At 61.5% G+C, this 112,178-nt stretch carries 110 protein-coding genes, 2 tRNA genes and 3 pseudogenes; 58 read left to right on the top strand and 57 right to left on the bottom strand.

Annotated features, from left to right (window positions below; all coding sequences use genetic code 11):
• Positions 1-15: 15 nt before the first annotated feature.
• A complete protein-coding gene (locus tag QWJ46_RS18045; protein WP_302752554.1) occupies positions 16-411 on the top strand; it encodes a hypothetical protein in 396 nt (131 codons plus the stop codon).
• A gap of 143 nt (positions 412-554) precedes the next feature.
• Here QWJ46_RS18045 and QWJ46_RS18040 read toward each other — a convergent pair.
• The 4 genes and pseudogenes from QWJ46_RS18040 to QWJ46_RS18025 all read right to left on the bottom strand — a co-directional run bounded on the left by QWJ46_RS18040 (position 555) and on the right by QWJ46_RS18025 (position 3,019).
• Positions 555-835 (bottom strand): annotated as a pseudogene (locus QWJ46_RS18040) (CopG family transcriptional regulator).
• A 579-nt stretch (positions 836-1,414) separates the two neighbouring features.
• Positions 1,415-1,573, bottom strand: a complete 159-nt coding sequence (locus tag QWJ46_RS18035; RefSeq protein WP_302752552.1) for a hypothetical protein — start codon at positions 1,571-1,573, stop codon at positions 1,415-1,417.
• Between the two features lie 610 nt (positions 1,574-2,183).
• Positions 2,184-2,468 (bottom strand): hypothetical protein, encoded by a 285-nt coding sequence (locus tag QWJ46_RS18030; RefSeq protein ID WP_302752551.1) that lies wholly within the window; start codon positions 2,466-2,468, stop codon positions 2,184-2,186.
• A gap of 137 nt (positions 2,469-2,605) precedes the next feature.
• Positions 2,606-3,019, bottom strand: a complete 414-nt coding sequence (locus tag QWJ46_RS18025) for a hypothetical protein (RefSeq protein ID WP_302752550.1) — start codon at positions 3,017-3,019, stop codon at positions 2,606-2,608.
• Positions 3,020-3,221: 202 nt separating this feature from the next.
• On the opposite strand from QWJ46_RS18025, the gene QWJ46_RS18020 reads away from it, so the two are divergent.
• The gene (locus QWJ46_RS18020) at positions 3,222-3,719 is read left to right on the top strand and encodes a hypothetical protein (protein WP_302752548.1); all 498 of its coding nucleotides are present in this window, start codon (positions 3,222-3,224) and stop codon (positions 3,717-3,719) included.
• A gap of 64 nt (positions 3,720-3,783) precedes the next feature.
• Here QWJ46_RS18020 and QWJ46_RS18015 read toward each other — a convergent pair whose 3' ends face one another.
• Both QWJ46_RS18015 and QWJ46_RS18010 read right to left on the bottom strand, forming a co-directional pair.
• Positions 3,784-4,125: an NIPSNAP family protein gene (locus QWJ46_RS18015; RefSeq protein ID WP_302752547.1), complete on the bottom strand. Its 342-nt coding sequence runs from the start codon at positions 4,123-4,125 to the stop codon at positions 3,784-3,786.
• A gap of 211 nt (positions 4,126-4,336) precedes the next feature.
• The gene (locus QWJ46_RS18010; RefSeq protein ID WP_302752545.1) at positions 4,337-6,298 is read right to left on the bottom strand and encodes an elongation factor G; all 1,962 of its coding nucleotides are present in this window, start codon (positions 6,296-6,298) and stop codon (positions 4,337-4,339) included.
• A gap of 335 nt (positions 6,299-6,633) precedes the next feature.
• Here QWJ46_RS18010 and QWJ46_RS18005 point away from each other — a divergent pair, with 335 nt between their 5' ends.
• From QWJ46_RS18005 to QWJ46_RS17985, 5 genes are all read left to right on the top strand, one after another.
• Positions 6,634-7,731 carry a branched-chain amino acid ABC transporter substrate-binding protein gene (locus tag QWJ46_RS18005; protein WP_302752544.1) on the top strand — a complete coding sequence of 366 codons (1,098 nt, stop codon included), beginning with the start codon at positions 6,634-6,636 and terminating at the stop codon, positions 7,729-7,731.
• A gap of 83 nt (positions 7,732-7,814) precedes the next feature.
• Positions 7,815-10,283, top strand: coding sequence for an adenylate/guanylate cyclase domain-containing protein (locus QWJ46_RS18000; protein ID WP_302752543.1), 2,469 nt, complete (start codon positions 7,815-7,817; stop codon positions 10,281-10,283).
• A 231-nt stretch (positions 10,284-10,514) separates the two neighbouring features.
• Complete coding sequence (locus QWJ46_RS17995) at positions 10,515-12,221, top strand: adenylate/guanylate cyclase domain-containing protein (RefSeq protein WP_302752541.1); 1,707 nt, start codon at positions 10,515-10,517, stop codon at positions 12,219-12,221.
• A gap of 174 nt (positions 12,222-12,395) precedes the next feature.
• On the top strand, positions 12,396-12,977 hold the full coding sequence (locus QWJ46_RS17990; RefSeq protein WP_302752539.1) for a dihydrofolate reductase family protein: 582 nt from the start codon (positions 12,396-12,398) through the stop codon (positions 12,975-12,977).
• A 1,173-nt stretch (positions 12,978-14,150) separates the two neighbouring features.
• Positions 14,151-14,399 (top strand): hypothetical protein, encoded by a 249-nt coding sequence (locus QWJ46_RS17985; RefSeq protein WP_302752538.1) that lies wholly within the window; start codon positions 14,151-14,153, stop codon positions 14,397-14,399.
• Positions 14,400-14,414: 15 nt separating this feature from the next.
• Here QWJ46_RS17985 and QWJ46_RS17980 read toward each other — a convergent pair.
• Both QWJ46_RS17980 and QWJ46_RS17975 read right to left on the bottom strand, forming a co-directional pair.
• Positions 14,415-14,718: pseudogene (locus QWJ46_RS17980) on the bottom strand (succinoglycan biosynthesis protein exoi).
• A gap of 94 nt (positions 14,719-14,812) precedes the next feature.
• Positions 14,813-15,364 (bottom strand): DUF1003 domain-containing protein, encoded by a 552-nt coding sequence (locus QWJ46_RS17975; protein WP_302752536.1) that lies wholly within the window; start codon positions 15,362-15,364, stop codon positions 14,813-14,815.
• Between the two features lie 299 nt (positions 15,365-15,663).
• Between QWJ46_RS17975 and QWJ46_RS17970 the strand changes: the two genes are divergently transcribed.
• Positions 15,664-16,932 (top strand): DUF892 family protein, encoded by a 1,269-nt coding sequence (locus tag QWJ46_RS17970; protein ID WP_221157526.1) that lies wholly within the window; start codon positions 15,664-15,666, stop codon positions 16,930-16,932.
• A gap of 233 nt (positions 16,933-17,165) precedes the next feature.
• Here QWJ46_RS17970 and QWJ46_RS17965 read toward each other — a convergent pair whose 3' ends face one another.
• The 5 genes from QWJ46_RS17965 to QWJ46_RS17945 form a co-directional block, all read right to left on the bottom strand.
• Positions 17,166-18,071: an NAD(P)/FAD-dependent oxidoreductase gene (locus tag QWJ46_RS17965; RefSeq protein WP_302752535.1), complete on the bottom strand. Its 906-nt coding sequence runs from the start codon at positions 18,069-18,071 to the stop codon at positions 17,166-17,168.
• 98 nt (positions 18,072-18,169) lie between these two features.
• A complete protein-coding gene (locus tag QWJ46_RS17960) occupies positions 18,170-18,388 on the bottom strand; it encodes a hypothetical protein (protein WP_302752533.1) in 219 nt (72 codons plus the stop codon).
• The gene (locus QWJ46_RS17955; RefSeq protein WP_085777297.1) at positions 18,385-18,645 is read right to left on the bottom strand and encodes a DUF982 domain-containing protein; all 261 of its coding nucleotides are present in this window, start codon (positions 18,643-18,645) and stop codon (positions 18,385-18,387) included. Before QWJ46_RS17955 ends, QWJ46_RS17960 begins: the two co-directional genes overlap by 4 nt.
• Positions 18,646-18,946: 301 nt before the next feature.
• The gene (locus QWJ46_RS17950; RefSeq protein WP_302752530.1) at positions 18,947-19,414 is read right to left on the bottom strand and encodes a DUF2269 domain-containing protein; all 468 of its coding nucleotides are present in this window, start codon (positions 19,412-19,414) and stop codon (positions 18,947-18,949) included.
• A complete protein-coding gene (locus QWJ46_RS17945; RefSeq protein WP_302752529.1) occupies positions 19,411-20,697 on the bottom strand; it encodes an SDR family oxidoreductase in 1,287 nt (428 codons plus the stop codon). The genes QWJ46_RS17950 and QWJ46_RS17945 overlap by 4 nt, the downstream gene beginning before the upstream one ends.
• Before the next feature lie 467 nt (positions 20,698-21,164).
• On the opposite strand from QWJ46_RS17945, the gene QWJ46_RS17940 reads away from it, so the two are divergent.
• Positions 21,165-22,274: a sulfite oxidase gene (locus tag QWJ46_RS17940; protein WP_302752528.1), complete on the top strand. Its 1,110-nt coding sequence runs from the start codon at positions 21,165-21,167 to the stop codon at positions 22,272-22,274.
• 293 nt (positions 22,275-22,567) lie between these two features.
• Here the strand turns inward: QWJ46_RS17940 and QWJ46_RS17935 are convergent, their stop codons facing one another.
• Positions 22,568-23,314: a glucose 1-dehydrogenase gene (locus QWJ46_RS17935; protein WP_085858562.1), complete on the bottom strand. Its 747-nt coding sequence runs from the start codon at positions 23,312-23,314 to the stop codon at positions 22,568-22,570.
• A gap of 107 nt (positions 23,315-23,421) precedes the next feature.
• Between QWJ46_RS17935 and QWJ46_RS17930 the strand changes: the two genes are divergently transcribed.
• Positions 23,422-23,766, top strand: a complete 345-nt coding sequence (locus QWJ46_RS17930; RefSeq protein WP_184459406.1) for a helix-turn-helix transcriptional regulator — start codon at positions 23,422-23,424, stop codon at positions 23,764-23,766.
• A gap of 285 nt (positions 23,767-24,051) precedes the next feature.
• Here the strand turns inward: QWJ46_RS17930 and QWJ46_RS17925 are convergent, their stop codons facing one another.
• Positions 24,052-24,540: a hypothetical protein gene (locus tag QWJ46_RS17925; RefSeq protein ID WP_302752525.1), complete on the bottom strand. Its 489-nt coding sequence runs from the start codon at positions 24,538-24,540 to the stop codon at positions 24,052-24,054.
• A gap of 473 nt (positions 24,541-25,013) precedes the next feature.
• Here QWJ46_RS17925 and QWJ46_RS17920 point away from each other — a divergent pair, with 473 nt between their 5' ends.
• Entirely contained in the window at positions 25,014-25,697 is a 684-nt protein-coding gene (locus tag QWJ46_RS17920; RefSeq protein WP_302752523.1) for a winged helix-turn-helix domain-containing protein, read from the top strand.
• A 58-nt stretch (positions 25,698-25,755) separates the two neighbouring features.
• Complete coding sequence (locus QWJ46_RS17915; protein WP_302752521.1) at positions 25,756-27,153, top strand: sensor histidine kinase KdpD; 1,398 nt, start codon at positions 25,756-25,758, stop codon at positions 27,151-27,153.
• On the opposite strand, the gene QWJ46_RS17910 is transcribed toward QWJ46_RS17915, so the two are convergent.
• Both QWJ46_RS17910 and QWJ46_RS17905 read right to left on the bottom strand, forming a co-directional pair.
• Positions 27,050-27,946: a glycosyltransferase family 25 protein gene (locus tag QWJ46_RS17910; protein WP_302752519.1), complete on the bottom strand. Its 897-nt coding sequence runs from the start codon at positions 27,944-27,946 to the stop codon at positions 27,050-27,052. The two genes, QWJ46_RS17915 and QWJ46_RS17910, sit on opposite strands and share 104 nt — an antisense overlap.
• 330 nt (positions 27,947-28,276) lie before the next feature.
• The gene (locus QWJ46_RS17905; RefSeq protein WP_302752517.1) at positions 28,277-28,684 is read right to left on the bottom strand and encodes a GFA family protein; all 408 of its coding nucleotides are present in this window, start codon (positions 28,682-28,684) and stop codon (positions 28,277-28,279) included.
• Positions 28,685-29,602: 918 nt separating this feature from the next.
• Between QWJ46_RS17905 and QWJ46_RS31280 the strand changes: the two genes are divergently transcribed.
• Complete coding sequence (locus tag QWJ46_RS31280) at positions 29,603-29,893, top strand: HNH endonuclease (RefSeq protein WP_368046095.1); 291 nt, start codon at positions 29,603-29,605, stop codon at positions 29,891-29,893.
• 153 nt (positions 29,894-30,046) lie between these two features.
• On the opposite strand, the gene QWJ46_RS17900 is transcribed toward QWJ46_RS31280, so the two are convergent.
• The 7 genes from QWJ46_RS17900 to QWJ46_RS17870 all read right to left on the bottom strand — a co-directional run bounded on the left by QWJ46_RS17900 (position 30,047) and on the right by QWJ46_RS17870 (position 32,522).
• Complete coding sequence (locus tag QWJ46_RS17900; protein WP_184458467.1) at positions 30,047-30,637, bottom strand: hypothetical protein; 591 nt, start codon at positions 30,635-30,637, stop codon at positions 30,047-30,049.
• A 13-nt stretch (positions 30,638-30,650) separates the two neighbouring features.
• Complete coding sequence (locus tag QWJ46_RS17895) at positions 30,651-30,848, bottom strand: response regulator transcription factor (protein WP_184458465.1); 198 nt, start codon at positions 30,846-30,848, stop codon at positions 30,651-30,653.
• The gene (locus tag QWJ46_RS17890; protein ID WP_302752514.1) at positions 30,845-31,141 is read right to left on the bottom strand and encodes a GcrA family cell cycle regulator; all 297 of its coding nucleotides are present in this window, start codon (positions 31,139-31,141) and stop codon (positions 30,845-30,847) included. The genes QWJ46_RS17895 and QWJ46_RS17890 overlap by 4 nt, the downstream gene beginning before the upstream one ends.
• Positions 31,138-31,536, bottom strand: a complete 399-nt coding sequence (locus tag QWJ46_RS17885) for a hypothetical protein (RefSeq protein ID WP_302752726.1) — start codon at positions 31,534-31,536, stop codon at positions 31,138-31,140. The genes QWJ46_RS17890 and QWJ46_RS17885 overlap by 4 nt, the downstream gene beginning before the upstream one ends.
• Positions 31,502-31,870, bottom strand: coding sequence for a hypothetical protein (locus tag QWJ46_RS17880; protein WP_184458459.1), 369 nt, complete (start codon positions 31,868-31,870; stop codon positions 31,502-31,504). The genes QWJ46_RS17885 and QWJ46_RS17880 overlap by 35 nt, the downstream gene beginning before the upstream one ends.
• Before the next feature lie 27 nt (positions 31,871-31,897).
• Positions 31,898-32,164: a sigma-70 family RNA polymerase sigma factor gene (locus QWJ46_RS17875; protein ID WP_302752512.1), complete on the bottom strand. Its 267-nt coding sequence runs from the start codon at positions 32,162-32,164 to the stop codon at positions 31,898-31,900.
• A gap of 136 nt (positions 32,165-32,300) precedes the next feature.
• Positions 32,301-32,522 carry a hypothetical protein gene (locus QWJ46_RS17870; protein WP_302752511.1) on the bottom strand — a complete coding sequence of 74 codons (222 nt, stop codon included), beginning with the start codon at positions 32,520-32,522 and terminating at the stop codon, positions 32,301-32,303.
• An 83-nt stretch (positions 32,523-32,605) separates the two neighbouring features.
• On the opposite strand from QWJ46_RS17870, the gene QWJ46_RS17865 reads away from it, so the two are divergent.
• From QWJ46_RS17865 to QWJ46_RS17855, 3 genes are all read left to right on the top strand, one after another.
• Positions 32,606-33,253 carry a S24 family peptidase gene (locus QWJ46_RS17865; protein ID WP_085777282.1) on the top strand — a complete coding sequence of 216 codons (648 nt, stop codon included), beginning with the start codon at positions 32,606-32,608 and terminating at the stop codon, positions 33,251-33,253.
• 812 nt (positions 33,254-34,065) lie between these two features.
• Positions 34,066-34,329: a hypothetical protein gene (locus tag QWJ46_RS17860; RefSeq protein WP_302752508.1), complete on the top strand. Its 264-nt coding sequence runs from the start codon at positions 34,066-34,068 to the stop codon at positions 34,327-34,329.
• 13 nt (positions 34,330-34,342) lie between these two features.
• Positions 34,343-34,570, top strand: coding sequence for a hypothetical protein (locus tag QWJ46_RS17855; protein ID WP_302752507.1), 228 nt, complete (start codon positions 34,343-34,345; stop codon positions 34,568-34,570).
• Between the two features lie 26 nt (positions 34,571-34,596).
• On the opposite strand, the gene QWJ46_RS17850 is transcribed toward QWJ46_RS17855, so the two are convergent.
• The 4 genes from QWJ46_RS17850 to QWJ46_RS17835 form a co-directional block, all read right to left on the bottom strand.
• A complete protein-coding gene (locus QWJ46_RS17850; RefSeq protein WP_302752505.1) occupies positions 34,597-34,836 on the bottom strand; it encodes a DUF982 domain-containing protein in 240 nt (79 codons plus the stop codon).
• 890 nt (positions 34,837-35,726) lie between these two features.
• Positions 35,727-36,833: a sorbosone dehydrogenase family protein gene (locus QWJ46_RS17845; RefSeq protein ID WP_302752503.1), complete on the bottom strand. Its 1,107-nt coding sequence runs from the start codon at positions 36,831-36,833 to the stop codon at positions 35,727-35,729.
• Between the two features lie 117 nt (positions 36,834-36,950).
• On the bottom strand, positions 36,951-37,271 hold the full coding sequence (locus QWJ46_RS17840; RefSeq protein ID WP_302752501.1) for a twin-arginine translocation signal domain-containing protein: 321 nt from the start codon (positions 37,269-37,271) through the stop codon (positions 36,951-36,953).
• A 38-nt stretch (positions 37,272-37,309) separates the two neighbouring features.
• Positions 37,310-38,605: a hypothetical protein gene (locus QWJ46_RS17835; RefSeq protein WP_302752500.1), complete on the bottom strand. Its 1,296-nt coding sequence runs from the start codon at positions 38,603-38,605 to the stop codon at positions 37,310-37,312.
• Positions 38,606-39,120: 515 nt separating this feature from the next.
• On the opposite strand from QWJ46_RS17835, the gene QWJ46_RS17830 reads away from it, so the two are divergent.
• Positions 39,121-39,510, top strand: a complete 390-nt coding sequence (locus tag QWJ46_RS17830) for a hypothetical protein (protein ID WP_302752499.1) — start codon at positions 39,121-39,123, stop codon at positions 39,508-39,510.
• 60 nt (positions 39,511-39,570) lie between these two features.
• Here the strand turns inward: QWJ46_RS17830 and QWJ46_RS17825 are convergent, their stop codons facing one another.
• Positions 39,571-39,948 (bottom strand): hypothetical protein, encoded by a 378-nt coding sequence (locus QWJ46_RS17825; protein WP_302752498.1) that lies wholly within the window; start codon positions 39,946-39,948, stop codon positions 39,571-39,573.
• Between the two features lie 9 nt (positions 39,949-39,957).
• Here QWJ46_RS17825 and QWJ46_RS17820 point away from each other — a divergent pair, with 9 nt between their 5' ends.
• Complete coding sequence (locus tag QWJ46_RS17820) at positions 39,958-40,083, top strand: tyrosine-type recombinase/integrase (RefSeq protein ID WP_302752496.1); 126 nt, start codon at positions 39,958-39,960, stop codon at positions 40,081-40,083.
• A 182-nt stretch (positions 40,084-40,265) separates the two neighbouring features.
• On the opposite strand, the gene QWJ46_RS17815 is transcribed toward QWJ46_RS17820, so the two are convergent.
• Positions 40,266-40,342, bottom strand: a tRNA-Pro gene (locus QWJ46_RS17815).
• A gap of 262 nt (positions 40,343-40,604) precedes the next feature.
• On the opposite strand from QWJ46_RS17815, the gene QWJ46_RS17810 reads away from it, so the two are divergent.
• On the top strand, positions 40,605-41,012 hold the full coding sequence (locus tag QWJ46_RS17810; protein ID WP_302752494.1) for a hypothetical protein: 408 nt from the start codon (positions 40,605-40,607) through the stop codon (positions 41,010-41,012).
• Positions 41,013-41,321: 309 nt separating this feature from the next.
• On the opposite strand, the gene QWJ46_RS17805 is transcribed toward QWJ46_RS17810, so the two are convergent.
• Complete coding sequence (locus QWJ46_RS17805) at positions 41,322-44,297, bottom strand: NAD(P)-dependent oxidoreductase (protein ID WP_302752493.1); 2,976 nt, start codon at positions 44,295-44,297, stop codon at positions 41,322-41,324.
• A 599-nt stretch (positions 44,298-44,896) separates the two neighbouring features.
• Here QWJ46_RS17805 and QWJ46_RS17800 point away from each other — a divergent pair.
• The 3 genes and pseudogenes from QWJ46_RS17800 to QWJ46_RS17790 form a co-directional block, all read left to right on the top strand.
• The gene (locus tag QWJ46_RS17800) at positions 44,897-46,123 is read left to right on the top strand and encodes a TCR/Tet family MFS transporter (RefSeq protein ID WP_302752724.1); all 1,227 of its coding nucleotides are present in this window, start codon (positions 44,897-44,899) and stop codon (positions 46,121-46,123) included.
• Between the two features lie 157 nt (positions 46,124-46,280).
• Positions 46,281-46,655 (top strand): nuclear transport factor 2 family protein, encoded by a 375-nt coding sequence (locus QWJ46_RS17795; protein WP_302752491.1) that lies wholly within the window; start codon positions 46,281-46,283, stop codon positions 46,653-46,655.
• A gap of 43 nt (positions 46,656-46,698) precedes the next feature.
• Positions 46,699-46,883: pseudogene (locus tag QWJ46_RS17790) on the top strand (carboxymuconolactone decarboxylase family protein); the annotation flags it as partial.
• Positions 46,884-47,086: 203 nt separating this feature from the next.
• Here the strand turns inward: QWJ46_RS17790 and QWJ46_RS17785 are convergent.
• The 4 genes from QWJ46_RS17785 to QWJ46_RS17770 form a co-directional block, all read right to left on the bottom strand.
• Positions 47,087-48,145, bottom strand: coding sequence for a dipeptidase (locus QWJ46_RS17785; RefSeq protein WP_302752490.1), 1,059 nt, complete (start codon positions 48,143-48,145; stop codon positions 47,087-47,089).
• Between the two features lie 190 nt (positions 48,146-48,335).
• Positions 48,336-51,731, bottom strand: a complete 3,396-nt coding sequence (locus tag QWJ46_RS17780) for an acyl-[ACP]--phospholipid O-acyltransferase (RefSeq protein ID WP_302752489.1) — start codon at positions 51,729-51,731, stop codon at positions 48,336-48,338.
• Positions 51,732-51,823: 92 nt separating this feature from the next.
• Positions 51,824-52,105, bottom strand: a complete 282-nt coding sequence (locus QWJ46_RS17775) for a YiaA/YiaB family inner membrane protein (protein WP_302752487.1) — start codon at positions 52,103-52,105, stop codon at positions 51,824-51,826.
• 49 nt (positions 52,106-52,154) lie between these two features.
• Positions 52,155-52,841 (bottom strand): PspA/IM30 family protein, encoded by a 687-nt coding sequence (locus QWJ46_RS17770; protein WP_302752485.1) that lies wholly within the window; start codon positions 52,839-52,841, stop codon positions 52,155-52,157.
• A 111-nt stretch (positions 52,842-52,952) separates the two neighbouring features.
• Here QWJ46_RS17770 and QWJ46_RS17765 point away from each other — a divergent pair, with 111 nt between their 5' ends.
• Together QWJ46_RS17765 and QWJ46_RS17760 are read left to right on the top strand one after the other, a co-directional pair.
• A complete protein-coding gene (locus QWJ46_RS17765; RefSeq protein WP_302752484.1) occupies positions 52,953-53,567 on the top strand; it encodes a TetR/AcrR family transcriptional regulator in 615 nt (204 codons plus the stop codon).
• Between the two features lie 375 nt (positions 53,568-53,942).
• The gene (locus QWJ46_RS17760; RefSeq protein WP_302752483.1) at positions 53,943-54,722 is read left to right on the top strand and encodes an SDR family NAD(P)-dependent oxidoreductase; all 780 of its coding nucleotides are present in this window, start codon (positions 53,943-53,945) and stop codon (positions 54,720-54,722) included.
• Positions 54,723-54,773: 51 nt separating this feature from the next.
• On the opposite strand, the gene QWJ46_RS17755 is transcribed toward QWJ46_RS17760, so the two are convergent.
• On the bottom strand, positions 54,774-56,018 hold the full coding sequence (locus tag QWJ46_RS17755) for a hypothetical protein (RefSeq protein ID WP_302752481.1): 1,245 nt from the start codon (positions 56,016-56,018) through the stop codon (positions 54,774-54,776).
• A 229-nt stretch (positions 56,019-56,247) separates the two neighbouring features.
• Between QWJ46_RS17755 and QWJ46_RS17750 the strand changes: the two genes are divergently transcribed.
• The 5 genes from QWJ46_RS17750 (at position 56,248) to QWJ46_RS17730 (ending at position 64,385) form a co-directional block, all read left to right on the top strand.
• Complete coding sequence (locus tag QWJ46_RS17750) at positions 56,248-59,286, top strand: BPTD_3080 family restriction endonuclease (protein ID WP_302752480.1); 3,039 nt, start codon at positions 56,248-56,250, stop codon at positions 59,284-59,286.
• 214 nt (positions 59,287-59,500) lie between these two features.
• Complete coding sequence (locus tag QWJ46_RS17745) at positions 59,501-60,325, top strand: NYN domain-containing protein (protein ID WP_302752478.1); 825 nt, start codon at positions 59,501-59,503, stop codon at positions 60,323-60,325.
• Entirely contained in the window at positions 60,325-62,112 is a 1,788-nt protein-coding gene (locus QWJ46_RS17740) for a site-specific DNA-methyltransferase (RefSeq protein WP_302752476.1), read from the top strand. The genes QWJ46_RS17745 and QWJ46_RS17740 overlap by 1 nt, the downstream gene beginning before the upstream one ends.
• A complete protein-coding gene (locus QWJ46_RS17735; protein ID WP_302752474.1) occupies positions 62,109-63,302 on the top strand; it encodes a hypothetical protein in 1,194 nt (397 codons plus the stop codon). The genes QWJ46_RS17740 and QWJ46_RS17735 overlap by 4 nt, the downstream gene beginning before the upstream one ends.
• Before the next feature lie 78 nt (positions 63,303-63,380).
• Positions 63,381-64,385: a hypothetical protein gene (locus QWJ46_RS17730; protein WP_302752472.1), complete on the top strand. Its 1,005-nt coding sequence runs from the start codon at positions 63,381-63,383 to the stop codon at positions 64,383-64,385.
• Positions 64,386-64,396: 11 nt separating this feature from the next.
• Here QWJ46_RS17730 and QWJ46_RS17725 read toward each other — a convergent pair whose 3' ends face one another.
• Positions 64,397-64,675, bottom strand: a complete 279-nt coding sequence (locus QWJ46_RS17725; protein ID WP_302752470.1) for a hypothetical protein — start codon at positions 64,673-64,675, stop codon at positions 64,397-64,399.
• On the opposite strand from QWJ46_RS17725, the gene QWJ46_RS17720 reads away from it, so the two are divergent.
• Positions 64,655-66,532 (top strand): 3'-5' exonuclease, encoded by a 1,878-nt coding sequence (locus QWJ46_RS17720; RefSeq protein ID WP_302752468.1) that lies wholly within the window; start codon positions 64,655-64,657, stop codon positions 66,530-66,532. The genes QWJ46_RS17725 and QWJ46_RS17720 overlap by 21 nt on opposite strands.
• A 51-nt stretch (positions 66,533-66,583) precedes the next feature.
• Here the strand turns inward: QWJ46_RS17720 and QWJ46_RS17715 are convergent.
• A tRNA-Gln gene (locus QWJ46_RS17715) sits at positions 66,584-66,658 on the bottom strand.
• A 165-nt stretch (positions 66,659-66,823) separates the two neighbouring features.
• Here QWJ46_RS17715 and QWJ46_RS17710 point away from each other — a divergent pair.
• Genes QWJ46_RS17710 through QWJ46_RS17700 form a run of 3 tightly spaced genes read left to right on the top strand, consistent with a single transcriptional unit; the run spans position 66,824 to position 69,923 of the window.
• Positions 66,824-67,732 (top strand): MBL fold metallo-hydrolase, encoded by a 909-nt coding sequence (locus QWJ46_RS17710; RefSeq protein ID WP_302752466.1) that lies wholly within the window; start codon positions 66,824-66,826, stop codon positions 67,730-67,732.
• A gap of 23 nt (positions 67,733-67,755) precedes the next feature.
• Positions 67,756-68,205 (top strand): thiol-disulfide oxidoreductase DCC family protein, encoded by a 450-nt coding sequence (locus QWJ46_RS17705; protein WP_302752722.1) that lies wholly within the window; start codon positions 67,756-67,758, stop codon positions 68,203-68,205.
• The gene (locus tag QWJ46_RS17700) at positions 68,202-69,923 is read left to right on the top strand and encodes an SDR family oxidoreductase (protein ID WP_302752464.1); all 1,722 of its coding nucleotides are present in this window, start codon (positions 68,202-68,204) and stop codon (positions 69,921-69,923) included. Before QWJ46_RS17705 ends, QWJ46_RS17700 begins: the two co-directional genes overlap by 4 nt.
• A 235-nt stretch (positions 69,924-70,158) precedes the next feature.
• Here the strand turns inward: QWJ46_RS17700 and QWJ46_RS17695 are convergent, their stop codons facing one another.
• A complete protein-coding gene (locus tag QWJ46_RS17695) occupies positions 70,159-70,557 on the bottom strand; it encodes a VOC family protein (RefSeq protein ID WP_302752462.1) in 399 nt (132 codons plus the stop codon).
• Between the two features lie 101 nt (positions 70,558-70,658).
• On the opposite strand from QWJ46_RS17695, the gene QWJ46_RS17690 reads away from it, so the two are divergent.
• From QWJ46_RS17690 to QWJ46_RS17675, 4 genes are all read left to right on the top strand, one after another.
• The gene (locus QWJ46_RS17690; protein WP_302752461.1) at positions 70,659-71,366 is read left to right on the top strand and encodes a YafY family protein; all 708 of its coding nucleotides are present in this window, start codon (positions 70,659-70,661) and stop codon (positions 71,364-71,366) included.
• Positions 71,367-71,473: 107 nt separating this feature from the next.
• On the top strand, positions 71,474-72,019 hold the full coding sequence (locus QWJ46_RS17685; RefSeq protein ID WP_368046094.1) for an NUDIX hydrolase: 546 nt from the start codon (positions 71,474-71,476) through the stop codon (positions 72,017-72,019).
• A complete protein-coding gene (locus QWJ46_RS17680) occupies positions 72,016-73,014 on the top strand; it encodes a PHB depolymerase family esterase (protein WP_302752459.1) in 999 nt (332 codons plus the stop codon). Before QWJ46_RS17685 ends, QWJ46_RS17680 begins: the two co-directional genes overlap by 4 nt.
• A 114-nt stretch (positions 73,015-73,128) precedes the next feature.
• Positions 73,129-73,809 carry a peroxiredoxin-like family protein gene (locus QWJ46_RS17675; RefSeq protein ID WP_302752457.1) on the top strand — a complete coding sequence of 227 codons (681 nt, stop codon included), beginning with the start codon at positions 73,129-73,131 and terminating at the stop codon, positions 73,807-73,809.
• Positions 73,810-74,501: 692 nt separating this feature from the next.
• Here QWJ46_RS17675 and QWJ46_RS17670 read toward each other — a convergent pair.
• Entirely contained in the window at positions 74,502-75,410 is a 909-nt protein-coding gene (locus tag QWJ46_RS17670) for a DUF1499 domain-containing protein (protein WP_302752455.1), read from the bottom strand.
• Between the two features lie 229 nt (positions 75,411-75,639).
• Here QWJ46_RS17670 and QWJ46_RS17665 point away from each other — a divergent pair, with 229 nt between their 5' ends.
• Complete coding sequence (locus tag QWJ46_RS17665) at positions 75,640-76,026, top strand: hypothetical protein (protein WP_302752453.1); 387 nt, start codon at positions 75,640-75,642, stop codon at positions 76,024-76,026.
• 15 nt (positions 76,027-76,041) lie between these two features.
• Here QWJ46_RS17665 and QWJ46_RS17660 read toward each other — a convergent pair whose 3' ends face one another.
• The gene (locus QWJ46_RS17660; protein WP_064706406.1) at positions 76,042-76,287 is read right to left on the bottom strand and encodes a hypothetical protein; all 246 of its coding nucleotides are present in this window, start codon (positions 76,285-76,287) and stop codon (positions 76,042-76,044) included.
• Between the two features lie 118 nt (positions 76,288-76,405).
• Between QWJ46_RS17660 and QWJ46_RS17655 the strand changes: the two genes are divergently transcribed.
• Together QWJ46_RS17655 and QWJ46_RS17650 are read left to right on the top strand one after the other, a co-directional pair.
• Entirely contained in the window at positions 76,406-76,597 is a 192-nt protein-coding gene (locus QWJ46_RS17655; protein ID WP_184458388.1) for a hypothetical protein, read from the top strand.
• A 293-nt stretch (positions 76,598-76,890) separates the two neighbouring features.
• Positions 76,891-77,166: a hypothetical protein gene (locus QWJ46_RS17650; protein ID WP_302752449.1), complete on the top strand. Its 276-nt coding sequence runs from the start codon at positions 76,891-76,893 to the stop codon at positions 77,164-77,166.
• 29 nt (positions 77,167-77,195) lie between these two features.
• Here QWJ46_RS17650 and ppdK read toward each other — a convergent pair whose 3' ends face one another.
• Positions 77,196-79,862, bottom strand: a complete 2,667-nt coding sequence (gene ppdK / locus QWJ46_RS17645; protein WP_302752448.1) for a pyruvate, phosphate dikinase — start codon at positions 79,860-79,862, stop codon at positions 77,196-77,198.
• Positions 79,863-80,875: 1,013 nt separating this feature from the next.
• On the opposite strand from ppdK, the gene QWJ46_RS17640 reads away from it, so the two are divergent.
• On the top strand, positions 80,876-81,526 hold the full coding sequence (locus QWJ46_RS17640; RefSeq protein WP_302752447.1) for a glutathione S-transferase family protein: 651 nt from the start codon (positions 80,876-80,878) through the stop codon (positions 81,524-81,526).
• Between the two features lie 464 nt (positions 81,527-81,990).
• Here the strand turns inward: QWJ46_RS17640 and QWJ46_RS17635 are convergent, their stop codons facing one another.
• The 5 genes from QWJ46_RS17635 to QWJ46_RS17615 all read right to left on the bottom strand — a co-directional run bounded on the left by QWJ46_RS17635 (position 81,991) and on the right by QWJ46_RS17615 (position 87,772).
• A complete protein-coding gene (locus tag QWJ46_RS17635; RefSeq protein WP_302752445.1) occupies positions 81,991-85,452 on the bottom strand; it encodes a chromosome segregation SMC family protein in 3,462 nt (1,153 codons plus the stop codon).
• Between the two features lie 258 nt (positions 85,453-85,710).
• Complete coding sequence (locus tag QWJ46_RS17630; RefSeq protein ID WP_302752443.1) at positions 85,711-86,487, bottom strand: DsbA family protein; 777 nt, start codon at positions 86,485-86,487, stop codon at positions 85,711-85,713.
• A gap of 148 nt (positions 86,488-86,635) precedes the next feature.
• Entirely contained in the window at positions 86,636-86,932 is a 297-nt protein-coding gene (locus QWJ46_RS17625) for a type II toxin-antitoxin system RelE/ParE family toxin (RefSeq protein WP_302752442.1), read from the bottom strand.
• Positions 86,880-87,203 carry a type II toxin-antitoxin system ParD family antitoxin gene (locus QWJ46_RS17620; protein ID WP_302752440.1) on the bottom strand — a complete coding sequence of 108 codons (324 nt, stop codon included), beginning with the start codon at positions 87,201-87,203 and terminating at the stop codon, positions 86,880-86,882. Before QWJ46_RS17620 ends, QWJ46_RS17625 begins: the two co-directional genes overlap by 53 nt.
• A 77-nt stretch (positions 87,204-87,280) precedes the next feature.
• Positions 87,281-87,772, bottom strand: coding sequence for a DUF721 domain-containing protein (locus tag QWJ46_RS17615; protein ID WP_302752438.1), 492 nt, complete (start codon positions 87,770-87,772; stop codon positions 87,281-87,283).
• 96 nt (positions 87,773-87,868) lie between these two features.
• Here QWJ46_RS17615 and mutY point away from each other — a divergent pair, with 96 nt between their 5' ends.
• The 4 genes from mutY (at position 87,869) to QWJ46_RS17595 (ending at position 90,541) form a co-directional block, all read left to right on the top strand.
• Entirely contained in the window at positions 87,869-88,960 is a 1,092-nt protein-coding gene (mutY, locus tag QWJ46_RS17610; RefSeq protein WP_302752437.1) for an A/G-specific adenine glycosylase, read from the top strand.
• Positions 88,961-88,962: 2 nt separating this feature from the next.
• Positions 88,963-89,577, top strand: coding sequence for an HAD family phosphatase (locus QWJ46_RS17605; protein WP_302752436.1), 615 nt, complete (start codon positions 88,963-88,965; stop codon positions 89,575-89,577).
• Positions 89,578-89,582: 5 nt separating this feature from the next.
• The gene (locus tag QWJ46_RS17600; protein ID WP_302752435.1) at positions 89,583-89,948 is read left to right on the top strand and encodes a nuclear transport factor 2 family protein; all 366 of its coding nucleotides are present in this window, start codon (positions 89,583-89,585) and stop codon (positions 89,946-89,948) included.
• 131 nt (positions 89,949-90,079) lie between these two features.
• Positions 90,080-90,541 (top strand): hypothetical protein, encoded by a 462-nt coding sequence (locus tag QWJ46_RS17595; RefSeq protein WP_302752433.1) that lies wholly within the window; start codon positions 90,080-90,082, stop codon positions 90,539-90,541.
• 113 nt (positions 90,542-90,654) lie between these two features.
• Here QWJ46_RS17595 and QWJ46_RS17590 read toward each other — a convergent pair whose 3' ends face one another.
• The 4 genes from QWJ46_RS17590 to QWJ46_RS17575 all read right to left on the bottom strand — a co-directional run bounded on the left by QWJ46_RS17590 (position 90,655) and on the right by QWJ46_RS17575 (position 93,192).
• Positions 90,655-91,785 (bottom strand): site-specific DNA-methyltransferase, encoded by a 1,131-nt coding sequence (locus tag QWJ46_RS17590; protein WP_302752431.1) that lies wholly within the window; start codon positions 91,783-91,785, stop codon positions 90,655-90,657.
• A gap of 169 nt (positions 91,786-91,954) precedes the next feature.
• Complete coding sequence (locus QWJ46_RS17585) at positions 91,955-92,368, bottom strand: hypothetical protein (RefSeq protein ID WP_302752429.1); 414 nt, start codon at positions 92,366-92,368, stop codon at positions 91,955-91,957.
• A gap of 147 nt (positions 92,369-92,515) precedes the next feature.
• Complete coding sequence (locus QWJ46_RS17580) at positions 92,516-92,866, bottom strand: antibiotic biosynthesis monooxygenase (RefSeq protein ID WP_302752427.1); 351 nt, start codon at positions 92,864-92,866, stop codon at positions 92,516-92,518.
• Complete coding sequence (locus QWJ46_RS17575; RefSeq protein WP_302752425.1) at positions 92,863-93,192, bottom strand: NIPSNAP family protein; 330 nt, start codon at positions 93,190-93,192, stop codon at positions 92,863-92,865. The genes QWJ46_RS17580 and QWJ46_RS17575 overlap by 4 nt, the downstream gene beginning before the upstream one ends.
• Before the next feature lie 69 nt (positions 93,193-93,261).
• Here QWJ46_RS17575 and QWJ46_RS17570 point away from each other — a divergent pair, with 69 nt between their 5' ends.
• From QWJ46_RS17570 to QWJ46_RS17550, 5 genes are all read left to right on the top strand, one after another.
• The gene (locus QWJ46_RS17570; RefSeq protein ID WP_302752423.1) at positions 93,262-93,948 is read left to right on the top strand and encodes a helix-turn-helix transcriptional regulator; all 687 of its coding nucleotides are present in this window, start codon (positions 93,262-93,264) and stop codon (positions 93,946-93,948) included.
• 569 nt (positions 93,949-94,517) lie between these two features.
• The gene (locus QWJ46_RS17565; RefSeq protein WP_210628902.1) at positions 94,518-95,093 is read left to right on the top strand and encodes a hypothetical protein; all 576 of its coding nucleotides are present in this window, start codon (positions 94,518-94,520) and stop codon (positions 95,091-95,093) included.
• A gap of 53 nt (positions 95,094-95,146) precedes the next feature.
• Positions 95,147-95,491, top strand: a complete 345-nt coding sequence (locus QWJ46_RS17560) for a hypothetical protein (protein ID WP_302752420.1) — start codon at positions 95,147-95,149, stop codon at positions 95,489-95,491.
• A gap of 9 nt (positions 95,492-95,500) precedes the next feature.
• Positions 95,501-95,944, top strand: coding sequence for a hypothetical protein (locus QWJ46_RS17555; protein ID WP_302752418.1), 444 nt, complete (start codon positions 95,501-95,503; stop codon positions 95,942-95,944).
• Positions 95,945-96,132: 188 nt separating this feature from the next.
• Positions 96,133-96,822, top strand: a complete 690-nt coding sequence (locus tag QWJ46_RS17550) for an HAD family hydrolase (RefSeq protein WP_302752417.1) — start codon at positions 96,133-96,135, stop codon at positions 96,820-96,822.
• A gap of 203 nt (positions 96,823-97,025) precedes the next feature.
• Here QWJ46_RS17550 and QWJ46_RS17545 read toward each other — a convergent pair whose 3' ends face one another.
• Positions 97,026-97,673, bottom strand: a complete 648-nt coding sequence (locus QWJ46_RS17545) for a hypothetical protein (RefSeq protein ID WP_302752718.1) — start codon at positions 97,671-97,673, stop codon at positions 97,026-97,028.
• Between the two features lie 263 nt (positions 97,674-97,936).
• Here QWJ46_RS17545 and thrC point away from each other — a divergent pair, with 263 nt between their 5' ends.
• From thrC to QWJ46_RS17525, 4 genes are read left to right on the top strand one after another with little or no spacing between them, the layout of a single operon-like run.
• Complete coding sequence (gene thrC / locus QWJ46_RS17540) at positions 97,937-99,361, top strand: threonine synthase (protein ID WP_302752416.1); 1,425 nt, start codon at positions 97,937-97,939, stop codon at positions 99,359-99,361.
• Between the two features lie 3 nt (positions 99,362-99,364).
• Positions 99,365-100,660, top strand: a complete 1,296-nt coding sequence (locus tag QWJ46_RS17535; protein WP_302752415.1) for a pitrilysin family protein — start codon at positions 99,365-99,367, stop codon at positions 100,658-100,660.
• A 28-nt stretch (positions 100,661-100,688) separates the two neighbouring features.
• Positions 100,689-101,279: a GNAT family N-acetyltransferase gene (locus QWJ46_RS17530; protein WP_184458350.1), complete on the top strand. Its 591-nt coding sequence runs from the start codon at positions 100,689-100,691 to the stop codon at positions 101,277-101,279.
• Between the two features lie 21 nt (positions 101,280-101,300).
• Positions 101,301-104,213, top strand: coding sequence for a sensor domain-containing phosphodiesterase (locus tag QWJ46_RS17525; protein WP_184458348.1), 2,913 nt, complete (start codon positions 101,301-101,303; stop codon positions 104,211-104,213).
• 141 nt (positions 104,214-104,354) lie between these two features.
• Here QWJ46_RS17525 and QWJ46_RS17520 read toward each other — a convergent pair whose 3' ends face one another.
• Complete coding sequence (locus QWJ46_RS17520; RefSeq protein ID WP_302752412.1) at positions 104,355-104,519, bottom strand: hypothetical protein; 165 nt, start codon at positions 104,517-104,519, stop codon at positions 104,355-104,357.
• On the opposite strand from QWJ46_RS17520, the gene QWJ46_RS17515 reads away from it, so the two are divergent.
• The 4 genes from QWJ46_RS17515 to QWJ46_RS17500 all read left to right on the top strand — a co-directional run bounded on the left by QWJ46_RS17515 (position 104,454) and on the right by QWJ46_RS17500 (position 109,208).
• On the top strand, positions 104,454-107,366 hold the full coding sequence (locus QWJ46_RS17515; protein WP_368046093.1) for a UvrD-helicase domain-containing protein: 2,913 nt from the start codon (positions 104,454-104,456) through the stop codon (positions 107,364-107,366). The two genes, QWJ46_RS17520 and QWJ46_RS17515, sit on opposite strands and share 66 nt — an antisense overlap.
• A 237-nt stretch (positions 107,367-107,603) precedes the next feature.
• The gene (locus tag QWJ46_RS17510; RefSeq protein ID WP_302752408.1) at positions 107,604-108,023 is read left to right on the top strand and encodes a hypothetical protein; all 420 of its coding nucleotides are present in this window, start codon (positions 107,604-107,606) and stop codon (positions 108,021-108,023) included.
• A gap of 108 nt (positions 108,024-108,131) precedes the next feature.
• A complete protein-coding gene (locus QWJ46_RS17505; RefSeq protein ID WP_302752407.1) occupies positions 108,132-108,440 on the top strand; it encodes a Dabb family protein in 309 nt (102 codons plus the stop codon).
• Between the two features lie 75 nt (positions 108,441-108,515).
• Entirely contained in the window at positions 108,516-109,208 is a 693-nt protein-coding gene (locus QWJ46_RS17500; RefSeq protein ID WP_302752405.1) for a substrate-binding domain-containing protein, read from the top strand.
• A gap of 26 nt (positions 109,209-109,234) precedes the next feature.
• Here the strand turns inward: QWJ46_RS17500 and QWJ46_RS17495 are convergent, their stop codons facing one another.
• The 4 genes from QWJ46_RS17495 to QWJ46_RS17480 form a co-directional block, all read right to left on the bottom strand.
• Positions 109,235-110,134 carry a metal ABC transporter solute-binding protein, Zn/Mn family gene (locus QWJ46_RS17495; protein WP_302752403.1) on the bottom strand — a complete coding sequence of 300 codons (900 nt, stop codon included), beginning with the start codon at positions 110,132-110,134 and terminating at the stop codon, positions 109,235-109,237.
• Between the two features lie 16 nt (positions 110,135-110,150).
• Positions 110,151-111,023: a metal ABC transporter permease gene (locus QWJ46_RS17490; RefSeq protein WP_184458336.1), complete on the bottom strand. Its 873-nt coding sequence runs from the start codon at positions 111,021-111,023 to the stop codon at positions 110,151-110,153.
• Complete coding sequence (locus QWJ46_RS17485) at positions 111,020-111,769, bottom strand: metal ABC transporter ATP-binding protein (protein ID WP_302752401.1); 750 nt, start codon at positions 111,767-111,769, stop codon at positions 111,020-111,022. Before QWJ46_RS17485 ends, QWJ46_RS17490 begins: the two co-directional genes overlap by 4 nt.
• Before the next feature lie 160 nt (positions 111,770-111,929).
• Positions 111,930-112,178 (bottom strand): hypothetical protein (locus QWJ46_RS17480; protein ID WP_302752399.1); only part of this gene is annotated, 249 nt, incomplete at its 5' end.

Below are 112,178 nucleotides of genomic sequence, written 5' to 3'. Positions count from 1 at the left end.
ACAGGAGGCCGACCAGTGAAAAATCAGGTGCTCAGGGACTACCTCATCTTTCTCATGCCCGCCTTTGTCATTCCGCTGGGCTTGTACCTCACTGATGAGACCTCTTCACCGACCACACTGTTCAAGCTTGGCTTGCTGTTTCCGCTCTTTTTGCTTGCGATTAAGGGACTGGCTGGTTTCTTTCCGCCCGAGAACCTGCGAGAACGATCCGTTGCCCGAATAGCTGAATACGCTATCCTGCAGGGCTTGGTTTTTGCAGCATTTATGTCGATGTTCGGCGGCTTTATGCAACCCGAGTTGCAGTCCAGCTTCCTTTCGACATTGCGTCAGTTTGCATTTGCTGCCGTGCCGGTTTCTGCGTTCCACTTTGTATCGGCGCTGAACGCACAAAAGAAGCTGCGTGCATCTTAAATGCTTCCAACCAGTTCTTACTAATTGGCTTTCAACTTTGCGACGTGGAAATTATATGCAGTGAACAGTTCATCTGCGCGATGGTTGGCAGGGTGATGCCCATTTAACGTTCGCACGTCGGTGCCCACCAAGAATATCGCGGCTCACGCACTCCCATCAACATCGCCATCTTCGTCCGTGCACCGGCAGACAGGTGTTCTTCTCCATCCACTCCCGGACGATATCTCTGATAGCGTGCTCGCGCGTCAGCACCAACTCGCTCGAGACATCCCGTAGGGCCTCTTCAGTGTCGTCGTCGAGCGCGATCGAGCCGGCATTGCGCACCAGCAGGTGGCGCGGCGCAGGAAGATCTGCAAAAATCCTGCGTGGAAATATCGTCTATCCGGTTGGCGGCGTAGAGGGTGGCGGTTTCGGACTTGGTCATGGTCTCTTGCCGAGAACTGGTTCCTTAACGGGCTCCGCGCACTGGAATGTGTCGCCGACCGAGACCGTTCTTTCGGTGGGGCAATCATCCAAATTGCGTTGGAATGGAAAAGCGCAGCCGACGAGGAGCCCAGTTGCGAGAAATATGAAAATAAGACGGATCATCATCTCTTGGTACAACCACCGTCGCGATTTGCGAATGCCGGGCCTGAACACATGACGGGAAGCTCCGGCACCCCTCATATTAGGGGCTGAGGGAGGAACAGGATCACGCCGTGGTTTACGAACTGGAACTGCCAGCTACCGACCGCAGTCCGCACAATGTTTAACGATTCCTAGCAAACCCAAAGCGAGCCCCGTCGTCAAAAAAGAGCTTATCGCCACTGTGAAAGGCATAATCACGTAAAACTTCGCTTTCGGCGGCGCCAGTAAGCCCCCAACGTGGACTTCTGGCCCGAAATCTTTGCTGAAATCGAAGCCGTTCCTGCGGTAAAAAACGATCGATCTGATACACCAATACCAACTGCAAGCGCAAAGGCCGGCCAAGAAGCAAAAGGCAACCCATAAATTAAATCGCTCTTCACTCAATCAAAGCTTCCCCATCCGTCTTGCCATCTTCGTCGAGTTCGTGCACCGGCGCCCAAAAGCTGCCCCATGGCTCCGCTTCCATCAAACCGAAGAACACCAGGACTTCGACCCCTCTCTCGTCGGCACTGATGGATATCAAGGCTGCGGCCACCGTGAAGCGTCGTGGGGAATTTGGAGTAATCACAATTGTTCAATGAGTAGAAGGATATGTCGTCGCCTATCTTGTTGGCCGATAGTTCCCACTCAAAGGTATCTGGGCCGCCCAGACCACCTATCAAAGCCATAGTGCTCAGTTCCCAGAACCGATCCGGAGGGGGATACGGAAAACCATACAATGTCGCCTTCTTGCCGGTGAAGGTGCCTTTGATGACCCTCTTAATCTCCAGATCGACCCGTATCATCCGGGCCGGAAAGCCCGGAGAGAACAGAAGGCCGGACTCCCCGACTGAGAACGATATCGCGCGTGCCTCAACCACGAGCTTGGCCTTCGCAAACGTGTTGTCACGACATGGAGGGGTAGCGGCTGCCACACCTGGGAAGGAAAGCATCAGCGCAAGAATTGTCCGTATGCACGGTCGCAGAGATGAGTTTGCGGGCATCTTCGGCATCGGTATCCCTCTGATTTAGCCGATACCTATTTCAGAAGGATTGTGTGAGGCTTGATAGCACCACCGCGCAACACCTATCATGTTCAGGCCTGGACGCATGACGGCACTGCGCGGTGCTGCTCAAGAGGTGGCCATTTGCTTAAACCGGCCAGGCTAATTAGTTCCCGCCAAGCCTAAAACTATGAAAATCAACATAGCGGAGGTCACTACTACGAAAGAAGGTCCGGCGATAAAGAACTTCTCTTTTGGCTTCATCAACACGCAATCATCATCACCTCCGCGATCGGCCCAGTAGGCCTCGGGCCCGAAATCCTCGGTGAAATTGAAGCCGTTTCTACTGTAGAAGATGATCGACCTGATGAACCAATACCAGTAGTAGGCGCAAAAGGGCCCCACGATAAACGCGGCAATCCATAGCTGAATTCGGTCTTCGCTCACTCAAGCTTCCCCATCAACATCGCCATCTTCGTCCAGTTCGTGCACCGGAAGTGTTCTTCTCCGTCCACTCCCGGACGATGAACCTGATGGCGTCGCAACGCCGTTGCTTTCATCAAAGGACGTCCGCCTCGTGGCAACTATTGTAAAACGAAGCGCTTCTGCTCTTGCTCGACACGTTCCGGTGGATAGCAACCCTTCGCCCAGCTATAGCTGAATGCGACTCTATCAAACTTCCCTTGGAATTCGTTGACGGACCACTGCAGCAAAGCTCCTCGCCAAAACATACCTGCCAGCTTCTGGCAACCGAACCGAACACATCGGAGGTGTACGGCATCGGAGGGCGTACAAGTAAAGCCAAATGCCTGCAGCTTCCTGGCGAGGAGAGCTGGATTGCCGTTCGCTTCACTTACAAGGTTATCCACCCATCGCTCGTATTCCTTGACGCGGAGCGGCGGTTGGCTGTCAGCGCTTAAGGCCGCCGCTTTGGCGGGGTAACACCACGCAGAAATACAAAGTATGATCAGCAACCGAAAGACACGATAATTGCTCAAGAGGCGCTCCTAAGTCGCGGCTTTCAGCCGAGAGGTTTCCATCCGTCAAGCTAGCAGCGAAACCTCCAATCCGAGTGTCACATTGGTGGGACAAGGTAGCTTAGGAGAAAAGCAGTGGCATAGAAAGATGCGGGAGCCGGACCGTTGTCATACGCACCTACGCGTGCAATTCTGTCGCGTAGACTGTTTAGGCAAGGCGCACATGACGGCAACAACATTCGCATCTCCGCCCTGGTGGAGAATTGCAGTTGCACTAATTGTAGTGCCTTTGGTGGCATCCTTTGCATATGCGGTTTACAGCCCAGCCTACCAGGGCCTGTCGGATATGATGGAGCGCGTTGTCCAAACAACTGCAGTCGTCGCGTTCTTCGGTGCGTATCCGCCAACTGTTGTATTGGGGATACCATTGATACTCTATCTCAGGGGACGAGTACGGGCATCTCTTGCAAATTGTGCGATGGTCGGGGCCTCCATTGCGACCTTCCCGTGGCTTTGCCTAACTATATTTTTCGGCCCGGACGAGGCCTACACGAATGATCACATGACCTACCAGCACGGGATGATGACGTGGTGGGGATTGCTGGAAGCAATCGAATTGCTCACAGAAATAGCCGTATTTGGAATTGCCGCCGGTGGATTGTTCTGGCTGATCGCCGCGGCCGGCATCAAAAAACAGCCCCCTTCTAAAGTGTTTGAATAGCGGCTCTCGATATCGCCTGATGACGGTGCCGGACATGGTCATGCGATCTCGGCGGCCGTAATCGTTATTCCGACGGTTTGGAGAAGCCGCGGTAGAAACGTGTCGGCTTCAGCAGCGAACTGGTGATGTTGGCGACGATCGGCCCATCCGCCTCGCTCTTCGCCTTCGCTTCCTTCCACTCCGGATCGGCGATGAACTCGGACCATTTTTGCTCGCGCTCCGCCAGCGACCGCCATTCGAGCAGGTAGGTCAGATCGTTGCTGGAAGAACCGATCATCGTTGTCCAGAAGCCCAGTGAGCGGATGCCGAGGCGTTCCCAGATCGCCAGCGTCGCGGTCTCGAAACGCTGTTGCAGTGCCGGCAGCCTCTCTGGAAGACATGTATAGATGCGCAATTCGTGGATCATCGGATGCTCCTCATGAATGCCCTTTGGAGCGTCCTCAAGCCGCTCACGGTAATGAGGGGCAGCTTATAAATTTTCGTAAGGTAATCAATGGTTCCGCTATGCGCCATTCTCGAGCGAAATCGGAGCTCAGGCGCATTCCGAAAACCAGTACGAACTGACCGGCCCCGATCGCATGTCCCCCCAAGGCCGTCGAGGTATTGGCGCGAAGATTTCAGTGTGCGCCGCCCGTTTCCTCGTGTGCCCTCACGATGGCGTCCGCTTCCTTGCCGTATAGCTCCTCGAAGTGATCGAAGGTCTTGGAAAAGTAACCAATGCCCTGCGTCGCCGAGCGCAGCGCCCGCGCCAGATCGTCAAGTGCGCCGCCCGGAACAAGTGCCCGGAAGATGTCCCATCCCTTGGCGGTTTCATCCCGGTCGAAGCCGAGAACCTGACCCTTGAGGGCGGAAACGATCTGGACGAGGCTGCCGGAATAGATCGACGGAATGTGAATTTCGCTGCGGAAGACCGGTTGCATCAAGACCGCCGATCCTTCGGAAAGCGCCTGTCGCACTCCCATTCTCGACGCAGTCCTGAAGGCGTGTTCCGAACTGTCGACGGCATGGTGCTGACCGTCGAACAGCGTTACGCCGACATCGATGACCTGGAAACCGAGCGGCCCTTTCTCCATCGCTTCGCGCGCCCCTGCTTCGACGGCAGGGATGTAGTTGCGCGGAACGACGCCACCCTTGACGGTTTCGTTGAAGGTGAAGCCTCGGCCGCGCTCGTTGGGGCGAATGCTCAGCTTCACATCCGCGAATTGCCCGGCGCCGCCGGTCTGTTTGCGGTGCCGGTAGTGCACCTCGGACGGCTTCGCGATTGTCTCGCGGTAGATCGGGCTGGGCGTTCGATCGGTTACGTCGATGTGGAAGACCTCGGACAGGGTTCGGCAGAGATCGCGCAGATGTACCGGGCCCTGGGCGCGGACGAGCTGGGCGCCCGTACCTTCCTCTTGCAAAACGACAAGACCGCGATCCGTCTCGGAAAGTTTTGCAAGCGTTTCGGAGAGCTTGTTTTCATCGCGTACGCTGCCCGGGACCAGGATTCTTTCAAGCATCGGCGTCGGTGGCTCGGTCCATTCGGGCGGGGCGACCGTCGCATCTGATGTCAACAGCGACGGGACGGGCAAGTGGTCGGACTTGACCGTTGCGAAGACATCCCCGGGTGCAGGCGTGATCGCCGAGCTGGACCGTCCGTTTGCAGGATCCTGCACGGCGCCGAGGCCGGAGCCGCCCAGTGCTGCGCCTTGCCGCAGTCCCTCGCCAAACGCGCGCACGAGCACAGTCTTGCCGATATTCTGACGATGATAGGCATGGAAGCTCACGGCGGTCAGCTTGTTTTCATCCACATTGCCCGCACGAGCCAGGCGCTGTCGAAGAGCCGTGACCTGCGGCGCCTCGTGGCGCAGCGCTTTCATCAGCCTCATCATGCCGTTGCCGTGACTTGCGGCGCCGATCAGCACTGGAATGATCCTGTTTTCCCTGAGAATCCGCGATGAAATGGCATAGAGGGCGTCGCTGGGCGGCTCGCGATCTTCGATCAGTTCCTCAAGAAGCCAGTCATCGAATTCGGACAGGTGTTCCAAAAGCTCGCTGCGCGCTTCGTGCTCGCGCTCGGCAGCACTTTCGGGGATTGCGATCAGCGCCGAAGTCTGGCCTTCCCGGTAGCGCCACGCCCGCTCCGAAATCAGATCGCAACTGCCTATGATCCTGTCTCCCTCGCGGATCGGGATCTGGCGAAGCAAAAGCGTGTGGTTGGCGTAGTCTTGAAGCGCGGCGATCACGTCCCTCAGCCGCCCTCTCGGTTCGTCCATTCGGTTGACGAAGAGGATGCACGGCGTCCCCGAGGCTTCGACTATCCGCAGATAGGGCGCGGCGAGCACAGCCTCCTCGGGTGCCGATGAAACGCACAGGATGCAGGCGTCGCTGGCAAGAAGCGCGTGCTGCACATGCGCCAAGGCTTCGTTCGGTCCTGGCGCATCAAGCGCGCACCACGCCTCGTTTCCAAAGGTGAATTCTGTGAGGTTCAGGCCATAAGGGGAGCTGGATTTTCTCGGCGCTCCCTCCAACGAGCCGAGCTTTTCGACGACTGTTGATTTTCCTGTCTGCGAGGGTCCAAGCACGGTAAAGCAACGCATCGGCATTCCTCCAACTGCCATAAACACAATTCTCAGCCATCATAGGATGCCCTGAACCGCTGCAAGGCGCCAGAGGGGTTCGGTTTCAGAACGCTTTGACCTCAAAGACGTAGGAGCTGTTCCCGGCCAGCGGGGCTGACCGCAGGGCTGCAGACGCATCCAAAACGATCCATCCGGAGACTCCGAAGCTACTCCCACAAGTCGTCAGGCGTGAACTTGCGGGCTGCCGCACCTGACCGGCCCATACGGATAAGAGGCAAGTGCTGAGATATCTGCGCCTGCGCAGGGACTGTCGGCGGGAACAAAATTGGCGTAAGCTGTGAAGGAGGTTCACCATGCGCAGCAGCATCACTGCAGCTATCGTCGCGCTCGTCGTTTCGCTTGGCAGTCTAGCGCGGGCGGAGATCCTGATCGGAGCGGCAGGCCCGGTCACAGGACCGCTCGCCTGGATCGGGGAGCAGATGCAGCGCGGCACAGAGATGGCAGTGGCCGACATCAATGCGACTGGCGGCGTGCTCGGGCAGAAGGTGCAACTCATCACGGTCGACGACTTTTGCGATCCCGAGCAGGCTGTGGCGGCCGCCCAGAAACTGGTGGCTGATGGTGTGGTGCTCGTCATCGGGCATTACTGTTCCCAGGCCTCGATCCCGGCATCCAAGGTGTACGAGGCCGCGGGAGTTCTACAGATTTCACCCGGTTCGACCAATCCGCTGTTGACCGAACAAGGTCGTGCCAATGTTTTCCGCGTCATTGGTCGCGACGACGCGCAAGGGGTGGTAGCCGGCAACTATTTAGCCGATCGTTGGGGCGACAAGAAAATAGCGATCCTTCACGACAACACCACTTATGGGAAGGGGCTCGCCGACGAGACCAGGAAGCAGTTGAATAAGCGGGGTGTCACCGAAGCGATCTACGAGGCCTTCACCCCTGGGAAGAACGACTATACGGCAGAGATCTCCGCGTTACAGGGCGCCGGCATCGCCGTGTTGTATGTTGGTGGGTATTTGCCCGAGGTCGCGCTTATGGTTCGCGCTTCGCGAGACCGTGCCTACGCACTTCAACTCGTCTCAGGCGATGGCATGGCGAGCGAGGACTTTGCGCTGATCGCCGGATCTGCCGCGGAGGGTACCCTCTTCACATTTAGCGCGGACCCTCGGCGCGTCCCTCAGGCGGCTCAAGTCGTCGAGCGTTTCCGTGCCGAGAATTTCGAGCCTGCAGGCTACACACTGCTCAGTTACTCCGCCGTCCAGGTCTGGTCGCAGGCGGTGAAGAAGGCCGGTTCTTTAAGGCCGCAAGAGGTGATCGCCTCAATGCAAGGTAACCAATTTGAAACGGTAATGGGCCGGGTGGATTTCGACGACAAGGGCGACCTCACCGTGCAAAGCTGGATTTGGTATGTCTGGAAGGGTGGCGAATACGTGCCGCTGGAATAGTCAACCGCCGGCCGGGTGGATCGTTTTAGGCCAATCTGTGCAGACTTTAGTGGCTGCGCAAGCAAGACCTTGCAGTTGCCGCTATGTTTGAACGCGTCGGCATACGAGGGCGCTTGTTGCTCGCTTTCTTCGGCATCAGCACCTTCGCAGTGCTCGCGACCGCCGCAGCTCTCTATGCCTTCCTTCAGGTCGGCGACGTGGTCGATCGCATCACCAAGGAACGGGTCCCGACGGCGCTCGCCTCTCTCCAATTGTCGCGCCAGGCTGAGAGGGTCGCCTCAACCGCGCCCTCAGTGCTGGCGGCGACCAGCACGGTTCAGCACAACGAGGTCTCGGCTGCGATCGGACTCGAGATGGGGCGTCTCGAAGAGTTGCTCGCCGCACTTAAAGGCACCGCAGTCAGCGCGACGGCGGTGACTGAAATCGAAGACGCGGTGATTGGTCTACGACGAAACCTCGATGCTCTCGACGATCTTGTCGCCGCTCGCCTTACCATGGTTCAGCGCAAGGAGGAGTTGCTGCGCCGCTTATCGGATACGACAAATGCAAGTCAGCGTCTCATCGCGCCCGGTATCGCCGTGATGAACTCGAAGGTCCCGCAGTGGCGTGCAGCGGCGACTGATTCCGCCGCACCACCCGACGCGCGTGCTGCGGCGCCGAGCGACCTGGTCAAGGCAATCGCGGCCTACATCCCCCAGCAGAGGGCGCAACAGGAGATCTCAGCAGTCAACGACGCGCTGGTCAAGACTGCCAACGCGCGTACGCCGGGAGATCTGAAGCTGATCCTGTTTCCGCTGCGCCGGTCGCTCGCCGTACTCGAAACGGTCTCCACCGAGATCGATGAAAAGTTGCGGACCCGCTTCCAACAACGGTTGGACGAGTTAAAGTCGCTGACCGACGGTGAGAACGCGATCCCGAAGGTACGACAGGACGAGTTTGCTGTCCTGGCAAAGGGCGAGCAGCTTCTGGCTGAAAACAGTCGACTATCGCGCGACCTTACCGCGGCCGTCGATCGCCTGGTTGCAAAGGCAAACCATGAGATCGCCGCGTCCGCCCTCGAAGCCTCGGTCGTCCGGCGCTACGGCACCGGCATTGTCCTTGGCTCCGCCCTTCTAAGCCTCCTGAGTTCGGTTCTGGTTGTCTGGCTCTATGTCGACCGCAGCCTTCTCGCCCGTCTGGGAGAGGTGAGCCAAAGCATGCTGGCAATCGCGGGCGGCAATCTGCATGCGCAGATGCCCGTCGGAGGCCGCGACGAAATCGGCCGCATGGCAGGGGCGCTCAGGCTGTTCCGGGATACTGCGGTCGAGGTGGAGGAAAACAGCCTGCGCGAGGTTGCGGAAGCGCGCCAGCGACTTGTGGATGCCATCGAGAGCATCTCCGAAGGATTCGCTCTGTACGATGGCGAGGACAGGCTCGTGCTGAGCAATAGCCGCTACCGCGAGCTGTTGTACGCCGGCCTGGAGGAAATGACACCCGGCACGACATTCGAGCAGATTGTTCGCCGGTCCGCTGAGGGCGGCTACATCAAGGATGCTGAGGGGCGAGTCGAGGAGTGGATTGCCGAGCGGCTTTCGCGGCATCGCTACCCTGGTGAAATGTGGGTGCAGCGGCGTCGCGACGGGCGATGGATCATGATTAGCGAGCGGCGGATCACGGGTGGCGGCACGGTGGCCGTCTACTCTGATATCACCGAGCTGAAGCAACGGGAGGAAAACCTTGCCGAGAAATCCGCAGCTCTCGAGGCGCTTTCCAGCAAGCTGGCGAAATACCTGGCGCCGCAGGTGTATAACTCCATATTCACCGGCCGCCAGGACGTCAGCATCGCCAGCCAGCGGAAGAAGCTGACGATATGCTTCTCCGATATCGCCGGCTTTACCGAAACCACAGACAAAATGGAATCCGAGGATCTCACACAGCTCCTCAATCACTACCTGACGGAAATGTCGAAGATTGCTTCAGATCACGGCGCGACGATCGACAAGTATGTCGGAGACGCCATCCTGATGTTTTTCGGCGATCCGGAAACCCGCGGCGTCAAGGATGACGCGCTCGCCTGCGTGCAGATGGCTCTCGCGATGCAAAAGCGAATGAGCGAGCTTGGGGAAATCTGGCGCGATATCGGGATTGAAACACCGCTGCGCTGCCGCATTGGCATTCACACAGACTACTGCACTGTGGGCAACTTCGGCAGCGAGGACCGGATGGATTACACGATAATCGGCGGCGCCGTGAATCTCGCCTCGCGCCTTGAGCAGGAAGCGTCGCCGGGCACCGTGCTTATTTCTTATGAGACGTTTGCGCAAGTGAAGGACACGATCGAGTGTGAGGAACTGGGGCATGTCCTCGTAAAGGGAATAGCCTATCCGGTCGCCACCTATCGCGTGGTCGATCTGAAGGAAAATCTGGTCCGCAGCCGTCGTACTGTCCGGACCGAACTGCCGCACCTGAGATTGGAAGCTGAGCCCGAGCTTATGTCCACCGATGAGCGCGATCAGGCCGCCGCCGCACTTCGAGACACGCTCGATCGGCTTTGTCACAAGCCTGGGGCGTAGGCTCACGTTCGCGCGGGTTGTCGCCTTCCATAGGCACCAACCTCGTCGACCCAGACGTTCAAGAACCATCCGCTTTCCGTGGATACACATTTCCGTGTCGTCCACTTCGACGCCGGCGGTCACAAAGACGGCTTGATGGAGGTGGAGGTCGCCTGGGCACCTCTTACCTTTTGTTGACTCACCCGCGCTTGAACAATAACTTGGGAACTCGGTCGTTGGGCTTGTCCTCAAATGACGAACCATTCTCTTCAGCGTCGCCTTGCCGTCATCGTCGTTGCCGATGTGGTGGGATATTCGCGCCTGATGGAGGCTGATGAAGCCGCAACGCTTGATAACCTCAGGGATCTCCGTTCCGGCACTATCGAGCCGGCTGTGATGCGTCACAATGGTCGCATCTTCAAGGTCGTGGGCGACGGCTTCTTGATGGAATTCGGCAGCGCGGTGGAAGCGGTCGCAGCAGCGTTGGAAATGCAGCGGGCCACCACTGCCGTTGAGACTTCCGGGGACCGGCGGCTGCTTTTACGCGTGGGCGTCAATCTCGGAGATGTCATTGACGACGGTTCAGACGTCCTCGGCGACGGGGTCAATGTCGCGGCCCGCCTCCAGACGCAGGCCGCGCCGGGAGGTATCTGCATTTCAGCCAGCGTTCACGGCGAGATCGTCGGCGAGATCGCCGACCAGTTCTTCGATGCGGGCGAACGCTACCTGAAGAACCTGACTCGCCCGGTCCACGCGTGGCATTGGCCGGATGCGCTGCAGAGCATATTGCCACTGCCGGAAAATCCTTCGATCGCTGTATTGCCGTTCACGAATATGAGTGGGAATGAAGCGGACGAGCCTTTCGTCGACGGCTTGACCGAAGACCTGATCACCGACCTTTCCCGCACGGCTGGCCTGTTCGTCATCGCGCGTAATTCCGTCTATGGCTACAAGGGCAAGGCGGTCGACGTACGGCTGGTCGCCCAGGAGCTCGGCGTCCGCTACGTCCTCGAGGGGAGCGCCAGACGCGCGATGGGCCGAGTCCGCATCAATGCCCAATTGGTCGACACGCTTGGCGGCCAGCACTTGTGGGCCGAACGGTTTGACAGGACGTTGGAAGATGTTTTCGAGTTGCAGGATGAGGTCAACGCCAAGATTGTCGAAGCTCTCGTCGGCCGGCTGACCATCCCGACGCCGCGCAATCGGCCGAAAAACTTTGAGGCCTACGATCTGTGTGTGCGCGCCCGCCTCCTGACGGAAGAGTCGCCGCAAACCGAGCGTGAGGCCTATTTGCTGCTCCAACGCGCGGTCAAGCTCGACCCATCATATGCCGAGGCGCTCGGTCTGCTTGCCTATAACCGCTGGCTTGCCTGGACTCATTTCGGCGAGCCCGAAGATCCTAATCGTCGGATGGCGGTGACATCAGCGCAGAAGGCGGTCGACCTGGATCCCAACGATGCCGGCTGCCGTTACGTTCTGGGGACCATTTTGGCTTATGAGCGGCGATGGGAGGAATCGGAGGCCGCCTTCGCCAAGGCCCTCGAACTGGACCCCAACCACGCCGACACCTGGGCCGCCATGTCGGATATGTCCGTGCTGGACGGCAGGATTGCCGACGGGCTGGCGCAGATCGAAAAAGCTCTGCGGCTCAATCCCTATCCAGCCTGCTGGTATCTTTGTCATCTTGGGCAGGCGCAATACGCCGCGGGTGACTATGAGGCGGCAACCGCTACACTGCGCAGGAAAGACACGTATCGCACCAACTCACGCAAATTCCTGGCTGCTGCGCTTGCGCAGTTGGGCCACCATGAGGAGGCGCGGCGAGAAGCAGAATTGTTCCTGATCGCCCACCCTCATTTCACGATCGCCCATTGGCTCAGTTCCCAGCCGCTGCGCGATGCATCTGTACGAGACCACTTTGTCGACGGCTTCCGAAAGGCAGGCCTGCCGGAGACGTGACAGCGGGCGGAGCCGACGCGTTTGTGACAATCGGTCCTTTCGACAGTCCAATTGCCGTGCAACATTGATCGTCGTGAATACGTCTAATGAGACTAATCATCGGATTCGGCGCCGCGCTCACGGCACCTGCCGACAGCATCCTTCGCACACTTGACCTCGTCATAGGAGAACGAAATGTCCAAATCCATCCTCGACATGTCGATGTCACTCGATGGCTATATCGCCGACGATAACGATTATCTCGGAGGCGAGGATGGAGAGCGGCTGCACCACTGGGCGAGCGCGGACGGGGGATCCGCTGAAGCCGGGCCTGTCCGTGAATTTGAAGCCGAATGGAAGGCGGCGGGTTCAGTCCTTGCCGGCCGGCGAACCGCCGAGCTGATGGATCACTGGGGAGGCAGTCATGACGGTGCCCCGATCTTCGTGCCCAGTCACCGGCCTCCGCCGCCCGCCGCGCGTTGGGGTTATCCGTTGGTGACCTACGTGAATGACGGAATCGAGAGCGCGATGGCGCAGGCGAAGGCTGCGGCCGGCGATCGGGACGTGCAACTGCGGGGCGGTTACACGGCGCAAGAGGCACTCCGGGCCGGGGTGCTGGACGAGATCCAGATCCATCTGATCCCAGTGCTGCTCGGTCGCGGCCGCAGGCTGTTCGATGTTTTGCCGTCAGAGATCGAGCTGGAGCTTGTCCGGGTAATCGACACGCCGCAGGCGACACACATCCGGTATCGTGTCCGTCGCCCAGCCAGTTCCTAGGGTCTGATGACACGACGTGATCGTAGACCGTTGGCAGAGGGCCACTTCGGCGTCATTCAAAACGGTCTGGGTTTGGAATTCGTGGGACAGGATCATAACGCCCTCACTTCCCCTACATTAATGATAGGGCGAGAACGCGATGGATCAACCTGGCAGGATGTCTTGAGGCGTCGGGCCGCGCGGAGCGTCGCTTTGGGAGCAGACCGGAAACTTACCTCCGCACGACCCAACTCTGAAAAGGGGTGGATCGCTAGGTGAAAGGCGGGTGCGATCCGAAGTTACCACCTCTCTCCCGCGATCCGGTGAGTTAACCTCGTTGTCCCCATGTGGTTCCGGTACGATGCCGACAAAAAAGCCCCGCCGTAACGGGGCATGTTTTGACAACACGGATCGCACAGGAGGAACACCCGTGCTTTCCTGTTGCTTCAACGAAAGAGGGACTGGCTAGGTTCCGCTACGGCGTTGCACATAGTAGAACTCAGCTTCATCTTTTCACTGAGCACTCAAGAAGTCGTTATTTTGCTTCGCGAGGGAGGTTCTGACTGGATACAGCAACATTGCTAAACCTCCCTGGCTTCCTCTTGACAAGGATGAAGAAAATCTAGCTCGAATCTTACTGAGAAAAAGAGGGACTTAAGTCGGGCTATCGGCGCCGGGGTTTGCAGTGCGGTACCTGACGACAGAAAAAAAGCCCCGCAGCTCAGCGGGGTTAGCAAATCGGGGTTGTTTTTTTGGCCTTGCGCACCCAGGCGCTGCACAACTATTCTCCACATTGTTTACTTTATGGCAATAAGTACTACTTTATCACTTCGACTTAGGGTGCCGGCCGCTTGGCAATTATTGTTCACCCCCAAGCAATGTGTCTCCTGTGCGTTGGGCGGCGCCTACCATTCCTCGGAGCGAACGCCTCAAATTTTGCCTGGACGGCCGCCTAAGCTCGGGCGAATTCCTCTTTGAGAATTCCCTTTCCTGCGTTTCGCCGTGATCGACAATGGATACGACCACACGCCGTTGCGTTCAGTCATCAGAATTTCTGGCCTAGCGCTCGGTGCGATGGCGTACCGCACCGACAAACGTGCGAAACCGCACTGACGGTTGGCCTTGGAGGGTTGACGCAATACGGTTTTCTTATCGCACTCCGAGCGAACTGTTGCGACGCTTAGGGAGGATGACATGGCCGATTTCAATCTCTCACTCCAGGTGGAAGACGTGAACGTGATTTCGGATGCTGTTCGGACTTGGTTTCGGCATAATCACGCCGCGCCAACCGAACAATCAATGCAGCTTCTTTGCAGCGCGGCAGTCGACCTATTTAACGAAGGACATAAGACGCGCGAGGAACTCGTCACGTTGTTGATCATGAAGTTTGATAGCAGTCATTCGCTGCAGGTGAACGCGCCGACGTCCACGTCTCATCATTGACAGTGATATCGGCCATCAATGCGGAACGTCGGCAGTTGATTGGCAGGGCAACCGCCCAAGCGGCCTTTCCAATTTAGGCCATCTCCGCTTACTGATCTTGGTCTGTACGTAGTATTTCTGCCCTGGCACGTGGAAGATGCGCTCGCCCGCCTGGATGGAGATATTGCCCTTGATCCTGCACGATTGTCCGGAGCCGTGAGGCGAGCAAGTCACTAACTGTCAAGCCGCCGGCGGCGCCAAATGCGAGCGCGCCGACGAGCAATCCCGGCGCCCCGAACAGCACTGATCTCTTGTGCGGATTGCGATTATTGTGTCGCATGCCCGATCAAAAATCTTTTGGCATTGCGCATCTGGGCGCCGCACATGGTGGCGACTGAGCCGGTCGGTCTGTACAGCGCGAACATTGCCACTTTCTACTTGTCTTCCCCTTCCGCCTGGATGCGATCCAACACGGCTTCCGGCGCGATGTCCTTCTTCAGCTCTTCAACCTCATGGTCCGCCTCGGTCGGGACTTCAAGCTTCTTTGCGATGGCTTCGACCATGGCGATCAGGCGTGTCGTCTCGTGTTCGTTTAATAAGCTGATCTGGAGGTCGAGGTCGGCGCGGATATTGTCTTGTGCAGCCATTCGGTTCTGATTGATCAAGACAAACGTCGAGAGAAAGATCGCCTCGACCGAAGCCTCCATAGCGAGAATCACCAAAGAGGGGTCCCAGGGTGGAAGCTGTGGGAGCAATCCTACATTGGCGATGATCCAGACTCCGTAAAAGACGACGTGAATGTAGACGAACATCATGGAACCGGCGAACTTGCTGATCAAAGCAGCGGAACGCTCCTGAGCAGACGCTGCATTTTGGCTCTGCCGGCGGCGCTGCATGATAGCTTCGATGTTACGGGTTAACGCGGGCGTTAATCCTTCCGCGGCCGGTGTTGTTGGGCTTTTGCGCTCCGGATGGTCGTCGTTCATTACGCAATCCTCGGATCTGTAATTGATGGTTTCCACCTTTGCCGAAAACTGCCCTACGAAGATCCGGTTCAATGTTGGCTGCAATTCCCTGGTGCGAACGTAGCTTAGGAAGATGAGTGGCTTCCTGATTAGCCATCAGGGAGCGAAAGCGGCTAGTCGACAACCGCACGCGCCGTAGCCGTGAACCTGCATGAAAGTTCGGTTGGGTGCCAAGGCCGCCTCCTCCGCCGGCTCCGCCGGCCCGTGTGGAACATTCACCACCGAGCGCGGTTATGGGCCAGTTCAAAGGAGGACGCGGCATGTACCATCACGTCAAAAAGCTCATGTACACCGTTCGGGTGGATGAGCCTGATCCCCGATTCGGAAATATGCTCCTTGAGCAGTTCGGAGGCGCCAACGGTGAACTCGCGGCGGCGATGCAGTACTCGATCCAAGGCCTGAACTGCGAGGATCCCGGGCGGAAAGACCTGCTGATGGATATCGGCACCGAGGAGCTCAGCCATCTCGAAATCGTCGGCACGCTTGCCAGAATGCACCTCAAACCGTTGAAGTCCGTTCGCGAGGAGGCTGAAGCCGATCCTTTGATTGCCATTGCTGGCGGCGGCGGCGTGAACCTCTTCAATTCCATGGGCAACCCCTGGACGGCCGACTATCTGAAGATAACCGGCGAACTGGACGTGGATTTGCGAAGCAACATCGCAGCCGAAGCCCGTGCGAAGATCGTTTATGAACGCCTTATCGACTTCTGCCGCGATTCCGGCACGAAGGACGCTCTGCAATTTCTCATGACAAGAGAGATCACCCATATGCGGGCATTCCAGCTCGCACTCGAAAGCATGGGTAAACCTCCCCTCAGTGTTGGAAGAATCGCTCCCACACCGGGGCTCGTCGACCAATTCTTCAACGACTCGACGGGCGAAGGCGACCTCGGCGAGGTCGATGTTCGCGGTCCGTGGAACGAAGGAGAGCCCTGGAAATTCGTCGAGGCTCCGGCGTTCCAGGGATTCAAGGGCGCCGACGAGACTGCACCGTCGATCGAAGCGCGAAGCGCGCCGCCGGAAAGATCGGAAGGGATCGAGGCGGTGCTCGTGGACGAGCTTCGCGACCTGCTGCATGCCGAAAAGCAGTTGCTCAAAGCGCTCCCCAAGCTGCAGAAGGCAGCCCGCTCCCAGCAACTGCAGACTTTGCTGCAGAAACATCTTGCCGAGACCGAAGCGCAGGTCGAACGGCTGAACGAGTGTCTGCGAGTACTCGGCTCCGCGGCAAGAGCAAAACCTTGCAAGGGAATGGCTGGCCTGATCGAGGAGGGTGAAGAGGTGATGGCGGAAGGCAAGAAGAGAGAAGACGCTCCTGCAGATCTGGCTCTCATCGGTGCAGCATTGCGCGTCGAACATTACGAAATTGCCGCTTACACCACCGCGCGTAATCTTGCCCTTCAGCTTGCACAGCCGGCGGTCGCTCGATTGCTGACATTGTCGCTGGGTGAGGAACAGAATGCGGGCCATCTGTTGGATCAGCTTGCTCAACCGCTTATGTCGGCGGCAAGAATGCCTGCCAGCGTCCGTTGACGTGGCTGGTAATCGTGGCACCCGCGGAGGCGTCAGAGGCGCCGACTGCGGGTGCCGCTTTACGGCGGAATTGGGCTAAGGCTCTATCGCACGCCTCCCCGTCGAGCTTCCTGGCAGCGGCTCAACTTTGATTCGCGAGATCGTGAGCGCCGACGTAGAGCAAGGCTCAGGCTCACCCTGTCCACAAACTTTCTTGGAAATGCAGTGATGGGGCTCAGAAGCGACGGCATCCCTTAGCGCGCTAGAGGGCTAGCCTCGTTCAGATCGTTTCGGATCGCAGTGGCCGCTATGCCCGCCTGCCCCATTGCGGTCCCGATCTGATCCAAGCCGATGACCACGTCTCCGGCTGCATAAAGGCCAGGAATGCTTGACCTTTGGTGACCGTCGACGATGACGCAGCCGTTCTCCGACAATTCTGCGCCGACCATAGCTGCCAGTTCCGACCGAACGTCCGATCCTAGCGCCGGGTAAATAGACGAATACACGCCGATGCTCGAAGCTGTTGCGATTGTGATCCTATCGCGCTCAGGGTCGATAGATTTTATCGGACCTTCCTGGAGGCCGATCCGCAAGTCCCGCAGCCGATCGACCTCAATCTCCGAGAGCTCGTGTTCCTCTTGCGGAGTAATGATCGTTACGTGTGTCGTATAACTCCGCAGGAACAGCGCCTCTGCAAACGCTCTCGATCCGCAACCGATGACGGCGACACGCTTGTCGGTGATCTCGAACCCGTCGCAGACAGGACAGTAGCGGATAAGGCCGCGCGCAACAGCCTCGTCATGACGCTCGGCCAACATCGGTGGCTTGCGGTCGGTGACGCCAGTGGCGAGAAGGACTGTTCGTGCCCGCATGCCGCCGCGGCTGGAGACAACTCGAAAGCCGTCATGCTCCTGCTGAAGCTTTCTGACGCCCTCACTGCGGATCTCAACTTTGTACCTTTGAAGCTGTGTGCGCATCCTGGCGAGAAGCTCCCTTCCGCTGATACCCTCCGGGAACCCTGCGAGGTTATGGGAAATCGGAATGGTGGCGGCACGACTGCTATGGTCATCGAATACGGTTGTCGAAAGGTGGTAGCGCGCAAGATAAACGGCCGCAGTCAAGCCAGCAGGTCCACCTCCGATGATAATGCAGTCGCGCATCGTGTCTCCAGACCGTCGCCGCTCAAGATGTCGTACTCACATCGCCTGCATCGACCAGGTAGACCGCTCCGAGGAAGCCGTCCGGCGTCCGTTGCTCTTCAGGCGGATACCAAGATGGTGATCATCACTAGTGCGGAGCCAACGCCCGCCCCAGCAAGGCCCGTTGTCATATAGCCGGCAAATCTCCCGGCTTGGCCGTGCCTGATCTCCTCAGCGGTGCCGAGAACGGCCGCCAGGCCGGCAGCAAGCCAGCATGTAAGCGTCAACGTCCCCAAAAGTATCGCCCAGTGCGGTGCGTCGATTGAAAGCACGGTCATGCGAATACCCTCGCGGCGAGCGCCGCCTCCATGAACGCCTTGCGGGCTCCCTCGGCACTTCCACGGCGAGCGATGGCATCGACGCATCTGCGCTTGGCGATGCCGAACTCACGAGAATTGGTCGACGGCCAGCGATGGAGAAGCGCCGCAAGCGCCGCGTCCGGACCCTCAATGCGCTCACGCATGCCGTCGCCGATCCGGACGTATACCGGTGGCTTCCAAGTAACATGGAAGTCGATATTGATAACCTTTTCCATTGCAGACCTCATTGCCAGGTTTCCCCGACAACCGCCTTCAGCTGTCCGAGTTCCCAAGCCGTAATGGTTGGTCCGTTATCGGACAGCTTGGAAGAGAACATGGGGAGAAGGTCGTGATCGTTGAGATCTTACACGAGCGTCGATAGGGACGGATTCGCTGGAGTGTGGCGTCTGAGCAAATTTCGACGGCGTCCGCGATGACGCCAAGTTCGTGCAGCGGCGGTGGAGCTACATTTCCGGTCGGAGGGTGGCAAGGAGGTCGGACAGGCAGGAGGTTGGTCGAAAAGCCGGAACTCCGCGATTATCCAACCGGGCGGGTGATCATCAGCCAGAGAATTGCCAGCACCGCCGCGAAAGCCGGAAAGCCGAAATAGAACCAGGTCCAGAACAGCCGATGGTATCGCGCTGGCAGGGGCTCATCATTGGCCGCTGCTTCTTTCGCAATCTTGCGCATCTCCATCTGCATCCAAACGACCGGCAGCCAAAAAGCACCCGTGATGAGATAAAGAACGATCGACCAAACGATCCAGCGCTCCCAAAGGGAATAGCCGACATACCAGGCGAGCGCTATGCCGGTGACCGGCTGAGCGATCACGGCGGTTGTGGTGAAGACGAAATCCGCAAAGACCACGATCTGCGCGACCGCGGCCACAGTCGCTGCATTGCCGGTGCGATGCGCGACCAACATGAAAAAGGCGATGCCCGCGCCGGTGCCGAGGAGAACGGTGGCGCCGATGATATGCAGGAATTTCAGCACGAAATAGGTCATCGCTCCTCCAAGATCGCGAGAGCAACCAGGTGCAACACGAGGATCGGCCATATCTTTGTCAACGGGCCGAGCGGCTCATTCCATAACTCCGGCAATATCGCGGTGCCGGCCGCCGCATAGAAGAGTGAGAGCAGGATAGCTGCGTAAAGGCCCCATCGCGCAGTGCGGCGTATGACGATGGCGCATCCTATCGCGATGTCTGTAAGTGCCCCGGCAATAACGGTTGGTGCGGCCAAACTACCTGCCCCGCCCCCCATCATCAGCTTGACACCCTGCTCGAAACCCGATGTCAGCGAAATTATTCCCGTCGATATCCAGAAGATGGGCAGCAGCACAAAAGTGACGGGCTTCAGGAAGTAGAGTTTTGCAAACCAACGCTCCTGCACCGAAACAGGCCGACGCGCCAGAGCTTCGTCCAACGATGACGGCCGGATACCCGTAGCGGCTATCCATTCGCTGGGATCACCGACGGCGCCGCGGACGATCTCCATTGCGGCCGTGCTTCGAACCGGCGGCCGCCACCCCAGCAATCCCGCAATATCGCCCAACCAATAAAGAAGGCTGGCGAGCGGGCGGGGCAGCAGATAACGCTTGGCCGGACGCCAGCCAAGCCATCTCCGGTATCGCCCCACAATCTCTTCAAACTCGAGTGCCTGCGGACCGACGATTTCAAGCGAGACCTTCGAGGGCTCTGTTTTGTCGATAAGCCGGAGGACGGTTTCGGCGACGTCGTCGAGTTGCACTACCTGAAGTTTCCCGGTCGACGGCATCAACGGCAGAAACGGCAGCGCCGCAAGTCCGCGAAACAATGCACTGGAGCCGAAGGCCGCATCACCAAGGATCACGGACGGACGCAGTATTACCCAGTCGAGATCCGTCTCCATCAGGGCCATGTCGCCGGAAAGCTTAGTGCGCGAGAACGTGGATGGCTGCTGCCGATCCACTCCAATTGCCGAGAAATGGATAACTCGACGTACACCGGATTGCTCGCATGCACGAAACAGCGCTCCCGGTCCCTGCGCGTGGACGCCCGCCATATTGTGGGTCACTCCGTCCTGCAGTGCCCCGGCGCAATTGACGGCGGCGTCCACTCCGTCGAGATGGCGCAGCCACGCAGACTGCTCCACTGCTTTGGCCACATCGACTTCAACCCAACTACCGGTGCCTTCAACCGGCCGTTTTCCAGGACGCACCACACAGATGATATCATGTCCGCATGCCGCTAGCCGGGCGCAGACGGCACTGCCAACAAGTCCTGTTGCGCCGGTAACAAGGATTTTCATATGGACGACCTTCGCACTCAAAAGCCCCGAACCTGTGCGTGCAGGATTTCGTTCCAGCGCCCTTCCTCGTGACAATGCTGGGATAACTTTTGAATTGTGTCGAGCAAGCAATTCCGAGTGCTTGAGTTCCCAGATGGCGTCTGCTCAATGCGGCGAGTTCAACCTCCGTCATTCCAGGCCTTGAGCCTGGAATCGATAGAAGGAATGATCAATTTGGGGCCGAAGGCCGGCCGTCCTCCACTGGGACATCCCAACACCGAAAAAGAGGACATCAGAATTCTTGCCGCCGCGGTCTGAGATCGGCCCCTTTTGCTGCCGTTCGAGGTCGATCCGAGGAGGTGCGCTATGTGCTAGGATGCGGCCGAAGGCGGAACGGGACAGGAGCACTGCAAGGGGCGGTGTTATCGAACCGGAATTCGCATGATCGAGAGCCGACATTGTGCTCTTGGAAGGGGAGACGAGAAGCGATGCCGACACCACAGCAACCCAGTCTGATAGTTCGACAGAAATCACCACCGAATATCGAGTTTCCGTTTGCGTCGCTCTCCGATTGGCTGATCCCAACCGAGCAGTTTTTCGTGCGAAACCATTTCCCGTCGCCGAACCTCGATGCGCGAGACTGGAGATTGCGCGTTGGCGGGGCGGTGGAGCGGCCGATCGAACTTGACCTCGACAGCATCAAAGCGATGCGGAGCACGACTCTCACCGCCGTCGTCGAGTGCGCAGGGAACGGACGCGTCTACTATGAGCCGCCGAGGGAGGGGCTGCAGTGGCAGAACGGAGCCGTCGGCAATGCCGCGTGGACAGGTGTTCTTCTGCGCGAGATTTTGGAAATGGCGGGCGTTAAGCGAACCGCATGTGAGATTCTGCTCGCAGGCGCCGACAGCGGCATAGTCGACTCGAACAAGAAAACGGCTTCTCCCGGCCCCATCGCTTTTGCGCGCAGTTTACCGCTTGCGAAGGCCATCGCTGACAGCACGATCCTTGCCCATTCGATGAACGAGGAGCCGTTGACGCGCGATCACGGCTACCCGCTACGCGCGGTCGTGGGTGGCTGGTTCGGCATGGCTTGGGTCAAGTGGATCACGGATATCACGGTTGTGGAGCAACCGTTCCTTGGCTACTGGCAGGCGCGCGACTATTTCCGTTGGGAGCGCAGCCTCGGGGAACCCACGCTGGTCCCCCTTGCGGAGATGGAGGTCAAAGCGCAGATCGCGCGTCCCGTACAGGGGGCGCATCTCAGCGTCGGCCAACCCTATCGAATTTTCGGTGCCGCCTGGAGCGGAGAGGCTCCTATCCGGCAGGTGCAGGTCTGCACCGGAGATGGCAGGGGCTGGCGCGAGGGAAGGCTCCTCGAAACAGAACGCCCCTTTGCATGGCGCTTGTGGGAGTACATGTGGACCCCTGAAGAAGTGGGGCGATATACACTGCGCTGCCGCGCGACCGATGGCGCGGGGCGCGTGCAGCCCGATCTCCAGCGTTCCGATTGCGAGAGCTACGCGGCCAATTGGATCATCCCGGTGGAGGTTACGGTCGTTCCCAAGCCACAGACATACGAGGAGGAATTCGTGATCTAATCACCCGCATGGGGCGGAATGGCGGCTCTTGGCGCAAAGCAAACAGCGTTAGCGATGATTGCGCCAAAGCCGATAATTGCCGCGATATGCGAGGCGCCGCGCCGCCGGCGAGTTGGGCGGAAACGCACCCTCATCCTCCGTCATTCCAGGCCTTGAGCCTGGAATCCATGGCCACAGCCGAGGAGGCCGGCGTGGGTCCTCGGGTCAAGCCCGAGGACGACGGAGGGGTGAACCTTCTGTCGATACAGTATGCGCGCGCCTCCACAAAGGCGCACGCACCGTCATCGCAAGCCTTAGCGGAAACCGCCGCTCGCCACCAGCCGCTCGCCGGTCAGCCAGCGCGCATCGTCGGACGCGAGGAAGACGGCGATGTCGGCGATATCGTCCGGCTGGCCGATGCGGCCGAGCGGTGTCTGGGCGACCATGGTCTGCTGCAGATCCGAGCCGATGACGCCGGCCGTGTGCGTGCCTTCGGTCTCGACCATGCCCGGCAGGATGGCGTTGACGCGGATCTTGCGCGGGCCGAGCTCCTTGGCAAGCACGCTGTTGATGCCCTCGACGGCTCCCTTGGTGCCGGTGTAGACGGCCGAGGCCGGCAGCCCGAGGCTGGTGACCACCGAGGAGATGTTGATGACGCTGCCGCCCTCGCCGAGATGCTTGGCCGCCGCCTGGGTGGTCAGGAGAACGCCGAGAACATTCACGTCGAACATGCGGCGGTAGTGCTCCTCGGTTACCTCGCCGATCGGGGCGAATTCATAGACGCCGGAGTTGTTGACCAGCACATCGAGCTTGCCGAATTCCTTGACCGCGGCATCGACCACGCCCTGCGCCTGTTCGGCCTTGGAAACGTCGCCCTGCACTGCGATGGCCTTGCCGCCGGCCGCGCCGATCGCCTCGACTACGGCGTCGGCTCCGGCCTTGCTCGAGGCGTAATTCACCACCACTTCAGCACCTTCGGCCGCCATCGCCTTGGCAATCGCGGCGCCGATGCCCTTGGAGGCTCCCGTGACCACTGCGACCTTTCCTGTGAGCTTTGCCATCTCTCGTTCCTTCTGATCCGGATTGCCGCCGGAATTAGCGGCCTTGTTCCGTAGTTCGGAAATTCGGAACTGTTGATCTCGATGTCAAGGGGCACTATATAAAATTCATGCGACCGTTCTTTCACCCAGCCCTGGAGGACATAAAACCCGATGCGATCCTCTATGCGCTGTCGGATCCGGAGCGCGTCGCGATCTTCGCCAAGCTCGCCGGCACCGCCTGCGGCGGCACCTGTTCTGCGCTCGCCGATCTCGGCGACCGCGTCATTCCGAAATCGTCGCTGTCGAACCATTTCAAGGTGCTGCGCGAATCCGGCCTGATCCGCAGCGAACGCCAGGGCGTCGAGATGCGCAATCAGACCCGCTGCGCCGAGCTCGACGAGCGCTTTCCCGGGCTGGTCAGGGCGATTCTGACGGCTTACGGACAACTTCCCGAGCAACTGAAGACGGGGTGACGGCTCTTGGAAGATGGACGCCGCCGACGGAGGCTGGGTCCTCGGGTCAAGCCCGAGGACGACGGAGGGGGGGCGCTCTGCGGCAATAGGCGACCTATGGAGCAATCCGGATGCGATTACGCTTTCTGGTCTCTCTGCCAGACTTCGTCATTCACGCTACCCGATGCCTATCCGCCGCGCCGACGGCGCGTCTGGCGAGAACGCTAACCCCACTCTCCGTCATCCCAGGGCTTGATGTAAAGCCCGGATACATACCTGACAGATGTTCGGAGACCGGCGTCTGCGTCATTTCTCTATGGCCGCGGAGCCCTCGTCCGCCACCCAGTCGGGGAATTTGTGATAGGTGCAGGCGTTCATCGAAAACCACGCGACGTCATCAGCTATTTGCTGGCGCGAAAGCTCCCATTCGAAAGTGTCGCGGCCATCGAAACCATAGAATACCGCCATTGCCATCAGATCCCTCAAAGGCCCTGGGGGATACAGCGTGCCGTATACTATCGCCTCCGTTCCAGAAAATTTTCCTTTGATGACTTTCTTGATCTCCAAATCTGCTCTTATCATTCGCGTCGGAAAATTTTCTCTCAGGAGCAAACCGGACTCACCGATCGACAGCGATTTCACGCGCGCCTCGACCACGATTTCCGCTTTTGCCAGCAGTTCATTCTGAGGAGGGCATCGAGCCATTCCGGCTGCTGGAGTTGGATCGATAGCCATTAACGCAAGAATTGCTGTAAAACATGGCCGCATATGTGGGTTCAGGAGCGCCTTCGGCATCGGTCTCTTTCCTTACGCTGAGGCAAATCTATTTCGTCTCGATTGCGTGAGGCTGAAATGGAATCGTCATTCAGGCATCCTGTGCATTGAGATACGAGCAGGCGTTTGAGATCAGCCCCTCAACCGCCTTCTCCCCGCTCGCGGGGCGAAGGGACCATGCCGCGACCTCTCCGTCCCCCCGTCCACCTTTGCGAAAGTCCCCTCCCCAAACCCCTCCCCACAAGGGGGAGGGACTAACCCGGAGCGCCGCCTCGTCCACCCGAAACGTCGCAGATATCGAAAACGGGTACGGCAGGTTAAGCCCCTCCCCCTTGTGGGGAGGGGTTGGGGAGGGGTCTTGAGGGGGGGGGTACAGCCCGGACACGCAGACCCAGTCGCCGGCGAACTCCCCGCCCATCGCCTTACCAATCCGTAAGTTGCCGCCAGGCCGCCCACTCGGCTAGATCTGGCCACTCCAGGCATCCGGGAGCGGCATGCGAATCCTGCTGATCGAGGACGATATCAAGACGTCCGATTATATCGCCAAGGGCTTCGCCGAGGCGGGGCACGTCTGTGACGTGTTCGCCGACGGCCGCGACGGGCTGTTTCAGGCGCAGCGCGAGGCCTATGACGTCATCGTCGTCGATCGCATGCTGCCGGGTCTTGACGGCCTGGCGATCGTGCGTTCACTCAGGGCTGCCAAAGTCGGCACGCCGGCGCTGTTCCTGACCTCGATCGGCGGCGTCGACGACCGGGTCGAGGGGCTGGAGGCGGGCGGCGACGATTATCTCACCAAACCTTTCGCCTTCTCCGAGCTTCTGGCCCGCGTCAATGCGCTCGGCCGGCGCCCGCCGGTGCAGGAGCAGCGCACGGTCTTGAAGGTTGCCGATCTCGAGCTCGATCTGATCCGGCGCGAGGCGCGGCGCGCCGGTCAGGTGATCGAGCTGCAGCCGCGCGAATTCACCCTGCTCGAGGTGCTGATGCGCGGCGAAGGCCGGGTGATCACCAAGACGATGCTGCTGGAGCGGGTCTGGGATTTCCACTTCGATCCGAAGACCAGCGTCGTCGAGACTCATATCAGCCGCCTCAGGGCCAAGGTCGACAAGCCGTTCCAGGCTCAGCTGCTGCACACGATCCGCAACACCGGATACAGCCTGCATGCGCCTCGAACAGGATGATTTCAGGCCCATTGGCCTGAAAATCTCAAATCCTGTTCGCAATTTAAAGAGTAAGAGCATGATGTCGTCCGAAAACCGCGCACACTTTTCGGCATCATGCTCTAGCCTGCGCAGGAGCACGCCGTTTCGGCTCGCCGTCACCTTCGGCGTCCTCTTCGTCGTCGCCTTCATCCTCAGCGGCGCGATCATCTATCACATGCTGCGCCTTGGCCTCGGCCGCGATGTCGACCAGTCGCTCAACGAGATGAATTCACTCATTGTCTCCACCTATCAGCCCGGGGACACCGAGGATCTGATCAATACGCTGAACAATTATGCGAGCTTCCAGTCGACCTCCGACGGGCTCTATTCGCTGACCGATGCCGGCGGGCGCAAGCTGGCCGGCAACTTCACGGCACCGCCCATCCCGAACGGCGTCTATACCGTCACCTCCCGCGATGTCGGGCTGAAGGGGCATGAACGCTACCGGATGCAGGTGTCGACGATCGGCCCCTACAGCCTCGTCGTCGCCGAGAACTTCAACGATGCCGACGAGATGCTGCGGATCGTGCTGGTCAGCTTCGAATGGGCCGCGGCAATCGTGGTGGCGACGGCGATCGGCGGCGGCGTCTTTCTCGCCGTTCGCGCCCAGGCGCGATTGGACCGGGTCGCCAACACCATGAACGACGTCTCTCACGGCGCGCTCGACGCCCGCATTCCGATCGCCGGCAACGGCGACGATCTCGATACGGTGGCGATCCAGATCAATGCGGCGCTGGAGCGCCTGCAGAGACTGGTCGAGAGCATGCGGCAGGTCAGCGCCGATATCGCCCACGATCTGAAAACGCCGCTCAACCGGCTGCGCCTGACGCTGGATGCCGCCGTGGCCGGAAACGACCGGCAGGCGGATGTTTCGGCTCTGCTCGACGAGGCACGAAACGAAAGCGACCGGATCAACGCCACCTTCGAGGCGCTGCTGCGCATTTCCCAGATCGAGGCCGGCGCCCGCAAGGAGCGCTTCCAGGCAACCGATCTCGACGCCGTGCTGAGCGTCATCTCCGAGGTCTATATCGATGTCGCCGAAGATGCCGGGCAGTCGTTCCGGATTGCCGCGCGTGCGCCCGCCGTCATCTGGGGCGACCGCGATCTCTTGACGCAGATGATCGCCAACCTGGTGGAGAACGCGATCAACCACTGCCCGGCCGGAACCCGCATCACACTGTCGCTCCGCCGCCAGGAAGACCGCGCCATTCTCTCGGTCACCGATACCGGCCCCGGCATTCCCGCTGAGGAAAGGGACAAGGTCTTCCGGCGCCTCTACCGGATCGACAAGAGCCGCACGACGCCGGGCAGCGGCCTCGGCCTCAGCCTCGTCAAGGCGATCGCCGAGCTGCATTCGGCCGAGATTGCACTAGCGGACAATCATCCCGGCCTTCGCCTTTCGATCGCCTTCCCGCTGATGCCGGAGAAATCCTGAGCCGCCATGCCGCGAGCCTGATGAAGCGGGTGACAAAACGGCGGATTTCGGCCGCAGCGCGAAATGGCAGCACGCTCCACGGCCGGCGACGGCCGAGTCGGTAGGCCGAAAGCCCCGCCTGGATCTGCGAGCAGGGATCGGCCCTTTGGCTCACCGGCAACGGATCGACGAAGCAGGCGCGCAGCCCCTCGTCGAACTCCAGGTCGAAGGCGAGATCATAGGGCAGCCGCATGGGCAGCAGCGCCCCGGCAATCCAGCCCGCCGCCTGGCGGTTGACCAGATAGGCGCCCAATCCCTTCTCGCGGGTCAGCGCAATGGCGAGCGAGCGCGAGGCGGTAAGCGGCTCGACTCTGTACTTCCGGCCGGAATTGACCGTCGACAGCCGCAGAATGTCCCACTCTGCCTGGTGGCGAAGCGCGGCCTCGAGCAGTTCAGCAAAATCATCATCGAAGTCGAGATCATCTTCGAGAATGAGGGCGAATTCGGCGTTGCTAGCGAGGAAGCGCCTGGCGCATTCGACATGGCTGAGATAGCAGCCGATCTCGAAAAGGTTCGGCCGGCGGCCATGCCGGCTGAGATAGGATGCTTCGTCGAAGCCCGGATGCGGCAGGCTTATGGCCGCACCGTCGACCGCCGCCACGCGCTCATAGGCAAGGCCGAAGCCTGCCAGCAGCCGTTCCATTCGAAACCGGCGCAACGGCGCGCGGTCGAGATTGATCAGGTAGGTATTCACCTGCAGGCTGACCGGATGAATGGCCGGCATAAGGGTGACAGGTGTGGCGCGCATGTTCATGAGAGCTGGCCTCGACTTGGCAATGATGGCGCCAAGGCTGCGCTCCAAACCTCACCGGGACTTCGCCTGAACCATACATTTTCGTAAGCTGCGCCATCGCAAGCCGAGGGATGCATCCTTACGGATCGGTATTGTCCCGGCAAAGAGCCCGTAAGAATGCCGCGCTACAGCTCGTCTGCTGCACGCAATGGGTCACTTCCCTTCCCGCGATCATGACGACATCAATCACGCCTTCGATGACGACGGCGACCCATTGCGTGCCGCGCCGGAGAACCTCGCGTCAGCCGCAGCTGAATTGCGATCGAGGTCCCTCTCCCGGCTCCGCAGCCATTAACTTCCGGAATGACGCTCGATCGACTCGGCGAGGGCGATCCAATGCGGGCGATTGTCCCACCAGTGAACATGATCGGGCGCAGGAAAGGACGGATCGGCGAATGTGCCGGCCGCGATGACGACGGTGCCCGGGAAGTATGTTCCGGATCTGGAAAAACCGCCTCCACCGCAGATCCGGCAAAAGGCCCTCATCACATCCGGCACGGTTTCGCCCTGCGGAAACCAAACGGAATAATCTCCGCAAACGATCCGAACATCTTCGGCACGGAACCATACATTATGTGCAAGAGCGCTGCCGGACGCGCGCTGGCAGCGTGTGCACGTGCAGACGTGGTTGTGCACTGGATCGCCATCGACCTCCAGGCACAGGGCGCCGCAGCTGCACTTGGCATGAAAGACGGGCATTTGGCTTATTCCATGTTGAAACCGTTGTCGATCTTATGGCACCATGCCGTCGTTCAAATCGTTCAGACGCGCCTCGCATCCAAAATACTCCGTCGGCTTGGGAACAACGGGCTTCGCCGATCGTAAGGTTTGTGGGCCGTGCGGAGGTGCTTATAACATAGCCATGCACTTCGATACTCTGTGCGGCCCACTCCGGTCAAAGCCAGGACGCGTCCGTATGTTGGGAAGCGCCCACACAATTGCCCACTTCTAATCGGCATCGCGATTTGAGCGGCAGCCCGGAGGCACGTCCGGATAAATTGATCCTCGTTGGCGCTATGCCGTGCGGCCCCCTCATCCGACCCTTCGGGCCACCTTCTCCCCGCTGGGGAGAAGAGGGAGAGTGCCGTTTCTCCGTCGACTCCATCAGATGGAGTGCCTTTGAAGCGGCGGGTTCATCTGGGTACTGCAGGCGCGCCTTGCTCCCTCTTCTCCCCTCGGGGAGAAGGTGGCCCGAAGGGTCGGATGAGGGGGCCGCACGGCGTTCCTTTCACTATTCGGCCCGCTCGGCAACAGTCTGGTGAAAACAGGCCCCCGACCTCCGTCATCTCAGGCCTTGAGCAGCCTTGTGCCTGGGATCCATGCCCGCAACTGATCGAGGGGTAAGCGCTCTGGCAAGGAAAGGGAACGGAAGAAGGGCAGATTTGCTTCGACTACCGAAGGGGATCATTTGACCTCGAAGAGGTCACTTAGGACTTGCCACCGATGGCCTTGGGCGACCGCCGATATTGCCAGATGCCTCGACCTCGACTAAGTATAGGAGTGCACACATCAGGGTTGAGGATTTAACTCAGTCCGTTGCCCGCTTTAGCGGCCGAGTGCGGGTGAGCTCTTCGAGCGAAGCAACTTCTGGATCGACGAAAGATCACAGGAGTTGACATGTCAAAACATCTACAGAAGTTGAGAACCGACGCCTCTCTCCGCCAAAAGGGGCGCTGCTGGTATTGTGGTTGCAAGATGACCACGACCGGTGCCACGTCAATCCTTCGATGCACCGCTGAACACTTGGTGCCACGATCGACCGGCGGCGGGGATGATGTTGCAAACGTGGTGGCAGCCTGCTGGTTTTGCAACCAAACCCGACACAGGCAGAGATACGCGCCGTCACCTGAGAAATATCGTCAGCACGTCCATAGGCGGCTCGCTAAAGGCAAATGGCACGGGTTCTGAAGATCGACCTCGCCCGGAATGCCCAATTGCGGGAGGCGAAAGGTCGAGATCTTCATTCGCAGAACTTGAGGCAGAAGCGAAGCGCCGGCCGAAGGCCCGCGGCGTTACCTGTCGCGCCGGTGTCGGAGTCACCCTGACGCCTCGCCTCCTCCATCACCCCTTCGCCCTGCGCAGCGCAATCAACCCCCGCCGCAGCCACAGCAATTGCTGCGGTGGCATCTGGCGCAGATGTTCGTAGTCCATCACCGCGACGTTATAGACGGTGCTTCGCACCTGCGGCCCGTCCTCGCAGCGCAGGAGAACGGCCTGCAGTTCCATCATCCGGTTGCTGGCCTTGCGGGCGCGGTCGGCGAGGCTTTCGGTCACCTCGCCTTCGTGGCCCTTGACGGCAAAGAGCGACTGGGCCCTCGGGCTCGGGGCCGGAATGCCCGTCGTCTTGTGGTAGCGGGCCATGACCTCGGCATAGTCGTCGCCGGCCTGGCGCTGCTCGTCGGTGATCAGCCCGTCGAGGAACATGCGGCCGAGCGTATAACCGGCATAGGGGCTTCTGACGGTCTCGTCGGCCACCGTCCTGCCGAAGCCGTGGATGCGCCGGCGCGCCGCCATCGCAACGCTGATATTCTCCTTCTCGGTTTCGAAGGGCTTGATCTTGCCGCAGGGGAACCGCTCGACATTGGCCTTGCGCGGCCGGCCGGCGCCCTTGTTTGCCCGCTGTATCTTCACCTTGGTGGCCTTGCCGCCCATGCTGATATCCTTCCTATTGAATGATGCCGTTTCGAAGTGCGGCGGCGACCAGGGCGGTCTCCTTGAACACGCCGAGTTTCGCCTTGGCGTTGGCAATGTGGGTGTTGACGGTGATCGGCGAGATGCCGAGGATGGTGCCGATCTCGGCGGCGGTCTTGCCTTGCGCCATCCAGCCGATGATTTCTCGCTCGCGCGGGGTGACGGCACTCACGACGCCGGCCCGTCAATGGTCGGCACGCGCGGCATCGTCACCTCGGCGCCCGACAGCGTCACCCGCCTCACCCGGTCGGGATGGCGGATGGGGGCAGGCGCCTCCCCGGCGGCCGCCAGCTGCTTGCGCGCATCCTGCCTCGGCGGGAACCTGTCGCGGTTGCGATGCGCCATGTTGATGACGGTGTTCTTCTTCGAGCCGAAGAGTTCGGCGATCGCTCGCGCCGACAAGCCCTCCTGCCAGAGCTTCTGCGCCTTGACGATCTTGTCTTCCGTCCAGAACAGATCTCTCATCCCACTGCCTCCTGTGCGTCTCGTGCGGCCCTTGCGATGACCGGGTTGTCGGGAAACATCTCAGCCAGCGCCCGTTTGGCGCTGCGGCTGCCGTTTGCCGCCTGTCTCAGCAGCCGCATCTTGTAGGCGGCGACCTTCGGCTGCGGCTGTTCGGGCGGCGATTCGACGCGCGGGCGGCTTTGCGCCGTCATCACCGCCTGCTGCTGGCGGGCGATTTCGGCGAAGCTCGCCGCGCTCGGGGCGAAGGCGCGGTTATGGTCTCTGACCTTGCCGGACAGGAACAGCTTGGCGGCGCGCCAGAGCGCTTCTGCCGGAATGCCGTCGATGGCGACGAGATAGGCGCGGATCTGCATGTCGGGATCAATGCCGGCGGAGGCCGGAAAGCCCGAAAGCATCCCCGCTATGATCTTTACCGGAGAGGAAATCTCTTGCGGCATCGACCGTTGTCCTTCTGCCCACGCTTGCATTGATCGACCCGGCTTCCCTCGCCTTCTCATTGAAATACCAATCGGATTTAATCGCCCGCCAGCCACGCAGGATCTGCATCTCGGCGGCCTCGACCGGGTTGCCGGTCTTCAGATATTCCTTGAGCTGGATCCTCGCCGCATAGGCCGTCAGCGGCTTCTTCAGCGTGCGGCTGCGATGCTCGATGATCGCCGCCGCCAGCTCCTGCCCCAGCACCGGGCTCAGGATCTCCATGATGTTCTTGTTCATCTCTTCCTTTTCCATTGCCTTCCGCTCGAGATCTCTGCGCCGTTAAACCTGCAGCCTCAGCCGACCGCCGGCAAAATTGACCGGGGTGCCAGGCCTGGCGCCGCGGCCGGGAAAACGCCGGACCGCGCGGCCGTCATGATCCTGCTGGGCGGTGTCGCCCTTCTCGGCGCTGCGAAGACGGTGGATCTCGCTTTCCACCGCAGGCACCGGCACGCCGAGGATGTCGGAGATTTCGATATAATCCCGGCCGGAGCGGAAGAGCTCGAGGGCGTTCATGTGAGTGGCTTGATGCGCCGGGGCGGTGCTCATCGTTTGATCTCTTTTCATTCGATCCGCGGCCGAGGCCTTCTCGCAAAGCGGGCGCCGGCGAGATCGTTTGTCTCAAATCTTGTGGAAGGTGCCGGCGTCGCCGAGGGAGCGCGGCGACGCCAGCTGCCGATAGCCTTCAAGGAGGAGTGAGGCTGCCGGATTTGCTGATCGGCCGAGAGCCGGGGACCGGCGTCTGCCGGATCTCTTCGGGCTCGGTCTGCCGGCCGCAATTCTCGCAATGGCGCTCGATCACCTCGGCGATCGACAGCGCCCTGCCGCAGCGCGGGCAGCCGGTGTAGCGGACATTGGCAATGCCCGAAAGCAGGGGCCGGTTGTTGATGTAATCAGTGCTTGTCATGGGCATAAGGGTACGTAAAATACCTCGCACGTCAAGCGATTTAGGGGATTACATGTACCTTTTTTTAGGGTATTATTTATATCATGTTGAAAGATCAGGAACAATTTGAGCGCGAAGAACGCGCAAAGCGTCTGGTCATGGCCAGGAAGAACGCGGGCTTTGCCGGGCCGAAGGCGATCGTCGATCGTTTCGGCTGGAACGCCAATGTTTACAAGGCGCACGAGTCGGGCCGGAACGGCTTCGGCATCGCCGACGCGAAGAAATATGCCAAGGCGTTCAGGGTCAATCTCAACTGGCTGCAGTTCGGAACCGGCGATGCGCTCGATCCGGAGGAGCGGCCGGTTTCCGTCGCCGACGTGCCGAAGATCTCCTGGGTCAGCGCCGGCCAGCTGACCGAGCAGGCGCCGATCACCGACTTCTCCGAATTCCCGACCGTCGCAGCACTCGATCTCCCCGACGGCGACTGGATCGCGCTCGAGGTCGAGGGCAATTCGATGAACAAGATCTCGCCGCCAGGCTCGATCATTTTCGTCAACCGCCGCGACAAGCGCCTGGCGCCCAACGCGCTCTATGTCGTCGCCGACGAGACCGGGGCTGCGACCTACAAGCGCTATCGCCCGAACGACAATCCGCCCTTCCAGCCCGCCTCCTACGAGGACGTGCCGCCGCCGGAATTCCACGGCGCCGTCACCATCGTCGGCCGCGTCCGCCGGTCGGTGATCGAGATGTGAGAGCAAGGCTATTCCAAAAGTACAAGGCGGTTCCGACACTTAACGCTTAGCGTTCCAGCAACATTCCAACCACTTCCCAAAAAGATTCAAGATCATCCGCCCGTCCTCACGAGCCGGCAGGATCTGGTTCCAAATCGCGACACTTGCCGTGCTGATCACCGCTTTCGGCGCCACGCAGGCGATCCTGCTTTGTGGTGAACCCCTCACAACGAAGACGGCTCTCAAGACCGAAGCCCGCTCTGCCCGGCGCTCCAATCACCCCGCGCAAGGTGCCTGCAGCGACCTCGCTGCACTGAGGCGCCTGCAAACAACCGCTTCGAGCGCAGGCGTCCAATCTAAAGGCCGCGACGCGCCGCAGAGCGGATCATCGCCCGCCCCGCGCGCCTGCGATATCCGGATCTCTCTCACTCCCTCTCTCTTCCATCATCTCTTTCCAGTTCCTGAAGGCTGGTGAGGGAGGGTTCCGGCCAAAGCTTCCCCCTACCCCATGAGCAAAGCCCATGAGGCCGGGAGAGCATTGGCCATGTCCTGAAGGCCGGAGCCGGGATGGGACACGTGCCAGAGGGGCCATTCGCTTCGCCCTCGTCCTGATTTTCTGACAGCGCACTTAAGGACTTTCGCTTCCCGCGCCGCTGGGCTTCGTCAGCTCGGGAGTTGCACCCGGTCGCCCAATCATCTGGTCGAGACATACGCCTACGATTCGTACCTCGTCAATCTCTCAGGTATTTTTTATACCTTTTTCGATTGACGATTTAGGGTATGTTATATACCTTTTCCGATATGCCGACCAGCCGGCGCGAGAGGGCAGAGCAATGCAGCATATCCGCAGGATCGAGACCGAGCAGAGCCGGCGGGACACCCGCTGGAATGCGGCGCGAGGGCTCGACGACTGCGATGCCTATATGGCCAACGAGGCCCAGCGCATGGGCGCCCTCGGCTTTGCCTATCTCGGCCGCCCCGAACATTCGGTCCGCGGCCCGTCATGGCTGCGCGGCGCCACCGCCAGCGTCGAGGCGCATTACCGCTACGCCCGCGAGATCATGGGCATCACCGATGGCGATCAGCTTTACGCCTGAGGGAGAAACTAAAATGTCCGCCGATTGCGTCATCAAAGCCTTTTCCGGCTGCACCTGCCCGCCCGGCCAATGCGCCGAGAAGCCCATCATTCCGACGCACGTCACCTTCGTCTCCTGGCGGATTCAAGCAGTCACCTGCATCGCCTTCGGTTTCCTGGCCGCGATCCTCTCGGCCGCGTGGATGGAGCCGCAACTCAAGAATCGCGATCTCGACAATCAGGAGCAGGTGTCATGGAAGTGAGCGGATGCTTTTCCAAGCGCCGCAGGTCAGGAGCTGAACTTGATGTCGCTCGCCTTTGCCGCGGTAATGAACGCCCGCCGCACCTGCTCGGGCTCGGCAACATCGTTGAAGACATCAAGCACCAGCAGCTCGGCAGCCTTGACCGCCGGCGTCTGCTCCGGCCAATCGTTGAGCAAGGCATTGCCTGCCTGGACGACGTTATAAACGGTCCTGGTCTTGCCATTGATGGTGATCTTCACCGGCTTGAAGCTTCGTCGCCTGCTCATGATGCAGCCCCCTCACGCGGAACACGCGACTCAACGAGCGACGTCGGGACTCGTTCCGGTTGAGTGACTATCTCACATGTTATTGTCGCTGGGCGAATCAACTTGCCGGCAGCCAGACGTGCGAGAGCCAGAAAACGTGGCGACCAGTTTCTAGGTCGACCCCCTAACGCGCGGGAGACAGGAGGGTAGCAAATCTCGCCTCAGGGCCCACCGAATACATATCAGTCTTGAGTTGTAGATAATTTGCCACTTGGAGAATAACTACAATCTTGCGGCTATCCATGTATATATAGCCGCCAGAATAGCATTCACGATCGTATTAATCATTGCAATAAATATTGATTTGTGTAAAGTAACTGTACAGCGCCTAGACGCGCAACGCCAAGGAAACACCCCCTTTCTTAATCCCCGCTTTTCGCGGGGCTTTCTTTATCAAGTTGAATCTCGGAGACGGGTGGACCTTTTCCCGTTTTTATCCTTGGAGCTTGAGTGCTGTTACCGCGGCAGCTCCGCCTTTCCATCGCGCACGGCCCCGCCAAATTGCGGGGTTTTTCCGTTCCGTGCGGCTGCTAGGGGCTGGCCCCCATCTGGCGCTGCGTTCGATTTACGCTGGCCAGGCAAGCATATCTCGCAGAGATCAACGAAGCGACCCACCGGGGGGAGAACAGCGCTTCCGCACATTCGTCTGGGACGACACATTCAGGGCGAATACATACTCGACACTCGTCCATGATGAGAGTGACGAGATCGCCTTGTCCAAAGGCGCGCATCCGCAGCCTGGAAACAGCGCCTTCAGAAAGCCTGTTCAGAACACAAGAGGGAATGCATCAGTCCCGATGCCGGTCCGGACGAGGACGTCAGCGTCAGAAAGATCGGCGCAGCGGATCGGCTCACTTAACGCCACCCTTATAGCTGACTTTATAAATCACCCCGTTTGTGTCCTCCGAGATCAGCAGCGAGCCCTCCGGCGTTATCGCCAGTCCCGCGATCCGCCCGTATTCGGACTGGTGATCGTCGCTCAAGAAGCCGGTGAGGAAATCTTCCTTGCCCGTTGGTTCGCCTTTGTCGAACATGACCCGTACGACCTTGTATCCGGCGGGATCGGAGCGGTTTGCCGAACCGCGCAGCGTGACGAAGGCATCGTCGCGATACTCCTCCGGAAACTGCTCCGCATTGTAGAAGCGGATGTTGATCACGGAAGCATGGGCATCAAACGTCAGCGCCGGCCCAACGGTCTTGGTGCGGCAGAATTCATCTTTTGGCGCGTCCTCCGGCATCGTGAAACTCGCCCAGTCCGGCTGTCTGTCTCCGTAGCAGAACGGCCAGCCGTAGTGCTTGCCTTGCTCGATCCTGTTCAGTTCCTCGCCCGGCAGCTCGTCGCCCAGATGATCAACCCCATGATCGACGCCCCACATCACACGCGTCTCCGGATGCCAATCAAAGCCGAGCATGTTCCTCAGCCCCTTCGCGAATACCGTTCGTTTCTTGTCCTTGAGGTCGAGCCGAAGATTGGCCGCCTTTTCGTCGTTACTTTCAAAGCATGCGTCGCAGGAACTGCCGATGTTGATGTGCAAGGCTCCGTCGGGTGCGAAGGCGAGCGTCCGGCGTCCGTGCTGACCGCCGTCGGGAAGGTCGTCGACGATCGTCTCCAGCTTGCCGATCGTCCCGTCCTCATTCAAATCGGCCGCCATTACGGCATGAACCGTGGCGAGAAAGATGCGGTCATCCCGGATCGCGATGCCGTGTATACCCTCGAGGCCGGAGGCAATCACCCGCGGCTCGGAAGCACCCTCGGTCAGGGCGATAACGTCCTTCTCGTCCGGTCGCGTGACGTAAAGGGTACCGTCGTCGGCGACCGCCATCATGCGGGCGTTGCCGAGGTCGTGGGCAAAGACGCTCACCTCAAAGCCCTCGGGGACTTTGAGCCGCTTCACGACATCCTCGCTGAAGGGTTGATGCCTGGGCCTGAAGACGTTTGACTCGACCTTGTGGAGCACGCCTTCCTGCTGCGCCCAGCCGGATGTCGGAAGCAGTGCGATGCTCAACAGCAGAGCTGCTTTTGTCACCATAGTTACTCTCCCAGTGAAAGGCGTGAGTGGCCGGCGATCGGCCGCTCAGGCGGGCTTCGGCTGATGGAAGCGGCACCAGCCATTAGGGCTGATTTCGCCTGCGACGATCTCACATGCGTTCGGCTCCATGAAATGGGTGCATCCGCCGCAGCGGCGGCCACGATTCGGCGAGTCCTGATATCGTGCCTCGCGCTTGGGCGTTGTTCCCACGCGCGCCGCCGGCGATGACGGACTTGTCATGCAGGACGCCAGCACTCCGGTGCTGGCGGCGATAGCGCCGGCGAGCGAGACTTTCAGAAGTTTTCGGCGAGAGAGCTTTTGGTTCGGGGCCGATCCGCGATGTCCCCCGTTACGACGCTGGTTCATGATCTATCCTCCCTAAAGGAGCGCACGGATAGGTACACTTAGATCGACTTCAAATACTCGATGAGGTCGTCCTTTTCCTGAGCGCTCAGATCCAACTTCAAATGATCGTTGTAGTGCTCGACGACGTCCTCAAGGGTGGCAAACCGCCCGTCGTGGTAGAAGCCGCCCTTGTGGACCTTCTCCACGTTCCACAGGGCCCGCAACGGCGCTGTCCTGTAGCGACCATCCGGGGATCGCTTCGCCTGGAAATCGTCTATCCCGATCTCGTCCGCCGTATGAAGGTTCCAACCGGGCTCTGTGAAGAGCGGCGGCACATGGCAAGTGGCGCACTTGGCCTTGTCGTTGAAGAGAGCCTTTCCCTTCTCCGCCGCCGCGCTGTCGAATGTGCCATCTGGCGGCTGCGGGGTGGGTAGGGATAGCTGATAGAAGTGCAGCGCCGGAAGTTTGGCGGTGATCCGGTCTTCCCCGTCCTGCTTGTGACCCTGCCTTGTCCTGGCTGCAACCGGATACTTCTCGGCGTCGTCCAGCCGCGGATCGTAGAACACGCCTTTCCCGTGCATCTCGAGATTGCCGACATAGGCGTTCCAGTAGCTGACGTTCCCCCAGGCCCCGGTCCAGGTATGGTTATTCACGCCCGCCAATCCGAATGCGGGGGGATTGAGCGTTGCGGCCGTCTTGCCGTCCGGGCGGAATGCCTTTCCGTCCAGGTTGAGCTCGGCGTCGAACTTGCCAGGCCCCCAGGCCGCCACGGCCTTCTTCACGTCGGCTTCGGAGATTTGCAGCATCTCGGTGAATGCTGTGAGGTCAGGCGCCAACCCGACGATCGCACCGATGTTGAGGTCGCGGTTGGGCCAGCCATCCAGCCTACGGCCGATGCCGGGAGCGTAGGCGTCGTCGACTGTCGAATGGCATACCGCACACTGGATGCCGACCGACGTCAGCGTCTTCCCGTCGTCGCCGAAAAATCCGGTTACGCCGACAACGGCATTGGCCTTCAGCAGGAGAAGCGTGCTCGCCGGATCCTCAAGATCGACCTGGCCCTTATGGAGCGCTGCGGCGACGTCCTTCGGGACGGCGTTGAGATCGACCTTCAGACCGAGCTCCAGAGCCTTCTTGGGGCTCAGTCCCGGCCCCTTGCCACCCAGCTTCTCACCCGCGATCGCCTCGTGAAGCTTGAGTTTGCCTCCCCAGAAGTCCTCACTGCCGAACGTGTCGAAGCGGAATGTCTCGCGGCCCTCCTCCAGAAACCGTCTGGCTTGGGCGGCCGCCGCCGCATCAAAATCCTTGCCGCCGACAGAGGCCTTTTTGGCCGTCTGGGCGGCCGCCGGGATCATCGTTGAACAGAGGAGAAGAAGGAAAAAAGCTGCTGTACCATGAGAGCGTAGAGACATAGAAATCCCTCCACGCAGCCGACGTTTTCGGCTTGCGCACCTGGTTTTACTGCAATGAAACAAATCCCATTCACAATATTACAACATGCTAAATTAGCAATGGAAATCCCTTGTTCTTGCCCTGTCTGAGGCTCAGAGCCGATTGACTTTTGGGGTATGATTTTCATCGCCCGTGGATTTGCGGGGATTCACCTCGGCCAGCATTGAACGTGATGTGATGGGTCAAGGGCCTTCGCGGCCGTTAGGGTCTGAGCGTTCGCAGTGCCGCCCCGAAGTGCCGCCGAAGGACATCGCGCCGGAATGGGGCTCTGCCCCGATGAACCAGACGCACCAGATGAGCATGAGACGCCCAGTGAATTGCACCTCAATGCGCAATGGGGTGATGGTTAATACCACCTGTTATTGAGCTTACGGTTCACTGTTGCTTCCATCGTCGTTTTCTCCTATTTTGGCTGCGAATGACCGCCCCCAATTTCACCTTTCTTACAGTCACAGCCGCAACCGTTGTAACGGCTGTGTGGGGCATTGGCGGCTGGTACTTCTTTAAAAGAGACCAAGCCGAAGGCCGCGGGCCACATGATGAGAGCTTTCAGCATATATGTTGGGTGGCAACCATCCCCATATCGCTCTTGGCTTATTTCCTCTTCCTCGGCGGTGATCTTGAACCTCAGACTGGCATGGACCTATTCGCCACCGTGGTTCTCGGTGAAGTGCTTGGTTTCGGCATAATCGTGATGTTCCACGAGGCTGTTTGGGGGCATCGGTTCAACCGCCTTGAACGCCCTTTGGGGGTGACGATGGCTGTAGGCGTGTTTTTATATTGCATCGCCGTAACATTTCATCCTTAGTTCGGCGCTTCCTCAGCGTTAGCGCTCCGCCTTTGGCCGGATCGTGATTTCCAGGGCCTCTTAAACAGTCGGTGTGGTGACCTCGGTCAACTTGTTCGCAGCCTGCTGCAGAGCGGTCGGAGACCCGGCGAAGAGCTTCGCGTTGGTCTGTGCGATTTTCTGCTCATCCTTCAACGCCTGGACAAGCTTCTGCGTCTCCCCCTTCCCGAGAAGGGTTTCGAGGCGCGCGACATTAAAATCGACATCGACGAACGCCTCACCCTTGGCGGCAGCATTTCGAACACTGCCGATGGCTTGGCCGGCGGCAAGGTTCCGCCTCGCCTTCTCCGGTTCCTGCGATATTGGCACAAGGCCAATACCGCGATCGACACTGCAGGAAGACAGGTAACGCTCCGCTATGTCGTGACATATGCCGGGAAGAAGATCATCAAGCCGCATAAAGCCTTCATGACGATTCGGGATGCCGCCGGCTTCAGTGACGATGTGACGCCGCATGTCCTGCGGCATACGCGCGCTACGTGGCTTGCGCAAGCGGGTGTGGATATCGAGCAGCGGCAGCATCTCTGGGTATGACGTCGGAAGAATTTGAGCGGACTTATTTGCACGCAAGTCCAGACTTCCAACAGGCGGCAACGAACGCATTCTAATCCGTACGCTGCGCAATGGGGCCGCAATCGGCCCGATAGATGAAAATGAAGCTTTGTAGACTTTCGGGAAAGTGGTAAATTACGTGAGTTAAATCAGTAATTTACAACTGGTCGGAGTGGAGTGATTCGAACACTCGACCCCCACGTCCCGAACGTGGTGCGCTACCAGACTGCGCTACACTCCGTGACCAGCGGCGCTTCTATAGAACAGCCTATCTGGTTGCACAAGCACCAAATTTCAAAAAACCGAGGGAATTTTTGACGGGTTGATGACAGCGGCCGGAATGGGCCGCTGCAGCAAAAAGACACACTCGGAGCAAATCGCACGGAAGTGCAAAAGGGGCAATTTTCTTTTGCCGGGTTCCGCGCTAAAGGGCTCGGCGGGACAGGCGAAACCGCCGCGACGGCGGCTTCGCAGCCGTTGCGCTAGAGATCAGGGACGACACGATGAAACTCCGCACCATTACCGCGGCCGGGCTTGCAATTGCGCTTGCCGGATGCACGACCATTCCTTCCGCCGGCAATCCGATCGAGGCCCGCTGGGTCGGCAAATCGGCCGGCATCTTCTTTGCCGCCTATGGACCGCCGATCAGTGACAGCGAGCAAGGCGCCACCACCGTCTATACCTGGCGCGGCGGCTACAAGACCGTGCGCATTCCGGCAAAATACGCCGAAGGCGCCGACGGCAAGCGCGGCAAGCAGATCGCCGCCGCCCGCACCGCCTATCTGCGCTGCCAGGCCGAAATCACCACCAATTCCGACTACACGATCCGCGACATCCGCACCGTCGCCGACATCCCTGGCGTCAACGGCCCATCCTATTGCGCCGAATTCCTGGCACCGGAACAGAAGTAACGGAGTCGTCCAGCATGTGGAGACGGGCGGCCAGCGTGCCGCCTGTTTTCGTTTGGGTTGCGTCGGACTCGGTATGAATACAAGACCCCTCCCCAACCCCTCCCCACAAGGGGGAGGGGCTAAGTCGCGGCGCCGGCGGCGACCACACGGAGAGGTTTTGCTGGGTGTTCTGCTCTTCTGCGGATTGCCACGATGCAGCTTATGTGAAGCGGTGCGGCATCCTAGCCCCTCCCCCTTGTGGGGAGGGGTTGGGGAGGGGTTTTGGTTTGATCGCAACCGGACGGCCGCAGGCGAAGCGGCCCGTGCCGCTCACCCCTCCGCCGGCCCGTAAAGGCCGAGCTCATCGAGAAGCGCCCGCTGCCGGTCGGCGTTTTCGACCAAAAGGGCGGTGTAACGCGCGACGATCCGCGCGCGGTGAGCCGGGTCGGAGACGGCGGACAGCGCGCCTGATATGGCGGCGATCCTTTCCGAGGTCCGGCGCAGTTCCTCCAGCAGCTCGGCCTTGCCGCCAGCTTCCGCGACCACCTGCTTCGTCACCTTGCCGATGCCGGCCGGCGTGCGGCTGCCGGCGAAGACGTAACCTTCCGGCAGGTCGCCCTTCAGATTGACGACAGATTTGAAGCGGATGACGTCGAAGATCTGGTCGACCGCCTGCTTGGCGCCGGTCACCCGCGAGGGGTGGTCGGTGTCGGCGGCGGCATGCGGCAAGAGCTCGAGCTTGCCCTTGTGGCGCTCATCGAGCGGCAGGTAGGGCAGCATCGGGCCGCTGAGCGTGCCGGTCGCGGCATCCCTGAACAGGTCGGCGTCGATTGCTGCATGGGCGATCTTGCCCGACTCCAGTGCTGCATCGAGCGCCTCGGCATCGACGACTTCGCCGCGGTCGTAATTGACCAGCACGGCGCCGTCCTTCATGGCGGAAAGCACTTTCGCATCGACGGTGCCGGCATTGGAATAGATGCCGGTCGATGCGTCCAGGCGGCCGAGGCCGATATGGACGGAGAGCACGTCGGCGCCGCTTGCCGCTTCGACCGGGCTTGCGGCATAGGTAAAGCCTTCCGCCTCGATCCAGCGCTTGTGATGCTCGCGGGCATAGATCGCCACGTTCATGCCGAAGGCCTTGGCGAGCTTGGCGACTTCACGGCCGATATTGCCGTAGCCGAGCACGGCGAGCTTGCGGCCCTCGAGCTTGGCCGTCGGAAAATCCTTCAGCTGGCGGCCGGTATCGAAATCGCCGCCGGCGACCATCCGGTGCAGCCGGTCGACCGGCAGGTCGGGAACGACCTTCAGGATCGCCTTGACAGCCATCTGGGCGGTGGCGCGGCTGTTGATGCCGGGTGTGTTCATCAGGGCCGCAGTGCCGCCCTCGCCGTTGCCGCCGCCCCAGGAGGCCGAGCCCATATTGCCGGTGCCGGCGCCGATGCGTACGCCGCCGAGCGGGAAGACCGCAGCCTTCGGAATGAACGTCGCCGCCGCAATCAGCGCGTCGTACTGGCCCTTGTCGGTCTGTGGCAGGATCTCCGCCTCGGTGCTGAGGTTCGGCTGGTAGAAGAAATGGATCCGGCCTTTTTCGAGGCCGGCGCGATCACCGAGCGGACCGAGATGGAAGACGCCGCCCCTCTCCTCGATATAGGCCTTGACCTCGCTGTAATCAGGCTCGCCGTCGGTGCCGAAGCGTAAGCCCACCAGATCGGCAATCAGCACCGTGTAAGCGCGGTTCGGATCGTCCTTGCGCACCGCGCCATCGGCCTTGACCGGCGCCTCGAAGGTCACGCCGTGCTTTTCCAGTTCCTCCTCGAGAACGACGATCTTGGCTCTGAGATAGGCATATTGCAGGTTTTCCAGCAGTGCCACGACATCGTCCGGCTCGCGGATACCGCCGACCCAGGCGCGGTAATCGCCCGGCGTGCCCGGGAAGGCGTTGACGTAGCGGGCCGCGTCGAGGCCGGGCTCGTATTCGCCGTTCGGATGGGTGATACCCTCATAACCGAGCAGCTGCTTGGAACGGGCGATGATGCGGGCGTGGATGGCGGCATCGGTGATATCAGCATCCTCGACCTTCAGCAGCGTCACCGCCGCCCCGCGCCGTTCGGCATCGGTGACGGTCAAAGACAGCAGCGGATGCGACTTGACCCATTCGTCGATCACGGCGCGATTGGCGGCGGAGCGGCGGTTGAGCTCGACGACCGAGCCGACCCGCGCTTCCGACTGCAGCAGGCCGAAAGTGGTCTCGGCAAAGGCGAGCGCGCTGTAGGTGTTGATGACGCCGCCGAGCATGCGGTCTTCGGCGGCATCGTAGAACGGGCCGGCATCGACGGAGCGTTTGGCCGAAAACGGCTGCCGGGGATCGATCGGCGGCGCGATCTTCAGCTGCCGCGGGATCGCCCAGGCGGGATCCTCCTGGTTCCTCTCGATCAGCGCCAGGGCATGCGGGGTGAAGGAGGCGACGAAATAACCCGAAATGCCGCCGATCGCCTTCTGGAACGGCATGAACAGGCAGCATTTCGCCATGACGGCGCTGACCAGTTCCGGCTCCCACGGCATGGCCCCGAGCATCGAGGTGGCGTCGAACACCGCATGGCGGTTAGCCGGGTCGCCGTCGAGCCAGCTCAACAATTCGCGGATCTCGCCGCTGGTATAGGCATTCGCCCCCGTCGTCTCGTGGCCGACGCCGACGAAGATCGACACGCCGAGGTCGGCAAGTTCGGCCGCCGTCGGGATCACGCCTTCGGAGGCGGCGAAATGAATGCGGCTCTCGCAGCCCTTTTCGGCGAAGCGCTGCATCTCGATCAGCTGTGTGGCCCAGGACTGGCGGAAGAAGCCGGCGGCCTTGGACGGATCGCTCTCCGGCCGCGGCGTATCGACATAGACGCGCTGGGAAGCGTCGTTGGCATTCATCAGGTGCTGGATGCAGACGGTGAAGCCGCTATGGCCGCCGCCGAGCCCGACCGCCATGCGGTTGGTTTTGGGAAAGCCGAAATAGCGATGGATTGCCCGCATCATGTCTGTCAGGATCTTGTCGGCCGGGTAGCCGCGATGCATGCTGCGGGAAATCTCGGCCGTGGTGAAGCCGCCGATATCGTTGCCCCGGTCGTCGAACTTGCGATAGGTCTTTTCGATCCAGGCGTCGAAGGCGATGCGCCGCAGGCGGCTGTCGACCTCGTCGGTCGTCGCGTCGGTGATCGGCCCGACGCCGAAGAACGGGTTGGACGGCAGTTTCGGCGCACCCGAGGCGGTCTGTCGAAGGGCGCTCAATCGCTGTTCCTGCATCTGCGCGATATCTGTCATTGCCTGCCTGTCTGTTTCCGGAGCTGAAGTTGCCGTCAATGGTGAAGCGACTGTTCCGGCAAGACAACCTCATATGCGCCGAACGACAGGCGAAACGCGTCATTGCTATGGCTGCGGTGATGTTCGCGGTTGGCAGCAGGCGGCGCGCTCCAATGCCCGCCCCTCATCCGGCGGTGACAGACCCCTCCCCAACCCCTCCCCACAAGGGGGAGGGACTAACCCGGAGCCCGCCTCGTTCCATTCGAAACGTCGCAGATATGGAAAATGGGTGCGGCAGGTTAAGTCCCTCCCCCTTGTGGGGAGGGGTTGGGGAGGGGTCTTGGTCGGGTTCGAAGCCCATTGGCCATTCCCTTCCCCTCCCGACATCAGCCCCGATAAATAGAGGCTTGCCGCACGCAACCATTCGGCGTATCTCTTGCCCGTCGCGAAAAGCGATTGCTTCCCTTGATCCGCTCAGTGGCGGAGTAAACAGGTGGACGAATGGGTCGTCCAGGCGGTCGAGCACACGCCGGCCATGCGCATCAGCCATGGTCCGGCCAGCACCTCCCTGAAACCAACGCCTGACCAGATCAGGCCTCATCGTGAGCCATCGGCCCGCTCTGTGGGCGCGTGCGCTCGCGTCGACCCGGAACGCACCCATGACCAGATCCCTTATCGTCATCTTCACCGCCATTGTCCTCGATGCCGTCGGCATCGGCCTCATCTTTCCGATCCTGCCGTCGCTGCTGCAGGACATCACCCATAGCGACGACGTCGCCCCCTACATCGGCACGTTGACCGCGCTTTTCGCAGTGATGCAGTTCATTTTCGCGCCGGTGCTCGGGGCGCTGAGCGATCGGCTCGGCCGCCGGCCGGTGCTGCTGATTTCGCTTGCCGGCGCGGCCGTCAACTACCTGTTCCTCGCTTTCGCGCCCAATCTCACCCTGCTCTTCATCGGCCGGGCGATTGCCGGGCTGACGAGCGCCAACGTCTCGGTGGCCACAGCCTATATCACCGACATCTCGCCGGAGGAGAAACGCGCCCGCCGCTTCGGCCTGTTCAACGCCATGTTCGGCCTCGGCTTCATCATCGGCCCGGTGCTCGGCGGCGTGCTCGGCGATCACTGGCTGCGGCTGCCCTTCATCGCAGCCGCCGCTCTCAACGGCGCCAACCTGCTGCTCGCCGTCTTCGTCCTGCCGGAATCGCGGCCGGGCAGCCGCGCGACGATCGGCCTTGCCGCCCTCAACCCGCTGAAGCCGCTGCGCGCCGTGCTCGAGATCAAAAGCCTGCTGCCCGTCATCATCCTCTTCTTCCTCTTCAGCGCCACCGGCGAGGCCTACGGCACCTGCTGGGCGCTGTGGGGCAGCGACGCCTTTCACTGGAACGGGCTTGCGATCGGCCTGTCGCTCGGCGCCTTCGGGATCTGCCAGACGCTGGCCCAGGCCTTGCTGCCGGGACCGGCCGTCAGGCTGCTCGGCGAGCGCGGCGCGATCCTGACCGGCGTCGCCGGCGTCTCCATCGCCCTTACCGTCATGGCCTTTGCCGACCGGAGCTGGATGATCTTCGCAATCATGCCGGTCTTCACACTCGGCGGCATTGGCGTGCCGGCGCTGCAGTCGCTGGCAACCCGGCAGATCGACGAATCCAGCCAAGGCCAGTTTCAGGGCGTGCTGGCCTCGGCCGTCAGCCTCGCCTCGATTGTCGCGCCCCTTGGCTTTTCCAGCATCTATTTCCTCGTCCGGCAGCAATGGCCGGGCGGCATCTGGCTCTCGGTGGTCGCCATCTACGCGCTCACCCTGCCGCTTGTTTTGGGTCTCGGGCAGAAGAAGCCGGCGCCGGCAGGCTGACGCATCTGGGGAAAGCGGCGGTCGAGACGGTTGCTGGCGTGATACCGACCGGCCGCATGCTTTGGCATGAACGCATCGCTATCTGGCAGTTCCGCCCCTGGCAACGCCTGCTGCAGCCATGCGAATTTCTCCCGCCAACAACAGCTATGGAAACACGATGCGCCGCGATACCGAACTGCTGGATGCGATCCAGACCTATTTCGATGCCCTCTATGCCTGCGATCTCGCCTTGTTCGACCAGGTCTTTCACCCCGCCTGCACCCTGTTTGACGCAGATGAGGGAAGGATCACGGTCGATCCGATCGCCGATTACCGCCAGGTGATCGCCAAGCGGGTTTCTCCGGTGAGCCGGGCGCAGGATCGCGAGGACGAAATCATCCTGATCGACTGGCTGTCGCCGAAGGCGGCCACGGTGAAGGTCCGGTTGCGCATCCATGCCAATGTCTTCATCGACCATCTCTGCTTCGCAAGGGGCGCCGAGGGCTGGCGCATCGTCGCCAAGGTCTGGCATCTCGAAAGCGTCAAAGCCTGAACCTCAGGCCAGCGCGGCGGTGCCGCTGTCGAACAGGGAATGGTCGTTCGCCGTCACCACCCGCTGCGACGGCTGCATCGCCGTGCACGCCAAGAAGGCCGTCGAACTCGGCGCCTCCGAGGGCGAAATCGCCGAGGCGCTCGCGTGGCGATCGCTCTCAACGCCGGCGCCGCGCTCACCTATACCGCCCGCGTGTTCGACGCGGTCGCGGCGCTGCCGGGGCGGTGAGGGCAGCCCCTCATCCGCCTGCCGGCACCTTCTCCCCGTAAACGGGGCGAAGGGACAAGCCGCGACCTTTCGGTCTCTCACCGAAGTCTCGTAGGGCACGTCCCCTCTCCCCGTCAGAACGGGGAGAGGGTTAGGGTGAGGGGCAGCTATTGGCACCTCGCAGGCGCGATAGAGCTCCGTCAAAAGCCGCATCTGCTTCGCGATCACGGCCCGCTCTTCCATGTCAGTCCGAACACACGCAGCCAGTTGTCGAAAGCGAATTTCGACAGGCTCTCTCTGTCGAACCCGCATTTGCGCATCGCGTCGAACAGATGCGGCAGGCCGCTCGCATCCTTGATCCCGCGAGGCATCACCGCGCCGTCGAAATCGGATCCGAGGGCGACCCGGTCTTCGCCGACGCGGTCGATCAGATAGTCGATATGGCGAACGATGTCGTCGAGCGGGGTATCGTCGTTCAGATGACCGTCGGCGCGAATGTCGTTGACCGAGAGGTTGAAGCCGATCACGCCGTCGGTATCGCGGATGGCGTCGAGCTGCCGATCGGTGAGATTGCGGGTCGAGGGGCAGATGGCATGGGCGCAGGCATGGGTGACGACGAGCGGAGCGTCGCTCAAGGCCGCCACGTCCCAGAAGCCGCGTTCGTTCAGATGCGCCAGATCGATCATGATGCCGAGCCGATTGCAGGTTCTGACCAGCTCCTTGCCGCTCTCGGTCAGCCCGGGGCCGGTGTCCGGCGATCTCGGATAAGCGAAGGGAACGCCGTAGCCGAAGTTGTTCGGGCGGCTCCAGACCGGCCCGAGCGAGCGCAGGCCCGCATCATAGAGCCGATGGAGATATTCGAATTCGCCATCCAGCGCTTCGGCCCCTTCCATGTGAAGCACGACGGCAAAGGCGCCCTCGGCTCTGGCGGCGGCGATCTCATCGACATCGACCGCCAGGCGCATCCGACCGTCGGAGCGGCGGATCAATCTCTCCAGCGCCAGACGCTGGGCCTCGATCTGCCGGCGGGCACAAAACGGATCGACGGTCTCGGCATAGATGACCTCGTAGCCGTTCCCGGTGATGATCAGGTCGTTTTCCGGCGGATGCTCCGGAGCCGCATGCAGCGCGAACAAGCCGCCGACCAGGCCGCCCTCGCGGGCTCTGGGCAGATCGAGATGCCCGGTTTCAGACCGCATCAGAAAGTCGCGCCCGGAGGAGGTGTATTCCGCGATGAATTGAACCGCGTCATTGTGCCCGTCGAAGATTTCGGTGTCGGTCATGTCGGTTTGCTCCTGGAATTTCCACCGGCGCCCGTGAAAACCCCTCCCCAACCCCTCCCCACAAGGGGGAGGGACTAACCTGGGGCACCGTCTCACTCACCCCGAAAGGTCAAATATTCGGAATGCGCGTGCGGCAGTTTAAGCCCCTCCCCCTTGTGGGGAGGGGTTGGGGAGGGGTCTTACGCCACGCCTAAGCCGCCTCCTCCTTCTCAGCCGCCCCCTCCGCCAGCTTGCGGGCGGCGACGAAATCGACCTTGCCGGAGCCGAGCACCGGCACCTTGCCGATGGTGACCTCGGCCGGGACCATCATGTCCATCGCGCCCTTGGATTTGGCGAAGGCGAGGAATTCGGCGCGGGTGGCGGTTTCGGCTTCGGTCAGCAGCACCAGGCGCTCGCCCTTCTTCGGGTCGGGCAGCGACGAGACGACCGAGAGCGCGCCCGGCCAGAGTTCGGCGGCGAGCGCCTCGATCGCGGCCAGCGACACCATTTCGCCGCCGATCTTGGCGAAGCGTTTGGCGCGGCCGCGGATCTTGACGAAGCCGTCCTCGTCGATGGTGACGATGTCGCCGGTGTCGTGCCAGCCATCGGCAAGCGGCTCGAGCACGCCGGGCTTTTCGGCGCGGAGGTAGCCTGCCATGACATTGGCGCCGCGCACATGCAGCCTGCCGCCCTCGTCGATGCCCGGCACCGGCTCGAGCTTCCATTCCATGCCCGGCAGGATTTTGCCGACCGTGCCGGAGCGGTTGTACATCGGCGTGTTGATCGAAATGACAGGCGCAGTCTCGGTGACGCCGTAGCCTTCGAGGATGCGCAGGCCGAATTTTTCCATATAGGTCTGGCGGGTCGAAGCCTTCACCGGCTCGGCGCCGGCGAAGATGTAGCGGATCGAGCGGAAATCGTACGGATGCGCCGTCCTGCTATAGCCGTTGAGGAAGGTATCGGTACCGAAGATGATCGTGGCGTTGGAGACATAGATCAGCTCCGGCACGATGCGGTAATGCAGCGGCGAAGGATAAAAATAGACCGGCACGCCCGAGATCAGCGGCAGCACCGTGCCGGCCGTCAGCCCGAAGGAATGGAAGACGGGCAGGATGTTGAACACCTTGTCGCCGCTGTGAAAATCGATGCGGGCGGCGGCCTGGGCAGCGTTCGACAGCACGTTGCGGTGGGTCAGCACCACGCCCTTCGGCGTGCCTTCTGAGCCCGAGGTGAAGAGGATGACGGCCGGATCGTCGGGCTGGCGTTTGACGAGCGGCCGCGCCTTCCTGAGAAGGCCGATCAGCTTGTCCTTGAAGGAGATTTCGGCTCTGAGATCATCGAGCCAGACGATCGCCAGCTGCTTTTCCAGCTCCTCGATCACAGGACCGAGCTTGGCCTGGGTGACGAAGGCGCGAGAGGTCAGCACGTGTTTGACTTCGGCCGCCTTGCAGGCCGAGAGGATGTTGGCCGCACCGGCGGTGAAGTTCAGCATCGCCGGCACCTTGCCGGCCGACATGACGCCGAGAATGGTGGCGGCGGCGCCATTGGCATTCGGCAGCATGACGCCGAGGTTCTGCTCGGGGAAACGGGCGCGGAATTTGGCGCCGAGCACGGCCGCTCCGGTCAAGAGCTTGCCATAGGTCAGCCGGCCGGTGACCGGATCCTCGACGGCAAGCTTCTTCATGCCGAATTCGTGGCCGGCCCGGATGACGCGTTCCAACACGGTCGACGAGGTATCGGCGGTGCGAAACAACAGGTTCGACATTACCTGGTAAAGTGCTGCCCCCGCCGCCGTGCGGCGCTTGCGGCCTTTCAGCTCCGGCGGCACTTCCAGCTTCACCGGCTCGAGAATGGTGACCTTGACCTTGGGGAACAGCCGGCGGCGGATCTTGCCGTCGTCGAGATAGGAGAAATAGGTCTTCTCCAGCCCGTCGATCTTCACCGGCACCACCATCGAGCCTGTTTTGTCGGCGACCATGGCGGCGCCGTCATAGACCTTCATCAGCGTGCCGGTCACCGTCAGCCGGCCTTCCGGGAAGATGCCGATCGGATTGCCTTCCTGCGCCACCTTGATCAGCGATCGCGTCGCCATCGGCTTGGTCGGGTCGAGCGGCAGGAACTTGCACATTTTCAGGAAGGGGCGAACCCACCAGGCCTGGGCGATCTTGTAATCGACGGCAAAGACCGGCTCCTCCTCGGTGATGGCGAGCGCGAGCGCGCCGTCGAGCAGGCTGACATGGTTGAGCGCAATGATCGGCGCCGGGCCGGCCTTCTTGATATTCTCCAGCCCCTCGACCTCGAGCCGCATGAAGGCGCGGAACAGGATCGAGATGAAATCGCGGAAGGCATTGGTCGGCAGCGTCTTCAGCATCAGCCAGGCGACGCCAAAGTTGACGATGCCGAGGCCGATCAGGATCTGCGGAATGGAGGCGCCGAGCGCCTGGATGAAGGCGACGAGGCCGAGGCCGACGGTGATGAACAGCGCCGAAAGCACATTGGCCGCACCGATGACGCGGGCGCGGCGATCCTCATGCGCCCAGCTCTGCAGGCCGGCGAAGGTCGGCACGGCGATGAAGGCGCCGGAGATCGCCATGCCGGCAAGATCGATGGCGACGCGGATGGTATTCTGGCCGGCGAAGAACGCAAGGATGGTTGTCGCGTGGGCTGTCGAAGTGAGACCCCAGAGGTTCCAGGCGAGATCGAGGCTGAAGAGGCCGAGCAGCGCGGTGCCGACAGGTGCCGGCAGCAGCACGATGCGGCCCGACGACATCCAGGCCGCAATGCCCGAACCGACGGCGACGGCAATCGCAAAAACCGTGAGATAGGCCGGCACGACGAGCTCGGAGCCGCCGAGCAGCTCGGTCACCATGGTCGGCAGGATGGAGAGAATGAAGGCGCCGACCAGCCAGAACCAGCTATTCATCAGCGCCGAGCGCCACAGCCGCTTATCCCTACGGATTTCCATGACCAGCGTGTAGCTGGAGCGGATGACATTGCGGTCGATCTGAAGATCCGGCGCCTTCGAGCCGGTCGCCGGGATCAGGCGGGCGGACAGCCAGCAGAGCACCGACAGGCCCATCATCATCGAGCCGAAGAGCACGACATTGTCGCCGCTTGAAAAGGCAAGGGCGGCGATGATCGTGCCGCCGAGAATGGCGATGAAGGTGCCGCCCTCGATCCAGGCATTGGCCTTCGGCAGGTCGCGGCGTTCGAGATGATCGGGCAGGATGCCGTATTTGATCGGCCCGAACAGCGCCGAAATGACGCCGAAGCCGAAGAGTGCCGCCATCAGCACAAAAATCGAGGAGAAGCCGAGGCCGACGACGGCAAGGGCGGCAATGCCGATCTCGCAGCGTTTCAACAGTTCGGCCACCTCCGCCTTGTCGTGCTTGTCGGCGATTTCGCCGCCGAGCGCCGAGAGCAGCAGGAAGGGCACGATGAGGACGACGCCGGCGAGCGTCACCAGCGCCGCGCCCTCGCTCGCCGACATCTTGAAGAGGATGAGGAAGACCAGCGTATTCTTGAGGAAATTGTCGTTGAAGGCAGTCAGGAACTGCGTCCAGAACAGCGGCGCGAATTTCCGCGATGTCATCAGATTGTTTTGCACGGCGAGACCCTCTTTTGGTGGGCAGAGAAGGCCACAGAGTTGTTACGCAAAAGTTGAGTGCGATAACAACTCTGCGATGTGGTTAAGGAAGATCAATCTTCATCGCTACGATTGAATTTGACCAGCAGCTTTTCGGTGCGGGCATCTTCGACCTTGCGGATCAGCTTCTCGGATTCGGCATTGTCGCGCAGCGTCTTGGTGATATTCACCGTCGTCTGCACCAGCATCAATATGCCCATGGCGAGATAGCCCTTCCCCCAGAGATCGAGCGGCATCATGTAGAGGCCGAGCGCCAGCATGAAGGCGGCGGCGCTGAAGGAGATGTAGGAGAAGCTGACCCAGCTGGCGGAATGTTTCTGGAAACTGTCGTTCATGGTTCTCAAGTCCCTTGGTTCGATGATTGAATGGCTGGATGGAATGAGATCAGGCGGCCGGCGTGATGCGGCTCTTCAGCCGGGCGAGCACGTCATCGGCCGATGAGGTGAGCGGCGCGCCGCAGCCGGCATTGGCGAGCTTTTCGATGATGCCGGCCGGCCGCGTGGCGCTTTCCATCTCCTTCAGCGCCGCCGCCGTCAGCTCGTTCTGGCTCTGGCGCAGGCGAAGCCGCGCCAGCGTCTCCTCGGCCTCATCAAGGGTAGCAAGGCCGGGACCGGCGACTGCGACATCGAGCTTCTGCGCCTCTTGCGTGGCGCGGGCCAGTCGCTCGCCGCGCTGCAGCGCCTGCAGCCGCGCCTCGGCATCCCTGACGATGCCCTTCAGCTTGGCGATCGATGTGGTGAACTGGCTTTGCGCCTGTTCCGACGCATCGCGCTCGGCTTCGAGAAAGGCGATCGCTTCGGCCGCTTCGCGCGCCAGCCCCTCATTGCCCTTGGTGAGTGCCGCGGTGGCGCGGGTCTCGAGATCGGCGATGCGGGCAAGGATCGTCTGATGCTGCGCCTTCTCCTGCTCGTTCTGGGCGATGGCGACGGCGACGCTGCGCCGCGCCGTCTGGATCGACTGGGCGGCCTCGCGGATCTGCTGGGCCAGCAGCGGCACGGCGTGGCGATCAGCGAAAGCCTGCTCGGCATCATGCGCCCTGCCCCGCAGCAATGTGGAAATCAATTTGAACATTTCATTCCTCCGGTTTATGAACGTTGTTCACGAGATGAGTTATGGCAGAATCATGAACGACGTTCAAGACAAATTTTGAACGTTGTTCAAAATTTCGAAGGGAAATGGTTAATGGCCGGCAGACGAGAAGAAAAACGCGAGGATTTGAAGGCCCGGCTGATCGAGGCGGCGCGCGAGCGCATCGCCCGCGACGGGCTCGCCAATCTGCGCGCCCGCGACATCACCCAGGACGCCGGCTGTGCGCTGGGCGGCCTCTACACCGTCTTCACCGACCTCGCCGAACTCGTCATCCACGTCAATTCTTCGACGCTGAAGGCGCTGGAGGCGAGGCTGACGCTTGACGAGGCCAAGGGCAAAAGCCCCACCGACCGCCTGCGCAACCTCGCCCAGGGCTACCTCGCCTTCGCGGTGGAACACCGCAACCTCTGGAAGGCACTGTTCGAGCACTCCCCCCCGGAAACCAGCCCGACGCCGCAATGGCACCTCGACGAACACCTCTTCCTGATGGACGTGATCGCCGAGCCGCTCGCCGAACTGCAGCCCGACATGCCGGCCGAAGACCGCGCCATCCGCGCCCGCACATTGTTCGGCGCGGTGCATGGGGTGGTCAGCATCAGCCTGGAGGGGCGCTTCGTGGGACTGCCGCTGGAGCGGCTGGCACGCGAGGTGGACGAGCTGGTGCAGACGATTGCCACGGGGGCGGAGCGGCGGCGGCAGGGGATGTGAGGTGGTGTGGGGTGGAGTGAGAGGCGGCGGCAGGTGACGTGATGCAGCGAGGGACGCAGGCTGACCTTGCCGTTTTTCGCCGAGCCCCACCCCACTCTCCGTCATCCTCGGGCTTGACCCGAGGATCCATGCCGCGAGCATTGTGCTGGCCGTTGGGGCAGTGGGAACGGCAGGGGGCATCTACCCGTGAACGCATGTACGTCGAGTGCTGCGTGTGGATCCTCGGGTCAAGCCCGAGGATGACGGATTGGGTGGGAACCAACCCGCAGAATCGCACCCGCTCGCTGACGGACTTGTCCACCATCCCACCTTGACCCAAGCACCCCCACCCAAGCACTCTGCGCCCACCCCACGCCGCACGCGAAAGGAACCCCCATGAGCCGCATCTTCATCACCGGTTCCACCGATGGCCTCGGCCTCGCCGCCGCCCGCACCCTCATCCGCGAAGGCCACGAGGTCGTCCTCCACGCCCGCTCCCGCGAGCGCGCCGGGGCAATCGCCGAGACCTCCGCCGCCGCCCTCGGCCTCGTCATCGGCGATCTCGCCAGCGCCGTGCAAACCCGCTCGATCGCCGACCAGGTCAACGCCATCGGCCGCATGGACGCCATCATCCACAATGCCGGCATCTACCTCGAGCGCAGCCGCGGCGAAACGCCCGAAGGTCACGCCAAAACGCTAGCGGTCAACACGCTCGCCCCCTATCTCCTCACCGCCTGGATCACGCGGCCCCACCGCCTGATCTATCTCACCAGCGGCATGCACCGCAGCGGCGGCAGCGCGCTCGACGATATCGACTGGAACAGGCGGCCATGGAGCGCCAGCCAGGCCTATTCCGAAAGCAAACTCTACAGCGCCACCCTCGCCACCGCCATCGCCCGCCACTGGCCCGATGTGCTGAGCAACGCCGTCGATCCCGGCTGGGTGCCCACCAAAATGGGCGGCGCCAGCGCGCCTGACGATCTCGAGATGGGGCATCTGACGCAGACATGGCTTGCGGCGAGCGATGCGGCAGCGGCAAAAGTGAGCGGCGGGTATTGGTATCACCGCCAGCAGCGGGAGCCGGCGGCGGAGGTGAATGATGTTGGGTTTCAGGATGCGCTGGTGGAAACGCTGGCGGGGTTGACGGGTGTTCGGCTGTTTGCGGAGCTTCAGTAGGAGGAGACCGGCAAATTGTCCGAAGTTAACACTCGATGTTCGGAAATAGCATCAGCTTCGATCATTGTTCATTTCCGCCAGGGCAGATCGGATACGAGGACGCAAGCAGTTGATGAATGCGTTGGTGCGTTCCTGAAGCCAAGCTATCGCCCGCTGCCGTTCATTGGGTCCATCCAGGTCACCCACGACTAAGCGTTGAGATATGTCCGGTCGCGGCTTCGAGAAATCGACTGTGGCACCAGAAAGCTCCTCGGCTATCTCTTGAGCCTGATCTGCAAGCATGAGTGACGCTCTCTCTCCGGGAGAGCCCACATTCGATGAAAGAGCTAAGCCCACGGCATTGTAGCGGGCTTCTCGATAGACAGTCAGCCAGCTGGAGCCGCCGGGAGCGCCGAACTTGAAGACGATATGCCCGCCAATAGAAGGAGCTGGCAACATCTGCTCTGGGTCGTCGAGACGCAGTCCGGCGAGGAACTCCGACCAGAACTGGTGTCTCATGTCACGTCGGCGAGCACGTTCCGCTATTTTCTCCGGCGAGTCAGGCACGCCTTCCGACCCGTTTTCTCCGTCATCCGGCTCGGTGATTAGCATCCCATCCGGAAGTGAGATGACGCTTCTGGAAATCGTTAGAGTCCTTGCCAACACCCGAGGCACAATGATTTTTGAGCCGTCCTCCACGAGATAGATCGGCATCTCCACGAGACCGAAGGTGAAATGAAGACCCGCATGCGCTTGCAAATACTCTGCGATTGACTCAACACCTTCTCGTATTCCGTCGCCGACGATAAGCAGTAAGAACCGGCCGCGCCGCAGGTTGAAGGTCACGGCATCGTTGAAGGCGATTTCATCCACGTCATGGCCAGCCTCTCTGACCATGTCCAAGAGAACATTGCCCTTGCGGCCTAAACGGCGACTCGCCTCCCGCTGCAAATCGGAGGCCGACCATTTGGTGAGCTCTTTGGAATAGTCCAGGATCTGGCCGATCACTTCGCGACGACCCTCAGGGTTTCGCCACAGTTTGCATTCGACCAGGACTGGCAAACCACTTGCGGTGATCAGCAGGTTATCGATCGGTCCGGCCGGCGTGTTGAGTTCACGACAGATTGAAACGGGGCCGACGAAGAGCGGATCAATCTCTGCAATTGGCAAGCAAGACGGATGACGATGAACGAACTCCTGGATTGCGGCCTCGCTCAATCCGTGGCCGTCTATCCCAAAGCCGAGTGGGGTGACCGGAGAAACCTTCGATCCATCGGCCGAGACCAGGAGGGGGGTTGCGTGTTGCCTGCTCATCATCCTGCTTTCACAACTATTCGAGCGGCATCCATCGCCGCATTTCATTTCAAGCTGAGAAGACTATTGGCAAGAGTGCGGCTAGATCAATTCAGCAACCAGCTCTTTGAAATTCTATTCCCGCTCCAATCACCGAATATCAGTCGCCGTTTCTTATGGATAGAGAAAATCTTAAGTTGCAAAATCAGTTACGCTCAGATTTCAATAAGTCACCGACTCAAGAGCGCAGAACATGACCAAACCCTTCTATGCCGAACCAATTTTGAACTCTCCGTACGAAGTTCCCACACGGCATCATGCTCTTTCGGAAAGTGGAGAGCCGCTCGATCATCCGCCGATCGAAGGCCGGCGCCGCTCGAAATATGTCGCTCCCGTACCGAAGAGCCGAAAGAGCAAGACCGGAGGGAAAACGCAAGCGACACTGGGTCTTGATCAGGAGGCGGACGGCGGTAGCCGCTATAATCCGACGCCAATCATCAACGAAATTCGCGGTCATATCGCATCGTGGCGCTCCCTCCCCAATCCAAATGACTGGGGTGTAACGCCAGTCACCCAGCGTCTGCTCCAGCATTGGCGGAGTGATCACTTCTCCGGCCCTCGACCCTTTTACTGTCAGGTTGAAGCGGTCGAAACTGCGATCTGGCTTTCGGAGGTTGCGCGAAAGAACAAACAGTACTCCCACATATTCAGACATTTGGAAGAGGCCAATCGCGATGCAAATCCCGAAATTTTCCGCCTTGCTCTGAAGCTGGCGACAGGAGCCGGCAAGACGACGGTGATGGCCATGCTGATTGCGTGGCAAGCGATCAATGCTGCACGCCAGCCGAACTCCACGCTCTTCTCCCGCGGTTTTCTGATCGTTGCGCCCGGTATCACGATCAAGGACCGTCTGCGCGTACTGAAGCCCTCCGACGGCAATAGCTACTACCGCTCACGGGAACTCATCCCTCAGGACATGATGGCTGACCTCAACAAAACAAAGATCGAGATCGTCAACTACCACGTATTCCAACGGCGGAAGGCTCATGAACTAAATGCGGTAGGTCTGCGCCTGATGAAGGGCTGGAAAGACGAGCCGATCGAAGAGCTCGAGACCGAGGGCCAGATGCTGCAGCGAGCCTGTGGCGACCTCCTCCAGATGAAAAATATCGTCGTCATCAATGACGAAGCACACCACTGCTATCGAGAACGCCCTGGCAGCCACGAAGAAGACGAGTTGAAGGGCGAGGAAAAGGACGAGGCCAAGGAAAACAACGAGGCGGCGCGTCTCTGGATCTCAGGCATTGAAGCGCTGAAGCGGAAAGTGGGTGTCCGCGCGGTTTACGACCTCTCTGCCACGCCGTTCTTCCTGCGTGGTTCGGGCTATGAGGAAGGCACGCTTTTCCCCTGGGTGGTCTCCGACTTCTCGCTCGTCGATGCCATCGAGTGCGGGATTGTGAAATTGCCCCGGGTGCCGGTATCTGACAATGCCGTCAATGCCGCCACTCCCGTGTATCGCAACTTGTGGGATCATATCGGCAAGAAAATGCCGAAGAAAGGAGCCGGCAAATCCGGCGAACTCGATCCATTTAGCATACCTGCCGAGCTGCAGACCGCACTCTATTCGCTCTATTCCCATTATGAAAAGGAATATGACGCATGGCAAAAGGCGGGCATTGGGGTTCCGCCTGTCTTCATCGTCGTCTGCAACAACACGGCGAGCTCAAAACTGATTTTCGAATGGATTTCCGGCTGGGAACGCGAGGTCGATGGCGAACGTCAGACAAAGCATTACGGGCATCTCGAACTCTTCCGAAACTACGACAGCCATGGCAATCGTGTCGCGCGTATGAACACGCTGCTGATTGATTCCCAGCAGCTTGAGTCCGGCGAGGCACTTGACCCCAAGTTCCGCGAGATGGCCGAGGCGGAAATCGAGCAGTTTCGCAGAGAGATCAACGAGCGTGAAGGTGCTGCAGGCGCCAATAAGCTTTCGGACTCGGAGCTGCTGCGCGAAGTGATGAACACCGTCGGACAGAAGGGACGGCTGGGCGAACAGGTACGCTGCGTAGTTTCCGTCTCGATGCTGACAGAAGGCTGGGACGCTAACACGGTGACCCACATTCTCGGTGTCCGCGCTTTCGGAACACAACTCCTCTGCGAACAGGTCATCGGTCGTGGCCTGCGCCGACAGTCTTATGAGCTGAACGAAAAGGAACTGTTCAACACTGAGTATGCCGATATCCTTGGCATCCCTTTCGATTTCGCAACCGAGCCACAACAGGTAACGCGCACGCCGCCGAAACCGACGACACGTGTCTATGCGTTGAAAGAGCGAAACAATCTTTCGATCCGTTTTCCGCGTGTTGCCGGATACCGCACCGAGCTACCGTCTGAGACTTTTTCGGCAAATTTTTCGCCAGACTCGATTCTCGATCTGACGCCGGAACTGGTCGGTCCGTGTACCGTGCGGCTCGAAGGGCTGGTGGGCGAAGGTCACGACATATCGCCGGATGCGCTCGATGACATGCGGCCGAACACCGTGGCGACACATCTTACCAAAAAGCTGATCGAGATGTATTTCCGCGAGCCGGATCAGGACGTCCCCTATTATCTCTATAATCAGCTTCAGCCCATCACCCGGCAATGGGTGAGCAATTGTCTAAGGCTCAAAGGTGGCACCAAGGCGGGCATGCTGACCTATGCCGAGCTGGCGGAGAAAGCGTCAGAATTGATCTACCAGGCCATCGTCCGCAGCGCTGGCGAGAATGGAGAGAGTGTCGTGAAGGCGATGCTCGATCCCTATAATCCACGTGGCTACACTGATCACGTGTCTTTCATCACGACCAAGCAGACGCTTTGGGAAACCCGCCTGTCGCATGTGAACTACGTCGTCTGCGATAGTGACTGGGAGGCTGAATTTGCCCGTGTCGTGGAAGCGCATCCAACCACGATCTCCTACGTGAAGAACCAGGCGCTCGGCTTCGAGGTGCCTTATCGCTCCGGCAGCGTCCCACGCCGTTACCTGCCGGATTTTATCATCCAGGTCGACGATGGCCGCGGGCCGGATGATCCGCTGAACTTGATCGTCGAAGTCAAGGGCTTCCGCGGTCTCGATGAGCAGATCAAAGCCGAGACCATGACGAATCTCTGGGTCCCCGGGGTTAACAACCTCAAGATCTATGGTCGTTGGGCATTTGCCGAATTCCGAGACGCCTTTGCGGTCGAAGAGGAGTACGCGAAGCTGATTGGCTCTTTTTCCGCTAACCGCGTTTTGGAGCCTGTGGAATGAACGCGTGCAGCGCGAACGCAAGGCAGAAATACACGAAAACCGTACAAGGCTCTTTACTCTCTGTCAGCAAATCACATATAGATTTATGTCATCCGCCCCATGGCAGTAAGCGCACTCAATTATCCGGAGTGATTGCCGACCCCTTGGGGCTTCTTTCATTTCCACGATTGGAGATATGCCGCCTGGCCGGAGCACGGCCATGAGGATTCGTCGTGTGGCCATTCTGATCGATGGCGGCTTCTTCCTGAAGCGCTTGCCTAAAATCGTCGGTGAAGATCGCCGTGACAGCGCGGAAAAGGTTGCCGGCATCATCAAACTGATGTGCCGCAACCATATCCGCTACCTGACGAAATGCCCAAAGGGCCAGTGGCAGGACCATGTCTACCGGATTTTCTTTTACGATGCCGTACCTTATGACGGTAAGGCTCATCATCCGTTCGAAAACCGATCTGTGGATTTTTCCAAAACGGGAACTGCCCTCTTTCGCGGCGAACTATTCGATCGCCTCCGCAAACAGCGCAAGGTTGCCCTGCGACTAGGTAAGGTGACGCGGGAGGGCGATTGGTCTCCGCCTGCGGAGAAAATACGTCGGATCCTAGCAACAAGAGATTGGCTCGCCGGCATAGACCTCTCCGGTCTGGAGGATGGTGGCAACCTCGCTCTGAGCAAAGTTCAGGTCGAGCAAGCGAAATCACTTCAGCGGAAGTGGGCAGAAATCAGGAATGAAGACGTTACTCTCGGCCTTCGTCAAAAAGGCGTCGATATGCGCATCGGCCTCGACATCGCGTCGATTACGCTGAAGCGTCAGGCGGATACGATCATTCTCGTTTCCGGCGACAGCGATTTCGTGCCGGCGGCAAAGCTCGCACGTCGCGAAGGCGTCGAGTTCATTCTCGACCCGCTCTGGCAGAGCGTGAATGATGATCTTTTCGAACATATTGATGGATTGCAGTCCGGTCTTTGGAAGCCGGGCACTCAACCGCCCGCCGCTGTCGTGAAGGCTGTGGAAGCGGAAGACGACAATGGGACAGATGATTAATGGCTAAGACCCCGCGCGAAAAAGACATTTCCACTCTCACCCATGATCAGGCAGTGCGGCTGAACAACCCGACGGCCGAGATGGCGTCGCTCTATGAGCAGCAGGAGGAAATGCTGGGCGAAGGCGCGCGCGAGATGCGGGTGCCGCGTGACCGCCCCCTGACCAAAGGCGAGGAGCGCGACAGGGATATGGACCGCGATCCGCAGGTCATCTGGAACGGCGCGAAGATCAGGATCACGCAGGGGCAGATGAAGAAACTGGCCGAGACCGGCGAGATCGAGATCGGCGATGCCCAGCTCGTCTGGCGCGGCAAGGATCGGCAGGACTGGTCCGATCTCGTGGTCAATGCGCCACCGCTCTATATCCAGGAAAAGGTGCATCCCAAGGCGATCATCGACGATCTCAAGCGCCGGACGAACAAGGCGCGTGAGGAGAAGTCGGACGCGCCCGATCTGTTTGCCGATTTCAACGGCATTGCCGATCCGGAGGCGCGAGCGGAATTCTACCAGCACACCAAGCACTGGCAGAACCGCATGATCCTCGGTGACTCGCTGCAGGTGATGGCGAGCCTTGCCGAGCGCGAGGAAATGCGCGGCAAGGTGCAGTGCATCTATTTCGACCCGCCCTATGGCATCAAGTTCAATTCGAACTGGCAGGTCTCGACCATCAGCCGGGACGTGAAGGACGGCAAGAAGGAGGATGTGAGCCGCGAGCCGGAACAGGTGAAGGCCTTCCGCGACACCTGGAAGGACGGCATTCACTCCTATCTCACCTATCTGCGCGATCGGCTAATGGTGGCGCGGGAACTGCTGACCGAAAGCGGCTCGATCTTCGTGCAGATCAGCGACGAGAATGTCCATCGCGTGCGGGCGTTGATGGATGAGGTTTTTGGAGAACAGAACTTTTGCCGTGAAATCGTTCTACTGAAAGCGAGTGCTCAATCGTCCAATATCACGCCGTCTGTCGCGGATTTCATAATCTGGTATAGCAAAAGCCTGAAAACTATTAAGTTTCGTGAACTGTATGGCGAAGTTGCACCCTTTCACAATCCTACTGAGCGTTTCGTATGTATTGAAACGCCTGACGGTAAACTGATTGATTTGACGGTGGCACAAAAGACAGGAGCAGCGGCCGTCCCAGAGGGCCGTGTTTGCCGTCTATGGCCAACTTTCTCGCAGACGGGAAGTGAATCATCGACCTTCAGCTTTTCTTTTCAAGGCGCAAATTATAGACCACCGGCCAAATATGGTTGGCAGACAACATCGGACGGCCTTCGACATCTGGAGAGGTCGCAACGGCTAACATCGATAGGTAAATCACTTCGATGGAAGGTGTTTCACGACACGTTTCCTTTTAGAATTCAGAACAACGTTTGGAGCGATTTACGACCCGGCGGATTCGGCGAAGTGCGTACTTATGTTGTGCAGACGGACCAGCGGGCGATACAGCGCTGCATACAAATGACAACGGACCCCGGCGATCTCGTTCTCGATCCCACCTGTGGGTCTGGAACGACAGCTTTCGCGGCCGAACAACTTGGCCGTCGATGGATCACGGTCGACACATCACGCGTCGCACTTGCTCTCGCTCGTACTCGCCTAATGAGCGCTCGCTATCCTTATTATATTCTGGCCGATAGCCGCGAGGGACGTGTAAAGGAGCAGGAGGTTTCTGGGAAAATCCTATCCGAAGCCCCTGTCACCAGCGATATTCGACAAGGCTTCGTTTACGAACGCGCCTCTCGCATTACTTTGAAATCCATCGCCAACAAGCCGAGATCGACGTGATCTGGGAGAAGTGGCAGGACGTGCTGGAGCCGCTGCGCCGACAGCTCAACGAGGCTCTCTCGACCACCTTTGAAGAGTGGGAAATCCCCCGCGATCTCGACGCCTGGCTCGACAGCAAGGACGGACAGGCCAAGGTGTATCTGGTGACCGACACGGTGCGCGAGTTCCATGCCGCTTGGTGGGAGGGCCGCATTGCCCGTCAGAAGGAGATCGACGCTTCGATCGCCCGCGCCGCCGATGTCGAACTGCTCTATGACCGCCCCTATGAGGACAAGACCAAGGTGCGCGTCGCCGGGCCCTTCACCGTCGAGAGCCTGTCGCCACATCGCGTCGTCGTCGCCCGCGAGGACACGCTGGGCGCGGAGCTTGCCGCATCCGGTGCAATCACCTCCCGCGCGTCCACCCCTGCCAATATGCCAGAGGCCGATTTCGGCGAGATGGTACTGGCGCATTTGAGGAGCGCCGGCGTCCATCAGCAGGCCAAGGCCGATACGATCCACTTCAATTCCATCGAGCCCTGGCCGGGTAACTACATCGCCGCCGAGGGCCGCTATGCCGATGGCGGCGCGGTGGAAAAACGCGCTGCGATCCTGATCGGCCCGGAATTCGGGACTCTGACCCGCAGCCAGATCACCGCCGCTGCGCGCGAGGCGTCCGACGCCCGCTTCGACGTACTGATCGCCTGCGCCTTCAACTTCGACGCCCAGGCGACCGACCTCAATCGCCTCGGCCCGCTCTCCATCCTCAAGGCACGTATGAATCCCGACCTGCACATGGCGGAGGACCTGAAGAACACCGGCAAGGGCAACCTCTTCGTCGTCTTCGGCGAGCCGGATGTCGAAATCCTCGATGCGCCCGGCGGCGAGATCAAGGTGAAGGTCCACGGCGTCGACGTCTTCGACCCCTCGACCGGCGAAATCCGCTCCGACGACGTCAAGGGCATCGCCGCCTGGTTCATCGACACCGATTACGACGAGGAAAGCTTCTTCGTCCGCCACGCCTATTTCCTCGGCGCTAACGATCCTTACAAGTCGCTGAAAACGGCTCTGAAGGCCGAGATCGATCCGGATGCCTGGGAGACGCTCTATGCCGATACATCGCGGCCGTTTGCGCGGCCGAGCACGGGGCGGATCGCGGTGAAGGTGATCAACCACTTTGGGGACGAGGTGTTGAAGGTGTTTGGTGTGTGAGATGAGGGAGGAGTTGTGTCTCGGGGAAAGAAAAGGAAGCGGGCCTTTAAGGCATCGCCGTCGGTGAGAAAACACGGCTTGCAGATGACCCCCGAACGGGCTTTGGCAATTCGAGTAGACAGAGTTTTAAAGAAAAAAGTAACGTCGCCCAAGGCTTCCGAGAGGTTGCTGCCACTACCTGAGATGATGAAGCAGATACTCGTGTTCAAGCAGAGTGAGTATCATCATCTGATCCGCGACTTCGTTCTTTTCAGGATGCCAAATAACGAGTTGGGTGTGTCGAGCCGCAAGATGGTGTATCCGGTTCGGCATTCTGGTGAGTATCTGTTTATCGATATATCGGCGGGAAGAACGCCAAAAACAAATTGCTCAGTTGTTAATTCGGCGGCCCTCGCTTCCGAGCGACTCCGCATTTCATCCTCGCCTTCCCTTCAGGCACTGGCGGACGGATTATCGGATCATGCCGATGGCCCAAAGCTCCGAAAAATTGCCTCCGAAATCCGGGGCCATCCAGTAGTCAATAGAGGGGGTAAGGCGCGCATAATGAACCCCGGCATGAAACTCGCTGAGCGCTGGTTGAGACAATTGAAACTGGCAGAAAATCAAACTGCGAGTGAAGAGGTCAGGAAAATGGCGCTAGTTCAGTTAGCAAAAATCGAGCAAGAAATGGCTTCGCTCGACATTGATCATTTCAAATGGCCTTCAACAGAAGCGCTGACTGGCAGCGGAGCTCTGAACTCGTTTGACGCGCCAAGCGATGGAGTTTTATCGTTCTTTGGATATGAGGTCGGGCAATCAAGCCGGTTAAACTCTTCAACGAGGTATGCGGTACTCCATCGAGTTTTCAGAATTATGCTGCCTCAAATGTTGCCAACTACGCATATGGCACTTTGGGGGCCAGCAAATTCTGGCTGGCGATTAAAAAAGATTGCGGAGACTATAGCTGCCTTCGTACGAAACGCTAAACGCCGGCGAAACCCTTCCTACAGTCAGGCAATCGATGACTGGGAATACGATCTGCAACGACTGCATGACGCCCTCTATGTCGGTCGATTTGACTTCGTTTGGCCTCAAACACGATGACCAGTTAAAGATCAGCAATCCAGAAGTTTAGTCAGCCAAGGATTTGACAATTGCCCACGATTCTCGCCGACAGCTTTACGACCTCGCTCGCCAAGCTGACCAATGACGAGCAGAAGCAGGTGAAGCTGACGGCGTTTGACTTGCAGACCGATCCGAACCGGCCCGGTCTGCAGTTCCACCGGATCGACGCATCCAAGGATCCGAACTTCTGGTCCGTGCGTGTCAGCCGTGATCTCCGGATTATCATCCACAAAACCGGCGACAGCGTGATGCTCGCCTATGTCGACCATCACGACGATGCCTATAAATGGGCAGAGCGACGCAGAATCGAGACCCATCCGCGCACCGGCGCCGTGCAGATCGTAGAGGTGCGCGAGCGCGTCGAGGAGATCGCGATTCAGCCGGCGCCGGCAATACAGCCCGAACTTCCGTTCCTCGTTCCGTCCGCCCCGTCGCTTTCTGCGCTGCCGCTGTTTGCGAAACTCTCCGCCGATGATGCTCTTTCGATCGGCGTTCCTGAGGACTGGATCAAGGATGTGCTTGGTGCCACCGAGGAGAAGTTCTTCGCGCTCGCGGATCATTTGCCGCAAGAAGCCGCCGAGGCGCTGCTGGATTATGCGGCAACGGGAATTCTGAAAAAGCCCGCGCCGGTCGCTGTCGATCCCTACAGCCATCCCGATGCACAGCGGCGCTTCCGTGTGCTGGAAGGGCATGAGGAACTGGCGGCCGCTCTAGATCAGCCATTCGAAAAGTGGGCGGTGTTCCTTCATCCATCACAGCGGGCGCTGGTGGACCGGGACTCGTCCGGGCCAGTTCGCGTCGTCGGTTCCGCCGGCACCGGCAAGACCGTCGTTGCGCTGCACCGTGTCGCTCGGATTCTGCGCCACGATCCGCAGGCGAAGTTGCTTCTGACAACCTTCTCGGAACCACTCGCCGCCGCTCTCAATCGCAAGCTTAATGTGCTGGTTGCCGACATCCCCTCCCTCGCCGACCGCGCAACGATATCATCGTTCGAGCAGGCGGCGGCTGATCTGTACGCTCTTATCACCGGAAGGAGGGCGTATCTGGTCGGTCGAGAAAAACTGCGGGCAGTTCTCGGTGAGGCGGCAATCGCATCCGGTGTCACAAGATACACGCCGCAATTTCTGAACTCCGAATGGGAGCACGTGATCGACGCCTGGCAGATCGATAGCGCCGAGGCATACGCAGCCGTCCCGAGGATGGGGCGGAAGAACCGGCTTGGCTCGAAGCAACGGGAAGAACTCTGGGCTGTCTTTGACGAGGTTCGCAAGCAATTGCGCTCGAAGTCGCTGTTGACCTCGGCCGATCTGTTCACGGTGGTTACGGAGCATTTCCGCCATCGCGACGACAAGCCTTACACCCATGTCGTCGTTGACGAAGCCCAGGATTTGGGCGTCGCCGAGTTGCGGTTCCTGAGCGCGATCGTGCCCGACCGGCAGGATGCTCTGTTCTTTGCCGGCGATATCGGCCAGCGAATTTTCCAGCAACCCTTCTCTTGGAAGGGGCTAGGCGTCGACGTGCGTGGGCGGTCGTTCACCCTCAAGCTCAACTATCGAACCTCGCACCAGATACGGCGGATGGCGGATCGCCTCCTGCCTGACAATGTCCGGGACGTCGATGGCGAGGAAGACCAGCGCAAGGGCACGGTGTCCGTCTTCAATGGTGTCGAACCGGTTGTCGTCATTGCGCCAACCATTGAGGACGAGGCTGAGGCAGCCGCCACATTCCTCCGCAACCTTCTCGAACAGGGCATGAAGCCCAATGAGATCGGTATATTTTGCCGCTCGAACGACCAGATCGCTCGCGCATCAAAGATTGCCGCACTGGCAGACGTCGAGACAGTTTCATCGCTGACTGGACGAACCCCTGAAGAGGCAGTGCTCATCGGTACGATGCATCTGGCCAAGGGACTGGAATTCCGTGCTGTTCTGATCGTCGCATGCGATGAAGGTGTCCTGCCATTGGCAGCCCGCATCAATGACGTCGCCGATGAGTTCGAGCTGGACGAAGTGGTAGCGACGGAGCGGCAATTGCTATACGTCGCTGCGACCCGCGCGCGCGATCATCTTTTCGTCTCCGCGGTAAAACCGGGTTCGGAATTCCTGGAAGATCTAGTTGAGGTTTGATCAGGCGACAGCGACTTTGCGAGCGGCGATCGATGTTCTTCCCGAGAGAAATGGCTGGGGCGCCTGGATTCGAACCAGGGGATGGCGGTACCAAAAACCGCTGCCTTACCGCTTGGCTACGCCCCACCAGAGCTTGAGCGGCGAACCGCTTGCTGGAAATCGACGCCTGATTAGCAAAGCTCTTTGCCTGTCACAATGACTAAGTTGCGCCTGCGGCAGATTTCTGCGCGCGAAGTGGCGGGCGGCGTGCTAGCATGCCGCGATATTATCAACCTGAGATCATCGTCCCGCATGGAAAGTCCCGCATTCGACCTTGCTTTCGAGCCGGCCTATGGGCGGGCCGTGCCGGTTGCTCCCGATATCTTGCGCATCACGGCGGAAAATCCCGGGCCGTTCACCTTTTTCGGCACCAACAGCTATCTCGTCGGCTCCTCCTCGCTCGGCGTCATCGATCCCGGGCCGGAGGACGAGGCGCATTATCAGGCGCTGATGGCTGCGATCGGCGGGCGTGATGTGACGCATATCTTCGTCAGCCATACCCATCGCGATCACTCGCCGCTCGCCCGCCGGCTGCAGGCGGCAACCGGGGCGGCGACGGTGGGGCAAGGGCCGCACCGGCCGGCGCGGCGGCTGCGGGAGGGCGAGGTCAATCCCTTTGCCGAAAGCTCGGATGTGGATTTCGTGCCCGATGTCGGGCTCGGCGACGGCGAGACAATTGCGGGTGATGGCTGGGCGCTGACGGCGGTGCTGACGCCGGGGCATACGGCCAATCATGCCGCCTTCGCGCTCGAAGGCCGCGACATCCTCTTCTCCGGCGATCATGTCATGGCCTGGTCGACCTCGATCGTCGCGCCGCCGGATGGGGCGATGGCGGATTACATGGCCTCGCTCGACAAGCTGATTAGGCGCGAGGATGGCCTGCTGCTGCCCGGCCATGGCGGGCCGGTGCGCGAGCCGAAAACTTTCCTGCCGGCGCTGAAGGCGCATCGGCTCAAGCGCGAGCAGGCGGTGCTGGCGCGGGTCGCGGCCGGCGATCGGGGGATAGCGGAGATGGTGATGGCGATCTATCGCGATACCGATCCGAAGCTGCATGGGGCGGCGGCGCTTTCCGTGCTCGCCCATCTCGAGCATCTCATGGAGCGCGGCGCGATTGTCGCGGATGGGCCGCCTTCGCTTGCCGCGCGCTACCGGCCGGCGTAAAGGAGAGGCGGAGGGAGATGAGCATGGGCCGCGCCGATTACAGCTATCGCACCGATCCCGCCGTACCCACCTTTGCCGATGACCGGCCGCTGATCGTCTTCGATGGCGAATGCGTCTTCTGCTCCGGCTGGGTGAAGTTCGTGCTGAAGCATGACAGGCGGCGGCGCTATCGGTTCCTCGCGGCGCAGTCGCCGCTCGGCGAAGCGCTTTACCGGCATTACGGCCTGGATACGCGCGACTACGAAACCAATATCCTGATCGAAGGCGGCCGTGCCTTCTTCAAATCCGACGGCACGATCCGCATGGTGGCGAGCCTCGGCTTTCCCTATTCGCTGGCGAAGCTCTTTCGGCTCCTGCCGCGGCGCGCGGCCGATGCGCTTTATGAATTCATCGCCCGCAACCGGTTGAAGATTGCAGGACGGCAGAGCTGCATGGTGCCGACGGCGGAGCAGCGCAGCCGCTTCATCGCATGAGCGGCGACACCTTTTCCCTGCTGATCATCGGCGGCTACGGCGCCTTCGGCGGCCGGCTCGCCCGGCTGCTCGGCGAGGAGCCCAGGCTCAGGCTGCTGATCGCCGGCCGCTCGCTCGAAAAGGCCGATGATTTCGTCTTCGATCTCAGGTCGCCGAAAGGCGGCGCCGGGCGGCTCGGCAGCAACGATCTCGGCGCGTGGCTGCAGGCGGTGGTGTTCGATCGCGACGGCGACCTCCGGGAGCAGCTGACGCGGCTGAGGCCCGATCTCGTCGTCGATGCCTCGGGGCCGTTCCAGAGCTTCACCGGCGATGGCTACAAGCTGGTGCGGGCCTGCATCGAGCTCGGCATCGATTATGCCGATCTCGCCGACAGCACCGGCTTCGTCGCCGGCATCGGCGGGCTCGATGCTGAGGCGAAGGCCAAGGGCATCTTTGTTCTCTCGGGGCTGAGCAGCCTGCCGGCCCTCTCCTTCGCGGCGCTGGAGGCGATGGCGCCGCATTTCTCCCGCATCGAAAGTGTCGCGGCCGGCATTGCCCCGTCGGCGCATGTGAAGATCGGCCTCAATGTGGTGAGGGCGATCGCGAGTTATGCCGGCAAGCCGGTGGCGCTGCTGCGCGACGGCCGGCCGGCCGAGGGGCGCGGGCTGATCGACGAGATGCGGGTGACGATCGCCCCGCCCGGTGTGGCGCCGCTAGCCAGCCGGACTTTCCTGCTGGTCGATGCGCCGGACCTGGCGCTGCTGCCCGCCCGCTTTGCCGGCCTGCAATCTACCTTCACCGGCGTCGGCACCGAGCCGCAGGCGCTGCAGCGGCTGCTTTCGGCTGCCGCAAGGCTGGTGAAGATCGGGCTGTTGCCCTCGCTCAAACCGTTCGCGCGGCTGCTGCAGGCGGCCAGCCACCGCTTCGCCGTCGGCGCCCATCGCGGCGGCATGTTCGTGCGCTTGGGCGGCCTCGATCAAGAGGGGCGGCGGCTGACAGCGGATTGGTCGCTGATTGCCGAAGGGGATGACGGGCCGTTCATTCCGGTTCTCGGCGTCGAGGTGCTGGTGCGCCGGCTGCTCGAAGGCAAGCGGCCGGAAAGCGGCGCCCGGCCGGCGGCGGGGGAATTATCGCTGTCCGATTTCGAAGCGGCCTTCAGCCGGTTCTCCATCGCTTCGGGCATCCGGCTGGATTACCAGGAAGAGCCGCAGCCGCTCTATCGGCGCATCCTCGGCGACGCCTGGGAGAAGCTGCCGCCGGCGCTGGCGGCGATCCATGCGGGTGGCACCCGGCTTGCCTCCGGACGGGCGCGGATCGAGCGCGGCAGCGGCCTCCTCGCCCGGCTGATCGCCGGCATCATCGGCTTTCCCGCCGCCGGCGAGGATGTGCCGGTCGCGGTACGTTTTGTCGCCGAGGGCGAGAGGGAGATCTGGACGCGGTCTTTCGGCGGCAAGACCTTCCGCAGCTGGCAGGCCGCCGGCCCCGGCCGCGACAGCCACCTGCTCGTCGAGGTCTTCGGGCCGTTCCGAGTGCTGCTGGCGCTGGTGCCGGAGGGAGAGAAGCTCAGGCTCGTGGTGCGCGGCTGGCGCTTTTGCGGCATTCCGCTGCCGCTGTTCCTGGCGCCGGGCGGCGATACTTACGAGGAGGAGCGTGATGGGCGCTTCCATTTCCACGTGGAGATCGGCGGGCGGCTGACCGGGCTGGTGGTGCGCTATTCGGGGTGGCTGGTGCTGGAGTGAGCGGGGTGGTTGGCGGTAAGCGCGCGGCTGTCCGGTTCGTGCTGGGACAGCCCCTCACCCTAACCCTCTCCCCGTAAAACGGGGCGAGGGGACGCGGCAAACGCAGCGTTGAGGTTGAGGAAGAAGGTGCGGCATGTCCCCTTCGCCCCGTATTTACGGGGAGAAGGTGGCGGCAGCCGGATGAGGGGCACGCGGCGTTCTCCGTGGGTGGGAGGCGGTTTTGCGGGCGGGCCGATCAACGGCCGGCGAAACGCCGTCTGGCGGCGTCGGTGACGGGCGTATAGAGGGCGACGCGCGTTCCCTCGGGGTCGGAAAACTGCACTGTCCGGTTGCCCCATGGCAGATCCTTTGGCGCGTGCACGACGGTGACCTGGTCCTTGAGCCGCGCGAATTCCGCGTCGACATCAGAAACCATGAATTCGAGAATGGCCGTCCGGTTGGCTCCTGGCTCCGCGCTGCCCTCGCGGAACAGCGCCACCGTCTCCGCGCTGCCGATGGCGAGGGTCGCGCCTGGTGTGACGATCTCGGCGAAGACGGGCGCAAGCCACTCGGCGCGGCAGCCGGTCACAAGCTCATAAAAGGCCACCATGCTGTTGATATCAGCGGCGATGAGGCGGGTGGATGCGAATTTCATGATTTTCTCCCTGGGCGCGACGATGGCTGCGCGACAATCTCTTCGCTTGCCTTTGTGACACAGCCGTGCTGACAGCGTTGTGGCAGCAGGAGTCAGCAGGCATGCGAAAAGCAGAGCGGCTTTTTCAGATCATCCAGATTCTTCGCCGGTCGAGCCGGCCGGTGACCTCGTCGGCGCTCGCGGATGAACTGGAGGTCGCCAGGCGCACCGTCTACCGCGATATCGCCCACCTGATTGCCCAGCGTGTGCCGATCGAAGGCGAAGCGGGGTTCGGCTACGTGCTCGATCCGCGATACGACATGCCGCCGCTGATGCTGACGCCCGAGGAGATCGAGGCGGTCGTGCTCGGCGTGCAGATGGTGGCAAGGCTGAATGATGCGGCGATGCGCACTGCCGCCAGCGATGTCATGGCCAAGATCACCTCGGTCATGCCGCCGGACCTGCTTCCCTATATCGCCGAGCCGGCGGTCGGCATCAGACCGGGGGATGTCGGCCGCGATGCGACAATCGACACGCGGCCGCTGAGGTCGGCGATCAGGGAAGGTCGCAAGCTTGAACTCGATTATCGCGCGGCGGATGGGACGGTCAGCAGCCGCATCGTCTGGCCGGTGCTGCTCGGCTATGCCGATAGGCACAGCCTGTTGATTGCCTGGTGCCAATCGAAACAGGCCTTTCGTCACTTCCGCACCGAACGGATTATCAAGGTCGAGATTCTGGCTGAATCGATAGGCGTGTCCCGGAGCCGGCTGAGGCAGCAATGGCAGCAGTGGCGCGATGCCGAGATGCGCAAGTCGGGTGGGCCGCCGTGACTGCTTCGGCCGGCGAGCGACGTCACAGCCTTGTCGGGTTCTCGCAAAAGATCGGAACCAACGACGGCATTGCGGGCTTCTTGTGACGGTCGGTTTCGGACGACAACTTGAACTTCGGCTGCCAGAGGAAACAACTCAATGCGGACCAGACTGTCACGGTTCGATGCTACAGCTCTGATGAAAGACAGGAAAAATCGAAAACAGCCATGCTCCACGGTGACGATCAATCCAACTTAACAATCGCAACCGATGTTCCGCAGGCGGGTGCGATCTGTTATCGCAGGAACGGAAGCGGGCAGCTTCGCATCCTTCTCGTGGGAAGTCGTCGGCATGGACGATGGGGCGTTCCGAAAGGCAATCTCGACCCCGGCGAGACGACATCGGCAGCAGCGAGGCGGGAATCCTTCGAGGAAGCGGGCGTCGTCGGCGACGTGGAGGCGACAGCCTTCGGTTCATTCAGCTACCACAAAGACAGCTCGCCGCATCACTACCATGTCACCGTTCACCTGCTGCACGTCGTCGAGGCGCAAGCTGATTTCCCGGAGAAGGGCATGCGCAAACAGAAATGGTTCCCTTTAAAAATCGCGATCCGAGATGCCGCACAGCCCGGTTTGAAGGCTCTGCTTTCCAGGATTGAAGGCGTGGCCCTTTGAAGCTCGGCTTCACCAAATCGCTGTCGAGATTGTTGAAGACGCGACGGCGAGCCGTACGTCTGCTGGAGAGGACATGGAGTCCGCTTCGCCACAAGCCATCCAGGCAGGAGCGACCGAGGCTCCAGACGACCCCCGCATTTGGCAGCAACCCCGGAAGGCTTGTGATGAAGACCTTCGTGCCCGCCGATCTGCCGAGCAAGCCGGCCCTTGTGGTGGTGCTTCATGGATGCCGGCAGACGCCGGAAAGCCTGGACGCCGCCAGCGGTTTCTCGCGACTGGCCAGGGAGAGAGGCTTCGTGGTGCTTTACCCGCAGCAGACCCACGCCAACAATGCTCACAAGTGCTTCAACTGGTTCCGTCCGAGCGAGGTCGCTCGCGATCGCGGCGAGGTGCTTTCCATCAAGCAGATGATCGACCATGCCCTCAAACGACATCGAGCCGATCGCACGCGCGTTTACATTGTCGGCCTTTCTGCCGGCGGAGCGATGACCGGTTCATTGGTCGCCAACTATCCCGATCTGTTTGCAGGCGCCGCTATCGTCGCCGGAATGCCGGTTGGCGCCGTGCGCGATGCAATGTCAGCGCTGCGGGCGATGAAGTCCGGCGCGGCATTGCCTTGGGATGGCTGGGGCGCAAGGATTGCCGAAATCTCCCCTGGCCAACGGTACTGGCCGCCGATCAGCATCTGGCAGGGGACTGCGGATCACACGGTCAACCCGGCAAATGCGCGTGCTTGCGCCGAGCAATGGGTTGAAGCGAACGCCGTCGATCGAAGCAGCGTCCGTGTCGAGAAGAAGCCTTGGGGCGAGTTGTCCTCCTGGAAGGTCGGAGGTGCACGCCCCGTATCGCTCTATTCGATCCATGGCATGGGGCACGGTCTTCCCGTCAAGAATCGAAAGCCGGCTCGCTCAGCATCGACAGACCCCTTCGTGTTGACAGCGGAGATCTCGGCCCCGATCGAACTGATGCGTCTGTGGCGTCTGCCAAGGCGGTAAGCATGCCCGGCCACTCCAGGCGATCTCAACATCGCGCGGTGGGTCTTCTTGCAACGAGCGCTATATTCAGTTTCGGTCGTTGCACCTGAGACGAACCGGGAAAGGAATTCTTTCATGGCAGACCAGAAGCGCCCGTTGCAAGCCGGAGACGCCGCGCCCGCCTTCGAACTCGCCTCGGCCAATTTCGATGGAACGGTCTCTTTGGCCGACTTCAGCGGCCGGCCGTTTCTGATCGGCTTCTTTCGCGGGCTGCACTGCCCATTCTGCCGGCGCCAACTCGAACAGTTGGCCGGCATAGAGCCCAGCCTCCGCGCCGCCGGAGTAGAGATAGTCGCCGTTATCAACACGCCGGTGGAACGTGCGCGCCTGTATTTCCGCCACCGTCCGACGCCGGTGACGCTGCTATGCGATCCCGACTGCCGCACGCATCGCGCCTTTGGGGTGCCGCATGCCGAGTTCGTGCCCGATGGCAGCAGCGAGCAGCCCGACTGGCCGTATCGCGCGACGATGGCGCAGTTCGAGGCGGCGCGCATCAACCCTACCGGCGAGTTTTCGGAACCGCTCCAGCCGATGGAAGCCAACACGGCTCTCAACGCCAAGGACCGCTTCGAGCTTGATGAAGCCGATCAGGTGATCTTCGCCAAGCACGCCACCCAGCTCGTCGGGCACTTCCTGGTCGATGCGAACGGCATTATCGCCTGGGCGCAAATGGAGGCGCTGGACGGCCCCAGCAGCCTTTGCATCTTCCCGACCGCAGCGGAGATCGTCGCCGCCGTGGGCGAGCTTGGACGCTAGGTTGCAGGGCGTAGCCGGATGATTGGCGGCGCCTTTGGCAGCAGGGGGCACGTAGGCGGTCGAGCCATGCGAGACGGTGCAAGGAACAGAGAGTTCGCGGCACGTCCTCTTCTCCCCTCGGGGAGAAGGTGCCGGCAGGCGGATGAGGGGGCCACACGGCGCATCCTCACATCACTACCTATCCCGCGACGCCTGAGCGCGTTTGATCGATGCGCAGCTGTTTGGAAAGATCAGCGCAACCGGCCCCCTCATCCGCCCTACGGGCACCTTCTCCCCGAGGGGAGAAGAGGGAATCGAGAGGTTGCGGCACATTTAGGGAGGCTTGCTTGGACGATCGCAGGAACGTCGAGTTTGCGGCGCCGTACAGGGTCGAGTCTGCCGGACCCTCTCCCGGCCCTTCGCTTTGGGCTCAGGGCGTTCGCAACTGCAATCGATTCGCTGGATCGATTGCTGGCGCTTTGCGCCGCCGGATCAGGGGTCGCGTCTGCCGCGCCCTCTCCCGGCCCTTCGCTTGGGCTCAGGGCGTTCGCCGCTGCAATCGATTCACTGGATCGATTGCTGCCGCCTCCGGCGGCACCGGATCAGGGGTCGCGTCTGCCGGACCCTCTCCCGGCCCTTCGCTTTGGGCTCAGGGCGTTCGCAACTGCAATCGATTCACTGGATCGATTGCTGGCGCTTCGCGCCACCGTTGCTCACCCACCCGCAATTCCCAAAAGTTCAGCATCCAGCGCCTTCAGATAATCGCCGGCGATTTCGGCGCTGAGGCCGAGGTCGTGCTGGCCGTAGCGGGAGGCGACGCGGATGTCGACGAAGGTGGTTTCGGCCTCTTCGCGCAGCCGGATCATCATATCGAAGCGCAGGCCGAGGATCAGCGTGCGGGTGGTTGCCTGCAGCGTCACGCCGTTGGCGCCGCGGATCAGCTTGGCGACGTCGTCGTCATAGGGGCGCGGCGTCGGAACGGGAATGATGCCGGGCGCATCGGTGACGGCGTCGTCGCCGGGGGCGGGCTTTGCCGGCCGGTCCTCGAGATCGCGGTCCGGCTCTGATGTGCCGGTGCTCCTGACGATCGTAAAGCCGCTCTGTTTGGCAACCTTGCGCACCGCTTCCAGCACGCGGTCGAGCGCGCCCTCATAACGCCGGCCGGTCAGTTCCGGATAGGCCTCCATCTGCTTCTCGCGATCTTCAGGCGTCACCACTGGATTGCGCTTCAGCCAGATCTGGTCGGATTTCGGCGGCGATAGCCAGTCCGGTGCCGACACCGGATCGGTGGAGACGTCGTAGATATCAGGCAGGCTGAGGTAGCGTTCGGCGGCCACGGCGCCGATACCAAGCGGAAAGGCAGCATAGATCAGCGCCGCCAGTGCGGCGAGCCCGCCCTCGGCGCCAGTCAGCCAGAGGCTGCGCAGGCCGATCGCGGCGAGCAATGCGGTGAGCAGCGCGCAGCCGGCGGCAAAGATCAAAAGCAGCACCAGATAAGGGGTGGCGAGCCCGCCGAAGCGATGGGCGATCAGCACGGCCAGCGCCAGAACCAGCGAAAATGCCCCGAGCAGCCGCGAAAAGCGGGCGGCGCTGGAAACGGGGCGGTCGTAGCGGATGGCCATCAAACTTACCGGTTGCTCGTCAGCGTCGCGCCATGAACCACGCAAATCGCCTTCTCCCTGTTTAGTGCAAGATTCGGCTGAATTGAAACTGTTGTCTCGGAATATCAGATGGAATTCAGCGGAGACCGCCGGGCAATCGGCCGCCCACTTCATAAGCCCTTGCTGATATGTCAAAAAAAGGCCATTCTGCCGCGGTTTCATCTCCAAAGTCACGGACAGGAGAGACGGGATGATTTCACCCGAGATAGCAGCAAGGCCGCAGGCGTCTGCGCTTGGCGGGATCGATCACACCGAACCGGCGCTGCCGATGGAGCTCGTCGAGCTCGAACTGTCGCTCGAAGGTTATGCCGGTGGCGATGCCGGCTTCTGCGAGGCGGTGCGCCAGGCCGCCGGCCGTTCCGGCGGCGAGCTGCTGTTCGACCTGCCGGCCGCCGGCCTGATCGAGGATTGCCGCCGCATCGCCGTCCTGCGCATTCCCGATGGCGGGAGCATGCGCGTCGTGCTGGCGCTGCTCGACCATAACGGCACCGAGATCCGCATGCAGGCGCCCGACGCGGACACCGCCCATCTGGTGCGTTTCGCCGATGCCTTCATCGAGGTGCTGGAGCGGATCTGAGCTCGACCGAGATTTCTAGCGCCGCTCGGCTGCGGCTTCCGCCAGGCTGCGGAAGGGAAATTTGCGACCGCACTCGCATTTGATCATGAAGCTTTCCTGGTGATTGGAAGCCCGCTGCACGCCAAAGCCGCGCGGCAGCTGATCGACCTGAAAATCCGGGTGCTTGCGCTTGGGATCGTCGATCTCCGAAGCCTCGGCAAAACCCGCATTGCCGCATTGCGGGCAGTTCAGTTTCTTCGAAAATCGATCGCGGATGGCCATGCTCGGTTCCAATATTTTCAAGCCCCTCATACAGAGGAATGCCCCTTGTGCATAGGTGGGCGGCGAAAGTGGAACCATCTGCCCGGGCTGCCGTTCCTTTTTTCAAAAGGAGGCGATCATGCCCAACAGAGACCCGATACCGAATGCCGATACCCCACGCGGCCCGACGCCGACGCCGGGCGTGCCCGACCGCACCCAGGAAAAACCACCGCTGACACCTGCCCAGGACCCGGGCGACACCAAGAACCCGCAAGACCCGCCGCTCGATCCGGCGTTACTGCCGATCGGGGATCCGGCCGGGGCGGCTTGAGGTCTGGTGAGAGCGTTATCATCACTTGTGGGGAAGATGTGCGGCAGGCCTCAGCGCCGCCGGCCCCCTCATCCGGCTGCCGCCACCTTCTCCCCGCTGGGGCGAAGGGGATGTGTCGCGAGGTCTCGATTCCCTCTTCTCCCCAGCGGGGAGAAGGTGCCCGTAGGGCGGATGAGGGGGCCGCACGGCACACCGGTCACTTCATCAAGCCATCTCAGCGACCGCCGGATATCACTCGCCTTGACGCCCGCACCCGAATGGCATTTCCTCAGGGAAAAGCAAGGAATACCCCAATGCGCCTCTCCCTTCTCCTCACCCTGCTCGCCGTGACCGCCGGCCTTTCCGCCTGCCAGACGATGACGCCGCAGGAGCGGCGGGCGGCGGATGAGCAGCGGTGCCTGAGCTATGGTTTCCGCCGCGGTACGGATGGGTTTGCGACCTGCCTGCAGCGCATCGATCTCGACCGGCGGGCCGAATCGCGGGCTGAGAGTGCGGAGATGATGAACCGCATGGCCTGGGATCTGAACGGGCCCTATATCTACCACGATCGCTGGCGCTATCGTCACTGACGGCCCGGGCGCCCGCAGGGCTGCCTGGCTTACCTGCTCGCTGCAATCACCGCCTGCGCCGCCGCCAGCCGTGCGATCGGCACACGGAACGGCGAGCAGGAGACGTAGTCGAGGCCGATCGTCTCGCAGAAGCGGATCGAGGCCGGATCGCCGCCATGTTCGCCGCAGATGCCGAGCTTCATGTCGTTGCGGGTGCGCCGGCCGCGTTCGGCGGCGATGCTGATCAGCTCCCCCACCCCATCGAAATCGAGCGAGATGAAGGGATCGTGCTCGATGATGCCCTTGCGCTGATAGGTGGGAATGAAGGCCGAGGCGTCATCGCGCGAGATGCCGAAGGTGGTCTGCGTCAGATCGTTGGTGCCGAAGGAGAAGAATTCGGCTGCTTCGGCGATCACATGGGCGCGCAACGCCGCGCGCGGCAGCTCGATCATCGTGCCGACGAGATAATCGATCTTCATGCCGGCCTCGGCCATGACATTGCCGGCGATGGCGTCGATGCAGGCCTTGACGTAATCGAGCTCGGAGCGCAGGCCGACAAGCGGCACCATGATCTCGGGCACGACCGCCGCTCCGGTCTCCTTAGCTGCGGCGACCGCCGCCTCGAAGATGGCGCGGGCCTGCATCTCGACGATTTCGGGATAGGAGATCGCCAGCCGGCAGCCGCGATGGCCGAGCATCGGGTTGAACTCGTGCAGCGCATCGACGCGCTGGCGCAGCGCAAGCGGCTCCATGCCCATGGCGAAGGCGACCTCGGCGACCTCGTCGTCGGTCTTCGGCAGGAATTCGTGCAGCGGCGGATCGAGCAGGCGGATCGTCACCGGCAGGCCGTGCATGACGGTGAAGAGGCCGGTGAAATCCAGGCGCTGCATCGGCAGCAGCTTGTCGAGCGCCAGCCGCCTCCCCTTCTCATCCTCGGCAAGGATCATCTCGCGCATGACGTGGATGCGCTCGCCCTCGAAGAACATGTGCTCGGTGCGGCAAAGGCCGATGCCTTCGGCGCCGAAGGAGCGGGCGGCGCGCGCATCGGCCGGCGTATCGGCATTGGTGCGGACCGTCATGCGCCGGGCGCGATCGGCCCAGCCCATGATACGGCCGAAATCGCCCGACAGTTCCGGCTGGATCATCGGCACCTCGCCCTTCAGCACCTGGCCGGCCGAGCCGTCGATGGTGATGATATCGCCCTTCTTCAGCGTCACGCCGATGCCGAGCAGCCGCTCGTTGCGCTGATCGATGCGCATGGTGCCGGCGCCGACGACGCAGGGAATGCCCATGCCGCGGGCGACCACCGCCGCATGGCTGGTCATGCCGCCGCGCGTCGTCAGAATGCCTTCGGCGGCATGCATGCCGTGAATATCCTCGGGGCTGGTCTCGACCCGGAGCAGGATGACCTTGCGGCCCTCGGCATCCGCCTCCACCGCCTCTTCGGCGGTGAAGACGATGGCGCCGGTCGCAGCGCCCGGCGAGGCCGGCAGCCCGGTGCCGATCACTTGGCGGTTGACGCGCGGATCGATCGTCGGATGCAGGAGCTGATCGAGGCTTGACGGTTCGATGCGCAGCACCGCCTCCTCCTCGGTAATCACCTTCTCATCGACCATGTCGACGGCGATCTTCATCGCCGCCCGGGTCGAGCGCTTGCCCGAGCGGGTCTGCAGCATCCACAGCTTGCCGCGCTCGATGGTGAATTCGATATCCTGCATGTCGCGGTAATGGATTTCGAGTTCGGTGCAGATGCGGCAGAGCTCGCGAAACGCCTCCGGCATCAGCTTTTCCATCGAGGGCTTGTCGGAGCCGGAGGAAAGCCGCCCCTCCTCGGTGATGCTGTGCGGCGTGCGGATGCCGGCAACGACATCCTCCCCTTGCGCATTGACGAGGAATTCGCCGTAGAGCGCCTTCTCGCCGGTCGAAGGGTTTCGGGTGAAGGCCACGCCGGTCGCCGAGGCGTTGCCGAGATTGCCGAACACCATCGCCTGAATATTGACGGCCGTGCCCCAGCCTTCCGGAATATTATGGAGCTGGCGATAGGTGACGGCGCGCGCGCTCATCCAGCTGGAAAAGACCGCGCCGACCGCGCCCCAGAGCTGGACTTCCGGATTCTGCGGAAACTCCTTACCCAGTTCTTCCTCGATCAGCCTTTTATAGAGGGAGACGATATGCTGCCATTCGGTGGCGCTGAGCTCGGTATCGAGTTCGTGGCCGAGCTTGGCCTTCTCGTCTTCGAGGATCTCCTCGAAGACGTCGTTGCCGAGGCCCATGACAACATCGGCATACATCTGGATGAAGCGGCGGTAGCTGTCCCAGGCAAAACGCGCGTCGCCGGCATCATGGCCGAGCGCCTGCACGGTCTCGTCGTTGAGGCCGAGATTGAGCACCGTGTCCATCATACCGGGCATGGAGACGCGGGCGCCGGAGCGCACCGAAAGCAGCAGCGGCTGGCTGGTGGAGCCGAAATGGCGGCCGGTGATCGCCTCGATCGCCGCTATGCCGGCGCGGACCTCGACCTTCAGCCGGTCGTCGATATGGCCGCCATTTTTATAATAGGTATCGCAGGCATCGCTGACGATCGTCAGTCCCGGCGGAACGGGAAGGCCGAGAGCGCACATTTCAGCAAGATTGGCGCCCTTGCCGCCGAGCATCTCATGGTCGCGCGCGCCACCCTCAGCCTGCCCGTCGCCGAACCTATAGACCCACTTGGTCATCTTCCCCCCAACACCAGATTGGGATCAGCGTGATCCCTCGGCTGCCGACAAACCTCGCTCTTTCCTCGGGCGTCGTCCCCGCCCTAGTGGCGAGGATCTGCTGCCTTATGCCGGTTGCAGATGCTCGGGACAGGCCCGAGCATGACGAAAGAGAAGCAGGCAGGTCATCAGCCTGATCACTCAGCTTAATGCCTTGGAGTTGAAATGAAAATCGACAAATGCGGCAAAAATGCTGCGCCGCACAATAATTTTCGCAAGAGTGGCTGCCGAAGGCATGAAACTTCGCCCAATGGGAAGAAGGCATAAAAAAAGCTTTGCGGGACTGCAACAATGTCCCGCAAAGCCTTGTTTCCGTCCGGCCAGGAAAACCGGACGGGGGGTCCCTCAACCCAGGGCGATTCATGGAACCGCCCTGATCTTTGTTTTCCGCAACTCCTCAAGAGACGCTTCGCATTTCCAGGGATTGCTCAAACAGCTTCCAGGTCCTTGCCCTCTACCTGAAAAGCGCATCGCAAATTCGACAAATCCGCAACTTTGACCGCCCCGCTCTTCAGCAAAGTCATCAGGTTGCGTTGAAACAACTTCTAATGCAAGTCAGAGAAAAGAGCATCACCCAAATGGGGTACGGACCGCAAGACAGCCGACCTTTTTTGGTGTTTATCGCCGAATGCGGGAAAATTGCGCGCGATTTGTGCGGACTCCGTCCCGAGCGCGGGGGCCTGACCGGCTGGTGAGCAATCGCCCTGACGCCGTGAACAACTCTTGAAGCGATGAGGCGGAGGAGAAATGGGGGTCAGAAACGATCTGATCGAAGGTTTCCGGGGGCAGCGGCAAGAGGTGGCCGAGGATTTGCCGCGGCGCGGCTGCATTGTCGTCCATTGGCGATCGAGAGTTTGCCTGTCGCGAGCCAATGACCGGGGATGCGGTGGATTGGCCCGGCGACGATCTCGGATAGAATTGTCGGAATTCCGTTTGGCCGAACGTCTTCAATGCAACGAGCCATGGAGAAAACGATGACGATCACCATTACCGCCTTTGAACGTTCGCCCGATCGGGGCCGTGGCCTGGCGCGCGACATGCGGGTTCGCTGGGCCCTCGAGGAAGCGGGCCAGCCCTATGAGGTTCGTCTCGTCACGTTCGAGACGATGAAGCAGCCGGCGCATCTGGCGCGCCAGCCTTTCGGGCAGATCCCGACCTATGAGGAAGGCGATCTCACCCTGTTCGAATCCGGCGCGATCGTCCTGCATATCGCCGAGCGTCATGGCGGCCTGTTGCCTAGGGATGCCAATGGCCGGGCGCGGGCGATCGCCTGGATGTTTGCCGCGCTCAACACGGTGGAGACGCCGATCTTCGAGCACAGCCTCGCCAGGATTCTCGAGCGCGACGAACCCTGGTACGAGCAGCGCCTGCGCGCGCTCGAGAGCAGCATCCGCAAACGGCTGGACAGCCTTTCCGCCCACCTCGGCGATGCCGACTGGCTCGATGGCGCCTTCAGCGCCGGTGACTTGCTGATGGTCTCGGTGCTGCTGCGGCTGAAGTCGTCAAACATACTGGACGATTATCCCAGCCTCGCCGCCTATGTCGCCCGCGGCGAAGCACGGCCGGCCTATCAACGCGCCTTCGCCGCGCAACTCGCGGTCTTCCAGGCAGCCTCGGCGGGCTGACCAACTTATCCCAGGGGCGGTGTCAGCCCCTGGCCACTCGGCCATGGCGAAGGAGCATGCGCGGCGCTGTGCAACAATGCCTATGCCCGCAAGGCGTGCGAGCAGATGCGCGACCTCCGCAGCAGAACAGCGCGGCCTGGGGGATGCAACGACGCGCCCCACCAGTCCGCGCCTCCCGCCGCTCCGTACCCTCAATCTCTGTCATCCCAGGCCTTGAGCCGCCTTGAGCCTGGGATCCACGGGCTGGGCTGGTGGATGCCGCATGGATCCTCGGGTCAAGCCCGAGGAGGACGGAGGGTGGGGCAACAGCCGCAGCAAAACAGCGGCGGATCGCCAAATACCAATTCAGTCCGTCCATGTGTCTGTCCGAGTCATCCTGCCGGGTCCGCGTTTCCTGCGGTCCCTTGCCCCAATCCCCATCACCCTTGGCCCCGAGCCTCGAAGCACAGCCTCCACGCAAGACCTCAGGCAATCTCCCGCAGGCGCTCCGCCGTCTGCAGGTCGACGGAGACGAGGGTGGAGACGCCCTGCTCGGCCATGGTGACGCCGAAGAGGCGGTTCATGCGGGCCATGGTGATGGGATTATGGGTGATGATGACGAAGCGGGTTTCGGTCGAGGCCGCCATTTCGTCCATCAGGTTGCAGTAGCGCTCGACATTGTGGTCGTCGAGCGGCGCGTCCACCTCGTCGAGCACGCAGATCGGCGCCGGATTGGTGAGGAAGACGGCGAAGATCAGCGCCATCGCCGTCAGCGCCTGCTCGCCGCCCGACAGCAGCGTCATCGTTTGCGGCTTCTTGCCGGGCGGACGGGCGAGGATTTCGAGGCCCGCTTCCAGCGGATCGTCGGATTCGATCAGCTGCAGCTCGGCGGTGCCGCCGCCGAAGAGGTGGGTGAACAGCCGCTGGAACTGGGCGTTGACGACGTCGAAGGCGGCGACCAGACGCTCGCGGCCCTCGCGGTTCAAGCTCTGGATGGCGCCGCGCAGCTTGCGGATCGCGTCGATAACGTCGTCGCGCTCCTTGATCAGCGCTTCGAGCTTTTCGCTCAGCTCCTTCTGCTCCTCGTCGGCGCGCAGGTTGACGGCGCCGAGCCGTTCGCGCTCCATCTTCAGCCGCTCCAGCTCGCGCTCGACCTCGCGCGGATCGGGCAGCGCCTGCAGCGGCTGCAGGCCGGCAAGGCGCAGCGCCTCATGCGGCGGCAGGTTCAGCGCCTCGCGAATGCGGACCTCGCTTTCCTGCCGCCGTTCGCGAGCCGAGACGAGGCGCTCTTCGGCGCGGCCGCGGCGTTCGCGGTATTCGGCAAGCTCGGAAAGCGCGGTCGCCGCCTTGTGGTCGGCATCGCGCTGGATGCGTTCGGCTTCGGCGAGCAGATCGCCGGCGTTGCGGCGCGCCTCCTCGGCCTTCTGCAACTCGCTGAGCAGGGCGCGGCGCTTGTCGTCGAATTCATCCGGCGCCATTTCCAGCTCGGCAGCCTCGTCGCGCGCCTCTTCCTCGCGCTCGCGCAGCGTGGCGACATGATCCTCGCCACTTGCTGCCCGCTGGCGCCAGGTTTCGCGCTCCTGGCCGATCGCCATGATGCGACGCTGGCGGGCCTCGTTTTCCCTGGCGAGGCTTTCATGGCGGGCGCGGGCTTCGGCGAGCGCGCCGCGATCGGTCGCCACCTCCGCCTGCTGGAAGCGCAGCCGCTCGTCGATCAGCGTCAGATCGGGCGCATCCTCCAGCTCGATGCGGGCATTTTCTTCCTGGACGCCGATTTCTTCCAGTTGCGCGCCCAGCTGGCTCGCAGCTTCGCTGACGACGTCGCGGCGACGGATGAGATCGCCGGAGGCCCGCTCGGCGGCAGCCAGCGCCTCGCGCGCTTCGCCGAGATGACGCGCCGCCAGCCGGCTCATGTCGCGGGCTTCCGCGAGCCTGCGCTCCTCGACACGGATCGCTTCGGCGGCGGCGGCCTGCCGCTCCTCGGCCTCGGCAAGCACGTCGCGGGCAATTGCCGCTTCGCTTTCGAGTTCGGCCAGACGGTTCTTCTGGGCAAGGCGCAGCGCGGCAGCGCTCGGGGCGTCGGCACCGGTGACATGGCCGTCCCAGCGATAGACGGCGCCCTCTTTCGTCACCAGCCGCTGGCCGGGCTTCAGCGCCGCCATCAGCGAGCGCGCCTCCCCTTCCCCGACCAGGCCGATCTGGCGCAGGCGGCGGGTGAGAGCTGATGGCGCGCTGATATGGGCGATGAGCGGCACGGTGCCTTCGGGCAGCGCCGGATCGCCGGCGCCGTCGCCATTGTCCGACCAGTGGGCCGGCGCCTCGGCATCGAGCGGCGATTCCAGATCGTCGCCGAGTGCGGCACCGAGCGCCGTCTCGAAGCCGCGATCGACCTTCAGCTCCTCGGCAACCGGCGGAAACTTGCCGGCGGCCGCACCGGCAGCGAGCATGCGGGAAATGGTGCGGGCTTCGGTTTCCAGCGCATTCAGGCCGGAGCGGGCCTGATCGACCGGCGCGCGCGACAGTGCCTCGGCCTGGCGGGCGGCGGCCAGCGCCTGCTCGACCGTCTGGGCGGCGGCTTCGGCATCGGCAAGGGCGATTTCGCCGGCTTCGACGATGGCGCGTTTTTCGTCCGGGTCGGCCAGGCCTGATATTTTTTCGCCAATGGCGGACAGTTCCTGGTTTGCCTCGTGCATCTGGCGTTCGAGGCGCATGCGGCGGTCGGCCAGATCGCGAATGGCGCGCTCCAGCTGGTTGCGGCCGGCGGCGGCTTCCGCCCGCTCGGCCGTCAGCTGCGTGAAGATGCGCTCGCTGTCGGCAAGTTTTGCCGCCGCGCCTTCGAAAGCCTCGCGGGTTTCCTCGGCAAACCGGCCGGAATCGGCGAGGATCTCGGAAATTTCGGCCTCTTCGGCGTCGAGCTTGGCGAGGATGACGGCATTATCGGCGACCAGCCGCTCCTCGCGGCGGATATCCTCGGCAAGCTGGGCGAGACGGCGGGTGAGTTCGTCGCGGCGGCGCAGGATGCGGCCGGCGTCCTCTTCCAGCTGGCTCCTGGCGATCTGCAGGCGCTGCAGGGCGGCGGCGGCACGGGCTTCGCCCTCGCGCAGTTCCGGCAGCTTCAGGCTGGCGATGCCCTGCTGCTTGGCGGCCTCCATCTGGATCTGCGCCTTTTCGGCGACGATAACGGTTGCCTGGTTGAGGGCGCTGTCGGCCTCGGCCTCGGCCTCCTTGGCCTGCACCCAGCGGATATGCAGCAGCATTGCCTCGCGGGCGCGGATATCGGCCGAAAGCGTCTTGAAGCGGTTGGCCTGGCGGGCCTGGCGCTTCAGGCTCTCGATCTGGCTTTCGAGCTGTGAGGTGACGTCGTCGAGGCGCTCGAGATTGGTTTCGGCGGCGCGCAGCCGCAGCTCGGCCTCATGGCGGCGCGAGTGCAGGCCCGAAATGCCGGCCGCCTCTTCCAACAGCTGGCGGCGGGCCTGCGGCTTTGCCTGGATCAGCTCGCCGATGCGCCCCTGGCCAACCATCGAGGGCGAGCGCGCGCCGGTGGAAGCGTCAGCAAACAGCAGCTGCACGTCCTTGGCGCGGCTTTCCTTGCCGTTGATGCGATAGAGCGAGCCCTGCTCGCGCTCGATGCGGCGGGTGACCTGGATTTCGTCGCTGTCGTTGAAGGCGGCAGGCGCGGTGCGCTCGCCATTATCGAGATAGAGCGCCACCTCCGCCGTGTTGCGGGCGGGGCGGTTTCCGGAGCCGGAAAAGATCACGTCGTCCATGCCGGAGGCGCGCATGTTCTTGTAGGAATTCTCGCCCATTACCCAGCGCAGCGCCTCGACGAGATTGGACTTGCCGCAGCCGTTCGGCCCGACGACGCCGGTCAGCCCCCGCTCGATGATGAATTCCGTCGGCTCGACGAAGGATTTGAAGCCGACCAGGCGCAGCTTGTTGAACTTCATGCGGAAAGATCCACGGCAGGAAGCTCCCTCATCCGACCCTTCGGGCCACCTTCTCCCCGCTGGGGCGAAGGGGATGTGCCGCGACGTCTCGATTCCCTCTTCTCCCCAGCGGGGGTCCGAAGGACGGGTCGAGACCCGCGGCTCGACCCCGATGAGTGCCCGTAGGGCGGATGAGGGGGCCACGCCCGCAAACTGCTCTGAAAACCAAAAACGGGCGCACAGCTTTCGCCGTCGCCCGTTATGGTCGAACGATCCGGTTCAGATGAGGCTGTCGATGAGCTTCGACATGGTGTCAACCGGCATGTCTCCAGAATAGCGCTTGCCATTGATGAGGAACGTTGGCGTGGCGTTGACGCCGAAATCCTTGGATCCCCTTTCCCGCGTGGCGTTCACTTCATCCAGAAGCTTCTGGTTCGTCAAGCATTTCGTGAAGCTATCCTCAGTAAATCCGGCAAGCTTCGACATCTGCAGCAATGCGGCGCGGCCGTCATCGGCGGCGGCCCAGACCTGCTGCTGCTTGAACAGCATCGAAACCATCGGGAAATACTGTTCCGGCGTGCTCAACTGCTCCGGATTGGAGGAACTGCAGCGGGCGAGCATGAAGGCAGCGGCAGCACGCGGATCGAAGGGGAATTCGCGGATGATGAACTGCACCTTGCCGGTATCGACGTATTTCTGCTTGATGGCGTCGAAGGTGGTGTTGTGGAAATGGGCGCAATGCGGGCAGGTCATCGACATATATTCGACGATCTTGACCGGCGCGTCGGCCTTGCCAAGCGCCATCTCCGGCAGCGCGCCGGGCTTCAGCACCTCGGCCATATCGACATCGCCGTCGGACTGCGGCATGTCCGTTCCCGAAGTGGCTGCCGTCTGCATGGTATCGACATTCGTGCCGTCGGCCATGGTCTTGCCGGAAGACGATGCATCGGCAGCGTCCTTGCTGTCGTTGCAGGCGGCAAGCGCTGCGGCAGCTGCGGCGATGGCGATCCCACCCAAGAGGCGGCGTTTCGTCAGTTGCATTTCGGACATCTGCATGGATTCCCCATAACTAATGAGATTGACGGCATGACTGTGCGATATAACGGCTGGTGGCCGCTCACAAGCCACGGATCACCAACTTCCTTCAAAGAATTGTGACCGTGATGGGACCGAGAGCCGACCTTGCATGGGAAATGTGCGATTATCAGTTTCGATGGAAGGCCGAACGTGTGTTCCGCCCGGCGTAGAACAGCCTCAGCACCTGTACTTGATCCTTGGCGATCCGGTAAGCAATGTTCACACGCCGCTCGAAAACCAGAATGCGAACACCCGGCGCAAAATCCTCGCGCGGCGATCCCCTGTCCGGCATGTCTTCCAGCTGATGACAGAATTGTCTCAGCCGACGGATGAATTCGATCGCCGCCGGAAGATTGTCGGCAGCAATGAACTCATAAATATTGAACAGATCCTTCTCGGCCTTGGGGCGAAACGCGACTTTCAACGCCGCCGCGCCCAGCCTTCAGCCGTTCGGCATGCAGACGTTCGAGCCGTTCAAAAACCGTACCGGCATCGATATCCGAACCCGGATCGTCGATCGCCTCACGAATCTTCCGACGCATTATTTCGTCGATCGCATCTTCTTCCCGATCGAGCGCGCGCAAAGCAGCGCGGATAACCTCGCTTGCTGAGCTATAGGCACCCGATTGCAGCCGCGCGTCCAAGCTTTTCTGCTGGCTGCCGAGCGTGACTGTAATGGGTTTACTGCTGCGCATCGTGTTGCTCCGATCAGATGATTACAGTGTAATACACTCGTGAAGCACTTCAAGTGAAGTCTAACATTTAGCGCAGTTCATCGTCCCCGCTTACCCATCACCGCAGTCCCCAATCGCTCAATCGCCTGGCGGAGCTTGTCGCCCTCGATCCGTTCCATCATTCCTTCGAGCTTGCGGGCGGCCTCGCCCTTCAGCGGCGCGGGCGGGCGGGAGCGGCGCACGGCTTGCGAGACTGGTTTCTGGACGATCCGGATCTGGTGGACGGCGGCGAAGCCGAAGAAGCTGTTGATGCGCTGGATGAGTTCGCCCTGGGCATGGGTGAGGAAAAGCGCGCGCGCGCCTTCGCAGGCGATCGTCAGCACGCCGGGGCGGAAGCTGCCGTCATCGCCGCCGCCGCGGGCCCAGGCGATCTTCTCCGGCCGGGTGCAATCGGCGAAATCCTCGCCGGCGATTTCGCTCCAGGAGCCGAGCAGCGCCGTGTTGATGCCGGCGCGCCGCGCAAGGACGGGATCGATCAGCCCGTTCGCCAGCTCGGAAATCTGTTTTGCACCTTTGCGTGGATAACTCATCGAAAACCTTGGGTGCCGCCGCCAATTGGCGAGACCGACTTGATCGCGCGGCATTGCTTCGCCAAGTATAGGCACTTCCCCCGATCCCGGCAAATCATGACGATCACAACACTCGACACGCGCTCCGCCACCCCCCTGCTCGACTGGTACGACCGGCATCACCGCGACCTGCCCTGGCGCGTCTCGCCCGGCATGGCGGCGCGCGGCGTCAGACCCGATCCCTATCGCGTCTGGCTCTCCGAGGTGATGCTGCAGCAGACGACGGTGCAGGCGGTCAAACCCTATTTCGAGAAGTTTCTCGAGCGCTGGCCCGAAGTGACCGATCTGGCCGCCGCCGAAAACGACGCGGTGATGGCAGCCTGGGCGGGGCTCGGCTATTACGCGCGGGCCCGCAATCTGAAGAAATGCGCTGAGGCGGTGGCTAGGGAATATGGCGGCGTCTTTCCCGACACCGAAGAGGGACTGAAGTCGCTTCCCGGGATCGGCGATTATACGGCAGCAGCCGTCGCGGCGATCGCCTTCAACCGGCAGGCCGCTGTCATGGACGGCAATGTCGAGCGGGTGATTTCAAGGCTTTACGCGATCGAAGCGCCGCTCCCGGCCGCCAAGCCGCTGATGAAGGCAAAGGTGGCGCTGCTGACGCCGTCGGGCCGGCCCGGCGATTTCGCCCAGGCGATGATGGATCTCGGGGCGACGATCTGTACGCCGAAGCGGCCGGCCTGTTCGCTCTGTCCGTTCCGAGACGCCTGCCAGGCGCTGAAATTGTCCGATCCCGAGCTCTTTCCGGTCAAGGCGGCGAAGAAGGAAAAGCCGGTGCGCCATGGCGCGGCCTTTATCGCGGTGACTGGAGAGGGCGAGATCCTGCTTCGGCGGCGCGCCGAAAGCGGCCTGCTTGGCGGCATGACCGAGGTGCCGACGACGACGTGGACGGCGCGCCTCGATGGCGAGACCTCCGTCACGGCCGCTCCTTTCGCCGCCGCCTGGCAGGCTAGCGGCACCGTCACCCATGTCTTCACTCATTTCGAGCTCAGGCTGGCGATCTGGCGGGCGGCCGTCCCCAGCCCTGTCGACACCAATGACGGATGGTGGGAGCCGGTTACAAATCTTGAAGCGCAGGCCTTGCCGACCGTCATGAAAAAAGCGATCGCTGCGGCTATTCCTCTCGCGTTCAAAACATCCAGGGCATAAACATGACCACCGAAATAAAGCATATCGTTTTCGACATCGGCAAAGTCCTTATTCATTACGACCCGCATCTTCCCTTCGCGCGCCTCATTCCCGACGAGGCCGAGCGCAACTGGTTCTTCGCCAATATCTGCACCCATGACTGGAACGTCGAGCAGGACCGCGGCCGCACCTGGGCGGAGGCCGAAGCGCTGCTGATCGAAGCGCATCCGACGCGCGAGGAGCATATCCGCGCCTTCCGCAAATACTGGCACGAGATGGTGCCGCACGCCTATGAGGAGAGCGTCGCGATCATGGAAGGACTGATCGAGGAAGGCCGCGACGTGACGATGCTCACCAACTTCGCCTCCGACACCTTCCGCGAGGCGCAGGTGCGTTTCCCGTTCCTGACGAAGCCGCGCGGCGTCACCGTTTCCGGCGATGTCGGCCTGATCAAGCCTGACATCGCGATCTATGAGACGCATACGAAGAGCTTCGGCCTTGACCCTAAGGCGACAATCTTCATCGACGACGCGCCGGCCAATGTCGAAGGTGCGAAGGCTTTCGGCTGGAACGCGGTGCTGTTTTCGGGCACGGAAAAGCTGCGCAGCGATCTTGCCGCCCATGGCTTGAAGGTCTGACATCGATGGCCTTTGACCCGCCAGAGGAAATCGAACGCTTCCACGCCGCGATCAACGCGCTCGATTTTCCCGCAATCGAGGGCTACTTCGCCGAGGATGCGACCTATGTCTCGAACGGCGTCGGCAGCCTTTCCGGGCGACCCGAGATCATGGCAGCCTTCCGGCGCTATTTCGACGACTATCCCGATCAGACGGCCGAAAATTCACTGGTCGAGCGGCTGACGCCGCTGTCCGGTCGCGCCGTCTGGTCGCTCCGCGCCACCCACAGCCGGACCGGCAAGCCGCTGGTGCGCGAGGGCGAGGAGACGATCACCTTCAATGAAGATGGCCGGATTACCCGTGTCGAGGTAACCGATTATCAGGAATTCTGACTGGAGAAGTTCTAATCAAGTGCGCAGCTGTTTGCGTCCGCAGCCGCCGGGTCCTGGCACGCGCTCGACATCGACCAGAAGCCACCTGACGGGTCTTTAACCACGTAGAAGCAGAGCGATAGGGCAATGTGATGACGAATAAATTGAAGCGTAGAACATCACGCTTTCTCGCGCTCGTCCTTCTGGCCTACGCAGGCAGCTGGACCGATGCCCAAGCTGACAACGGCCGCAACGACGAACTCGCTCCATTGCCACTCGCCCTCAATGACTACAAAGCATTCGTGCAGAAGCTGGCTACAGAAGTGCACGGAAACGAAGCCGCGATGGTAATGAAACTCCGTGGCCTAGGATTCAGCTGTTTCCCGAGCTCCGAATCCCGCGCGTTTGCCTGTGTGCGATTTGGCTGTCAGAAGCGGATCATCGGGCGAGGCTCTCTCCTTCAATGGACGGTGAATAGGTCTGACGCCATATTGGGAAAGCCCGGCTTTGACGGGGTAGCAATCAATTACTCCTGGGCGGCTCGCTGCATTCCCATGAAAGACATAGAGGAAGCTCAGCAACGCCTCCTTTCCGGTCGCAGCCCAATCGAATGAGGTCGACGATCTACAAATAGAAGACGCCCGAGGTCGGAACCCCGGGCGCCTTGGCCTTCTTCCGCAACTGGAGGAAACCGGAAGAAGGTATTTCGATCCCGCGAAGGTGCTGCTCACTCCACCTTGGCCAGATCACTGCGGATGACGGACCTCAAATCGTCGATCGGGCGCAGGGACTGCCCGTCTTCGAAATGCCAGAAGGTCCATCCGTTGCATGCATCGAGACCCTGCACCTTGGCGCCGAGACGATGAATGGAGCCGGCCTCGCCGCCGGAGGCCACGGTGCCGTCGGCGCGCACGATTGCGCTGTAGCGGCGCTTTGCGTCAGTCAGCACCTGGCCGGGCTTGATCAGACCGCTTTCAACAAGCACGTTGAAGGCGACCCGAAGCTCGGCCTTCTTGCCGGTCATGACGGTCAGCTCCGCCTTGCCGAGCGGCTCGACGGCGGCGATGCGGGCTGCGGCCGCATCGATATAATCCTGCTCGCGTTCGATGCCGACGAAGTGGCGGCCGAGGCGCTTGGCGACCGCACCCGTCGTTCCCGAGCCGAAGAAGGGATCGAGCACGATATCGCCCGGCTTGGTCGAGGCCATGATGACGCGGGCAAGCAGCGCTTCCGGCTTCTGCGTCGGATGCACCTTCTTGCCGTCCTCGCCCTTCAGCCGCTCATTGCCGTTGCAGATCGGGAACAGCCAGTCGGAACGCATCTGCACGTCGTCATTGGCAGCCTTCATCGCATCGTAGTTGAAGGTATAGCCCTTGGCCTTGGCATTCGGACTTGCCCAGATCATCGTCTCATGGGCGTTCTGGAAACGACGGCCCTTGAAATTCGGCATCGGATTGGTCTTGCGCCAGATGATGTCGTTGAGGATCCAGAAGTTCAGATCCTGCAGCGTGGCGCCGACGCGGAAGATATTGTGATAGGAGCCGATCACCCAGATCGAGCCGGTCGGCTTCAGCACCCGGCGGCAGGCGAGCAGCCAGGCGCGGGTGAAAGCGTCATAGGCCTCGAAGGAGGCGAACTGATCCCATTCGTCATCGACCGCATCGACCAGCGACTGGTCGGGACGATGCAGCGTTCCGCCGAGCTGGAGATTATAGGGCGGGTCGGCGAAGATCACGTCGACGGAGTGGTTGGGTAAGGCTTCAAGGGCGCTCACGCAGTCGCCCTTGATGATCGTGTCAACCCAGGAGTCCGCCTTGACGGAGGCCTTGAGGTCGGCAAGCGGAAAAACTGACGCCATTCTGATACTCACTCATACGCTTTACGCTTAACTCTCCGTTATGGTTACCCAACTTAGTTACCAAAGCCTGAAGCGCCGGCCGATTTCGGGAATTTATTGTGGCGGCGGCCGGCTCGGCTGGCCGCATCGTTGCCTGCCTGACGGCTGAATGAGTTCACTCTCACTCTGGCTAAAGTTCCAACACCCTCGCCAAAGGGCCGTCCTTCGCGGCGAGCCGTGACCTCCCAGGCGCAACCCCCTGTTGCAGTATCGCGAATAGTTGTCCACGTACCCATAGCTGCGCCTCAATCAGCCGATCGGCAGATTGCTGCCACTGAACCAGTAGCTCGGAGGCGCTTGCTATCGGCCTGAAATCGACATTGCTTACGAATTCTGCCGGATTTGAAAAAGGCAGTTTTGAAGGGTCGCTCCAATCCACCGCCTCGGGTGCAGGACCGCGATTGTACAACCAGACATCGCTGACAATCCCTCCCTCGGAATCCAAGAGATATGCATAGCCCTTGGCTCCGTCATCTTCGATGATGACCGAGTATCCTGTTCCTTCATCCGATAGCTGTGCCCAAAAATCCTCCGGCTTCTCCACCTGCTTCGCTCCTGTCCGTCACATGGATGCGCAGATACCTTCGCTGAAACGCACTTTGTCAACAACACCAGCATCTCTGGTAAAGACTCATTCGGGTCGATACAATCCGTATGTCCTTCAAGTGTTCAGCGGCCCTCGCCTCTCGAATCAGGCCGCGTCATGAACCTTGCGGCTATCGGCCGGCGCCTCGTCGCGTTCGAACATGCCGTAATCGCGCACGACACTGGCGATCCGCAGCCGGTAATCGGCGAAGACGCCGCCGCGGCCGGCCTGCTGGGCAGCCCGGTGGGCCTCGCGGTTGCGCCATTCCTTGACCGCCGCCTCGTCGCGGAAGAAGGAGAGCGACAGCAGCTTGCCGCGATTGGTCAGGCTCTCGAAACGTTCGATCGATATGAAGCCGTCGATCGTTTCGAGCTCGGTGCGCAATTCACCGGCGAGATCGAGATATTTGTGGCGTTCGCCCATATAGGGCACGACCTCGAAGATAACGGCGATCATGGCAGCACCAGCTTGGCGTGAGGGGCGGAGACGTTTTTCAGGAAGATGCGATCCTCCTTCAGGATGAAGCGTTCGCGACGGGCGATTTCGTAATTCTCACGGCCGAGCGGATCGGCGGCCAGCCTGGCGCGATAGGCTTCGTAGGCGGCGAGGCTTTCGATGTTATAGACGCCGTATGCCGTCGTCGCCGAGCCCTCATGCGGGGCGAAATAGCCGATCAGGTCGGCGCCATTGCTCGGGATCGCCTGGCCCCAGTTGCGGGCGTATTCGGTAAAGGCCTCCTTCTTGAACGGGTCGATCTCATAGCGGATGAAGCAGGTGATCATCGGGTTCTCCTTTGTGCTTCCCGGTTTTCGCACATTGCCGGACGGCGATGCTTCGGTTACGATCGAACTATGAAGGAAGGACCAGACATAGCCCAGATCGGCGCGCTGATCGGCGATCCGGCGCGGGCCAACATGCTGGCGGCGCTGACCGGCGGCCGGGCGCTGACGGCGACCGAGCTTGCCGGCGTCGGCGGCATCACGCTGCAGACGGCAAGCACGCATCTGGCCAAACTCGAAGCCGGCGGCCTGCTTACCCAGCGCAAGCAGGGGCGCCACCGCTATTTCACGCTGGCCGACGAGGCCGTCGCCCGGCTGATCGAAAGCATGATGGGCTTTGCCGCCGGACGCGGGCATCTGCGCCACCGGCCCGGTCCGAAGGAACCGGCGCTGCGCAAGGCGCGCATCTGCTACGATCATCTGGCAGGCGATTACGGCGTGCGCATGCTCGACAGCCTGATCGCCTCAGGCGCGATCGAGGCGGTCGGAGAGGGTCTGGCACTGACGGAAAAGGGCGAGAGCGATCTCGCCGGCATCGGCATCGACGTCGGCAATCTCAGATCCTCACGCCGCCCGCTCTGCCGCTCCTGCCTCGACTGGAGCGAAAGACGCGCCCATCTTGCCGGCAGCCTTGGCAAGGCGCTGCTTTCAAGCTTTCTCGACAAGGGCTGGGCCCGGCGCACCGCCGAAAGCCGGTCGATCCTCTTCTCACCGGAAGGCGACCGGCAGTTTCTGAAGCTGTTTCCGGTCGAGATGTAGCTTGTCGCGGTTCTGTGCCGACACGTTGCACCCACCCGCCCCCGTCCTTCGAGGCTCCGGCTTCGCCTGCGCACCTCAGGATGAGGGCTGATCGGGGTGCCGTGTGGCTGGCAGGAGAGGGCTGATCGGAGTGCCATGTGGCCGGCATGATGGGAGCTGATCGGGGTGCCGCGTGGTGGTAGGATGAGAGCTGATCGGTCTGCCGTGCGGCTGGCCGCTCTCCGTTCGGCCTTGTCCCTGGGTGTCTCGCAAGCGGCAGCCTCGGGGCGCGACCTCTCTCCGGCCTCATCCTGAGGTGCCCCGAAGGGGCCTCGAAGGACGGGGCCGGCCGCTGCCGCTTCAGGGCTGATCGGTTGTGCCTGCCGTGCCGACCGGCGGTTTCCGATGCCTCCGCAAATCGGCGCTCCCCGGCGCTTACCGCTCCCTCCCCACGAAATCAGCCCAAGGTCCGACACCTGTCCGACTGAGGTCCCACGACAGGAACAGCCGGTTAAAACCGTCGTTTGTCAAACAGTCGTCCATCCACTGAGGACGCGACGGCAACTGACCAACAATCGGAGGAATATCCTATGATGAAGGTAACACATCTGGCATTGGCGGCGGCCCTTCTGGCCGGCACGGCGGCGTCCGGCTTCGCCCAGTCTTCGAGCACAGTCGGCACCGGCGGTTCGACGGCCGGCGGCGGAACTGCGAGCAGCACCGTCGGTACTGGTGGCAGCTCTGCCGGCGGCACCTGCCCGGCTGGTGCGACCAACTGCAATTCAGGCTCGTCCTCGACACTCGGCACCGGCGGCTCGTCGGCTGGCGGCGGCACCTCGAGCAGCACGGTCGGTACCGGCGGCTCGGCCGCGGGCTCGGGCTCTGGATCCGGTTCCGCCTCTACGCTTGGCACCGGTGGCTCGTCGGCCGGCGGCGGCACCTCCAGCAGCAGCGTGGGCACGGGCGGTTCCGCCGCAGGTTCGGGCGATGCAAATTCGGCATCGAGTGTCGGAACCGGCGCTTCGTCTGCGGATGGAGACAAGACCGGCAGCACGGTCGGCACCGGCAGCAGCGCGGCAGGCAGCTCGCACGACAACAAGGGCAAGAAAGGCTGCGCACCTGGCCAGGTCAAGAAAGGTGCCGCCGGCACCGAGGATTGCAAATGATGATCTCGGCCGGCGCCTTTACAGGCGCCGGCCAAACCTTTGGAGATAAACCAATGACCCGGTTTTCCACAATCGCACTGACGGCTTCGCTGGTTCTGATCGCCGGCCCGACAATGGCCGAAGAGATCAAGCTCGACGACGGAACGACATGCACGATCGTCCAGTCTCAAGCGGGAGACACGTCAACCACCGTCACGGCCGGCAACGGGCACGTGTCCTCGTCGACCACGACGGGCAGCGGTTCGACCGGCTCCACTTCGTCATCCGCCTCGGCTGGCTCCTCGGCGGGATCGGGAAGCGTCGACAGCTTCTCGACGGCAAGCGTGACCCGGCCGGACGGCACCGTCATCACGAAACGGTCCGATGGAACCTGCTCCATTACCAAGCCGAACAAATAGGAGATGACAATGAAACCTATCAACCTTATTGCAGCCGCCTCGATCGCGCTCCTCGCATCGAGCCCGGCCGTGCTTGCGGAGGAGTGTAATGCGGCCGGCACCGTCGGAACGGCGGGGAGCGCTTCGGCCGGAGGCACATCCGCCAGCTCGGTCGGAACGGCGGGCGTCTGTCAGACCGATGGCGGCACGACATCGTCGATCGGATCGGGCGGAAGTGCGGCCACAGTCGACGGAAAGGCGCAAAGCAAGACTCATATCAACGATAATGGCGACAAGCTGAAGGCGCAGACCAAGGCCCAGGCCGTCGACAAGGGCACGTTCAGCAAGTCCCGCACCAAGACCAGTGTCAACGGCGACAGTCTGGATAGCACGACCCGCACCATGTCGCACGTGCCCGGCGAAAAGCCGGTCATGAGCACCACTAAGAAGAAGATCCTTGTACCGGAACAATAACCGGATCGGGCTCGTCTTCTTGAACTTCGACGAGCCCTGCCCCTCCAGTATCACCATCCAGCAGCGACCACGAGCCGGTCGCTTGCCGCATCGCAGCCATGCTTGAGATCAGGTTGAGCTTTGCCCGGCCATCGTGTAAAGCCGCAGCATCCCCGGACAAGACCAGATTTCCAGCAAGGCGCGAACATATGGACGGCTTCGATCTCATCATTTTCGACTGCGACGGTGTTCTCGTCGATTCCGAAATTATCGCGGCCGAAGTCGAATCCGCGCTGCTGACGGATGCCGGATATCCGATCGGCGTCGAGGAGATGGGCGAGCGTTTCGCCGGCATGACCTGGCACAACATCCTGCTGCAGGTCGAGCGCGAGGCCAGCATCCCGCTTTCGGCCTCGCTGCTCGATAAGTCCGAAAAGCTGCTCGACATCAGGCTGGCGAATGACGTCAAGGCGATCCCGGGCGTCGAATTCGCCGTCTCCAGGTTGCCGATGAAGCGCTGCATCTGCTCGAATTCCAGCACGAAGCGGCTCGACATGATGCTGGGCAAAGTGGGCCTGAAGCCGCTATTTGCACCCAACATTTTCTCCGCCAAGGATCTCGGCGCCGACCGCGTCAAGCCGAAGCCGGACATCTTCCTGCACGGCGCAAGCCGCATGGGCATCTCTCCCGACAAGACGGTGGTGGTCGAGGATTCCGTCCACGGCGTGCACGCGGCCCGCGCCGCCGGCATGCGCGTCATCGGCTTCACCGGCGCCTCGCACAGCTACCCCGCTCATGCCGACAAACTGACCGATGCCGGCGCCGAAACGGTGATCTCGCGGATGAACGACCTGCCGGGCGTGGTTGCCGCGCTCGCGGCGTGGGAAGGCGTGCTTTAGGTCTTCAGGCAATACCCTCTCTTCCCTCATTCCTGTGCTTGTCACAGGAATCCAGTGCGCCCAAGTCCTTGGGCGCGGAAGACTCTTTCCTCAACAACAAGTGAGTTATTCACGGCGCCGACGCGCCGTGGCTGGATTCCTGTGACAAGCACAGGAATGAGGGAAGTCAGCATCCAGGCCCCTGGAAACGGGCCGATATCGGCTCAGCTGCTTTTCTTGCCCTTGGCCGGCTGGGTGTCGAAGCCGACGTTGACGCGCACCAGGGCGCCGGCGCCGACCGGCATCTTGATGCCTTCCTTGCGGAAGATGACCTGCGTGCCCGGCGAGCCCGCCGGGATTTCGGTCGGGAACTTGGTGACCTCGGAGTAGAGCACGTTCTCGCCGTCGAGGACGCTGACGCGGATCGGCAGCGTCACCGGGCCGGGAGCGCCGGCCGGGCCGGTGATCAGGCGCAGCTGGGCGACGACCGTCATCGTCAGATTGGTGTCGTTCAGCATGCACTGACGGGTGTAATCGCCGAAGGAGGCCTGGACGGCGATCTGCTGCGGATCGTCCTTCTTCCCCTTGGCATAAGTGCGGAAGATCGCATCCTGATCGCGCATGAAGATCTGCGGGCAGGCGCCCTGGACGACCGGGGCGACGGCGCCCTGGGCGGTCGTGGCCGTGCCGATCGACGGATTGTTCGACGAGGGGTTGGCGGGCGCCAGCGGCATGATCTGGGCGTTGCCGTTCGGCTGGGTGGGCGCAGCCTCCGATTTGCTGTCGCCGCCCATGCCGAGCGAATTGCAGCCGGCGAGCAGGGCGGCAAGAGAAGCGGAGACGATGAGACGCGAGACCTTGCCGAGCACGATATTCCACCCCTTGCACAAGCGTTTCTTGGAGGCCCCATGTCTTTTGCGTGAGGCCTTTCACGACGGTTTGCGATGGTCTATATCAGCGGCTCAAACAAAAATCGATTGGGTACGCGCCGTTTTGATGCACTTTTCGCCGCCGGATGCGGGCAACTTCAACAAGATAACGGCGATCATATGTCCGCAGCGCCGCGCCTTCTCGGTTTCCGGCAAAGCAAGCCACGGCCGCGCCCGGCCGGATTTCTTCCAGCGATAGATCAAGGATGACGAACGTGGACTATATCTCGACCCGCGGCGAGGCCCCTTCCCTCGGCTTTTGCGACGCCCTCTTGACGGGGCTGGCGCGCGACGGCGGGCTTTATGTTCCGCGTGAATGGCCGCACTTCTCCAAAAAGCAGATCCGTGCGCTCAGGGGCAAGAGCTATCAGGAGATCGCCTTCACCATTCTTTCGCCCTTCACCAATGGCGAGATCCCCGAGGCGACCTTCCGGGCAATGATCGACGAGGCCTACGGCACCTTCCGCCATCCGGCGATCGCGCCGCTCGTCCAGACCGGGCCGAACAGCTTCGTCATGGAGCTCTTCCACGGCACGACGCTCGCCTTCAAGGACGTGGCGATGCAGCTGCTCGCCCGGCTGATGGATTATGCGCTGGAAAAGCGCGGCGAGCGGGCGACGATCGTCGGCGCCACCTCGGGCGATACCGGCGGGGCGGCGATCGACGCCTTTGCCGGGCGCGAGCGCACCGATATCTTCATCCTCTTCCCGCACGGCAAGGTCTCGCCGGTGCAGCAGCGGCAGATGACCACCTCGACCTCGTCAAATGTGCATGCGCTCGCCGTCGAGGGCAATTTCGACGACTGCCAGAATCTGGTGAAGGCGATGTTCAACGACGCGGCCTTCCGCGACAGGGTCCGTCTCTCCGGCGTCAACTCGATCAACTGGGCCCGGATCATGGCCCAGATCGTCTATTATTTCACGACGGCGGTGACGCTCGGCGGCCCGGACCGCAAGGTCTCGTTCACGGTGCCGACGGGCAATTTCGGCGACATCTTCGCCGGCTACTGCGCCAAGCGCATGGGCCTGCCGATCGACCGGCTCGTCATCGCCACCAACGAGAACGACATTCTCGCACGGACGCTGAAGACCGGCCGCTACGACATGAAGGCGGTCAAGGCGACGAGCTCGCCGTCGATGGATATCCAGATCTCGTCGAACTTCGAGCGGCTGCTGTTCGAAGCCTATGGGCGCGACGCCTCGAAGGTGCGCGCGGCGATGGAAAGCCTCAAGCAATCCAAGGGCTTCGAGATCGCTCCTGAGGCGCTGAAGGCGATCCGCCGCGACTTCCGCGCCGGCCGCGCCAGCGAGCGGCAGGTGGCCGAGACGATCCGCAAGACCCATGCCGAGACAGGCTATCTCCTCGATCCGCATTCGGCGATCGGTGCCTTCGTCGCGGCCAAGAACGAGAAGCCGAATACGCCGATGGTGACGCTTGCGACCGCGCATCCGGCGAAATTCCCGGTCGCCGTAAAATCGGCCAGCGGTATTGACCCGGCGCTTCCGACGTGGCTTGCTGGTCTGATGCAAAGGGAGGAGCGCTTCCAGATCATCAAACCGGAGCTGAAAGCCGTTGAAACCTTTATCGGCCAGCACGCCCGCAGCGAGACGACAGCAGGCGCAGAAAGATAGCCAATGACAGTTGAGTGCACCCGGCTCAAATCCGGGCTGACAGTAGTCACAGAAACCATGCCGCACCTGGAAAGCGTTGCGCTCGGAGTCTGGATCAAATCGGGATCGCGCAACGAGACGGAAGACGAGCACGGCATCGCCCACCTGCTCGAACACATGGCCTTCAAGGGCACGGCGCGCCGCACGGCCCGCCAGATCGCCGAAGAGATCGAGGATGTCGGCGGCGAGGTCAACGCCGCAACCTCGACGGAGACGACCTCCTATTATGCCCGCGTGCTCAAGGACCATGTACCGCTCGCCGTCGACATCCTCGCCGACATCCTGACGGAATCGGCCTTCGAGGAGGAGGAGCTGGAGCGTGAGAAGCAGGTGATCCTGCAGGAGATCAACGCCGCCAACGACACGCCCGACGACGTCGTATTCGACCGTTTCTCCGAGGCTGCCTATCGCGACCAGACGCTCGGTCGCGCCATTCTCGGCACGCCGCAGACCGTCGTCTCCTTCACGCCGCAGCAGATCCGCACCTATCTCGGCCGCAACTATACGACCGACCGGATGTTCGTGGTGGCGACCGGCGCCGTCGAGCATGAAGAATTCCTGCGCATGGTCGAGCAACGTTTCGCCAGCCTGCCGACGCAGCCTTCGGCGCCGCCGGTGATGGAAGCGGCGCGTTATATCGGCGGCAGCGTGCGCGAACCGCGCGACCTGATGGATGCGCAGATCCTGCTCGGCTTCGAGGGCAAGCCCTATCACGCCCGCGACTTCTACTGCTCGCAGATCCTCGCCAATATCCTCGGCGGCGGCATGTCCTCCAGGCTATTCCAGGAAGTGCGCGAATTCCGGGGCCTCTGTTATTCCGTCTATGCCTTCCATTGGGGTTTCTCCGATACCGGCATCTTCGGCATTCATGCCGCCACCGGCGGCGAAAACCTGCCGGAGCTGGTGCCTGTGATCATCGACGAGCTGCACAAGTCGGCCAACGAGATCCAACAGAAGGAGATCGAACGCGCCCGCGCCCAGATCCGCGCCCAGCTGCTGATGGGCCAGGAGAGCCCGGCCGCCCGCGCCGGCCAGATCGCACGGCAGATGATGCTCTACGGCCGGCCGATCTCCAATCCGGAGATGATGGAACGGCTGGAGGGCATCACCATCGAACGGCTGACCGACCTCGCCGGCCGGCTGTTCTACGACACGGTGCCGACGCTTTCGGCGATCGGGCCGCTGGAACAACTCGCGCCGATGGAAGACATCATCGCCTCGCTTTCGGTCCCCGCGCCGAAGACGATGCAGGCCAGCTGAGCCGACGTCCGTCTGCCGGGAGTGATCGATGCCAAAATCGGTGTTTCGGTTCCTGTCGCGGCAGCCGGATGCGGTGGAGCTGGAGAATGAGAAATACCTCTTGCGCCTGCCGCGCTACCAGGATTTCAACCAGTGGCACCGGCTGCGCGCCGAAAGCCGCAAATTCCTGGAACCCTGGGAGCCGACCTGGCGGCGCGACGAGCTGACGGAGGGCGCCTATCGCGCCCGCGTCATCCGCGGCAAGCAGGAATATGCCTCCGGACAGGCGATCCCGCTGTTCATCTTCCTCAAGGAAAACCGGACGCTCGTCGGCGGCATCACCATCGGCTATATCAGGCGCGGTGCGGCACAAAGCTGCATGATCGGCTACTGGATGGGCGAACGTCATGCCGGCCAGGGGCATATGTACGCTGCCCTTCAGTTGGTTATTCCTTACATCTTCTCCGGGCTTGAGTTGCACCGTATTGAAGCAGCCTGTATTCCAGATAACGCGCGCAGCATGCGTCTGCTTGAAAAGGCCGGGTTTCAGCGGGAAGGTTATCTGCGCGGATATTTGAAGATCAACGGTCAGTGGCACGATCACGTGATGTTCTCACGGCTCGCCACCGATACCGGATAAAGGCAGGAAAACCGACAGCCGATGACCAGAAACAGCATGCTGCCCAAGTCACCGTCCGGACGAGTGATCGCGGTGATCGCAGCCCTTTTCCTGGCGGTCTTCGCCCTTTCGGCGGGCGTTGCCCAGGCGGCCGAACCGGTGAAGATTTCCCGTGACGATACCGCGCTCGATCTGACGGCGACGACCGAGATCTACGCCAACCAAGGCGAGGCCTTCCAGGTGTCGACAGCCGCCGGGGCCGACGGCATCCGCCGGCGCATCGAGGTCCGGGCGAGCTCGGAGAACCATCAGGGCGACTGGGCGGTGTTTGCGCTCGCCAACGTCTCCGAGGAACAGCTGGAGCGCGTCATCGTCGCGCCGCATTTCCGCCTGGTCAATTCCAAGCTGTTCTGGCCCGATCTCGGCTCGCAGCGCATCAGCGCCATCACCCCGAGCGAAGGTTTTGCGCTCGATCGGCAGCCGAGCGACGAAGCCGACGTCTTCCGCATCACGCTCAATCCCGGCGCCGTCATCACCTTCGTCGCCGAACTGTCGACGCCGGAGTTGCCGCAGATCTATCTCTGGGAACCGAACGCCTACAAGGATACGATCAACGCCTTCACGCTCTATCGCGGCATCGTGCTCGGTATTGCCGGCCTGCTCGCCGTGTTCCTGACTATCCTCTTCGTCGTCAAGGGCACGTCGATGCTGCCGGCAACCGCCGCACTTGCCTGGGCGGTGCTCGGCTATATCTGCGTCGACTTCGGTTTCCTCGGCAAGCTGATCAGCGTCGCCTCGGCCGACCAGCGAATATGGCGGGCCTGCGCCGAGGTGGCGCTCGCCTCGAGTTTCGTCATCTTCCTCTTCACCTATCTGAACCTCAACCGCTGGCACGCGCATCTCGGCTACGCCACACTCGCCTGGGTGCTCGGCCTGGCCCTGCTCTTCGGCGTGGCGATCTACGATCCGTCGATCGCCGCCGGCATTGCGCGGCTTTCCTTTGCGCTAACGGCGGCGACCGGCCTGCTTTTGATCATCTATCTCGGCTTCAACCGCTACGACCGCGCCATTCTGCTGGTGCCGGCCTGGGCGCTGACGCTCGTCTGGCTGTTCGGGGCGTGGCTGACGGTCACCGGCCGGCTCGACAACGACATCATCCAGCCGGCGCTCGGCGGCGGCCTGGTGCTGATCGTGCTGCTGATCGGCTTCACCGTCATGCAGCACGCCTTTGCCGGCGGCGCCTTCCAGCAAGGGCTGTTTTCCGACCTCGAGCGGCAGTCGCTGGCCCTGACCGGCTCCGGCGACATGGTGTGGGACTGGGACGTGGCGCGCGACCGCGTCGTCACCATTCCCGACGTCTCGGTCAAGCTCGGCCTCTCCCCCGGCACCATGCACGGAGCGGCGCGCAACTGGCTGCCGCGGCTGCATCCCGACGACCGCGACCGCTTCCGCGCCACGCTAGACGTGCTGCTCGAACACCGCCGCGGCCGGCTGAACCACGAATTCCGCATCCGCGCCGAGGACGGGCATTTCCATTGGCTCTTGATCCGCGCCCGGCCGGTGCTCGGCTCCAACGGCGAGATCATCCGCTGCGTCGGCACAATCGTCGACGTCACCGAGCAGAAGAATTCCGTCGAGCGGCTGCTGCACGATGCGCTGCACGACAATCTGACCGGCCTGCCGAACCGACAGGTCTTCCTCGACCGGCTGCAGTCGGTGCTGGCGCTGGCTCCGGCCGGCGAGACGCTGCGCCCGACTGTCATGGTGATCGACATCGACCGCTACAAGCTGGTCAATGATTCCCTCGGAGTGGCCGCCGGCGACAATATCCTCATCGCACTGACGCGGCGCCTGCGCCGTCTGATGAAGCCGCAGGACACACTGGCGCGGCTTGCCGGCGACCAGTTCGGCCTCATCCTGGTGTCCGAGCACAATCCGGCCAAGGTCGCCGATTTTGCCGATGCTGTGAGCAAGGCGATCATGGTGCCGATCAATTTCGCCAGTCGTGAGATCATCCTGACGGCCTCGATCGGGCTCGCTTCCTGGGTCGACCGGCAGGAGAGCGCCAGCGGGCTGCTCAGCGACGCCGAGCTTGCGATGTATCGGGCAAAACGGGCCGGCGGCAACCGCGTCGAACCGTTCCAGCCGGCCTTCCGCGACTTCGGCACCGACCGGCTGCAGCTCGAAACCGATCTGCGCCGCGCCATCGAACGGAAGGAACTGTCGATGGTCTACCAGCCGATCGCCCGGCTCGAGGACGTCGAGGTCGCCGGCTTCGAGGCGCTGATGCGCTGGGAACATCCCAAGCGCGGCAATATCCCGCCATCGGAATTCATTCCGCTTGCCGAGGCCTCCGACATCATCGGGGCGCTCGGCATGTTCGCGCTCGAACAGGCGACCAACGACCTGATGAGCTGGCAGAACCAGACCGGCGAACTGCCGATCTTCGTGTCGATCAACCTGTCGAGCGTGCAGCTGCTGAACAATGAGCTTTATGACGACGTGCGTTCGGTTCTCGCCAAGACGCATTGCACGCCGTCGCGGCTGAAGCTTGAACTGACGGAATCCATGGTGATGGAAAATCCGGAGCAGGCCCGCCTGGTGCTGCAGAAGCTGAAGGAAGCCGGCATCGGGCTGGCGCTCGACGATTTCGGCACCGGCTATTCCTCGCTTGCCTATCTCACCCGCTTCCCCTTCGACACGATCAAGCTCGACAAGGCGCTGGTGCGCGACAGCAGCGACAAGAAGGCGACCGTGCTCAGATCGGTGATATCGATGGCGCGCGAGCTCGAGATGAAGGTGGTGGCCGAAGGGATCGAATCCAACGAGGACGCGATCGAGCTTGCCAAAATGGGCTGCAGCTACGGGCAGAGCTATCTTTTCGGCCCGCCGATGCCGTCGGACTCGGTGCTGCGGCTGCTTCGCGACCGGTTTCCGCTGACGAAACGGGCGTGAGGGAAGGCGATCGGTCTCAGCGCTCTGACCCGATCCGTCACTACAGTGCAATAGGAAGGGTGTGCCTCTGACTGGGAGGTCGCTCTTCGACGCAGGCGCTTCGGCCGCTAGCTTTCGGCTCGTGCGCGTCATCTTTACTAATCATGATGTATTGGTCGAGTCATTGGCGCCGGTATAGCCAAGTTGCGCCGGCGCACGATAAAAAGGGCCGCGATATTGGTTCGATTGCAACAACGCCCATTGTTTGGACTGCTTGCGAACCCGTTCGGGACGACGTTTCGACTCGTGGAACTTGGCGGAGATCATCTGCGGCTTACACGCCGAGGATTGATCACATCGGTATCCCTGGAAGCAATATCGTCAGCACCATTCGTTCGGCGGGGGATGCTTGGTGCGACCATGAGTGTCACCGCTACGGAGCGCGACGACATCGTCATTCGTGGCGTAGGACATTCTGATGCACAGGCATTTGCTGAACACGTCAAAGCCGCGTGGATCGCGTTCAACCTCTCGGCGCTCGAGCGCGAAGCAGATCGCTTGCGTCGACTTCACACGGCAATCGTCAAACTGACGGAGCCAGAGCGCTATCCGGCCGCCTGCGAGATTGCTCCCCTTTTGAGCGAAGCGAGAGCCATTGACGTCTCGCTGCTATCGAAGCTGCAGCCAGATGCCATTGGGCCCGAGGCAGCCGAGCGCATCGCGCTTATCAGGAGGTTCGTTGCTGATCCTGGCGCAATGAGAACGAATGCGATCGTCACCTTTCTCACTGCCGAGCTCGAGCGCTGGAAGGACTTTTTCGACACGATCGAGAGCAAACCGCTGACGCCGGAACAGCGCCTTTCCGTCGTCGTAGACGAGGACGCAACGCTGGTGCTAGCCGGTGCCGGATCAGGAAAAACCAGTGTCATCACTGCCAAGGCTGCCTATCTCGTCAAGGCTGGGATCCGCCACCCGGACGAAATTCTGCTGCTGGCATTTGCAAAGAATGCCGCTGAGGAGATGTCAGAACGGGTCGAAGCGCGCTCGGGCGTGGCGATCGTGGCGCGAACTTTCCACGCGATTGCCTATGACATCATCGGCATGGTCGAAGGGTCGAAGCCACCGTTGGCCGATCACGCCACCGACGACGTGAAATTCACGAACTTGATCAAACAGATCCTGAAGGATCTCGTTCACGCGTTGTCCGAAGTCTCCAGTGCAATCATCCGGTGGTTCGCGCACTTTCTGGTCGAGCCAAAGACCGAATGGGACTTCAAGACGAAGCACGATTTTTACAGCCATATGGAGAAGCAGGATCTACGCACGTTGCAGGGCGAAAAGGTCAAGAGCTACGAAGAACTGCAAATCGCCAACTGGCTTTACGAAAACGGCATCGAGTACGAGTACGAACCCAATTACGAGCACAAAATACATGAGACCGGACGCCGCGACTATTGCCCGGACTTTCGGCTGACTGATAGCGGCATCTATATCGAGCATTTTGGTGTGCGGCGTCAGAAAATGCCGGATGGCAGCGAGCGGCTGATCACGGCACCCTTCGTCAATCGTGATGAATATCTGGCAGGCATGGCCTGGAAGCGCCAGGTTCACGCCGAACATCAAACCCGGCTCGTCGAAACCTACAGCTACGAGCGGCAGGAGGGGCGTCTGCTCACCGGCTTGGCAGAGAAACTTGCCCCGCATGTAACGTTAAAGCCTCGCCCCGCCGATACGATCTTCGATCGGGTTGTTGAACTGAACCAGATCGACAGCTTCTCGCAACTGCTCGGAACGTTTCTGCGCAAGTTCAAGGGTGGTGGTTACAGCCTCGCCGATTGTGACGACAAGTCCGAGCGATTGACGCTCGGTGGGCGCGCCAAGGCGTTTCTTGCTGTGTTTGAACCTGTTTTCGCAGAATATCAAAAGCGGCTGGGTGGAAGGATCGACTTCGAAGACATGATTCTGCGAGCCGCTCACTACGCCGAAACGGATCGATATGTCAGCCCGTTCCGCCACATCCTCGTCGACGAGTTCCAGGATATCTCGCAAAGCCGTGCCAGGTTGGTGAAGGCGCTGAAAGCCCAGCGCCCAGACGTGCGCGTCTTTGCCGTGGGCGACGACTGGCAATCGATTTTCCGCTTTGCAGGGTCCGACATTCATCTGATGCGCCACTTCGGCGATGAATTTGGCGGGAGCTTCAACGGGGAAACCGGCGTGCACAGGACGGTCGATCTTGGCCGCACCTTTCGATCGATCGACCAGATTGCATTCGCATCCAAAACCTTCGTGCTAAAGAACCCGGCCCAGATCTCCAAACAGATTGTTCCAGCAGGGAAAGCAACCGAGGCGGCCATCAAGATCGTGATGGCGCCGAAGAACGAGGATGAGAAAAAGCTCCGCGAGGTTCTTACCGGACTGTCCGCCAAGCTTGGACCTGCAGGTACCGCGAGCGTTTTGCTGCTCGGGCGGTACCGATTTCTCGAGCCGCACATGAGGGACCTGCGGCGCAGGTTTCCCCAACTACGCCTCAGTTTCAAGACGATCCATGCGTCGAAGGGCCTTGAGGCCGATCACGTGGTCCTCTTGAACGCAGACAGCGGTCGGATGGGATTTCCTTCCGAGATTGTCGATGACCCGTTGCTCGCCTTGGTCTCGCCGGAAGAAGAGCTGTTCGAGAATGCGGAAGAGCGGCGGGTGATGTATGTCGCCATGACAAGGGCCCGTCATACCTTGACGATCATAGCCTCGAACTCGCGACCATCCTCTTTTGTCACCGAACTCAGCAAGGATCCCGAATATGGCATCGCGGCCCAGTCGGGCGCAGAACAGGCTGCGCACGCATGCGGGGAGTGTGGTGGCCGGCTATTGGACGTGCGGGGGCAGGATGGTCGAACATGGTATCGCTGCGAACATGTCGAGCACTGCGGAAATCTGCTACCTGCCTGCTCGTCCTGTGGTGCGAGCCTTCCCCGTCGTCTGGACGGATCGGCCGAGGCTCGGTGTGCATGCGCTGCCAGCTATCCGGCATGTCCGCAATGCAAAGATGGATGGCTGCTTGAACGATCCGGGCGTTATGGTCGTTTTTTTAGCTGCGCTCGGTATCCAACCTGCACCGGCAAGGCTCAGCTTTCGACCAGCATGGCAGGTGTCAGGGCGACAAAGTCAAAGCGTTAGTACTCGCTCACCTTGCGACCTCCACAGCTCCACCTCCGGCGCGACAAGCGGTGCCTCCTTAAACTGCAGAATCAGCGGGTGTCCGATTTCACTCGGAGGGACGCGAAAGCGTTCTCGATAACACCACCTGAGAGGCGCATTTGACTACTGTTGGGGTAATTCCCTGCCCTTTCATGGATGCCCATTGACCAACGGCCCGCGATGTGCGCCTCTCATTGCTTGCACAAGGAAAATCCGATGCTCAAGCTTCTGCTCGCCCTCTCGGTCGGCGCTTTTTTCGTTTCGCCGCTTCAGGCCGGTGACATCCATCCGGTCATGAGGTCGTGCATGCCTGGGGTGAAGCATTGTGAGCGATGGGCCGAGGAATTCCCGACGGCGCTGGCGCTGGCACAGAAGGGCGATCATGCCGCACAGCAGACCGTGGCTTTCTGCCTGTCTTCCGGATGCCATGGCGCGGTGGTCGTCGACAGGGTCGCCTCCTGCAGCTGGCACCTCGTCATCACCAATTCGGGTGCGGCCACCGTGCTCGACCGCTCCAACCTCAGGAACACCTGTCGGCCGATGACGCCGGCTCAGAAGGACGAAGCCCGTGCTCACGCCGGCGAGCTCGTCCGCAAGATCTATAATCGTGACATGGCGGCGACCGACCAGATGTAGGCCCCGCCCTCCTCCGGCGCTCGGCCAACGACCGGCGTCAAAAATAAATCTCATTGCCCTCCCCGCTTTGGCCGCTATTCTCCTCTCAAGAAAATCGGGAGGACCATAATGATCCTGCACTGCGTGTTCCTGCGGCTGAAGACGGCGATGACGATGGACGACAAGCAATCGCTGTTCGACGCGATCGTCGCATTGAAACAGGTCATCCCCGGCATATTGGATATCAAATACGGGCCGAATGTTTCGCCCGAAGGCCTGCATGCCGGCTTCGTCGATGGTTTTGCCGTGACCTTCGAAAGCGCCGAAGCGCGGGATGCCTATCTCGTCCATCCCGAACATGTGACCGTCGGCGAGCGTATCGTTTCCTCGACGGACGGCGGCCTTGCCGGCATCCTGGTCTTCGACCTCAATCTGTGAGAACGGCCGGCAGTTGCGGAATGCAGCTGGTATCCGTATCGTAAGGCGATCGTTCCACCGATTTCAGGTTGGGCCATGCATCAGCAGATCCAGCTTTTTGGCGCTATCGCGGTCCGGCCCGCCGTCCTTGCTCTCATTCCCCGGTTCGAAACTGCCACGGGATTGACCGTTGCGGTCAGGCGGGAAGTCAATCCGACAGTCAAGAAGCAGATCGAAGCCGGAGAAGCTTTCGACCTCGTCATCATCAATCCGTCCATGGTGCAGGATCTGACTGCCACGGGAAAGGTCAAGGCAGGGAGCCAGGTCTGGTTTGGCCGAGTCGGGATGGGTGTGGCGGCAAAGGCGGGCAGCCGGCCACTGGACATAAGATCCGTCGACGCATTCATACACGCATTGAAAAGCGCCGAAACGATCGCTTACGCCAGTGACGGAACCAGCGGCGGCTACTTCTCCGCTTTGCTGGATCGGCTGGGAATAGCCGATGAGGTAAAGCCGAAGCTCGTGGCCGTACCTGGAGGGCAGACGGCGTCGGCCGTCTGCCAGGCGAAAGCCGAGCTGGCCGTCGTTCCAGTGACTTCGATTCTCGCCGCCGCTCCCGAAGTCGTGCTCGCCGGCCGATTTCCGGCAGAACTGCAAAGTTACATCGACTTCGCCATCGGCGTCAGCGCCGATCTGCGGGATGCAGAAGCCGCCAGGCGGCTCTCGGAGTTTCTGACCTCGACCTCGGTTGACGACATCCTCGCGGCAAAGGGTGTCGAGCGCCGCTAGCGCAGCGGCACACGAACCCCCTATCCTTAGCTCGATTTCGCCATGGCGGCGGCGAGCTGATCGACATTGTAGCGGAACATCTTCTCATAGGTCGGCGCCGGGCCCTTGGCATCGGAGAGCGATTCGACATAGAGCTCGCCACCGGGTTCGGCGCCGGTTGCCTTGGCGACCTGCTTGACCAGGCGCGGATCGTTGGAATTCTCGAAGAAATAGGCCTTCACACGCTCGCTCTTGATCTGCTCAATCAGCTTGGCGACGTCGGCGGCGGACGCTTCGCTCTCGGTGGAAAGACCGAGCGGCGCAAGGAAGCTGACATTATATTCGCGGCCGAAATAACCGAAGGCATCGTGGCTGGTCAGGACCTTGCGGCGGTCGTCGGGAATCTTGTCGAATTTCGAATGGGCGTATGCGTTGAGCTCATCGAGCGTCTTTGAATATTTCTCGGCATTGGCCTTGAAGGCGGCGGCATCGGCGGGATCGGCCGCCGACAGCGCCTTTTCGATGTTGGCGACCCAGACCTTGACGTTAACGGGGCTGTTCCAGACATGCGGGTCGGTGATCTCAGAACCATCCTCTTCCATGGTGCGGGTGACGACGCCTTCGGAAACCGTAACCGGCTTGCCCTTATAGCCCGAGGCGCTGATCAGCCGGTCCATCCAGCCTTCCAGCCCTTCGCCGCTGACAAAGGTGACTTCAGCCGCCTTCAAATTCTTCGCGTCGGCGGGCGACGGTTCGAATTCGTGGGGATCGCCGTTCGGACCGACGAGGCTCGTCACCTTCACATGCTCGCCGCCGACCTCTTTGACGACATCGGCAAGCACGGTGAAGGACGCCACAACCTTCAGCGTTTCGGCCGAGGCGGGTGCCGCCGAGAGCACCAGTGCGGGAAGTGCAGCGGCGGCGAGAAGCAGTCTGCGCGATATCATCGAAGTCTCCTTGAAGTCAGCCCTTCAGATGCGGGCGGGGAAAGAGGCGCCGGGCGATGCCGGAGGGCGCGAAAAGGATTGAGAAGGCGTAGATGAGGGCCGCCGTCATGATGATCGTTGGGCCGGAGGCGAGTTCGAGATGGTAGGAGGCGATCAGGCCGAGATAACCGGAGGCGGCGCCGGTCGCGGTCGCAATCAGCATCATCACGGGCAGGCTGCGCGACCAGAGCTGGGCGACGGCGGCCGGCAGCATCATCAGGCCGACCGCCATCAGCGTGCCGAGCGCCTGGAAGCTGGCGACAAGGTTCAGCACCACGAGCAGCAGGAAAAGGACATGGTAGACCGGCCCACGTCCGCCGACGGCTCTGAGAAAACCGGGATCGAAGCATTCGGCCACCAGCGGCCGGTAGACGGCGGCGAGGACGACGAGCGTCAGCGAGGTGATCGCGCCGATCTGGTAAAGTGCCGGCGCATCGATCGCCAGGATGGTGCCGAAGAGCACGTGCAGCAAATCGATGTTCGAGCCGCGCAGCGAGACGATCAGCACGCCGAGCGCCAGCGACGCGAGATAGAAGCTGGCGAAGCTCGCATCTTCCCGCAGCACGGTCATGCGGCTGACGGCGCCCGAGAGCAGCGCCACCGACAGGCCGGCGACAAGGCCGCCGAGGCCCATTGCCGTCAGCGATAGCGAGCCGGCGACGAGATAACCGAACGCCGCCCCGGGCAGCACCGCATGGCTCATGGCGTCGCCCATCAGGCTCATGCGCCTCAGCATCAGGAAGACGCCGATCGGCCCGGAGCCCAGCCCGAGGCAGAGGCAGGCGACAAGGGCGCGGCGCATGAAACCGAAATCGGCGAAGGGCGCGAGAAAGAGATCGTAGGCCGTCATGCCGCCGGCGCCTCTTCAGCTTCGCAGGCGGCGGCATCCTCGTCCCAGCGCTCGGCCATGGCGCGGGCCTTCATCAGATTGGCGGAGGACATGACCTCGGCGGTCGCCCCCCACCCGACAAGCTCGCGGGCCAGGAGCAGGGTTTGCGGGAAATGCGCGCGGACGAGCTCGAAATCGTGCAGCACGGCGATGACGGTGCGGCCCTCGCCATGCCAGCGGAGGACGAGTTCGACGAGATCCCGGGTCGTGCGGGCATCGATCGCGGTAAAAGGCTCGTCGAGCAGAATGACGCCGGCGTCCTGTAGCAGCAGGCGCGCAAAGAGCACGCGCTGGAACTGGCCGGCTGAGAGCGTTCCGACATGGCGCCGGCCGAAGCCGTCGAGGCCGACGGCGGCAAGCGCCTCGCCTGCCCTCTCCAGGTCGGCGGGCCCGACGCGGCCAAAGGCTCCCCTCGTCTTCCAGACGCCGAGCATGACGGTGTCGATGACCGAGATCGGAAAGCGGCGATCGATCTCGGCCGCCTGCGGGAGATAGCCGAATTCCGCCCGGCCAAGCCGATGCTCGATCCTGCCTTCGGCCGGCCGAAGCTCACCCATGATCGCCTTCAGCAGCGTCGACTTGCCCGCCCCGTTCGGCCCGGCAATCGCCGTCAGGCTGCCGGCGGCGAAGGCGCCGGAGACATGATGGACGGCCGGGTGGCGGTCATAGGCGATGGTGAGATCGTCGAGACGGATCAATGGCGTCATGGCAGCAACACCGCCCAGTGGATGGCGAGCCAGAGGACGGCAATGACCAATGTGATGCCGACTACCCTCAATAAGGCCGATTGTCCCATGAGGCTGATGGGAAGGCGATCGGGGTTTCGCGGCATGGCTGATCCTGCAATGTAATAACATTACAGTTATGTTATAACGATTGCGGCAAGATTGAGGCGAGAGCGGGACTTTGGTGGATGCGGCGGTTCTCTGCCTCCCCTTTCGTTTGGGCGACGATGAGGCTCAGAGAGGCAAGCGCCGACATTCCAGAGAGCCTCCTCCTGAGAGTTTGTGAAGCTTTTGAAGCTGGCGCGTTTCTGGCCGGTCTTGGTTTGCCGATGTAATCGATCGTCAGACGATTGCGCGGTGCGTTCGGATGGTCGCTTGTTGGCGTCAGGGT

The sequence above is a fragment of the Rhizobium sp. CBN3 genome (assembly GCF_030518245.1).
Taxonomy (GTDB): Bacteria; Pseudomonadota; Alphaproteobacteria; order Rhizobiales; family Rhizobiaceae; genus Rhizobium; species Rhizobium aethiopicum_A.
Note: the sequence above shows the minus strand (reverse complement) of the source record. Positions and strands in the feature narration are given on the sequence as shown.

Coding starts and splice junctions, on each gene's coding strand:
- QWJ46_RS18020 (WP_302752548.1), top strand. CDS start 3,222: ATGACGGCAACAACATTCGCATCTCCGCCCTGGTGGAGAATTGCAGTT.
- QWJ46_RS18015 (WP_302752547.1), bottom strand. CDS start 4,125: ATGATCCACGAATTGCGCATCTATACATGTCTTCCAGAGAGGCTGCCG.
- QWJ46_RS18010 (WP_302752545.1), bottom strand. CDS start 6,298: ATGCGTTGCTTTACCGTGCTTGGACCCTCGCAGACAGGAAAATCAACA.
- QWJ46_RS18005 (WP_302752544.1), top strand. CDS start 6,634: ATGCGCAGCAGCATCACTGCAGCTATCGTCGCGCTCGTCGTTTCGCTT.
- QWJ46_RS18000 (WP_302752543.1), top strand. CDS start 7,815: ATGTTTGAACGCGTCGGCATACGAGGGCGCTTGTTGCTCGCTTTCTTC.
- QWJ46_RS17995 (WP_302752541.1), top strand. CDS start 10,515: ATGACGAACCATTCTCTTCAGCGTCGCCTTGCCGTCATCGTCGTTGCC.
- QWJ46_RS17990 (WP_302752539.1), top strand. CDS start 12,396: ATGTCCAAATCCATCCTCGACATGTCGATGTCACTCGATGGCTATATC.
- QWJ46_RS17985 (WP_302752538.1), top strand. CDS start 14,151: ATGGCCGATTTCAATCTCTCACTCCAGGTGGAAGACGTGAACGTGATT.
- QWJ46_RS17975 (WP_302752536.1), bottom strand. CDS start 15,364: ATGAACGACGACCATCCGGAGCGCAAAAGCCCAACAACACCGGCCGCG.
- QWJ46_RS17970 (WP_221157526.1), top strand. CDS start 15,664: ATGTACCATCACGTCAAAAAGCTCATGTACACCGTTCGGGTGGATGAG.
- QWJ46_RS17965 (WP_302752535.1), bottom strand. CDS start 18,071: ATGCGCGACTGCATTATCATCGGAGGTGGACCTGCTGGCTTGACTGCG.
- QWJ46_RS17960 (WP_302752533.1), bottom strand. CDS start 18,388: ATGACCGTGCTTTCAATCGACGCACCGCACTGGGCGATACTTTTGGGG.
- QWJ46_RS17955 (WP_085777297.1), bottom strand. CDS start 18,645: ATGGAAAAGGTTATCAATATCGACTTCCATGTTACTTGGAAGCCACCG.
- QWJ46_RS17950 (WP_302752530.1), bottom strand. CDS start 19,414: ATGACCTATTTCGTGCTGAAATTCCTGCATATCATCGGCGCCACCGTT.
- QWJ46_RS17945 (WP_302752529.1), bottom strand. CDS start 20,697: ATGAAAATCCTTGTTACCGGCGCAACAGGACTTGTTGGCAGTGCCGTC.
- QWJ46_RS17940 (WP_302752528.1), top strand. CDS start 21,165: ATGCCGACACCACAGCAACCCAGTCTGATAGTTCGACAGAAATCACCA.
- QWJ46_RS17935 (WP_085858562.1), bottom strand. CDS start 23,314: ATGGCAAAGCTCACAGGAAAGGTCGCAGTGGTCACGGGAGCCTCCAAG.
- QWJ46_RS17930 (WP_184459406.1), top strand. CDS start 23,422: ATGCGACCGTTCTTTCACCCAGCCCTGGAGGACATAAAACCCGATGCG.
- QWJ46_RS17925 (WP_302752525.1), bottom strand. CDS start 24,540: ATGCCGAAGGCGCTCCTGAACCCACATATGCGGCCATGTTTTACAGCA.
- QWJ46_RS17920 (WP_302752523.1), top strand. CDS start 25,014: ATGCGAATCCTGCTGATCGAGGACGATATCAAGACGTCCGATTATATC.
- QWJ46_RS17915 (WP_302752521.1), top strand. CDS start 25,756: ATGATGTCGTCCGAAAACCGCGCACACTTTTCGGCATCATGCTCTAGC.
- QWJ46_RS17910 (WP_302752519.1), bottom strand. CDS start 27,946: ATGAACATGCGCGCCACACCTGTCACCCTTATGCCGGCCATTCATCCG.
- QWJ46_RS17905 (WP_302752517.1), bottom strand. CDS start 28,684: ATGCCCGTCTTTCATGCCAAGTGCAGCTGCGGCGCCCTGTGCCTGGAG.
- QWJ46_RS31280 (WP_368046095.1), top strand. CDS start 29,603: ATGTCAAAACATCTACAGAAGTTGAGAACCGACGCCTCTCTCCGCCAA.
- QWJ46_RS17900 (WP_184458467.1), bottom strand. CDS start 30,637: ATGGGCGGCAAGGCCACCAAGGTGAAGATACAGCGGGCAAACAAGGGC.
- QWJ46_RS17890 (WP_302752514.1), bottom strand. CDS start 31,141: ATGAGAGATCTGTTCTGGACGGAAGACAAGATCGTCAAGGCGCAGAAG.
- QWJ46_RS17885 (WP_302752726.1), bottom strand. CDS start 31,536: ATGCTTTCGGGCTTTCCGGCCTCCGCCGGCATTGATCCCGACATGCAG.
- QWJ46_RS17880 (WP_184458459.1), bottom strand. CDS start 31,870: ATGGAAAAGGAAGAGATGAACAAGAACATCATGGAGATCCTGAGCCCG.
- QWJ46_RS17875 (WP_302752512.1), bottom strand. CDS start 32,164: ATGAGCACCGCCCCGGCGCATCAAGCCACTCACATGAACGCCCTCGAG.
- QWJ46_RS17870 (WP_302752511.1), bottom strand. CDS start 32,522: ATGACAAGCACTGATTACATCAACAACCGGCCCCTGCTTTCGGGCATT.
- QWJ46_RS17865 (WP_085777282.1), top strand. CDS start 32,606: ATGTTGAAAGATCAGGAACAATTTGAGCGCGAAGAACGCGCAAAGCGT.
- QWJ46_RS17860 (WP_302752508.1), top strand. CDS start 34,066: ATGCAGCATATCCGCAGGATCGAGACCGAGCAGAGCCGGCGGGACACC.
- QWJ46_RS17855 (WP_302752507.1), top strand. CDS start 34,343: ATGTCCGCCGATTGCGTCATCAAAGCCTTTTCCGGCTGCACCTGCCCG.
- QWJ46_RS17850 (WP_302752505.1), bottom strand. CDS start 34,836: ATGAGCAGGCGACGAAGCTTCAAGCCGGTGAAGATCACCATCAATGGC.
- QWJ46_RS17840 (WP_302752501.1), bottom strand. CDS start 37,271: ATGAACCAGCGTCGTAACGGGGGACATCGCGGATCGGCCCCGAACCAA.
- QWJ46_RS17835 (WP_302752500.1), bottom strand. CDS start 38,605: ATGATCCCGGCGGCCGCCCAGACGGCCAAAAAGGCCTCTGTCGGCGGC.
- QWJ46_RS17830 (WP_302752499.1), top strand. CDS start 39,121: ATGACCGCCCCCAATTTCACCTTTCTTACAGTCACAGCCGCAACCGTT.
- QWJ46_RS17825 (WP_302752498.1), bottom strand. CDS start 39,948: ATGCGGCTTGATGATCTTCTTCCCGGCATATGTCACGACATAGCGGAG.
- QWJ46_RS17820 (WP_302752496.1), top strand. CDS start 39,958: ATGACGATTCGGGATGCCGCCGGCTTCAGTGACGATGTGACGCCGCAT.
- QWJ46_RS17810 (WP_302752494.1), top strand. CDS start 40,605: ATGAAACTCCGCACCATTACCGCGGCCGGGCTTGCAATTGCGCTTGCC.
- QWJ46_RS17805 (WP_302752493.1), bottom strand. CDS start 44,297: ATGACAGATATCGCGCAGATGCAGGAACAGCGATTGAGCGCCCTTCGA.
- QWJ46_RS17795 (WP_302752491.1), top strand. CDS start 46,281: ATGCGCCGCGATACCGAACTGCTGGATGCGATCCAGACCTATTTCGAT.
- QWJ46_RS17785 (WP_302752490.1), bottom strand. CDS start 48,145: ATGACCGACACCGAAATCTTCGACGGGCACAATGACGCGGTTCAATTC.
- QWJ46_RS17775 (WP_302752487.1), bottom strand. CDS start 52,105: ATGAACGACAGTTTCCAGAAACATTCCGCCAGCTGGGTCAGCTTCTCC.
- QWJ46_RS17770 (WP_302752485.1), bottom strand. CDS start 52,841: ATGTTCAAATTGATTTCCACATTGCTGCGGGGCAGGGCGCATGATGCC.
- QWJ46_RS17765 (WP_302752484.1), top strand. CDS start 52,953: ATGGCCGGCAGACGAGAAGAAAAACGCGAGGATTTGAAGGCCCGGCTG.
- QWJ46_RS17760 (WP_302752483.1), top strand. CDS start 53,943: ATGAGCCGCATCTTCATCACCGGTTCCACCGATGGCCTCGGCCTCGCC.
- QWJ46_RS17755 (WP_302752481.1), bottom strand. CDS start 56,018: ATGATGAGCAGGCAACACGCAACCCCCCTCCTGGTCTCGGCCGATGGA.
- QWJ46_RS17750 (WP_302752480.1), top strand. CDS start 56,248: ATGACCAAACCCTTCTATGCCGAACCAATTTTGAACTCTCCGTACGAA.
- QWJ46_RS17740 (WP_302752476.1), top strand. CDS start 60,325: ATGGCTAAGACCCCGCGCGAAAAAGACATTTCCACTCTCACCCATGAT.
- QWJ46_RS17720 (WP_302752468.1), top strand. CDS start 64,655: ATGCTCGCCTATGTCGACCATCACGACGATGCCTATAAATGGGCAGAG.
- QWJ46_RS17725 (WP_302752470.1), bottom strand. CDS start 64,675: ATGGTCGACATAGGCGAGCATCACGCTGTCGCCGGTTTTGTGGATGAT.
- QWJ46_RS17710 (WP_302752466.1), top strand. CDS start 66,824: ATGGAAAGTCCCGCATTCGACCTTGCTTTCGAGCCGGCCTATGGGCGG.
- QWJ46_RS17705 (WP_302752722.1), top strand. CDS start 67,756: ATGGGCCGCGCCGATTACAGCTATCGCACCGATCCCGCCGTACCCACC.
- QWJ46_RS17700 (WP_302752464.1), top strand. CDS start 68,202: ATGAGCGGCGACACCTTTTCCCTGCTGATCATCGGCGGCTACGGCGCC.
- QWJ46_RS17695 (WP_302752462.1), bottom strand. CDS start 70,557: ATGAAATTCGCATCCACCCGCCTCATCGCCGCTGATATCAACAGCATG.
- QWJ46_RS17690 (WP_302752461.1), top strand. CDS start 70,659: ATGCGAAAAGCAGAGCGGCTTTTTCAGATCATCCAGATTCTTCGCCGG.
- QWJ46_RS17675 (WP_302752457.1), top strand. CDS start 73,129: ATGGCAGACCAGAAGCGCCCGTTGCAAGCCGGAGACGCCGCGCCCGCC.
- QWJ46_RS17670 (WP_302752455.1), bottom strand. CDS start 75,410: ATGGCCATCCGCTACGACCGCCCCGTTTCCAGCGCCGCCCGCTTTTCG.
- QWJ46_RS17665 (WP_302752453.1), top strand. CDS start 75,640: ATGATTTCACCCGAGATAGCAGCAAGGCCGCAGGCGTCTGCGCTTGGC.
- QWJ46_RS17660 (WP_064706406.1), bottom strand. CDS start 76,287: ATGGCCATCCGCGATCGATTTTCGAAGAAACTGAACTGCCCGCAATGC.
- QWJ46_RS17655 (WP_184458388.1), top strand. CDS start 76,406: ATGCCCAACAGAGACCCGATACCGAATGCCGATACCCCACGCGGCCCG.
- QWJ46_RS17650 (WP_302752449.1), top strand. CDS start 76,891: ATGCGCCTCTCCCTTCTCCTCACCCTGCTCGCCGTGACCGCCGGCCTT.
- ppdK (WP_302752448.1), bottom strand. CDS start 79,862: ATGACCAAGTGGGTCTATAGGTTCGGCGACGGGCAGGCTGAGGGTGGC.
- QWJ46_RS17640 (WP_302752447.1), top strand. CDS start 80,876: ATGACGATCACCATTACCGCCTTTGAACGTTCGCCCGATCGGGGCCGT.
- QWJ46_RS17635 (WP_302752445.1), bottom strand. CDS start 85,452: ATGAAGTTCAACAAGCTGCGCCTGGTCGGCTTCAAATCCTTCGTCGAG.
- QWJ46_RS17630 (WP_302752443.1), bottom strand. CDS start 86,487: ATGCAGATGTCCGAAATGCAACTGACGAAACGCCGCCTCTTGGGTGGG.
- QWJ46_RS17620 (WP_302752440.1), bottom strand. CDS start 87,203: ATGCGCAGCAGTAAACCCATTACAGTCACGCTCGGCAGCCAGCAGAAA.
- QWJ46_RS17615 (WP_302752438.1), bottom strand. CDS start 87,772: ATGAGTTATCCACGCAAAGGTGCAAAACAGATTTCCGAGCTGGCGAAC.
- mutY (WP_302752437.1), top strand. CDS start 87,869: ATGACGATCACAACACTCGACACGCGCTCCGCCACCCCCCTGCTCGAC.
- QWJ46_RS17605 (WP_302752436.1), top strand. CDS start 88,963: ATGACCACCGAAATAAAGCATATCGTTTTCGACATCGGCAAAGTCCTT.
- QWJ46_RS17600 (WP_302752435.1), top strand. CDS start 89,583: ATGGCCTTTGACCCGCCAGAGGAAATCGAACGCTTCCACGCCGCGATC.
- QWJ46_RS17595 (WP_302752433.1), top strand. CDS start 90,080: ATGACGAATAAATTGAAGCGTAGAACATCACGCTTTCTCGCGCTCGTC.
- QWJ46_RS17590 (WP_302752431.1), bottom strand. CDS start 91,785: ATGGCGTCAGTTTTTCCGCTTGCCGACCTCAAGGCCTCCGTCAAGGCG.
- QWJ46_RS17580 (WP_302752427.1), bottom strand. CDS start 92,866: ATGATCGCCGTTATCTTCGAGGTCGTGCCCTATATGGGCGAACGCCAC.
- QWJ46_RS17575 (WP_302752425.1), bottom strand. CDS start 93,192: ATGATCACCTGCTTCATCCGCTATGAGATCGACCCGTTCAAGAAGGAG.
- QWJ46_RS17570 (WP_302752423.1), top strand. CDS start 93,262: ATGAAGGAAGGACCAGACATAGCCCAGATCGGCGCGCTGATCGGCGAT.
- QWJ46_RS17565 (WP_210628902.1), top strand. CDS start 94,518: ATGATGAAGGTAACACATCTGGCATTGGCGGCGGCCCTTCTGGCCGGC.
- QWJ46_RS17560 (WP_302752420.1), top strand. CDS start 95,147: ATGACCCGGTTTTCCACAATCGCACTGACGGCTTCGCTGGTTCTGATC.
- QWJ46_RS17555 (WP_302752418.1), top strand. CDS start 95,501: ATGAAACCTATCAACCTTATTGCAGCCGCCTCGATCGCGCTCCTCGCA.
- QWJ46_RS17550 (WP_302752417.1), top strand. CDS start 96,133: ATGGACGGCTTCGATCTCATCATTTTCGACTGCGACGGTGTTCTCGTC.
- thrC (WP_302752416.1), top strand. CDS start 97,937: ATGACGAACGTGGACTATATCTCGACCCGCGGCGAGGCCCCTTCCCTC.
- QWJ46_RS17535 (WP_302752415.1), top strand. CDS start 99,365: ATGACAGTTGAGTGCACCCGGCTCAAATCCGGGCTGACAGTAGTCACA.
- QWJ46_RS17530 (WP_184458350.1), top strand. CDS start 100,689: ATGCCAAAATCGGTGTTTCGGTTCCTGTCGCGGCAGCCGGATGCGGTG.
- QWJ46_RS17525 (WP_184458348.1), top strand. CDS start 101,301: ATGACCAGAAACAGCATGCTGCCCAAGTCACCGTCCGGACGAGTGATC.
- QWJ46_RS17520 (WP_302752412.1), bottom strand. CDS start 104,519: ATGATCTCCGCCAAGTTCCACGAGTCGAAACGTCGTCCCGAACGGGTT.
- QWJ46_RS17510 (WP_302752408.1), top strand. CDS start 107,604: ATGCTCAAGCTTCTGCTCGCCCTCTCGGTCGGCGCTTTTTTCGTTTCG.
- QWJ46_RS17505 (WP_302752407.1), top strand. CDS start 108,132: ATGATCCTGCACTGCGTGTTCCTGCGGCTGAAGACGGCGATGACGATG.
- QWJ46_RS17500 (WP_302752405.1), top strand. CDS start 108,516: ATGCATCAGCAGATCCAGCTTTTTGGCGCTATCGCGGTCCGGCCCGCC.
- QWJ46_RS17495 (WP_302752403.1), bottom strand. CDS start 110,134: ATGATATCGCGCAGACTGCTTCTCGCCGCCGCTGCACTTCCCGCACTG.
- QWJ46_RS17490 (WP_184458336.1), bottom strand. CDS start 111,023: ATGACGGCCTACGATCTCTTTCTCGCGCCCTTCGCCGATTTCGGTTTC.
- QWJ46_RS17485 (WP_302752401.1), bottom strand. CDS start 111,769: ATGACGCCATTGATCCGTCTCGACGATCTCACCATCGCCTATGACCGC.